The sequence below is a fragment of the Streptomyces mutabilis genome (assembly GCF_046628145.1).
Lineage (GTDB): Bacteria > Actinomycetota > Actinomycetes > Streptomycetales > Streptomycetaceae > Streptomyces > Streptomyces mutabilis.
In genome coordinates this window covers 286826-402168 of the sequence record NZ_CP176874.1, presented here as the reverse complement: position 1 = coordinate 402168, position 115343 = coordinate 286826, and the positions used below count along the sequence as shown (strand labels likewise).

8 protein-coding genes and 3 pseudogenes (2 of these 11 running past the window's edge) are annotated in these 115343 nt (G+C 74.3%); all 11 read left to right on the top strand.

All coding sequences use genetic code 11. The features are described from left to right. A protein-coding gene (locus ACLIN4_RS01360; protein ID WP_411575403.1) for an SDR family oxidoreductase crosses the window boundary here: on the top strand, positions 1 to 2436 show its end. 3558 nt of this gene lie to the left of the window's left edge; the window shows 2436 of its 5994 coding nt (coding positions 3559-5994); its start codon lies off the left edge, out of view; the stop codon is at positions 2434 to 2436. 59 nt (positions 2437 to 2495) lie between these two features. Then, positions 2496 to 9173, top strand: coding sequence for a beta-ketoacyl synthase N-terminal-like domain-containing protein (locus ACLIN4_RS01355; RefSeq protein WP_411575402.1), 6678 nt, complete (start codon positions 2496 to 2498; stop codon positions 9171 to 9173). A 232-nt stretch (positions 9174 to 9405) separates the two neighbouring features. Beyond that, positions 9406 to 10467: a GDP-mannose 4,6-dehydratase gene (locus ACLIN4_RS01350; protein ID WP_107479932.1), complete on the top strand. Its 1062-nt coding sequence runs from the start codon at positions 9406 to 9408 to the stop codon at positions 10465 to 10467. Between the two features lie 431 nt (positions 10468 to 10898). Next, positions 10899 to 39755: a type I polyketide synthase gene (locus ACLIN4_RS01345; protein WP_411575401.1), complete on the top strand. Its 28857-nt coding sequence runs from the start codon at positions 10899 to 10901 to the stop codon at positions 39753 to 39755. A gap of 10 nt (positions 39756 to 39765) precedes the next feature. Further along, the gene (locus ACLIN4_RS01340) at positions 39766 to 63243 is read left to right on the top strand and encodes a type I polyketide synthase (protein ID WP_411575400.1); all 23478 of its coding nucleotides are present in this window, start codon (positions 39766 to 39768) and stop codon (positions 63241 to 63243) included. A 38-nt stretch (positions 63244 to 63281) separates the two neighbouring features. Further along, positions 63282 to 68168 (top strand): beta-ketoacyl synthase N-terminal-like domain-containing protein, encoded by a 4887-nt coding sequence (locus tag ACLIN4_RS01335; protein WP_411575399.1) that lies wholly within the window; start codon positions 63282 to 63284, stop codon positions 68166 to 68168. A gap of 269 nt (positions 68169 to 68437) precedes the next feature. Continuing rightward, positions 68438 to 73126 (top strand): annotated as a pseudogene (locus ACLIN4_RS01330) (type I polyketide synthase); the annotation flags it as partial. A gap of 120 nt (positions 73127 to 73246) precedes the next feature. Beyond that, positions 73247 to 75046, top strand: a pseudogene (locus ACLIN4_RS01325) (type I polyketide synthase); the annotation flags it as partial. 79 nt (positions 75047 to 75125) lie between these two features. After that, a pseudogene (locus ACLIN4_RS01320) lies at positions 75126 to 75809 on the top strand (acyltransferase domain-containing protein); the annotation flags it as partial. Beyond that, positions 75789 to 85337, top strand: a complete 9549-nt coding sequence (locus ACLIN4_RS01315) for an SDR family NAD(P)-dependent oxidoreductase (protein WP_411576720.1) — start codon at positions 75789 to 75791, stop codon at positions 85335 to 85337. The pseudogene ACLIN4_RS01320 and the gene ACLIN4_RS01315, both read left to right, overlap by 21 nt. 98 nt (positions 85338 to 85435) lie before the next feature. Beyond that, positions 85436 to 115343 carry the 5' portion of an SDR family NAD(P)-dependent oxidoreductase gene (locus ACLIN4_RS01310; protein WP_411575398.1) on the top strand. 839 nt of this gene lie beyond the right edge of the window, so only the first 29908 of its 30747 coding nucleotides appear in the window; it begins with the start codon at positions 85436 to 85438; its stop codon lies beyond the right edge, outside the window.

Here is a 115343-nt window from a genome sequence, read left to right as displayed (position 1 = left end):
GTGGAGATCCTCTCCGTCGTCCGGCAACGGGTGGGTGGTGACCTGCCGACCGGGGGTGCCGCCGCGCTCGGCAGACTCAGCACCCTGCGCGAGATCGTGGACGCCCTGAGGGAGGCGGCCGCTTGCACCACCGCGCCATCCGCCGACCCGCCCGAAATCCCCGTCGTGAGCCGGGAACCGGAACCGGTGGAACTGAGGCGCCTGGCCCTGCGAACGGTGAACGCGCCCGCGCCGGGACTGGCGATGGCCGGTCTCGGCGACGGCCCGGTGTCCGTGGTCGGCGGTCCTTCCGAGACCGCCGCCCTGGTGGCCGGGAAACTCACCGACCGCGGAGTACGGGCCGAGGCCGCGACACGTGTGCCCGACGGAGCGGGCGCCGTCGTGTACCTCGGCGGGCTGGCCGACATCGGATCGCCGGAGGAGGCCGGAGAGATCCTGCGCGAGGCATTCCGCACGGCACGCACGGTCGCGTCGCGCATGGAGACCGCCGGTGGGGCGTTCGTCACCGTCCAGGACACGGGGGGCGACTTCGGGCTGGACGGCAGGGAACCCGCCCGCGCGTGGCTCGGCGGCCTCGCCGCCCTGACCAGGACCGCGGCACAGGAGTGGCCGGACGCCTCCGTCAAGGCGATCGACTGCGAGCGCGGCGGCCGGGACGCCGAGGCCGTCGCCGAGGCGGTCGTGGCGGAACTGCTCGCGGGCGGACCGGCACCGGAGGCCGGCCTGCGCGCGGACGGCACCCGCCTCGTGCCGTGCGCCGTCGAGGCACCGTCGGAACCGAGCCCGGCCGTGACGGGGATCGGCCCGCAGTCGGTGATCGTGGCCACCGGGGGAGCGCGCGGGGTCACCGCGGCAGCCCTGACCGACCTGGCCCGCACCCACCGGCCGCGCATCGCTCTGCTGGGCCGCACGGAACTGGTGGCGGAGCCCGCGGGGGCGTCCGCGGCCACCGACGAAGCCGCGCTCGTGCGGCTGCTCGGCGAGCAGCGAGCCGAAGGCACCGCCCCCGCCGAGATCAGCGCGCGGGCGAGGGCGATCCTGGCCGCGCGCGAGGTACGGGCGACACTCACCGCACTGGAGGAGGCCGGCTCCCCGGTCCGCTACCTGCCGGTGGACGTCAGGGACGGCGAGGCGCTCGCGGCCGCGCTGCGCGAGGTGCGCGAGACATGGGGCCCCGTCACCGGGATCGTGCACGGCGCCGGCGTACTGGCCGACAAGCGGATTCTGGACAAGACGGACGAGCAGTTCGACCGGGTGATGTCCACCAAGACCGACGGCCTGCGGGCACTCCTCGCGGCGACAGCCGACGACCCGGTCGAGACGATCTGCCTGTTCTCCTCGGTGGCCGGTGTCTTCGGCAACGCGGGACAGTGCGACTACGCCATGGCCAACGCCGTGCTCGACCACGTGGCGTCGGCCGAGCGGGCCCGCCGGCCGGACTGCCGGGTGCGCTCGATCGCCTGGGGGCCCTGGCGCGGCGGAATGGTGACCCCGGCACTGGCCGAGCGCTTCGGCCGGTCGGGCGTCGAGCTGATCCCCCTGGAGCGGGGTGCCGCCGCCTTCACCGCCGAACTCGGCGCTCCGGCCCCTGACGGCCGGATCATCCTGGTGGCCGGCGACGGGGACGCGCCGCCGGACGGAGCCGGCGACCCGCCCACGGCTCACACCCGCGTCACCTCCGCCACGCACCCCTACCTGGCCGACCACCGCATCGCCGAGGACCCGGTACTGCCCCTGGCCATGGTCCTGGACTGGTTCACGGGCGCCGCCCGAGCGTGGCGCCCTGCGTCCGGAGGGCCGGTCCTGCGTGACGTACGGGTGCTCGACAAGGTCACCCTGCCGAGGCTGGCGCACGAGGGGCACCGGTTCACCGTGCACGGACACCGCCACCTCATCGGCCCCCCGTCGGGCCTGGAGGCGGAACTGCGGGACGCGAACGGGGCGCCGCACTTCCGCGCCGTACTCGACTTCGAGGCGGCATCCTCGGAACTGGAGCCGTGGGCCGGTCCCGGGGAAGGCGGCGGCACGGAGCGCCCCGTCCCCTACGACGGACGGGTCCTCTTCCACGGACCGCGGTTCCGGGCACTGCGCACCCTGCGGGGTGTCGGCTCCGACGGGGCGGAAGCGACCGTCGTGGGCGTCGCCGGGCTGGGCTGGGGAGACGCCCACTGGCAGACCGATCCGGCCGCCGTGGACGGCGCGCTGCAACTGGCCCTGGTGTGGGCGGACCACGCCCTGGGGAGCGCGTGTCTGCCGATGGCCGTCGCCGAGTGCCGCGTCCACCGGCACGGCCCCGCCGCGGACGGCCTCAGGTGCGTGGTGCGGGCCCGGAAGGTGCACGACACCGGGGCACGGTGCGACGCGGCCCTCCTCGACCCGGACGGCCTCCCTCGCGTGGAACTGCTCGGGGTGGAGCTCGTACGCCGTCCCGACTGAACGACCGCGTCCCGCGCCCCCGTTCCTCCGTATGCGTGCGCCCCGTGGAGTGGAGCAGTATGGGTTTCGAACCGATCGCCGTCGTCGGACGCGGCTGTGTGCTGCCCGACGCGTTGGACCCGGACACCTTCTGGGACAACGTCGCGGCACGCCGCTGCAGTCTGTCGGCGGTCCCGGAGGGTCGGTGGCGGCTGCCCCACCGCTGGGCCATGGGCACGGCCGACGACCACCGCGACCGCACCTGGACCGACATCGGGGGCTACGTCCGGGGGTTCGAAGCGGTCTTCGACCCGAGCGGATTCCGCATCGATCCGGAACGGATCCTGGCTCTCGACCCGCTCTTCCACTGGGTGCTGTACGGCGCCCGGCAGGCACTGGGGGAGTCCGGCTACGAGGGACCCGGCGAGCGCGCCGGTCTCGTACTGGGCAACCTCTGCTACCCCACCAGCACCGGGTCGGCCTACGCCGAGCACGTCTGGCTGTCCGCCCAGGAGCCGCACGTCCGGGACGCCCTGCTGACCGGCGCGCGCCGCGCGCGCCCCGACGCGCGCAACCGCTTCTCCGCCGGGCTGCCCGCCCACTTCGCGGCCAGGGCCCTCGGGCTGGGAGCGGGCGCTTTCGCGCTCGACGCCGCCTGTGCCTCCTCGCTGTACGCGATCAAGCTCGCGTGCGACCGCCTGCACGACGGCACGGCCGACCTGATGCTCGCCGGCGCGGTGAACCGCGTCGACAACCTGTTCCTGCACGTGGGGTTCTGCGGCCTGTCGGCCGTGAGCAGGTCCGGTCGCAGCCGTCCCCTGCACCGGGACGCGGACGGTCTGCTGCACGGCGAGGGCGCCGGGTTCGTGGCCCTGATGCGACTGGCGGACGCGGTGGCGGGCGGGGCACCGGTCCTCGGGGTGATCCGGGGCGTCGGGCTGTCCAACGACGGACGTGGCCGCGGCCTGCTCAGCCCGGCTCAGGAGGGGCAGGAGCGGGCCATGGGACTGGCGTACTCCGCGGCGGGCGTCGCCCCGGAGACGGTCTCGCTCGTGGAGTGCCACGCCACGGGTACCCCGGTCGGGGACGCCGTGGAGGCCCGGAGCATGGCACGGACCTTCGCGGGGGCCCACGACGTCCCCATCGGCTCCGTGAAGTCCAACGTCGGTCACCTGCTGGCCTCGGCGGGAGTGAGCGGCCTGCTCAAGGTGCTCGGGGCGATGCGCGCGGGCATCCGTCCGGCGACCCTCGGGGCCGACCGGCCCCTCGGCGACCTCGAGGGCACACCGCTGCGTGTGCTGAGCGAGCCCGAGCCGTGGCAGGGCTTGCGCAGGGCCGCCGTCAGCGCCTTCGGTTTCGGCGGCACCAACGCCCACCTGATCGTCGACGCCTGGGACGGCGACCCGGGAGCGCGCGAGGGAGCAACATCCCGCTCGTTGCGGCCGGTTCGGGATGCCTCCGGGGAATCCGCCGCCCCGAGGACGAAGCCGGCGATCGCGATCGTGGCCGTCGGCGCGCGGGCCGGCGACGGGGCCGGGAGCGAGGACTTCCGTCGCGCGGTCCTCGACGGCGAGCGGTGCGGTCCCACCACGAAGATCGGCATGTCACTCCCGGACCTGTGCTTTCCTCCGTCGGCCCTGCGGAACACCTCGCCCCAGCAACTCCTGGTGCTGGAAGCCGCCCGTGAGGCCGTGCGAGGGGTCTCCCTGCCCCGCGAGCGGACCCTGGTGCTGATCGGGGCGGGAGTGGACGCCGAGGTGGCGCGCGGCGGCGCACGCTGGAGACTGCCGCACTGGGCGGAGCAGGCCGGGTGCGACGCCGGCCCCGGTCTCCTCGATCGTGCCCAGGACGCCTTCGTCACCTTCCTGGGGGCCGAGCGGGTGGTCGGCACCCTCCCCAACCTCGTGGCCAACCGGATCAACACCCAACTCGACCTGGCGGGCCCCGGCTTCGCGGTGTCGGCGGAGGAGGCGTCCGGCCTGGTGGCACTCGACCTCGCCGCCCGGGCCATCCGGGCGGGCGAAGCCGACGCCGCGCTGGTCGGAGCCACCGACGTGTCCAGCGGAGCGGTACACCGAGCCGCCCTGGACGAACTCGGCCGTGAGACCGGAACCGGGGACGCGGCCGTCGTCCTGGTGCTGAAACCCCTCACCGCCGCCCGCCGGGACGGCGACACGGTGCTCGCCCTCCTCGACGAGGAGGGCGAGGGCGAGGCCGACCTGCTGGTCGGGGACGACGCGGCGGCCACGATCGACCCGGCCTCGGTCTTCGGCCGGGTCCACGCCGCCCAGGGACTGCTGTCCGTCGCCGTCGCGGCGACCGCACTCCCGCACCGTGCGGTGCCCCGCCCGGGAGAGCCCGCCCAGCCGCGACCCGGCCTGCGTACCGCCGAGGCGGTCGTCGCCCCGCTGGAGGCACCCCCCGTCCGCGTCCGGCTGCGCGCCGGCGACGTACTGCCCCGGGTCGGGGGAGCCGTGCCGCGGCTGCACGTCTTCTCCGGTGGCGACCGGCAGGAGGTGCTGGCCGCGCTGGAGGCGGGAGCGGAGTCCACGGACGGTCCCGCCCGCCTGGCCCTCGTCGTGGACGACGACGCCGGTCTCCGAGCGGCCGTGGAGAGCGCGCGCCGCTGGCTCGTCGGCGGCGGGATCAAGCCCGGTGGTGTGCTCTACCGGGACGCACCGGTCGTCGGAGAGACCGGATTCGTGTACACCAACGGCTCGGCCGCGTACCCGGGCATGGGGCGCGATCTGATGCTCGCCCTGCCGTCACTCGGCGAGACCGTCGGGGCCAGGCACGGTACCGCCGCCGGACCCGTGGATCCTGGCCCCGAGCCGACGACGCTCGAACGGATCCGGGGCGCCGCCCGGCTCGCCACGGTCCACACCGAACTGTGCCGGGGGCTGCTCGGCCTGCGACCCGACGCCGCCATCGGATACTCCTCCGGCGAGACCGCCGCCCTGGTGGCCCTGGGAGCCTGGCCGGACGCCGAGGGCCTGTACACGGACGCCCGCGAGAGCGGCCTGTTCACCCGGGAGCTGACCGGCGAACTCCGTGCGGTGCGACGGGCATGGGAACGCGCCGGTGTGACCGGTACCCGGTGGTCCAGCTACCTGGTGACCGCGCCCCTGGAACGGGTGGCCGAGGAGATCGCGAAGGAGCCCGCCGTTCACCTGATGGCGGTCAACGCGCCCGGGGTGTGCGTCGTCGGGGGAGAGGCACGGGCCTGCGCGGCGGCCGTGGACCGGCTCGGGGCCGGCGACGCCATCGCGATCGACTACGACCTCGCCGCCCACGCACCGGAGTTGGCCGAGGTCCGTGACGAGTGGCGCCGCCTCCACCTGCGGCCCACCGCCGAGGTGCCGGGGGTGCGGTTCTACAGCGAGGCCGACCGGCGGGCGTTCCTCCCGACGGCCGAGCGGGCCGCCGAGGCGATCACGGCCCAGGGCCTCGGCACGATCGACTTCGCCGGCACGGTGGAGAGGGCCTGGGCCGACGGGGTCCGGATCTTCGTGGAACAAGGGCCGCGCGGACTGTGCACGGGGTGGATCAAACGGGTGCTCGGGGACCGGGAGCACGTGGCCGTGGCCATGGACGCGCCGGACGGCAGAGGCCTGCGGCAGTTGTACCTGGCCGTGGCCGAACTCGTGGTCGCCGGCGTGCCGGTCCGGGCCGACGCACTGCTCGCCGGACTGCGGAGGGCCCCGGAGTCCGCGACCGCGCGAACCGGTCCGGCGCTGGAGGTCCCGGTCCTGCCGGAACCCCGGCTGCCGTCGTCGCTCGTCCACCCCGCGGTGCCCCTGCCCGAAGCACCCCGGTTGGCTCCCGTGCCCGTGCCCGTGCCCGCTCCCGTGCCCGTGCCCGCTCCCGTGCCCGTGCCCGCTCCCGTGCCCGTGCCCGCTCCCGTGCCCGTGCCCGCTCCCGTGCCCGTGCCCGCTCCCGTGCCCTCGTCTGTCCCCGTGCCCGCACCTGTCCCCGTGCCCGTCACCGACCCCGAGCGGCCCGCCCCGCCGCCTGACACGCCGGCCGTCGTCGCATCCCGCGCGGGCGGCGGGCAGACCCCGGATCCCGCGGACCGGCGGGCCCTCGCCGCCCGGCACGCACTGCGGGTCACGGCGCTCCACCAGGAGGTGATGGCCGGACAGGCGCGGCTGCACGAGCGGTTCCTGCGCCTCACCGAGCAGGCCGTCGCCGCTCTGGGACAGGCCGCACCGCCTCCGGCCGCGGAACCCCGGCAGCGGACGGGCGTACCGCGTACCCGGCCCGTGACGCCGCAGGCCGCACCCCCCGCCGCCGCACCGAGCCGTTCTCTGCCCGTTCCCCGGCCCGGACCCAAGTTCGACAGGGCCCAGCTGGAACACCTCGCGTCCGGGCGCATCTCCGACCTCTTCGGACCGCGATTCACCCCCCAGGACGCCTACGCGGTGCAGACCCGGATGCCGGAACCGCCGATCCTGCTCGCCGACCGCGTCACCGGTATCGACGCCGAACCGGCCGCCCTCCTCGCACCCGGGCCGGAGAACCACCGGGGCACGATCTGGACGGAGACCGACGTCGCCCTCGACAGCTGGTACCTCGACGCCACCGGGCGGATGCCCTGCGGCCTGATGGTCGAGGCCGGCCAGGCGGACCTCCTGCTCATCAGCTGGCTCGGCATCGACCTGCTGAACCGGGGCGAGCGGGCCTACCGGCTGCTCGGCTGCGAACTGACGTACCACGGAAGCCCGCCCCGGGCGGGAGAGACACTGAGCTACGAGATCCACATCGACGGACACGCCGAGCACGACGGGGTCCGGCTCTTCTTCTTCCACTACGACTGCCACGTCGACGGCGAGCTCCGCCTCAGCGTCCGCAAGGCCCAGGCCGGGTTCTTCACCCGGGACGAACTCGCCCGGAGCGCCGGAGTGCAGGGCGACCCCGCCGCCGACCCACCCGGTCCCGACCTCCCCACCGACCCTCCCGCCGTCCGGTGCATGTACGGCTCCTTCGGCGCGGACCAGGTGCTGGCCTTCTCCGAGGGGCGGCCCGCGGACTGCTTCGGACCGGGCTGGGAGCGGGCCGCGACGCACGTACGGTCACCGCGCATCGACAGCGGCCGGCTGCGGCTGCTGCACGAGGTCACCGCGTTCGACCCGGAGGGCGGGCCCTGGGGACGCGGCTACCTCCGCGCCGAGACACCCGTCGCGCCCGACGACTGGTTCTTCGACGGGCACTTCAAGAACGACCCTTGCATGCCGGGGACCCTGATGCTCCAGGGCGGGATGCAGGCGATGGCCTTCTACCTGGCCGCCATGGGCTTCACCGTGGACAAGGACGGCTGGCGCTTCGAACCGGTCGACGGCGCCCCCAGCACGGCCGAGTGCCGGGGCCAGGCCACTCCGGACAGCCGACGGATCGTGTACGAGGTGTTCGTGCGCGGAGTGTCGGCCGGACCCGTGCCGACCCTGTACGCCGACGTGCTGGGCACCGTCGACGGGTGCAGGGCCTTCCACGGCCGGCACGTCGGACTCCGGCTCGTGCCGGACTGGCCGCTGACGCACTGGCGCCGGCTCGGCCCGGCCGCCCAGCAGACCAGCGGTGCCCCGTTTCCCGTCGCCTCGCTCGGGGGCCTGGTGGGACACCGGGAGCCCTCGGCGGTCGCGGTGGTGGACGGTTTCGCCTTCGACTACGCCTCGCTGCTCGCCTGCGCGTGGGGCAGGCCCAGTGAGGCGTTCGGCCCGGCCTACGCACGCTTCGACGGGACGCGCAGGTGCGCGCGCCTGCCCGGTCCTCCGTACCACTTCATGAGCCGCGTCGTCGAGGTGGAGGGGCCGCCGAACGGGATGGCGGAGGGCAGCCGCGTCGTCGCCGAGTACGACGTCCCCGACCGCGCCTGGTACTTCGAGCAGAACGACGGCGGGACGATGCCGTTCGCCGTCCTCATGGAGATCGCCCTCCAGCCGTGCGGCTGGCTCGCCACCTATGTGGGCAGCGCCCTGACCAGCGACGTCGACCTGCTGTTCCGCAACCTCGACGGCTCCGGGACCGTCACCGCCGCGGTCACCGACGCCACCTCGACCGTGCGTACCCATGCCGAGCTGACCCGGATCTCGCGCGACGGCGACATGATCATCGAGTCGTTCACGGTCCGTTGCCTCGCCGACTCCCGGCTGGTCTTCGAGCTGTCGACGGTGTTCGGGTTCTTCCCGCGCTCGGCCTTCGAGCAGCAGGCGGGACTCCCGGTCTCCACCGCCGACCGCGCCGCGCTCACCGCTCCGTGCGACCACACGGTCGATCTCACGACGCGTCCGGAAGCCTTCTTCGACGGCCCGGCGCGTCTGCCGGGCCCGATGCTGCTGATGCTCGACAGGGTCACCGGCTACTGGCCGGACGCGGGCCGCGCCGGTCTCGGCCGGCTGCGGTCGGAGAAGGACGTGGACGCCGGGGAGTGGTTCTTCAAGGCACACTTCTTCCAGGACCCGGTGCAGCCGGGGTCCCTCGGCATCGAGGCGATGTGCCAGCTCCTGCGGTACTACATGATCGAACGCGGGCTCACCGACGGCCTCCCGTCCCCCCGGTTCGAGCCGGTGATGCTCGGCCGGGAAGTGACCTGGAAGTACCGGGGACAGATCACCCCGGAAACCAGGTTGATCACAGTGGAGATGGAGATCCTGGAGGTCGGTGAGGACGCCACGGGCCGCTGGGCCGTCGCCGAGGCGACGCTGTGGGGCGACGACACCTGCGTGTACCGCGCTCACGGGATCGGGATGCGCGCCTTTTGAACGAGGTGTGCGGGACGGGGCCCCGAGCCCCGGGGGATATGCCGGTTGCCTCGGCGTTGCGACCCGTTTCGTCCGCACGGGACGGGCGGAAAGACTCGCAAATTCCTTAGCCTCGCCCGTGCTTGCATGGCTGCGACGAGGACGGCTCGTGCAGGGGGTGTCGACCGGTCCGCCCCACGGGCGCGGATTTCCGCCCGACCGCGTCCTCACCGTGGCGGTGGAAAGAGGGAACATGACCAAGCGCGCACTCATCACCGGAATCACCGGACAGGACGGGTCGTACCTGGCGGAGCACCTCCTCGGCCTGGGCTACCAGGTGTGGGGGCTCTGCCGGGGGCAGGCCAACCCCCGCAAGGACCGGATCGCCAAGCTGATCCCCGAGCTGTCCTTCGTGGACGGCGACCTCATGGACCAGGGCAGCCTGGTGTCGGCCGTGGACCTGGTCCAGCCCGACGAGGTCTACAACCTGGGAGCGATCTCGTTCGTCCCCATGTCCTGGCAGCAGCCCGAGCTGGTCACCGAGGTGAACGGCCTCGGTGTGCTGCGGATGCTGGAGGCCGTGCGGATGGTGTCGGGCCTGAGCAAGTCCTCCGGGGGTGCGAGCCGCGGCCAGATCCGCTTCTACCAGGCGTCGTCCTCCGAGATGTTCGGCAAGGTGGCGGAGAGCCCGCAGCGGGAGACCACCTTCCTGCACCCGCGCAGCCCGTACGGTGTCGCCAAGACGTTCGGCCACTACATCACGCGCAACTACCGGGAGTCGTACGGGATGTACGGCGTCTCGGGCATCCTGTTCAACCACGAGTCGCCGCGACGCGGGGCCGAGTTCGTGACCCGCAAGATCTCCCTGGCGGTCGCGCAGATCAAGTTGGGACTGCTGGACAAGCTCAGCCTCGGCAACCTCGACGCCGAGCGCGACTGGGGCTTCGCCGGCGACTACGTCCGCGCCATGCACCTGATGCTCCAGCAGGAGGAGCCCGGGGACTACGTGGTGGGCACCGGCACCATGCACAAGGTCAGCGACGCGGCACGCATCGCCTTCGAGCACGTCGGCCTCGACTGGCGGGATTACGTGGTCGTCGACCCCGGACTCGTCCGCCCCGCCGAGGTGGAGACTCTCTGCGCGGATTCCGGCAACGCCCGCCGGGAGCTGGGCTGGAAGCCCGAGGTCGACTTCGAGGAACTGATGCGCATGATGGTCGAGTCCGACCTGCGCCAGGCCTCCCGGGAGCGGGACTACAGCCGTCTGCTCGCCACCGGAGCCTCCGGTCCCTCCGGACTCCTGGGCAACTGGTAGACCCGGCGACGGGTCCCTGCCGTCCCGTCGGCGGTCCCTGCCGTCCCCGCGGCCGAGCATCGACGACCGCCCTCACACACTAGGGATTTCCAGAGCGGGCGCCGTCGCAGACTGTGCCCATGGTCAGCGGAACAGTGTGCTCTGCACGCGCACGGGGCGTGTGCCGCGGAGGAACGGTCCGGGCCCTGCCCGTCCCGCCGCGCGCCGGGGGACCGTCACCGGGGTGCCCCGCGCGACGTGACATCCGACCCGCCCCCGCGGGCGCGTGAGACACCGAGCCGGGCGGACCGCCGCCGCGGTCGTGTCCCCGGTCGCCCTCCCTCCCTCGGGCACGCCCGACCCCCCGGCGCCGTACGGCCGCCCGGGACGTCCGCCGTCCACGTCGGACCGCCAGCCGTCCGCCGGTCTTCTTCCAGATGGGTTGCGTTGAAATGGACAAGGAACAGAAGCTCCGGGACTACCTCCGCCGGGCCAGCGCCGACCTGAAGCGCTCGCGGGAGCGGGTGGGCGAGCTGGAGGCGGCGGCCACCGAGCCCATCGCGATCGTCGGGATGAGCTGTCGCTACCCGGGTGGCGTCAGCAGCCCCGAGGACCTGTGGCGGATGCTGGAGGCCGGTGAGGACGGCATCACCGGCATGCCCGCCGACCGCGGCTGGGAGACCGCCCTCGGCGACGGGCCGGCGGACTTCGCGGGCGGCTTCCTGCACGACGCGCCCGCCTTCGACCCGGACTTCTTCGGCATCTCGCCCCGCGAGGCGCTGTCCATGGACCCGCAGCAGCGGCTCCTGCTCGAAACCGGCTGGGAGGCGTTCGAACGGGCCGGCATCGACCCCGCAGGGGTGCGCGGCAGCCGTACCGGCATGTTCGTCGGCGCCATGCCGCAGGACTACCGCGTGGGCCCCGACGACGACGTGCAGGGCTTCCAGCTCACCGGAAACGCCACCAGCATCCTGTCCGGCCGCCTCTCCTACTTCTTCGGTGCCGTCGGTCCCGCCGTGACCGTCGACACCGCCTGCTCCTCCTCACTGGTGGCGGTGCACCTGGCGGCTCAGTCGCTGCGCGCGGGGGAGTGCACCCTCGCCCTGGCCGCAGGCGTCACCGTGATGGCGAGCCCCACCACCTTCGTCGAGTTCGCCCGGCAGGGCGGCCTGGCCGGCGACGGCCGCTGCAAGTCCTTCGCCGACGCCGCCGACGGCACCGGCTGGTCCGAGGGCGTCGGCGTGCTCGTCCTCGAACGGCTCTCCGAGGCCCGCCGCAACGGCCACCACGTCCTCGCCGTGGTCCGCGGCTCCGCCGTCAACCAGGACGGCGCCTCCAACGGCCTCACCGCCCCCAACGGCCCCTCCCAGCGGCGCGTCATCGAATCCGCCCTGGTCAACGCCCGGCTGACCGCCGCCGACGTCGACGTGGTCGAGGCCCATGGCACCGGCACCGTCCTCGGTGACCCCGTCGAGGCGCAGGCCCTCCTCGCCACCTACGGCCAGGGACGCGATCCCGAACGCCCGCTGCTGCTGGGGTCGGTGAAGTCCAACATCAGCCACACCCAGGCCGCCGCCGGCATCGCCGGCATCATCAAGACGGTCATGGCGATGCGCCACGAGCTGCTGCCCCGCACCCTGCACGTGGACCGGCCCTCCAGCCACGTCGACTGGACCGAGGGCGCCGTCCGGCTGCTCACCGAGCCGGTTCCCTGGCCGCGCCGGAACGGCGCACCCCGCCGGGCGGGCATCTCCTCCTTCGGCCTGTCCGGCACCAACGCGCACACCATCGTCGAGGAGGCCCCGGCCGAGCGGTCCGCCGACGCCGACGACGAGGGCGAGTCCGCTCCCGCCGTCGAGCCCGGCCCACTGCCCTGGCTGCTGTCCGGCCGCACCCCCGAGGCGCTGCGCGCCCAGGCCACCCGGCTCCTCGACCACCTGGCCGCCCGGCCGGGACCGCGCGCCCTGGACGTGTCCCACGCCCTGGCCACCACCCGCTCCGCCTTCGAGCACCGGGCCGCGTTCACCGCCACCGACCGGGACACCGCCGTCGCCGCTCTCACCGCGCTGGCCGCGGGGGAGGACGCCCCCGGCCTGCGCACCCACCAGCCGCGCGGCCGTACCAGACTCGCCGTGCTCTTCTCCGGCCAGGGATCCCAGCGACCGGGCATGGGACGTGAACTGTACGCCCGCTTCCCGGCCTTCGCCCGCGCCCTCGACGAGGTGCTGGGCCACCTCGACGCCGGCCTCGACCGCCCGCTGCGCCCCCTGATGTTCGCCGAGGAGGGCAGCGCCGAGGCGGCCCTGCTCGATCGCACCGCGTACGCGCAGCCCGCCCTGTTCGCCCTCGAAGTGGCCCTCTACCGGCTCGTCGAGTCCTTCGGCGTCACCCCGGACCACCTCGCCGGCCACTCCGTCGGGGAGATTACCGCCGCCCACGTGGCCGGGGTGTTCTCCCTGGAGGACGCCTGCACCCTGGTCCTCGCGCGCGGCCGGCTCATGCAGGCGCTGCCCGAGGGCGGCGCCATGGCCTCCCTGGAGGCCACCGAGGACGAGGTCGCGCCGCTCCTGGCCGCACACCCCGGGCAGGTCTCCGTCGCCGCCGTCAACGGCCCTCGGGCCGTGGTCGTCGCCGGTGAGCGCGGTGCGGTCGAGGACGTCAGCTCGCGCGTCGCCGCCCTGGGACGCCGCACCCGCCGGCTGCGGGTTTCGCACGCCTTCCACTCGCCGCTCATGGAGCCCATGCTGGAGGAGTTCCGGGCGGTCGTCGCCGGACTCTCCCCGCAGGCCCCCACCGTCCCGGTCGTCACCAACCTGACCGGCGCGCCCGCCACCCTGGAGCAGCTGACCTCCGCCGACCACTGGACCGACCACGTCCGGGAGGCGGTGCGCTTCGCCGACGGTGTCTCCTGGCTCGCCGGCCACGGCACCGGCCTGTTCCTCGAAATCGGCCCCGACGCCACGCTCGCCGCCCTCACCCGCACCGTCCTGGACGACCAGGGACACGACCGGGCCGCCGTGCTGCCGACGCTGCGCAAGGACCGCCCCGAGGCCGCCGCGCTCACCGAGGCCGCCACCGGTCTGTATCTGCGGGGCACCCCCGTGCGCTGGAAGGGCTGGTTCGAGGGGACCGGCGCCGCCCGCGCCGACCTGCCCACCTACGCCTTCCAGCACCGCCGCTTCTGGCCCAAGGGAGTCGCCGGACTCCCCGGCGACCTGCGGTCCGCGGGACTCGGCGCCGCCCACCACCCGCTGCTCGCCGCCGCCGTCACCCTCGCCAACTCCGACGGCCTGCTCCTCACCGGCCGTCTGTCGGCGCGCACCCACCCCTGGCTCGCCGACCACGCCGTGCGCGGCACCGTGCTGCTGGCCGGCACCGCGTTCCTGGAACTGGCCGTGCGCGCCGGCGACGAGGTCGGCTGCGAGCGGGTCGAGGACCTCACCCTGGCCGCGCCGCTCGCCCTGCCCGAGGACGGCGGGGTCCAGCTCCAGGTGTGGATCGGCAGCCCCGACGAGACCGGCCGCCGCCCCCTGAGCCTGTACTCCCGCCCCGACGGCGAGGAGGACCGGCCCTGGACACAGCACGCCGAGGGCACCCTCGCCCCCGGCGCCCACGCCGCGCCGGAGACGGAGGAGTTCGACGCCACCGTCTGGCCGCCCGCCGGTGCCGAGCCCGTCGCGCTCGACGGCTTCTACGACGGTCTGGCCGACGCCGGGTTCTCCTACGGCCCCGCGTTCCGCGGCCTGCGCGCCGTCTGGCGGCGCGGCGAGGAGACCTTCGCCGAGGTCGCCCTCGACGCCGGACCGGCCGGCGACGCCCCCTCCTTCGGCCTCCACCCCGCGCTGCTCGACGCCGCCCTGCACGCCACCGCGCTCGCTCCGCTGGGCGAGGACGCCCGCGGCGGGCTGCCCTTCGCCTGGCAGGACGTGACCCTGCACGCGAGCGGCGCCGCCGAGGCCCGGGTCCGCATCACTCCGGCCGGTGACGACGCCGTCGCCGTGGCCCTCGCCGACACCACCGGCGCGCCCGTCGCCTCGGTCGGCTCCCTGGTGCTGCGCTCCGCCCCCGACGCCCGGGGAGCCGCCGCCTCCGCCCTGGAACGCGACGCCCTGTTCGCCCTCGACTGGGTACGCCTGCCCGGCTCCGCGGGGGAACCCCTCACCGATACCGTCGGCCTGCTCGGCGCCGACCCGTACCACCTGGGCGACGCCCTGTCGGCCGCCGGAACACCGGTCGACGCCCTCACCGGGGACGCCCCCGCCCTCGGCGCCGGCACGCCCGAGCTGGTGCTCGCCTGCGTCACGGGCGCCGGCGACGACGTCCCGGCCGCGGTGCACACGCTCACCGCACGCGTCCTCGCCCGGCTCCAGGAATGGCTCGCCGCGGACACCCCGCGGGGCTCCCGCCTGGTGTTCGTCACCCGGGGCGCGGTCCCCGCGGGCGGCGACGGCGTCACCGACCCCGCCGCCGCGGCCGTCTGGGGCCTGGTGCGCGCCGCCCAGACCGAACACCCGGGCCGCTTCGGCCTGATCGACCTCGACCCCGCCGCCGCCGTGGGCGAGGCGCCCGCCGCCCTCGCCGCCGCCCTGTCCGCCGACGAACCGCAGACCGCCCTCCGCGACGGCACGGTGCTCGGCGCCCGCCTCACCCGTGTCCGCCCCGGCGACCGTGACACCGCCGTGCCCTGGGACCCCGAGGGCACCGTCGTCGTCACCGGCGGCACCGGCGGCCTGGGCGCCGTACTCGCCCGCCACCTGGTCGCCGAACACGGCGTACGGCACCTGCTGCTCGCCGGACGCCGCGGCCCCGACGCCCCCGGCGCCGCCGAACTCTCCGCCGAACTGAGGGAGTCCGGGGCCGAGGTGACCCTCGTGGCCTGCGACGTGAGCGACCCGGAAGCGGTGCGGCGGCTGTTCGCCTCCGTGCCCGCGGACCACCCCGTCACCGGCGTCGTGCACACCGCGGGCACCCTCGACGACGGCCTCGTCGAGTCCCTCACCGAGGAGCGCCTGACCGCCGTCCTGCGCCCCAAGGCGGACGCCGTCTGGCACCTGCACCAGGCCACCCGCGACCTGGACCTCGCCGCGTTCGTGGTGTTCTCCTCCCTCGCCGGCACCACCGGCGCCCCCGCCCAGGCCAACTACGCCGCGGGCAACGCCTTCCTGGACGCCGTGGCCCGCCTGCGCCGGGACGCGGGCCTGCCCGGACTCTCCCTGGCCTGGGGCCCCTGGGCGCCCACCGGCGGCATGACGGGAGAGCTGTCCGAGCAGGACCTGGAGCGCATGTCCCGCTCCGGCACGCCCCCGCTCACCACCGAGCAGGGCCTCGCCCTCTTCGACGCCGCCCTCACCGTGCCCCGCGCCGCCGTCGTCCCCGCCCGCCTCGACCTCGCCGTCCTGCGCGGTCACGGCGAGGTGCCGCCCCTGCTGCGCGGCCTGATCCGCACCCGGACCCGCCGCACCGTGCGCACCGGTTCCGAGGCGGCCCTCAACCTGGCCCAGCGCCTGTCCCGGCTCGACGAAGAGGCCCGCGCCGAGGCCGTCGTCGATCTGGTCCGCACCCAGACGGCCACCGTGCTCGGGCACGCCTCCGCACACGACATCGACCCCGAACGGCCCTTCCAGGACCTGGGCTTCGACTCGCTGACCGCCGTCGAACTGCGCAACCGGCTTGCCGCGGCCACCGGCCTGCGCACCTCGGCGACCGTCACCTTCGACTACCCGACCGTCGCCGCCCTCGCCGGCCACCTCCTGCGGGAACTCACCGACACCGCGCCCGAGACCGCCGCACCCGACGCCGGCCCGCCCGCCCGCGCCACCGCCGACGACCCGATCGTCGTCGTCGGCATGAGCTGCCGCTACCCCGGCGGCGTCACCTCCCCCGACGACCTGTGGCGCCTGGTCACCGAGGGCACCGACGCCATCGGCGGACTGCCCGTCAACCGCGGCTGGGACCTCGACCACCTCTACCACCCCGACCCGGACCACCCCGGCACCTCCTACGCCCGTCACGGCGGCTTCCTGCACGACGCGGGCGAGTTCGACGCCGGCTTCTTCGGCATGAGCCCGCGCGAGGCGCTCGCCACCGACTCCCAGCAGCGCCTCCTGCTGGAGGCCTCCTGGACGGCCGTCGAGCACGCCGGGATCGACCCGGTGTCCCTGCGCGGCAGCCGGACCGGCGTCTTCGCCGGCGTCATGTACAGCGACTACTCGGCGACACTCGCCGACGAGCGCTTCGAGGGCCACCAGGGCAGCGGCACCGCCCCGAGCATCGCCTCCGGCCGCGTCTCCTACGCCCTGGGCCTGGAGGGCCCGGCGGTCACCGTCGACACCGCCTGCTCCTCCTCCCTGGTCGCGATGCACTTCGCGATGCAGGCGCTGCGCGCGGGGGAGTGCTCGCTGGCCCTGGCCGGTGGTGTCACCGTGATGTCCACCCCGACCTCCCTGATCGAGTTCTCCCGCCAGCGCGGCCTGTCGCCCGACGGCCGCTGCAAGGCATTCTCCGACGAGGCCGACGGCGTGGGCTGGTCCGAGGGCGTCGGCGTGCTGGTCCTGGAGCGGCTGTCCGACGCCCGCCGCAACGGCCACCGCGTCCTCGCCGTCGTCCGGGGCTCCGCCGTCAACCAGGACGGCGCCTCCAACGGACTGACCGCCCCGAACGGGCCGTCCCAGCAGCGCGTCATCCGCCAGGCCCTGTCCGCCGCCGGCCTGACCACGGCCGACATCGACGCCGTCGAGGGCCACGGCACCGGCACCCCCCTCGGCGACCCCATCGAGGCGCAGGCCCTGCTCGCCACCTACGGCCAGGACCGCGACCCCGAGCGGCCCCTGCTGCTCGGCTCCATCAAGTCGAACATCGGCCACACCCAGGCCGCCGCCGGCGTCGCCGGCGTCATCAAGATGATCCAGGCGATGCGCCACGGCGAGCTGCCGCGCACCCTGCACGCCGGCGCACCCTCCCGGCACGTCGACTGGGAATCGGGCGCGGTCGCCCTGGTCCACGAGCACACCCCCTGGCCCGAGACCGGCCGCCCGCGCCGTGCCGCCGTCTCCTCCTTCGGCATCAGCGGCACCAACGCCCACGTCGTCCTCGAACAGGGCGAGCCCGCGAAGGCCCCGGAGACCCTCGATGCCGGCGGCACCGCCGCCGCGGCCGTCCTGCCCTGGACCCTGTCCGGCCGCACCCGCCCCGCGCTGCGCGCCCAGGCCGCCCGCCTCCTCGCCCACCTCGACGCCCGCCCCGACGACGCCCCCGCCGACGTCACCCTCTCGCTGGCCACCACCCGCCCGGCGTTCGAGCAGCGCGCCGTCGTCGTCGGCACCGCCGAGGACGCCCGCCGCGCCCTGGCCGCGCTGGCCGCCGACCGCACCGACCCGGCACTGGTCCTCGGCGAGACGGGCGGCGCCGGCCGCACCGCCCTGCTCTTCACCGGCCAGGGCAGCCAGCGCCCCGGCACCGGCCGTGAACTGTACGAGCGCCACCCGGTGTTCGCCGAGGCACTCGACGAGGTCGTCGCCCGCCTCGACCCGCTGCTCCTCGACGCCCCCGCCGGCACCCCGCACGGCTCCCTGAAGGACGTCCTGTTTGCCGAGGAGGGCACCCCCGGCGCCGCCGCCCTGTACGAGACCGGCTGGACCCAGCCCGCCCTGTTCGCGCTGGAGACCGCCCTCTACCGGCTCGTCCGCTCCTGGGGCGTGCGACCCGGCGTGCTGCTCGGTCACTCCATCGGCGGGATCAGCGCCGCCCACGCCGCGGGTGTCCTCTCCCTGGACGACGCCTGCGCCCTGGTCGCCGCCCGCGCCCGCCTCATGCAGGCCCTGCCCGAGGGGGGCGCCATGTGGTCCCTCCAGGCGTCCGAGGAGGAGGTGCTGCCGCTCCTGGCGGGCCTGGAGGACCGCGTCTCCCTGGCCGCCGTCAACGGGCCCTCGGCCGTCGTCGTCTCCGGTGACGAGGAGCCCGCCGGGCGCATCGCCGCCCACTTCGCCGAACGGGGCCGCACCACCCGCCGCCTGCGGGTCAGCCACGCCTTCCACTCGCCCCGCACGGACGCCGTCCTGGACGCCTTCCGCGAGGTCGCCGAGGGCCTCACCTATCACCGGCCCACCGTGCCCGTCGTCTGCGACCTCACCGGCCGCCCGGCGGAGGGCGACGACCTGCGCACCGCCGCGTACTGGGTGCGGCACGCGCGGTCCACCGTCCGGTTCGCCGACGCGGTGCGCGCCGCCCACGAGGCGGGGGCCGCCACCTTCCTCGAGATCGGCCCCGGCGGCTCCCTGTGCGCCGCCGCCCAGGACACCCTCGGCGACGACTCCGACGCCGACGCCGTCCCGCTGCTGCGCACCGGCCGCCCGGAGGACGAGTCCGCCCTCACCGCCCTCGCCCGCCTGCACGTGCGCGGCGTCCGCGTCGACTGGGCCGCCGTCCACCGGGGCACCGGCGCCACCACCGTCGACCTGCCCACGTACGCCTTCCAGCACGAGACGTACTGGCCGGACACCACCGCGCCCACCGCCCGCCGCGGCGCCGCCGGAGCCACCGACCCGGCCGACGCCGCACTGTGGACCGCCGTCGAGTCCGGCGACGCCGCCGGGCTGGCCGGGCTGCTCGGCCTGCGCGACGAGGAGCACGCCTCCCTCTACGCGCTGCTGCCGTCCCTGTCGTCCTGGCGGCGCGCCCGCCAGGAACGTGCCGTCCTCGACGCCGCCCGCTACCGGGTCGCCTGGCACCCCGCCGCCACCGGGGGCGCCCCCGTCCTCGACGGCACCTGGCTCGCCGTCACCACCGCCCCCTCCCGCCCCGACGGGGACCCCGCTCCCGGCTCACCCGCCGACGAGGCCGCGGAGGTCCTCGACGCCCTGCGCGGCCACGGAGCCGTCGTCCGACGCCTCGTCCTGGACGAGACCCACCTCGACCGCGATCGCCTCGCCGAGACCCTGCGCGCCGCCGTCGAGACCGCGGCCGCCGACGGCGGTACGGGCGTCAGCGGCGTCCTCTCCCTGCTGCCGCTCGGCGACCCGGCCCACCCCGAAGACGGGTTGCCCACCGGCTTCGCCCTCGGCGTCGTCCTCGCCCAGGCCCTGGGCGACACCGGCGTCACCGCCCCGCTGTGGACGGTGACCCGCGGCGCCGTCACCACCGGCCCCGGCGACCCCCTGACCCACCCCGCCCGGGCCGCCGCCTGGGGCCTGGGCCGGGCAGCCGCCCTGGAGCGGCCCGAGCAGTGGAGCGGCCTGGTCGACCTGCCGCAGGTCCTCGACGCCCCGGCCGTCCAGCGCCTGGTGAGCGTCCTCGCCACCCACGAGGGCGAGGACCAGCTCGCCGTGCGCGCCGACGGCACCCTCGCCCGCCGCGTCGTACGCTACCCGGGCGACGACCTGCCCCGCGAGGACGAGTTCACGGCCTTCGGCACCGTCCTGATCACCGGCGGCACCGGCGGCCTCGGCGCCGAGACCGCCCGCTGGCTGGCCCGTTCCGGCGCCACCCACCTGATCCTCACCGGCCGCCGCGGCGGTGAAGCCCCCGGCGCCGTCGAACTCCGCGCCGAACTGGAGGAACTCGGCGCCCGGGTCACCCTCGTCGCCTGCGACGCCGCCGACCGCGGCGCGCTGGCCGCGGTGCTCGACGGCGTACCCGACGACGCGCCCCTCACCGGTGTGGTGCACGCGGCCGGCGTCGGCCAGTCCGCGCCGCTGACCGCCACCCCGCTGGACGAGGTCGCCGCGACGATGGCCGCCAAGACCCTCGGCGCCGCCCACCTCGACGCCCTGCTCGGCGACCGCGACCTGGACTTCTTCGTCCTGGTCTCCTCCGTCGCCGGCGTGTGGGGCAGCGCGGGACAGAGCGCCTACGCCGCCGCCAACGCCTACCTCGACGCACTCGCCGAGAACCGCCGCTCCCGCGGCCTCACCGCCACCTCCGTCGCCTGGGGCCCCTGGGCCGAGGTCGGCATGGCCAGCGCCCACCGCTCGGTCTCCGAGGGCATCGAGCGCACCGGACTGCGGCTCCTGCGGCCGGACACCGCCATGACCGAGCTGCGCCGCGCCGTCGTACGCGGCGAGAGCGCCGTCACCGTCGCCGACGTCGACTGGGAGCAGTATCACCCCGTCTTCACCGCCGCCCGCGCCGGCCGCCTGTTCGACGCGATCGACACCGTCGCCGCCCTGCGCGCCCCCGCCGCCCCGGGCGCCTCCGGCACGGCCGCCGAGCTGGCCGGCCGGCTCGGCGGCCTCACCGCCGAGGAGCAGGAGCGGCTGCTGCTCGATCTGGTGCGCTCCGAGGCCGCCGTCGTCCTCGGCCACACCTCCGCCGAGGGCGTGCCCGCCAAACGTGCCTTCCGGGACGCCGGCTTCGACTCGCTGACCGCGGTGGAACTGCGCAAGCGACTCGCCGCGCTCACCGGGCTCACCCTGCCCACCACCCTGGTCTTCGACTACCCCAACCCCGTCGCCCTCGCCCGCCACCTGCGCGGCGAACTCCTGGGCGGCGCCGAGTCCGCCACCGCGCCCGCCACCGCCGGCGCCACCGACGAGCCCATCGCCATCATCGGCATGAGCTGCCGCTTCCCCGGCGGCGTCCGCTCCGCCGACGCCTTCTGGCGGCTGGTCGCCGACAGCACCGACGCCATCTCCGAGTTCCCCGGCAACCGCGGCTGGGACGCCGACGCCCTGTACGACCCCGACCCCGACCGGCCCGGCACCACGTACTCCACGCGGGGCGGCTTCCTGCACGACGCGGGCGAGTTCGACGCCGGCTTCTTCGGTATCTCGCCGCGCGAGGCCCTGGCGATGGACCCGCAGCAGCGCCTGCTCCTGGAGACCACCTGGGAGGCGTTCGAGCACGCCGGCATCGACCCCGCCTCGGTGCACTCCACTCCCACCGGCACCTTCATCGGCTCCACCTACCAGGACTACGGCGTCGGCATGGACGACGGCTCCGCGGGACACGTCGTCACCGGCTCCAGCCCCAGCGTCCTGTCCGGCCGCCTCGCCTACACCTTCGGCCTGGAAGGCCCGGCCGTCACCGTCGACACCGCCTGCTCCTCCTCCCTGGTCGCACTGCACCTGGCCTGCCAGTCGCTGCGCAACGGCGAGTCCACCCTCGCCCTGGCCGGCGGCGCCACCGTCATGACCAACCCGATGCCGTTCATCGCCTTCAGCCGGCAGCGGGCCCTCGCCCGGGACGGCCGCTGCAAGGCCTTCTCCGAGGGCGCCGACGGCATGACCCTCGCCGAGGGCATCGGCGTGCTCGTCCTGGAACGGCTCTCCGACGCCCGCCGCAACGGGCACGAGATCCTCGCCGTCGTCCGGGGCTCGGCCATCAACCAGGACGGCGCCTCCAACGGCCTGACCGCCCCCAACGGCCCCTCCCAGGTCCGCGTCATCCGCCAGGCCCTGCGCGCCGCCGGCCTGACCACGGCCGACATCGACGCCGTCGAGGCCCACGGCACCGGCACCGCCCTCGGCGACCCCATCGAGGCCCAGGCCCTGCTCGCCACTTACGGCCAGGACCGCGACCCCGAGCACCCGCTGCTGCTCGGCTCGGTGAAGTCCAACATCGGCCACACCCAGTCCGCCGCGGGCGTCGCCGGCGTCATCAAGATGGTCCAGGCCATGCGCCACGGCGAACTGCCGCGCACCCTGCACGCCGACGAACCCTCCAGCCACATCGACTGGTCCGGCGGCACCGTCCGCCTGATCACCGAGAACACCGGGTGGAGCCGGACCGACCGCCCCCTGCGCTGCGCCGTCTCCTCCTTCGGCATCAGCGGCACCAACGCGCACGCCGTCCTGGAACAGGCACCGCCGGCCCAGGAGCCCGCGACCGCCCCCGAACCCGCCCTGCCGGCGGGCGGCACCCTGCCCTGGATCCTGTCCGCCGCCGCCCCCGCCGCCCTGCGCGAACAGGCCGCCAACCTCGCCGCACACGTCACCATCGGCGCCGCGCCGCACCCCAGCGACGTCGGCCACACCCTGATCACCGCCCGCTCCGTCCTGGAGCACCGCGCCGTCGCCCTCGGCTCCGATCTCACCGAACTCGCCGACGCCCTCCACGCGTTCGGCGCCGGCGAACCCACCGCCCGGGTCGTCCAGGGCACCGCCGACACCGACGGGCGCACCGTGTTCGTCTTCCCCGGCCAGGGCTCCCAGTGGGCCGGCATGGGTGCCGAACTCCTCGACGCCTCACCCGTCTTCGCCGAACGCTTCCACGAGTGCGCCGCCGCCCTGGCCGCGTACACCGACTGGTCCCTCACCGACGTGATCCGCCAGGCGGACGGCGCCCCCTCCCTGGACCGGGTCGACGTCGTCCAGCCCGCCACCTGGGCCGTGATGGTCTCCCTCGCGCGGCTGTGGCAGGCCCACGGCGTCACCCCCGACGCCGTGATCGGCCACTCCCAGGGCGAGATAGCCGCCGCCGTCGTGTCCGGCGCCCTCTCCCTGGAGGACGGCGCCCGCGTCGTCGCCCTGCGCTCCCGGGCCATCGGCCGCGTCCTCGCCGGAGCGGGCGGAATGATGTCCGTCCAGGTGTCCGCCGCCGAGGCCGAGGAGTACCTGGCCCCGTACGACGGCGCTGTGTCCGTCGCCGCCGTCAACGGGCCGCGCTCGGTGGTCCTCGCCGGCACCCCAGAGGCCCTGGACGCCCTCCAGGCCGAGTTCACCGCCCGCGACCTGCGCGCCCGCCGGATCGCCGTGGACTACGCCTCCCACTCGCCGCAGGTCGAACGCATCGAGGCGGAACTCCTCGACGTGCTCGCCCCGGTGACCCCCCGCACCCCGCGCCTGCCCTTCCACTCCACCGTCACCGGCGAACTCCTCGACACCGCCCGCACGGACGCCGCCTACTGGTACCGCAACCTGCGCCGGACCGTCCGCTTCGAGGAGACCGTCCGCGCCCTGCTCGACACCGAGCACACCGTCTTCGTCGAGGTCAGCCCCCACCCGGTGCTGACCATGGCCGTCCAGGCCACCGCCGAGGACACCGGCCGGCCGGTCGCCGCCGTCGGCACCCTGCGCCGCGAACAGGGCGGCACCGACCGCTTCCTGACCTCCCTCGCCGAGCAGTGGGTCCGCGGCGGACGCGCCGACTGGAGCGCGGTGTACGCCGACACCGGCGCCCGCAGGACACCCCTGCCCACCTACGCCTTCCAGCGCGAGCACCTGTGGGCCCTCGCCGGCCGCCCGCACGGCGGCGAGGGGGACCCGGCGGACGCCGAGTTCTGGTCCGAGGTCGAGCAGGAGGACGTGGACTCCCTCGCCTCCCGGCTCCACCTGGACCGCGACGCGCTCGCCCCGCTGCTGCCCGCCCTGTCCACCTGGCGCAAGGAGCGCCGGGACCGCTCCACCGCCGGCTCCTGGCGCTACCGCGCCACCTGGAAGCCGCTCGGCACGCTGCCCGACGCCGGCCTGGACGGCACCTGGCTGCTCGTCACCGCCGACGGCACCGACCCGGCGTACGCGGACTTCGTCACGGACGCCCTGACGACGCACGGCGCCCAGGTGCTGCCCCTCGCCCTCACCGCCGCCGACACCGACCGGGACGCCCTCACGGACCGGCTGCGTGCCCTGTGCGCACCGTCCGCCCCCACCGGCGTGGTCTCGCTGCTCGCCGACGCCGAGGACACCGGCACCGCCCACCCGGTCCTGACCACCGGCCTCGCGCTCAGCGTGGTCCTGATCCAGGCGCTCGGCGACGCCGCGATCGACGCGCCCCTGTGGACCCTCACCCGGGGCGCCGTCACCACCGGCCGCGCCGACCGCCTCACCCGGCCCGCCCAGGCCATGGTCCAGGGCCTGTCCTGGACCGCCGCACTCGAACACCCGGAGCGCTGGGGCGGCACCGTCGACCTGCCCGACACGCCGGACCGGCGGGCCGGCGAACGGCTCGCCGCCCTGCTGGCCGGCGCCACCGGCGAGGACCAGCTCGCCGTACGCCCCACCGGCGTCCTCGCCCGACGCGTCGTCCCCGCCCCCGCCCCCACCGGGGCCGGCACCTGGACTCCGCGCGGCACCGTCCTGGTCACCGGTGGCACCGGCACCCTCGGCCCGCACCTGGCCCGCTGGCTCGCCGACCAGGGCGCCCGCGACCTGGTGCTGACCAGCCGCCGCGGCGCGGACGCCGCCGGCGCCGCCGAACTCGTCGCCGAACTCGCCGAGCGGGGCTGCGCCGTGACCGTCGCCGCCTGCGACGTCCGCGACCGCGACGCCGTCGCCGCCCTCCTGGACCGGCTCGCCGCCGAGGGCCGCACGGTGCGCAGCGTCTTCCACACCGCCGCCGTCATCGAACTGCAGACGATCGAGGAGACCAGCCTCGACGCGTTCGCCAAGGTCGTGCACGCCAAGACCGCCGGCGCCGCGCACCTGGACGAACTCCTCGACGACGACCAGCTCGACGCGTTCGTGCTGTACTCCTCCACCGCCGGCATGTGGGGCAGCGGCCGGCACGCCGCGTACGTCGCCGCCAACGCCCACCTCAACGCCCTCGCCGAGCACCGGCGCGCCCGCGGCGCCCACGGCACCGCGATCTCCTGGGGTATCTGGGCCGACGACATGAAGCTCGGCCGGGTCGACCCCGGCCAGATCCGGCGCAGCGGCCTGGAGTTCATGGACCCCCGGCTGGCCCTGACCGCCCTGCGGCAGGTCCTCGACGGCGACGAGGGCGCGCTGGCCGTCGCCGACGTCGACTGGGACCGCTACCACCCGGTCTTCACGTCCTCGCGCCCCACCGACCTCTTCGCGGAGGTGCCCGAGGTCCGCAGGATCACCGAGGAGAGCACGGCCCGCGCCGCGGAGGGCGGCGAGTTCACCGCCCGGCTGCGCGCCCTGCCCGCCGGGGAGCAGGACCGCCTCCTGCTCGACCTGGTGCGCTCCGAGGCCGCCACCGTCCTCGGCCACGCCTCCCCGGAGGTGCTGTCCGAACGGCGCGCCTTCCGCGACGTCGGCTTCGACTCGCTCACCGCCGTCGACCTGCGCAACCGGCTCGCCACCGTCACCGGCCTCACCCTGCCCAGCACCCTGGTGTTCGACTACCCGGACCCGCTCACCCTCGTCGGCCACCTGCGCGAGCTGATCGGCGGGCCCGCCACCGAGACCGACGCGCCCGTCCGCGCCGCGGGTGCCACCGACGAACCCATCGCCATCGTCGCCATGAGCTGCCGCTACCCGGGCGGCGTCACCTCCCCCGAGGCCCTGTGGGACCTCGTCGCGGCCGGTGCCGACGCCATCACCGGCTTCCCCGCCGACCGCGGCTGGGACGCGGACGCCCTGTACGACCCCGACCCCGACCGGCCGGGCACCACGTACTCCACGCAGGGCGGCTTCCTGCACGACGTGGCCGACTTCGACGCCGGCTTCTTCGGCATCTCCCCGCGCGAGGCCCTGGCCATGGACCCGCAGCAGCGGCTCCTCCTGGAGACCGGCTGGGAGGTCATGGAACGCGCCGGGATCGACCCCGCGACCCTGCGCTCCAGCCGCACCGGCACCTTCATCGGCGCCAGCTACCAGGACTACACGGCCGGCGGCGCCGGCTCCGAGGGCGCCGAGGGCCACCTGATCACCGGCACCATCTCCAGCGTGATGTCCGGCCGCCTCGCCTACACCTTCGGTCTGGAGGGCCCGGCGGTCACCCTGGACACCGCCTGCTCCTCCTCCCTGGTGGCACTGCACCTGGCCTGCCAGTCGCTGCGCAACGGCGAGTCCACCCTCGCCCTGGCCGGCGGCGTCAGCGTCATGGCCACCCCGCAGGCCTTCACCGGCTTCAGCCGCCAGCGCGCCATGGCCCCCGACGGCCGCTGCAAGGCCTACGCCGACGGCGCCGACGGCATGAGCCTGGCCGAGGGCGTCGGACTGGTCCTGGTCGAGCGCCTGTCCGACGCCCGCCGCAACGGGCACCCCGTCCTCGCCGTGATCCGCGGTTCCGCGGTCAACCAGGACGGCGCCTCCAACGGCCTGACCGCCCCCAACGGCCCCTCCCAGGCCCGCGTCATCCGCCAGGCACTCGCCGACGCCGGTCTCACCCCGGGCGAGGTGGACGTGGTCGAGGGCCACGGCACCGGCACCGCCCTCGGCGACCCCATCGAGGCCCAGGCCCTGCTCGCCACCTACGGCCAGGACCGGCCCGGCGACCGGCCGCTGCTGCTCGGCTCGGTGAAGTCCAACATCGGCCACACCCAGATGGCCTCCGGCATCGCCGGCGTCATGAAGACGGTCATGGCGATGCGCCACGGCACCGTCCCGCGCACCCTGCACGTGGACACCCCCTCCAGCCACGTCGACTGGACCTCCGGCGCCATCGAGCTGGCCACCGAGTCCCGGCCCTGGCCCGAGACCGGCCGCCCGTACCGGGCGGGAATCTCCTCCTTCGGTCTGTCCGGCACCAACGTCCACACCATCGTCGAGCAGGCCCCCGAACAGCCCGAGCCCGCCGCGGCGCCCGCGGCGGCCGACCCGGACACCCTGCCCGCGGGCGTCCCCGTGGTGCTGTCCGCCCGTACGGCCGACGCCCTGCGCGAGCAGGCCGCCCGTCTCCTCGACCACCTGACGGACCACCCGGAGCTGCCGCTGACGGACGTGGCCCACTCGCTGGCCACTTCCCGCGCCGCCCTGGAACACCGGGCCGCCGTCCTGACCGACGACCGCCGGGCACTGGAGCGCGCGCTGACCGCACTGCGCGACGGCACCCCCGACACCGCCCTGGTCACCGGTGCCCCGGCGCGAGGCCGCCTGGCCTTCCTCTTCACCGGGCAGGGCAGCCAGCGCGCCGCCACGGGACGCGGCCTGTACGAGCGCCATCCCGTCTTCGCCGACGCCCTGGACGCCGTACTCACCCGCTTCGACCAGGAGCTCGACCGTCCGCTGCGCGAGGTCCTCTTCGCGCCGGAGGGCACCGAAGAGGCCGCCCTCCTGCACGACACCGCGTACACCCAGCCCGCCCTGTTCGCCCTCGAAGTGGCCCTGTACCGGCTCGTGGAGTCCTGGGGCGTCACTCCCGACGGCGTGGCGGGCCACTCCGTCGGGGAGATCGCCGCCGCCCACGTCGCCGGAGTGTTCTCCCTGGAGGACGCCTGCACCCTCGTCGCCGCACGCGGTCGCCTCATGGCCGCGCTCCCGGCCGGCGGCGCCATGGTCGCCGTCGAGGCCGCCGAGGACGAGGTGCTGCCCCTCCTGGCCGGCCTGGAGGACCGGGTCTCCCTCGCCGCCGTCAACGGCCCCCGCTCCGTGGTGATCGCGGGCGACGAGGAAGAGGTCGCCGGCGTCGCCGCCCGCCTCGCCGCGGACGACCGTCGCACCCGCGCCCTGCGGGTCAGCCACGCCTTCCACTCGCCGCGCATGGAGCCCATGCTCGACGACTTCGCCCGCGTCGCCCGGGGCCTCACCTACCAGGCGCCGGTCCTGCCGGTGGTCTCCACCGTCACCGGCGACCTCGCCACCGCCGAGGAACTGCGCACGCCGGAGTACTGGGTGCGCCAGGTCCGCGCCACCGTCCGGTTCGCCGACGCGGTACGCGCCCTGGACCGCCAGGGCGCCACCTCCTACCTGGAGCTGGGCCCCGACGGCACCCTGTCCGCCGCGACCCGTGCGATTCTCGACGGCGACGGTGGCCGTGCGGACGGCTCCGCACCCGTCACCGTCGTCCCCGCGATCCGCCGCGACCGCGAAGAAGTGCCCGGCCTCACCGCGGCCCTCGCCGGACTGTACGTGCGGGGCACCGGCGTCGACTGGAGCGGCACCCTGCACGGCACCGGTGCCCGCCGCGTCGACCTGCCGACGTACGCCTTCCAGCGCAGCCGCTACTGGCCCGACACCACCTTCGCCCCGCACACGCCCGACGGAAGCACCGGCAGCGACGCGGACGCCGGCTTCTGGGCGGCCGTGGAGCGTGGCGACCTGCCCGCGCTCGGCGCCGACCTCGGGCTGGACGAGGAGACGCTGACCGCCCTGGTGCCCGCCCTGTCCTCATGGCGCCGCCGCCGCACAGAGCGGGCCGCCGCCGACAACCGCCGCCACCGGATCGTGTGGCGGCCGCTGGACGGCGCCCCCACCGGGCGGCCCGCCGGCACCTGGCTGGTCCTGCGCCCGGCCGGCACCCCCGCACCCGAGGCGAGCGCACTCCTGGAGGCACTCGGCCCGGACACCGCGGTCGTCACGGTCGACACCACGGCCACCGTCGACCGCACCGCGCTCACCGCCTCCCTGCGCCGACTGGCCCACCCCGACAGCGGGTTCACCGGCGTCCTCGCCCTGCTCGCCCCGACCCCCGCCGCCGACACGACCGAAGCGGGCGCCGCCGACGACCCGGCCGGCACCGCCGCGCTCGCGCCCGCCGCCACCGCCCTCACCGCCCTCGACGACGCCGGGATCACCGCCCCCGTATGGCTGTTCACCCGGCAGGCGGTCAGCACCGGCCGTGCCGACCGCCTCGCCCACCCCGGGCAGGCCGCCCTCTGGGGCCTCGGCCGCGTCGCCGTCCTGGAGCGCCCCGAGCGCCGGCTCACCCTGGTCGACCTGCCCGAGCACATCGACGAGCGGGTCGTACGACGCCTCGCGCACCTGCTCACCGCACCCGGTGCGGAGAACCAGCTCGCCGTCCGCGCCTCCGCCACCTACGCGCGGCGCCTCACCCGCCACCCCGCCCCCCAGGGACCGGCGCCCCGCGCGTTCGCCCCCGAGGGCACCGTCCTGATCACCGGCGGCACCGGCGCCCTCGGCGCCCACGTCGCCCGGCTGCTCGCCGGACGCGGCACCCCGCACCTGCTGCTCGCGGGCCGACGCGGCCCGGACGCCCCCGGCGCCGCCGAACTCGTCGCGGAGCTGCGCGAGAAGGGCGCCCGGGTGACGGTCGTCGCCTGCGACACGTCCGACCGCGCCGCGCTCGCCGCGACCCTGTCCGCCGTACCGGAGGAGCACCCGCTCACCGCCGTCGTGCACGCCGCGGGCGTCCTCGACGACGGCCTGCTCGACACCCTCACCCCCGAGCGGTTCGCCACCGTCCTCGACGCCAAGGCCCGCTCCGCCGCCCACCTGCACGAGCTGACCCGCGACCTCGGGCTCACCGACTTCGTGCTCTTCTCCTCGACCGCGGGCGTCCTCGGCTCCGCCGGCCAGGCCAACTACGCCGCGGCCAACGCCTACCTGGACGCCCTGGCCGAGCACCGGCGCGACCTGGGCCTGCCCGCCACCTCCGTGGCCTGGGGCCCCTGGTCCGGCACCGGCATGGCCGGCGACGGTACCGGCGTCGAGGACCGGGTCCGCCGCGGCGGCTTCACCCCGATGAGCCCCGAGGACGCCCTCGCCGCCCTCGACACCGCCGTCGGCCACGGCGACACCGCCCTCCTCGTCGCCGACATCGACTGGCAGCGGTACGCGGCCGTGTTCGCCCCGAACCGGGCCCTCGTCGGCGACCTGCCCGAACTCCGCGCCGGCGGCGGCGCGCACGGCGCCCCCGCGGACACGGAGCCCGTCCTGCGCCGCCAGGTCGCCGCCCTGTCCGGCGCGGCCCGCGAGCGGTACCTGCTCGACTTCCTGCGCGCCCAGGTCGCCGCCGTGCTCGGCCACCCCGACCCGGCCGCCGTCGAACCCGACCGGGCCTTCACCGACCTCGGCTTCGACTCGCTGACCACCGTCGAACTGCGCAACACCCTGACCGCCACCACCGGCCTGCGGCTGCCCGCCACCCTCGTCTACGACCACCCGACCACCCGCGACCTGGCCGCCCACCTCCTCGCCGAACTCCTGGGCGACCTGCCCGAACCGGCTTCCGGACACGACGCCGACGCGGGAGCGGGAGGGTCCACGGACGACGACCCGGTGGTCGTCGTCGGCATGGGCTGCCGGTTCCCCGGCGGCATCGAGTCCCCCGACGACCTGTGGCGCCTGCTGGCCGACGGCCGCGACGCCGTCGCCGGCTTCCCCACCGACCGCGGCTGGGACCTGGAGTCCCTCGCTCGGGGCGGCTCCGCCACCCTGGAGGGCGGCTTCCTCGACGGCGCCGGGCTCTTCGACGCCCCCTTCTTCGGCATCTCGCCGCGCGAGGCCCTGGCCATGGACCCGCAGCAGCGGCTGCTCCTCGAAACCGCCTGGGAGGCCCTGGAGCGGGCCGGCATCGACCCGCAGAGCCTGCGCTCCAGCGCCACCGGTGTCTTCGTGGGCACCAACGGCCAGGACTACGCCACCGTGCTCCGCCGCGGCACCACCGACGTGCGGGGCCACGCCGCCACCGGTACCACCGCCAGCGTGATGTCCGGCCGCCTGTCCTACACGCTGGGCCTGGAGGGCCCGGCGGTCACCGTCGACACCGCCTGCTCCTCCGCCCTGGTCGCCCTCCACATGGGCGCGGGGGCGCTGCGCTCCGGCGAATGCTCCCTGGTCCTCGCGGGCGGCGTCTCGGTGATGTCCAGCCCCGACGCCTTCGTCGAGTTCACCGCGCAGGGCGGCCTCGCCGCGGACGGCCGCTGCAAGGCGTTCGCCGACTCCGCCGACGGCACCGCCTGGTCCGAGGGCGCGGGCGTCCTGGTCCTGGAGCGGCTGTCCGACGCCCGCCGCAACGGCCACCCCGTCCTCGCCGTCCTGCGCGGGTCGGCCGTCAACCAGGACGGCGCGTCCAACGGCCTGACCGCCCCCAACGGCCGCGCCCAGCAGCGCGTCATCCGCCAGGCGCTGACCGACGCCCGCCTCACCCCGGCCGACGTGGACGCCGTCGAGGCGCACGGCACCGGCACCACCCTCGGCGACCCGATCGAGGCGCACGCCCTGATCGCCGCCTACGGCGAGGGACGCGACCCCGGGCGACCGCTGCTGCTCGGCACGGTCAAGTCCAACCTGGGCCACACCCAGGCCGCCGCCGGTGCCGCCGGCGTGATCAAGACGGTCCTGGCCCTGGGCCGCGGGGAACTCCCGCGCACCCTGCACGTGGACAGCCCGTCCTCGCACGTCGACTGGTCCGGCGGCACGGTCGAACTCCTGCGTGAACACCGGGCCTGGCCCGAGACGGGCCGCCCGCGCCGCGCCGGTGTCTCCGCCTTCGGCGTCAGCGGCACCAACGCCCACGTGATCCTGGAACAGCCCGCACCGGTTGCCGATCCGGACTCGTCGGTGGAGCCCGAGACCGCCCCGACCGTCGTACCGTGGCTGGTCTCCGCCCGCTCCGAGGCGGCCCTGACCGCCCAGCACACGCGGCTGACCTCCTTCACACAGGAGCGGCCGGAGGTCCCGGCGCTCGACACCGCCTACAGCCTGGCCGTCGGCCGCTCCGCCTTCGCGCACCGCGCGGTCCTGCTGGTGACGCCCGAGGGCGAGCCGGTGGAGACCGTCCGCGACCACGCCACCGAGCGCAGGCTCGCGGTCCTCTTCTCCGGCCAGGGTTCGCAGCGGGCGGGGTCGGGACGTGAGCTGTACGCGCGCTTCCCGGTCTTCGCCGAGGCCCTCGACGCGGTGGCGTCCCGGCTCGACGCCGACCTCGAACGACCTTTGCACGAGGTGCTGTTCGCGCCGGCGGGAACGCCCGACGCGGCTCTCCTCGACACCACCGGGTACACCCAGCCCGCGCTGTTCGCGCTCGAGGTGGCGCTGTTCCGCCTGTTCGAGTCGTGGGGCGTGGTTCCCGAGTTCGTCGGCGGTCACTCCGTCGGTGAGATCGCGGCCGCGCACGTGGCGGGGGTGTTCTCCCTGGAGGACGCGTGCACGCTGGTGGCGGCCCGGGCCCGGCTGATGCGCGAACTGCCCGCGGGCGGTGCGATGGTCGCCGTGCGGGCCACGGAGGAGGAGGCCGCCGCACGGCTCACCGGAGGTCTGTCGCTGGCCGCGGTCAACGGACCGGAGTCCGTCGTGCTGTCCGGTGAGGAGAGCGAAGTCCTGGCCGCGGCCGGCGCGTTCGCGGCCGAGGGCCGCAAGACGCAGCGGCTGTCGGTCAGTCACGCCTTCCACTCGGCGCTGATGGAGCCGATGCTCGCGGAGTTCCGCCGCGTCGCCGAGTCCCTGGAGTACGCCGAACCCCGCATCCCGGTCGTCTCCAACGTCACCGGTACGGTCGCCGAGCCGGGGCGGCTCACCACTCCCGAGTACTGGGTGCGGCACGTCCGCGCGACCGTCCGGTTCGCCGACGGCGTACGCGCCCTGGCCGAAGCGGGTGCCGACGCCTACCTGGAGATCGGCCCCGACGGTGTGCTGACCGGCATGGCCGCCCGGGTGCTCGACGACGCGACGGACGTCGACGGCGGCGACGCGGTCGGCAGCCCGCTCGTGCCCGCGCTGCGCAAGGACCGTGAGGAGGAGCGCGCGCTGCTCGCCGCGCTCGCCCGCCTGCACACGGCCGGCGTCGGCGTCGACTGGGCGGCGTGGTTCCACGGCACCGGTGCGCGCCGCACCGACCTGCCCACTTACGCCTGGCAGCACCAGCACTACTGGCCCGAACCCGCCTCGGCCACCGGCGCGGGTGCCGGGCAGGACCCGGTGGACGCCGCCTTCTGGGCGGCGGTGGAGCGGGAGGACACGGAGTCCCTGTCCGCCGCCCTCGGCCTCGACGACGCGGTCCTCTCCGGCGTGCTGCCCGCCCTGTCCGCCTGGCACCGCGGCCGGTCCGAGCGAGCCCTGGTGGACGGCTGGCGCTACCGCGTGACCTGGCAGCCCCTCACCGCCACCACCCCCGCCGGCGGCACCACCGGGCGGTGGCTGGTCCTGACCCCGGCCGGGCTCGACGGCGACCCGTGGGCCGAGGCCCTGGCCGGGGCGCTCGGCGAGGAGGCGGTACGCCTCGTCGTCCCGGCCGAGGACGAGGGTGCCGCCGCCCGCCTGGAGGCGGCGGCCGACGGCACCGCGTACGCCGGCGTCCTCGCCCTGCTCGGCGCCGCCTCCGCGCACTCCGCCGGTCCCCTCGACGGTCCCGCCCGGCCCGACGCCCTGCTGCGCCTCCTGGCGGCGACCGGGATCGACGCGCCGCTGTGGTGCGTCACCCGCGGCGCGGTCCGCGTGGGCCGCACCGACCGGGCGGCCGACCCCGGGCAGGCCGCGCTCTGGGGCCTCGGCCGGGTCCTGGCCCTGGAGGAGCCGGAGCGCTGGGGCGGGCTCGTGGACGTCGACCACGTCGCCGACGCCCGGTCAGCCGACCGCCTGCGGGCCGTGCTGGCCACCGGCACGGCCGACGGCACCGCCGAGGACCAGGTGGCGCTGCGCGCCTCCGGCGCCTTCGGACGGCGCCTGACGCGGGCCGCCGCCCAGCGCCCCGACGCTGTCTGGCGCCCCGCCGGAACCGTCCTGGTCACCGGCGGCCCGGAGGGCTTCGGCGGCCACGTCGCCCGCTGGCTCGCCGCCCACGGCGCCGCCGGGGTGCTGCTGGCCGGTCCCACCGACCCGGCCGACGACGCCTTCGCCGCGCTGCGCACCGAGGTCGAGGCGGCAGGCGCCGTCCTCACCGCGGTCCACCACACCGACCCGGCCGACGCGGGCCCGCTCGCCCGGGCCGTCGCCGCCCTGCCGGCCGACCGTGCGCTCACCGCGGTCGTCCACACCGGCGACACGGGCACCCTGCACGAGCCCTCGACGACCACCGTGCACGCCGCCCACGACGCGCTCACGGCCGCCGTGGGGGAGCGGACCCTGGACGCGTTCGTCGTCTTCAACTCCATCTCCGCCGTCTGGGGCGTCACCGGCCAGGGGCCGGGCGCCGCCGCCGGCGCCTACCTGGACGCCCTGGTCCAGCGGCACCGCGCGGGTGGCGTCAACGCGCTCTCCGTCGCCTGGGGCGCCTGGCAGGGCGCCGGGCCCGACGGGCTCGCCGCCCACCTGCGCGTCAACGGACTGCCCGCCATGGAGCCCGGGCGCGCCCTCGCTGCCCTCGCCGCACTGGTCGGCGAGGCCGTCGAGGAACCGGCGGCCCCCGCCTCCGTCACCATCGCGGACGTGGTGTGGGACCGGTTCGCCCCCGCGTTCACCCGGACCCGCCCGGGCCGGCTGTTCAGCGCGCTGCCCGAGGCCCGCGAGGCCCTGCGCGCCGCGGACGGCAATGGCGGTGACGCGAGTACCGCCACGGACCTGCGGAACCGGTTGCGCCCCCTGGACCGGGCCGACCGCGAACGCGGCCTGCTGGACCTGGTGCTCACCGAGGTCGCCCCGGTGCTCGGCCACGCCGACGCGGGAGCCGTCCCGGCCACCAGCTCCTTCAACGACCTGGGCTTCGACTCGCTGACCGCCGTCGACCTGCGCAACCGGCTCGCCACCGCCACCGGCCTCACCCTGCCCGCGACGCTCGTCTTCGACTATCCGACGCCCGCCGCCCTGGCCGCACACCTCCTCGACGAACTCCTCGGCGGGAACGGGGACGAGTCCACCACCGCCGACGCGTCCGCGACCCGCCCCGCCACCGACGACGGTGACGACCCGGTCGTCATCGTGGGCATGAGCTGCCGCTACCCCGGCGACATCCGCTCGCCCGAAGACCTGTGGGCACTGCTCGACGCCGGGACCGACGCCATCGGCGGCTTCCCCACCGACCGGGGCTGGGATCTGGAACGGCTCCTGCACGGCGACCGGGACGGCCGCGGCCGCAGCGTCAGCCGCGAGGGCGGATTCCTCTACGACGTCGCCGACTTCGACCCCGCCTTCTTCGGGATCTCCCCCCGCGAGGCCCTGGTCATCGACCCGCAGCAGCGGATCGTCCTCCAGGCCGCCTGGGAGGCCCTGGAACGGGCCGGCATCGACCCCGCCACCCTGCGCGGCGGCGACACCGGCGTCTTCGTCGGCGGCGGCAGCGGCGACTACCGTCCCGCGATCGGCCAGACCGGGCACGTGGAGACCGCCCAGTCGGCGAGCCTGCTCTCGGGCCGGCTCTCCTACACCCTGGGCCTCGAAGGGCCCTCCGTCAGCGTCGACACCGCCTGCTCGTCCTCCCTGACGGCCCTGCACCTCGCCGCCCAGGCGATCCGCGGCGGCGAGTGCACGCTCGCCCTGGCCGGCGGCGTCACCGTGATGTCGACACCGGTCGGCTTCGTCGAGTTCGGCGAGATGGGGGCGCTCTCCCCGGACGGCCGCTGCAAGCCCTTCTCCGACGCCGCCGACGGCACCGCCTGGGCCGAGGGCGTGGGCATGCTCGTCGTGGAGCGCATGTCCGAGGCGCGCCGCCGCGGCCACGAGATCCTCGCCGTCCTGCGCGGGTCGGCCGTCAACCAGGACGGCGCGTCCAACGGCCTGACCGCCCCCAACGGCCCCTCCCAGCAGCGCGTCATCCGCAAGGCGCTGGCCGCCGCGGGCCTCACCGCCCGCGAGGTCGACGCGGTGGAGGCGCACGGCACCGGCACCGCCCTGGGCGACCCCATCGAGGCCCAGGCGCTGCTCGCGACGTACGGCAGCGAGCGCGACCCGCAGCACCCGCTGCTGCTCGGTTCCGTCAAGTCGAACATCGGCCACGCCCAGGCCGCCGCCGGTGTCGCCGGCGTCATCAAGATGGTCCTGGCCATGAGGCACGGCACCCTGCCCCGCACCCTCCACGTCGACCGGCCCTCCAGCCACGTCGCCTGGGACCCGGACGCGGTACGGCTGCTGACCGAGGCCACCGCCTGGCCCGACACCGGACGCCCGCGCCGCGCGGCCGTGTCCGCCTTCGGCGCCAGCGGCACCAACGCCCACGTCGTCCTGGAACAGGCCCCCGCACCGGAGGGCACGGCCGGGACCACCGGGCCCGCCATCGAGACCACCGGGCCCGCCACCGAGACCGCCGGGCCCGCCATCGAACGGCCCCTGCCCGTGCCGCTGTCCGCGGCCACCGCGGACGCCCTGCCCGACCAGGCCGCACGGCTCCGCGACCGGCTGCTCGCCGCCGACCCCGCCGCCCTGCCCGGCCCCGCCGACCTGGCCCTCTCCCTGGGCACCACCCGCTCGGCGTTCGAACACCGCGCGGTGCTCGCCGTCGCCGGACGCGACGAACTCCTCGACGCGCTCACCGCCCTGGCCGAGGACCGCGACGACCGCGCGGTGCTGCGCGGCCGCGCGACGCCCGGCGGCCGGACCGCGTTCCTCTTCCCCGGCCAGGGTTCCCAGCGCGCCGGCGCGGGCCGTGCCCTGTACGCCCGTTTCCCGGCGTTCGCCGAGGCCCTCGACGAGGTCCTGGCCCACTTCGACCAGGAACTCGACCGTCCGCTGCGCGAGGTGATGTTCGCCGAGGAAGGCACCGTCGAGGCGGACCTCCTGGACAGCACCGGCTGGACCCAGCCCGCCCTGTTCGCCCTCGGGGTGGCCCTGTACCGGCTGTGCGAGTCCTGGGGCGTGCGTCCCGACCTGCTGGCCGGCCACTCGGTCGGGGAGATCGCCGCCGCGCACGTCGCCGGAGTCTTCTCCCTCGAGGACGCCTGCCGGGTCGTCGCCGCCCGCGCCCGCCTGATGCAGGCCCTCCCGGCCGGCGGCGCCATGCTGGCCGTCCGCGCCACCGAGGACGAGGTCGCCCCGCGGCTGACCGACCGGCTCTCCCTGGCCGCGGTCAACGGCCCGGAAGCCGTGGTGGTCTCCGGGGACGAGGACGCGGTGACCGCGCTCGCCGACGAGTTCGCCGCGCTCGGCCGGAAGACTAGGCGTTTGCGGGTCAGCCATGCATTTCACTCACTGCACATGGACGCCATGCTGCAGGACTTCGAACGGGTCACCCGTAGCGTGTCGTACACCCCGCCGAAGCTGCCCCTGGTGTCCAACCTCACGGGGGAACCGGCCACCGACGAGCAGGTGTGCGACCCCGGGTACTGGGTCCGGCACGTGCGCCGCGCGGTCCGCTTCGGCGACGGTGTCCGCACCCTCGCGGCCCGGGGCGCCACCCGCTACCTCGAACTCGGCCCCGACGGCGTCCTGTGCTCCCTCACCCAGGACACCCTCGACACCCTGGCCGACGAGAACCGTCCCGCCCCGGTGGTCGTTCCGGCGCTGCGCACCGGACGCGACGAGGAACGCTCCCTGATCACGGCGGTGGCCCGGCTGCACGCCGCCGGCCAGCCCGTCGACTGGGCGGCGCTCCTGGAGGGCACCGGTGCCCGCCGGGTGGACCTGCCGACCTACCCGTTCCGCCGGCAGCGGTTCTGGGCCGACGCGGCACCGGCCGCCGCCGGAGCGGGCCGGGACGCCGGGAGCGCCGGGGACGAGGCGTTCTGGGCCGCCGTCCAGGACCAGGAATTCGACTCCCTCGCCGGCGAGCTGGGCGTCGACGGCGACGCGCTCTCCCGCGTCCTGCCCGCGCTGCGCGACTGGCGCCGCAAGCACGGCGACCAGGCCACCGTGGACGGCTGGCGCCGGCGCATCGCCTGGCGCCCCCTGAACCGGAGCGCCGCCGGTACGCCCGTCGGCACCTGGCTCGCCGTGTTGCCCGAGGGACACGCCGACGACCCGTGGACCACGCAGGTCCTGCGGATCCTCGGCAGCGGGGCCGTGACGATCGAGGTGCCGGCCCACGACCACGACCGTGCCGCGCTCGCCGCCGCGATCCGCCACCACCTGGACGTCTCGGGCCCCTTCACGGGCGTGGTCTCCCTGCTCGCCCTCGCCGGCGACACCCCCGACGGCGACACCCCCGACGGCGACACCCCCACCAGCGTCGCCCCCGGCGGCGGCGCGGGCACGGGCCTCACCGCCGACGGCACCCCGCTCGGCGCCGCCCTGACGGCCACGCTCGTCCAGGCCCTCGGCGACGCCCGCACCGACGCCCCGCTGTGGTGCCTCACCCGCGGCGCCGCCGCCGTCTCGCCCGGCGAGACCGTGGCCGCGCCCCTCCAGGCCGCCGTCCACGGACTCGGCCGGGTCGCGGCCCTCGAACACCCGCAGCGCTGGGGCGGCACCGTCGACCTGCCCGTCACCCTCGACGGGCGCACCGCCGAACGGCTCGCCGCCGTCCTGGCCGACCCCGAGGGCGAGGACCAGCTCGCCATCCGCCCCGGCGCGGTCTTCGGCCGCCGCCTCGCCGCCGTACGCCCCGAGGCGCCCCGCGACTGGCAGCCCGACGGCACCGTCCTGATCACCGGTGGCACCGGCGCCCTCGGCGCCCGCACCGCCCGGCGGCTCGCCGGGGCCGGGGCCCGCCGCCTGCTCCTGCTCAGCCGCAGCGGACCCGACGCCCCCGGCGCCGCCGAACTCGCCGCGGACCTGCGCGCACTGGGCGCCGAACCCGTCATCACCGCCTGCGACACCGCGGACCGGGACGCCCTGGCCGCCGTCCTCGCGCAGCTGCCCGAGGACGCGCCGCTCACCGGTGTCATCCACGCCGCCGGCGTCCTCGACGACGGCGTGCTGGACGGCCTCACTCCCGAGCGGTTCGCCACCGTGTTCCGCGCCAAGGTCACCTCCGCCCTGCTCCTCGACGAGCTGACCCGCGCCCACGAACCGCAGGTGTTCGCCCTGTTCTCCTCCGCGTCCGCCGCGGTCGGCAACCCCGGCCAGGGCACGTACGCCGCCGCCAACGCGGTCCTCGACGCCCTCGCCGAACGCCGCCGGGCCGAAGGTCTCGCGGCCACCTCGGTGGCGTACGGGGCCTGGGACGGCGAGGGCATGGCCGGCGGCGAGCGCGCCGCCGCCCTCGCCCGCCGCACCGGCGTCCGGCCGCTCGACCCGGACCTCGCGGTCCTGGCCCTGCGGCAGGTCGTCACCGGCACCGACCCGGTCGCCGTCGTCGCCGACGTCGACCCGGACCGGTTCGCGCGCGCCTTCACCAGCGTCCGGCCCAGCCGCCTGCTCGCCGAGATGCCCTCCCACGCCGCCCTCGCCGCCCCGGACGGCGGACGCGACGCCCGGCAGTCCGGACCCGCCCTGCGCGAGCGCCTCACCCGGCTCCCGGAGGGTCGCCGCGCCACGACCGTGCTGACCCTGGTGCGCGAACGCGCGGCCGAAGTCCTCGGACACCCCGGCACCGACCAGGTCGGCCCCGACCGCGCCTTCCGCGACCTCGGATTCGACTCCCTCGGCGCCGTCGAGCTGCGCAACCAGCTCAACGCCGCCACCGGACTGACCCTGTCCGCCACCCTCGTGTTCGACCACCCCACCCCCGCCGCCCTCGCCGGGCACATCCTCCAGCAGCTCCTGCCGAGCGGCAGCGGCGGCACCTCGCCCGCCGCCACAACCGGCGACGAGGAACGCGCCGTGCGCGCCGCCCTCGCCGGCCTGCCCCTGGACCGGCTGCGCGCCGGCGGCCTCCTGGACCGGCTGCTGGAACTCGCCGGACAGACACCGGACGCACCCGGCGCCCACCAGGACACCACGGCCGTGGACGACGACGCCTACGGCGTGTCCATCGACGCCATGGAGATCGACGACCTGGTGCAGGCGGCACTCAACGCCCACCCTGACGAAGAGCGGGACTGACGGAGCCATCATGACCACGCCCAGCGAAAAAGTAGTCGAAGCTCTCCGGGCCTCGCTCAAGGAGACCGAGCGCCTCAGGCGGCAGAACCGCGAACTCGCCGCCGCGGCCTCGGAACCCATCGCGGTCGTCGCGATGAGCTGCCGCTACCCCGGGGGAGTCAACTCGCCCGAGGACCTGTGGGACCTCGTCTCCTCCGGCACCGACGCCGTCTCCGGCTTCCCCACCGATCGAGGCTGGGACCTGGACGCCCTGCGGGACGCGGGCGTCGACGCCCGCGGCCACTCCGTGAGCCAGCAGGGCGGCTTCCTCGACGGCGTCGCCGACTTCGACGCCGGCTTCTTCGGCGTCTCCCCGCGCGAGGCCGTCTCCATGGACCCGCAGCAGCGGCTCCTGCTGGAGACCACCTGGGAGACGATCGAACGGGCCGGCATCGACCCCCGGCGGCTGCGCTCCAGCCCCACCGGTGTCTTCGTCGGCACCAACGGCCAGGACTACGCCTACCTGCTGATCCGTTCCCTGAGCGACGCCACCGGCGACATCGGTACCGGCATCGCCGCCAGCGCCACCTCGGGACGGCTGTCGTACACGCTGGGCCTGGAAGGGCCGGCGGTCACCGTCGACACCGCCTGCTCCTCCTCGCTCGTCGCCCTGCACGCCGCCACCCACGCGCTGCGCGCGGGCGAGTGCACCCTCGCCCTGGCCGGCGGCGTCAACGTCATGTCCGCCCCCGGCTCGCTCATGGAGTTCAGCCGCCAGGGCGGACTGGCCGGCGACGGCCGCTGCAAGGCCTTCTCCGACGAGGCCGACGGCACCGGCTGGTCCGAGGGCGTCGGCATGCTCCTGCTGGAGAAGCTGTCCGACGCCCGCCGCAACGGCCACCCCGTCCTCGCCGTGATCCGCGGCTCCGCCGTCAACCAGGACGGCGCCTCCAACGGGTTCACCGCGCCCAACGGGCCCGCGCAGCAGCGCGTCATCCGCCAGGCCCTGGACAGCGCCGGCCTGACCCCCGCCGACGTGGACGCGGTCGAGGCGCACGGCACCGGCACCCCCCTCGGCGACCCCATCGAGGCACAGGCCCTGCTGGCCACCTACGGCCAGGACCGCGACCCGGAGCACCCGCTGCTGCTCGGCTCCGTCAAGTCGAACATCGGACACGCCCAGGCCGCCGCCGGTGTCGCCGGCGTCATCAAGATGGTCATGGCCATGCGCCACGGGGTCCTGCCGAAGACCCTGCACGCCGACCACCCGTCCCGGCACGTCGACTGGTCCTCCGGCTCCGTACGCCTGCTCACCGACCGCACCGACTGGCCCGAGACCGGCCGCCCGCGCCGCGCCGGCGTCTCCTCCTTCGGCATCAGCGGCACCAACGCCCACGTCGTCCTGGAACAGGCCGAACCGGCCGCCGAACCGGAACCGTCCGCCGCGCCCGAGCCCGATGCCGCGCTCGTCCCGGCCGTCGTGCCCTGGCCGGTCTCCGCCCGCACCGAGACCGCCCTCGACGACCAGATCACCCGCCTCACCGCCCTCACCGGCGCCACCCCCCTCGACATCGGACACTCCCTGGCCACCGGGCGCTCCACCTTCGAGCACCGTGCCGTCCTGCTCACCGGCGTCGACGGCACCACCACCGAAGCGGCCCGGGGCCACGCCACCGCACGCACCCTCGCCGTGCTGTTCTCCGGCCAGGGCTCCCAGCGCGCCGGCATGGGACGTGAACTGCACGCCCGCTTCCCGGTGTTCGCGGCCGCCCTCGACGAGACGTGCGGCCTTTTCGACCCGCACCTGGACCGGCCGCTGCGCGACGTCCTGTTCGCCGGGCGCCGCACCCCCGAGGCGGCCCTCCTCGACAGCACCGGCTACACCCAGCCCGCTCTGTTCGCCTTCGAGGTCGCCCTCTACCGCCTGGTGGAGTCGTGGGGTGTCACGCCGGAGTTCGTCGCGGGGCATTCCGTGGGTGAGATCGCTGCCGCGTATGTGGCGGGGGTGTTCTCGCTGGAGGACGCGTGTGCGCTGGTGGCGGCTCGGGCTCGGTTGATGCAGGAGTTGCCGGCGGGTGGGGCGATGGTGGCGGTGCAGGCGTCCGAGGCCGAGGTCGCGCCGCTGCTGACGCCGGGGGTCGCCCTGGGCGCGGTCAACGGCCCGGACTCCGTCGTGCTGTCCGGTGAGGAGGGCGAAGTCCTGGCCGTGGCCGCCGGGTTCGTCGCCCGGGGCCGCAAGACCCAGCGGTTGTCGGTCAGTCACGCCTTCCACTCGCCGCTGATGGAGCCGATGCTCGCGGAGTTCCGCCGCGTCGCCGAGAGCCTCACCTACCACGAGCCGCTCCTCCCGGTCGTCTCCAACGTCACCGGCACCCTCGACGACGAGCACCGGCTGAGCACCCCCGAGTACTGGGTGGACCACGTCCGCGCCACCGTCCGCTTCTCCGACGGAGTACGCGCCCTCGCCGACGCCGGAGCGGACGCCTTCGTCGAACTGGGACCCGACGGCGTCCTCACCGCCCTCGCCCAGCAGAGCCTCGACACCGGCACCGGCACCGGCGCGCTGGCCGTGGCGGCACTGCGCAAGGACCGCGCCGAAGAACGCTGTCTGCTCACCGCGCTGGCCCGGCTGCACACGGCCGGCGTCGACGTCGACTGGTCCGCCTGCTTCCACGGCACCGGGGCCCGCCGCACCGACCTGCCCACCTACGCCTGGCAGCACGAGCGCTACTGGCCGGTGCTCATGGCCGCCGCCGGTGACGTCAGCGCCGCGGGCCTGGTCTCCGCCGAACACCCGCTGCTCGGCGCCGCCGTCTCCCTGGCCGGAACGGACGGCGTCCTGTTCACCGGACGCCTCTCCGCCCAGACCCACCCCTGGCTGATGGACCACACCGTCGGCGGCATGGCGGCCTTCCCCGCCACCGGCTTCCTGGAACTCGCCGTCCGCGCCGGCGACCAGGTCGGCTGCGACCGCGTCGACGAACTCACCCTCGCCAAGCCCCTCGTCCTCACCGAGAACTCCGCCGCCGTCGTCCAGGTCTGGGTCGGCGCACCCGACGAGAACGGGTCGCGCCCGGTCACCGTCTACTCCCAGGCCGTCGACGACCCCGAACAGCGCTGGACCGAGCACGCCTCCGGCCTCCTCGCCGAGGGCGAGCGCACCGCGGGCTTCGACGCCACCGTGTGGCCGCCCCGCGGTGCCGTCGCCGCCGACCTGGAAGGCTTCTACGAGCGCACCGAGTACGGACCGGTGTTCCAGGGCCTGCGGGCCGTGTGGACCCGCGCCGACGAGGCGTTCGTCGAGGTCGCGCTCCCCGCGCAGGTCGACGACGCCGAGTACTACGGCATGCACCCCGCCCTGCTCGACGCCGCCGTCCAGTCCGTCGGCTTCGCCGGCCTCGGCGACGGCAAGAAGCTCGTACCGTTCTCCTGGTCCGGAGTCTGCCTGCACGCGGGCGGAGCCTCCGTCGTCCGGGTCCGCGTCGCCCGCACCGGCGAGGACACGGTGTCCATCGCCGCCGTCGACGTCGAGGGCGCCCCGGTGCTCTCCGCCGAGTCGCTGAGCCTGCGCGCCCCCTCGACGCCGCACGCCCCGGCCCTGCACCGCGGCGCACAGGACGGACTGCTCCGCCTGGAGTGGCTGCCCGTCCCCGACGACACCGCCACCACCGCCGTACACCCGGTCACGCTCGGCGCCGGCACCTCCTGGCCCACCCCGGTGACCACCCTCGCCGAGGCCGCCGCCCTCACCCCGGCCCCCGACCTGGTGCTCGTCCCGCTGGACACCCCCGACGGCGACACCCCCGCGGCGGCCCACACCCTCACCGCCCACGCCCTCGGACTGGTCCGGCAGTGGCTGGAGCTGGATGCCCCCGGCACCGCACGACTGGTGTTCGTCACCCGCGGAGCCGTCGCCGCCGGAAGCGACGGCACGGTACGGGACCTGGCGGCCGCCGCCGCGCACGGCCTGGTCCGCGGCGCCGAGGCGGAGAACCCCGGCCGCTTCGCCCTGCTCGACCTGGACGCCGGAACGGACGCCCCCGCCGACGGCGTCCTGGCACGGCTCCCCGCCCTGCTGGCGGACGGCGACACCCAGTTCGCCGTCCGGGACGACACCGTCCTGGTGCCCCGCCTCGCCCGGCTCACCACCGGCGCGGGCCTGCTGCCCGTCCCCGGACTGCCCTGGCGCCTCGACAACACCACGCCCGGCCGCATCGACGGCCTCGCCCTCGTTCCCTGCCCCGAGGTGCTGGAGGCGCCGGTGGGCCGGCAGGTCCGAGTGGAGGTGCGGGCCGCCGGTCTGAACTTCCGTGACGTGCTGAACGCGCTCGGCATGTACCCCGGTGAGGCCGGACTCCTCGGGTCGGAGGCGACCGGTGTCGTGACGGCCGTGGGTCCCGAGGTGACCGGTCTTTCGGTCGGCGACCGGGTGATGGGCATGGTGCCCGGCGGCCTCGCCGACACCGCCCTCGTCGACGAGCGCTATCTCTCCGTCGTCCCCGCCGACTGGGACGACGAGACCGCCGCCTCGGTGCCGTTGGTGTTCCTCACCGCGCTGTACGCCTTCCGTGATCTCGCCGGTCTGTCGGCGGGGGAGCGGGTGCTGATCCATGCGGGTGCCGGTGGTGTGGGGATGGCGGCGGTGCAGTTGGCGCGTCATCTGGGTGCCGAGGTGTTCGCGACGGCGAGTGAGGGCAAGTGGGACGTTCTGCGGGGGCTGGGTCTGGACGGGGATCACATCGCGTCCTCGCGTGATGTGGGTTTCGAGGAGAAGTTCCGTGCGGTCACGGGTGGCCGTGGGATGGATGTGGTGCTGAACGCACTGGCGGGTGAGTTCGTGGACGCCTCGTTGCGGATCACGGCGCCCGGTGGGCGGTTCCTCGAGATGGGCAAGACCGACATCCGCGACCCGGAGACGGTCGGCGGTGGCGTGCGCTACCGCGCCTTCGACCTCGGCGAAGCCGGACCCGAACGCATCCACGAGATGCTCCGCGACCTCGTCGGCCTCTTCATCGACGGTGTGTTGAGTCCGTTGCCGGTGCGGGTGTGGGATGTGCGGCGGGCGTGTGAGGCGTTCCGGTTCATGAGCCAGGCCAAGCATGTGGGCAAGATCGTGTTGCGGATGCCGTCGCGCTGGAACCCCGAGGGCACGGTTCTGGTGACGGGTGGTACGGGTGGTCTGGGCCGGGTGCTGGCCCGTCATCTGGTGGAGTCGCGGGGGGTGCGTCGTCTGCTGCTGGTGTCGCGGCGTGGTCCGGCGGCCGTGGGGGTGGACGCGTTGTGTGCGGAGTTGGAGGGGCTGGGCGCGGTCGTCGAGGTGCGGGCGTGTGATGTGGCCGATCGTGCGCAGGTGGAGGGGTTGCTGGCGTCGGTGCCGGCGGAGTATCCGCTGACGGCGGTGGTGCACACGGCGGGTGTTCTCGATGACGGTGTGGTGACGTCGTTGTCGGGGGAGCGGTTGTCGGGTGTGCTGCGTCCGAAGGTGGATGCGGCCTGGCATCTGCACGAGTTGACGCGTGGCGCGGGTCTGGCGGCGTTCGTGGTGTTCTCCTCGGTGTCGGGTGTGATGGGCAGTGCGGGGCAGGCCAATTACGCGGCGGCGAACGTGTTCCTGGACGCGCTGGCCCAGCGGCGTGCGGCCGAAGGGCTGCCGGGTCTGTCGCTGGCCTGGGGTGCCTGGGAACAGACCGTCGGCATGACCGGCACCCTCTCCGAGACCGACATGCAGCGCATCGCCGCCTCCGGCGCCGCGCCGCTCCCCGTCGAACGCGGACTCACCCTCTTCGACACGGCCACCGGCTCCGACGAACCCCTCGTCGTCGCGGTCGGAGCCACCTCCGGCGACAGGAGGATGCCCGGCGAGGTCCCGCCGCTGCTGCGCAATCTGGTACGCGGCACCCGCCGCACCGCCGCGACCGCCGGCGGGGGCGCGAGCACCGCTGCCGCCCTCGCCCGCCGCCTCCTGGACATGCCGGCGGACGAACGGGTCCGCCACACCGTCGAACTGGTGCGGGCCGAGGCCGCCGCCGTACTCGGCCACTCCTCCGCCAAGGCCGTCGAACCTGGACGGGAGTTCCGCGAGCTGGGCGTCGACTCGCTCACCGCGGTCGAACTGCGCAACCGCCTCACCACCGTCACCGGCCTGCGGCTCAGCGCCACCCTGGTCTTCGACTACCCCACCCCGCACGGCCTCGCCGAGCACTTGGTGGGTGAACTCCTCGACGAGCACGGCGAGACCGGCACGCCCGTCGTGGCGGCCGACGTCGCCGAGGACCCGGTCGTCATCGTCGGCATGGCCTGCCGGATGCCCGGCGGCATCGCCACACCGGACGACCTGTGGCGGATGCTCGCCGACGGTGAGGACCGCATCACCGACTTCCCCACCGACCGCGGCTGGGACCTGAACGCCCTGTTCGGCGGCGGTCACGACAGCCGCGGTGTCAGCGCCACCCGGCGCGGCGGCTTCCTGCAGGACGTCGGTGGCTTCGACGCCGGGTTCTTCGGGATCTCGCCGCGCGAGGCCCTGGCGATGGACCCGCAGCAGCGGCTCCTCCTGGAGACCTCCTGGGAGGCGTTCGAACGCGCCGGCATCGACCCGGCGGGCCTGCGGGGCAGCGCCACCGGCATCTTCGTGGGCACCACGGGCCAGGACTACGCCAACCTCGTCATGACCTCCCGTGAGGACGTCGAGGGGCACGCGAGCACCGGCCTCGCCACCAGCGTCATCTCCGGACGCGTCTCCTACGCCCTGGGCCTGGAGGGACCGGCACTCACCGTCGACACCGCCTGCTCCTCCTCGCTCGTTGCGCTCCACCTCGCCGCCCAGTCGCTGCGCAGCGGGGAAAGCTCCCTCGCCCTGGCCGGCGGCGTCACCATTCTCTCGACCCCGATGAACTTCTCCGGGTTCACCCGGCAGGGCGGCCTGGCCGGCGACGGTCTCTGCAAGGCCTTCGCGGACGCGGCCGACGGAACCGGCTGGTCCGAGGGCGTCGGCCTGCTCGTCCTGGAACGGCTCTCCGACGCCCGCCGCAACGGCCACGAGGTCCTGGCCGTCCTGCGCGGCTCGGCCATCAACCAGGACGGCGCCTCCAACGGTCTCACCGCGCCCAACGGGCCGTCCCAGCAGCGCGTCATCCGCCAGGCACTGGCCGGCGCAGGGCTCACCGCCGTCGACGTGGACGCGGTCGAGGCGCACGGCACGGGCACCACCCTGGGCGACCCCATCGAGGCACAGGCCCTGCTCGCCACCTACGGCAAGGACCGTGACCCCGAGCGCCCGCTGCTGCTGGGCTCCATCAAGTCGAACATCGGCCACACCCAGGCCGCCGCGGGCGTCGCGGGCGTCATCAAGATGGTGCTCGCCATGCGCCACGGCACCCTGCCCAAGTCCCTGCACATCGACCGGCCGTCCACGCACGTCGACTGGGAGGCCGGGGCGGTCCGGCTGCTCACCGAGGAGACCCCTTGGCCGGAAACCGGGCGCCCCTGGCGTGCGGGTGTCTCCTCCTTCGGCCTCAGCGGCACCAACGCCCATGTGATCCTCGAGCAGCCGGAGCCGGCCACCGCCGAGCCGGAGGCCCTTACGGACCCGGACGAGCCCGCGGTCGTCCCGGCCGTCGTGCCGTGGCCCGTCTCCGCCCGCACCGAAGAGGCCCTGCCCGGACAACTGGACCGGATCACCGCGCACGACGCCTCCCCGCTGGACCTGGGCTTCTCCCTGGCCACCGGGCGCTCCTCCTTCGAGCATCGCGCGGTTCTGCTGGCCTCCATCGACGGTGTGGGGGAGCCGGTGGAGGTGGCCCGGGGGCGGGCCGTGGAGCGTTCGCTCGCGGTGCTGTTCTCCGGTCAGGGGTCGCAGCGGGTGGGGATGGGGCGTGAGCTGTATGCCCGTTTCCCGGTGTTCGCGGGGGCGCTCGACGAGGTGCTGTCGTTGCTGGACCCGCAGTTGGAACGTCCTTTGGGTGAGGTTCTGTTCGCGGAGGAGGGCAGTGCGGAGGCGGCGCTTCTCGACACCACCGGGTACACGCAGCCTGCCCTGTTCGCCTTCGAGGTCGCCCTTTACCGCCTGGTCGAGTCGTGGGGCGTGGTCCCCGAGTTCGTCGCGGGGCACTCGGTCGGTGAGATCGCGGCCGCGTATGTGGCGGGGGTGTTCTCGCTGGAGGACGCGTGCACGCTGGTGGCGGCGCGGGCCCGGTTGATGCAGGAGCTGCCGGCGGGTGGCGCGATGGTGGCCGTCCAGGCGACCGAGACGGAGGTCGTCGACCGCCTTACCGGTGGTCTGTCCGTGGCGGCGGTCAACGGCCCGGAGTCCGTGGTCGTAGCGGGCGCCGAGGCCGAGGTGTCCGCGCTGGCGGACGAGTTCGCGTCCGAGGGGCGCAAGGTCCAGCGTCTGTCGGTCAGTCACGCCTTCCACTCGGCCCTTATGGAGCCGATGCTCGCGGAGTTCCGCCGCGTCGCCGAGACTCTGGCGTACGCCGAACCGCGCATCCCGGTCGTCTCCAACGTCACGGGTACGGTGGCCGAACCGGGCCAGCTGACCACTCCCGCCTATTGGGTGGACCACGTCCGCGCGACCGTCCGTTTCGCCGACGGAGTACGTGCCCTCGCCGATGCCGGTGCGGACGCCTTCCTGGAGATCGGACCCGGCGGCGTCCTGGCCGCCCTCGCCCAGCAGAGCATCGACGCCGCCGCCGGAGCGGTGGTCGTCCCCGCGTTGCGCAAGGACCGCGACGAGGAGTCCGCGCTGCTCACCGCGCTGGCCCGACTCCACGTGGTCGGCACGGACATCGACTGGGCCCGCTGCTTCGAGGGGACCGCTGCGCGCCGCGTCGCGCTGCCGACGTACGCCTTCCACCACGAGCGCTACTGGCCGCGCCCGGCCACGCACACCGGTGATGTCACCGGCGCCGGGCTCCGCCCCGCCGAGCACCCGCTGCTCGGTGCCGCCACCGCCCTCGCCGCTTCCGAGGGGGTCCTGTTCACCGGGCGCCTCTCCCTCTCCACCCACCCCTGGCTCGCCGACCACACCGTCGGCGGCGGCATGGTGCTGTTCCCCGCCACCGGCTTCCTGGAACTGGCCGTCCGCGCCGGGGACGAGGTCGGCTGCGACCGGGTCGAGGAGTTCACCCTCGCCACGCCGCTCCTGCTGCCCGACGACGACGCCGCCGTCGTCGTACAGGTGTGGGTCGGCGCCCCTGACGAGGGCGGCTCCCGGAGGGTCAGCCTGTACTCCCGGCCGGCCGACGCCCCCGAGGAGACCTGGACCGAGCACGCCTCCGGCGTCCTGACCACCGGCGCCGCCGTCCTGCCCCTGGACACCTCGGTCTGGCCGCCGGAGGGCGCCGTCGCCGTCGACCTGGAAGGCTTCTACGAGCGCACCGAGTACGGTCCCGTCTTCCGCACCATCCGCGCCGTCTGGACCCGTGACGAGGAGGCCTTCGTCGAGGCGACGCTGCCGTCCCAGGCAGACGACGCCGGCTACTACGGCATGCACCCGGCGCTGCTCGACGCCGCCGTCCAGTCCGTCGGCTTCGCCGGTCTGGACGACGAGCACAAGTTGCTGCCGTTCCTGTGGGCTGGGGTGTCGCTGCACGCGGGCGGCGCCTCCGTGGTCCGCTTCCGGGTCGCGCGTACCGCCGAGGAAACGGTGTCCATCGCCGCCGTCGACGTCGAGGGCGCGCCCGTCCTGTCGGCCGAGTCGCTGGTGCTCCGCGTGCCTGCGGGGACGCAGGCCCCCGCCACCCGCCGTCCGGAGCTTGACTCGCTGCTCCGTCTGGTGTGGTCGCCGTTGCCGGAAGCCCCGGGTGCCCCGGAGACCGCGGAGGCCCCGAGGTCCGGAGACGCCACCCCTTCCTTCCGGTACGCCACCGTCGCCGCACCGGGCGAGGACGGCGCCGCAGCCGCCCTGAGCGGGCTCACCGGCGACGAAGACCTCGTCTGCGTACCGTTCCTCGGTGACACCGGCGACGGGACCGAGGGCCGTGACGTGCCCCTCGCCACCCACACGCTCACCGCACGCGCCCTCGGTCTGGTGCAGGAGTGGCTCGCCCAGGAGCGCTTCGCCGACTGCCGGCTGGTGTTCGTCACCCGCCGTGCCGTCCAGGCCGGCCCCGGGGACCGGGTCGAGGACCTGCCCGCCGCCGCCGTCTGGGGTCTGGTCCGCGCCGCGCACTCCGAGAACCCGGGCCGATTCGCCCTGGTCGACCTGGACGAGGCCACTCCCGTCGAGGACGTCCTGGCGCAGCTGCCCGCGCCGCTCGCGGACGGCGACGCCCAGTTCGCGGTCCGGGACGGCGCGGTGCTGGTGGCGCGGCTGGACCGTGCGGTCGCGGGCCCCGGCCTGCTGCCGCCCGCCGAGGGCCCGTGGCGCCTGGACACCACCGCCCCGGGCAACCTGGACGCGCTGACGCTGCGCGCCTGCCCCGAGGTGCTGGAGGCACCGGAGGGCCGGCAGGTCCGAGTGGAGGTGCGGGCCGCCGGTCTGAACTTCCGTGACGTGCTGAACGCGCTCGGCATGTACCCCGGTGAGGCCGGACTGCTCGGCGCCGAGGCGACCGGTGTCGTGACCGCCGTGGGTCCCGAGGTGACCGGTCTTTCGGTCGGCGACCGGGTGATGGGCATGGTGCCCGGCGGCCTCGCCACCGACGCGCTGATCGACGAACGGTTCCTCGCCCGCGTCCCCGAGGGCTGGAGCGACGAGGAGGCGGCCTCGACGCCGCTCGTCTTCCTCACCGCCCTCTACGGACTCACCGAACTCGCCGGTCTGTCGGCGGGGGAGCGGGTGCTGATCCATGCGGGTGCCGGTGGTGTGGGGATGGCGGCGGTGCAGTTGGCGCGTCATCTGGGTGCCGAGGTGTTCACGACGGCCAGTGAGGGCAAGTGGGACGTTCTGCGGGGCATGGGTCTGGACGGGGATCACATCGCGTCCTCGCGTGATGTGGGCTTCGAGGAGAAGTTCCGTGCGGTCACGGGTGGCCGTGGGATGGATGTGGTGCTGAACGCGCTGGCGGGTGAGTTCGTGGACGCCTCGTTGCGGATCACGGCGCCCGGTGGGCGGTTCCTGGAGATGGGCAAAACAGACATCCGCGATGCGGAGTCGGTCGGCGGTGGCGTGCGCTACCGCGCCTTCGACCTCGGCGAAGCCGGACCGGACCGTACCGGTGAACTGCTGGCCGAGCTGCTGGCCTTGTTCGACTCGGGTGTGTTGAGTCCGTTGCCGGTGCGGGTGTGGGATGTGCGGCGGGCGCGTGAGGCGTTCCGGTTCATGAGCCAGGCCAAGCACGTGGGCAAGATCGTGTTGCGGATGCCGTCGCGCTGGAACCCCGAGGGCACGGTTCTGGTGACGGGTGGTACGGGTGGTCTGGGCCGGGTGCTGGCCCGTCATCTGGTGGAGTCGCGTGGGGTGCGTCGTCTGCTGCTGGTGTCGCGGCGTGGTCCGGCGGCCGTGGGTGTGGACGCGTTGTGTGCGGAGTTGGAGGGGCTGGGCGCGGTCGTCGAGGTGCGGGCGTGTGATGTGGCCGATCGTGCGCAGGTGGAGGGGTTGCTGGCGTCGGTGCCGGCGGAGTATCCGCTGACGGCGGTGGTGCATACGGCGGGTGTTCTCGATGACGGTGTGGTGACGTCGTTGTCGGGGGAGCGGTTGTCGGGTGTGCTGCGTCCGAAGGTGGATGCGGCCTGGCATCTGCACGAGTTGACGCGTGGGTCGGGTCTGGCGGCGTTCGTGGTGTTCTCCTCGGTGTCGGGTGTGATGGGCAGTGCGGGGCAGGCCAATTACGCGGCGGCCAACGTGTTCCTGGACGCGCTGGCCCAGCGGCGTGCGGCCGAGGGGCTGCCGGGTCTGTCGCTGGCCTGGGGTGCCTGGGAACAGACCGTCGGCATGACCGGCACCCTCTCCAACACGGACGCGCGCCGCATGACGGCGGCCGCCGCACCGCCCCTCACCGTCGACCAGGGCCTCGCCCTGTGGGACGCCGCGACCGTCTCCGACGAGCCGTACCTCGTGCCGATCGGCGCCTCCGGCAACAGCAGGATGCCCGGCGAGGTGCCCCCGCTGCTGCGCAATCTGGTACGCGGCACCCGCCGCACCGCCGCGACCGCCGTCGGCGGCGCGAGCACCGCCGCGGCCGTCACCCGCCAACTCCTCGACCTGCGGGAGGAGGAGCGCCTGCGCTTCGCGGTCGACCTGGTCCGCGCCGAGGCCGCCCCGGTCCTCGGGCACTCCTCGGTCAAGGCCATCGACGCCGAACGCGACTTCCACGACCTCGGCTTCGACTCGCTCACCGCGGTCGAACTGCGCAACCGGCTGACCACGGCCACCGGCCTGCGCCTCCCCGCGACCCTGGTCTTCGACTACCCCACGCCCACCGTTCTCGCCGAGCACCTGGTCTCCGCCCTGCTCGACGAGCAACGCGCCACCGGCACGGCCGCCCCGGTCCCCGTCTCCGCGGCCCTGGCCGAGGACCCGGTCGTCATCGTAGGCATGGCCTGCCGGATGCCCGGCGGCGTCAGTTCCCCCGAGGAGCTGTGGCAGCTGGTCCTCGAAGGCGGCGAAGGGATCTCCGCCTTCCCGACCGATCGAGGGTGGGACCTGGAGACCCTCCGGCGGGGCGGCGAGGGCGGCCACGGCCGCAGCGCCACCTCCGAGGGAGGCTTCCTGTACGACGTGGCCGACTTCGACGCCGGGTTCTTCGGCATCTCGCCGCGCGAGGCCCTGGCGATGGACCCGCAGCAGCGCCTGCTCCTGGAGACCACCTGGGAGGCGTTCGAACGCGCCGGCATCGACCCGGCCACCGTGCGCGGCAGCCGCACCGGCGTCTTCGTCGGCACCAGCGGCCAGGACTACACCACCCTCGTCATGAACTCCCGTCAGGACGCCGAGGGACACGCCCCCACCGGCCTCGCCACCAGCGTCATCTCCGGGCGCCTGTCCTACACGTTCGGACTGGAGGGCCCGGCGGTCACCATCGACACCGCCTGCTCGTCCTCCCTGGTCGCCCTCCACTGGGCGGCGCACGCGCTGCGTTCCGGCGAAGCCGACCTGGCCCTCGCCGGCGGCGTCACCGTCATGTCCACCGCCATGGGCTACGCGGGCTTCACCCGGCAGGGCGGCCTCGCCCCCGACGGTCGCTGCAAGGCCTTCGCGGACGCCGCCGACGGCACGGGCTGGTCCGAGGGCGTCGGCATGCTGGTCGTGGAGCGGCTGTCCGACGCCCGCCGCAACGGTCACCCGGTCCTCGCGGTCCTGCGCGGCTCGGCCGTCAACCAGGACGGTGCCTCCAACGGTCTGACGGCGCCCAACGGGCCGTCCCAGCAGCGCGTCATCCGCCAGGCCCTCGCCGGCGCCGGACTCGCCCCCGCCGACGTGGACGCGGTCGAGGCGCACGGCACGGGTACCACCCTGGGCGACCCCATCGAGGCGCAGGCCCTGCTCGCGACGTACGGTCAGGACCGGCCCGAGGACCGGCCGCTCTTGCTGGGCTCCATCAAGTCGAACATCGGCCACTCCCAGGCCGCCGCCGGTGTCGCCGGCGTCATCAAGACCGTCATGGCGCTCCGGCACGGCGTCCTGCCCAGGTCCCTGCACATCGACCGGCCGTCCACGCACGTCGACTGGACCGAGGGCGACGTACGCCTGCTGACCGAGACCACCCCCTGGCCGGAGACCGGACGTCCGCGCCGCGCGGCCGTGTCGTCCTTCGGTATCAGCGGGACCAACGCGCACACCATCATCGAGCAGGCCCCCGAGGCCGACGAGCCGGTGCCCGTCGCCGAACCGGAGGCGGCTCCCGCCGTCGTCCCGTGGCCGGTGTCCGCGAAGTCCCCGGAGGCGCTGGACGCACAGCTCGCCCGGATCACCTCCGTCACCGGTCCCACACCACTGGACGTGGGCCTGACGCTCGCCACCGAGCGCTCCACCTTCGAGCACCGCGCGGTCCTGCTGGCCTCCGTCGACGGCGCGGGGGAGCCGGTGGAGGTGGCCCGGGGGCGGGCCGTCGAGCGCAGGCTGTCCCTTCTCTTCTCCGGTCAGGGGTCGCAGCGGGTGGGGATGGGGCGTGACCTGTACGCCCGTTTCCCGGTGTTCGCGGGAGCGCTCGACGAGGTGCTGTCGTTGCTGGACCCGCACCTGGAACGTCCCTTGCGTGAGGTGCTGTTCGCGCAGGAGGGCAGTGCGGAGGCGGCGCTTCTCGACACCACCGGGTACACGCAACCCGCCCTGTTCGCCTTCGAGGTCGCCCTCTACCGCCTGGTCGAGTCGTGGGGCGTGGTCCCCGAGTTCGTCGCGGGTCATTCCGTCGGTGAGATCGCGGCCGCGTACGTCGCGGGGGTGTTCTCGCTGGAGGACGCGTGCACGCTGGTGGCGGCGCGGGCCCGGTTGATGCAGGAGCTGCCGGCGGGTGGCGCGATGGTGGCCGTCCAGGCGACCGAGGCCGAGGTCGTCGACCGCCTTACCGGTGGTCTGTCCGTGGCGGCGGTCAACGGCCCGGACTCCGTGGTCATCGCAGGTCCCGAAGCAGAGGCGTCCGCGCTGGCAGACGAGTTCACGGCCGAGGGGCGCAAGACGCAGCGGCTGTCGGTCAGTCACGCCTTCCACTCGGCCCTGATGGAGCCGATGCTGGATGCCTTCCGTCACGTGGCGGAGACCCTGGAGTACGCCGAACCGCGCATCCCGGTCGTCTCCAACGTCACGGGTACGGTGGCCGAGCCGGGCCGGCTGACCACTCCCGCCTATTGGGTGGACCACGTCCGCGCGACCGTCCGTTTCGCCGACGGAGTACGTGCCCTCGCCGATGCCGGTGCGGACGCCTTCCTGGAGATCGGCCCCGGCGGCGTCCTGGCCGCCCTCGCCCAGCAGAACATCGACGCCGCCGCCGGAGCGGTGGTCGTACCCGCGTTGCGCAAGGACCACGACGAGGAGTCCGCGCTGCTCACCGCGCTGGCCCGACTCCAGGTAGAGGGGTCCCGGGTCGACTGGGCCCGTGTCTTCGACGGCACCGGTGCCCGACGAGCCGACCTGCCCACCTACGCCTTCCAGCGCGCCCGCTACTGGCCCGACACCCGGCGCCCCAGCGAAGGTGCCGGGAGCGCCGATCCGCTGGACCACGCCTTCTGGACGGCCGTCGAGGGGGAGGACCTGACCGGTCTCGCCTCCGACCTGGACGTGGACACCGACGCGCTGGGCGCCGTGCTGCCCGCCCTGTCCACCTGGCGGCGCAGGCGGCGTGACCAGGCGAGGGTCGACTCCCACCGGCACCAGGAGGCGTGGAAGCCACTGTCGTTGCCGGCCAACGCGCCCGTGCCCTCCGGCACCTGGCTGGCCGTGGTGCCCTCCGCACTGGCCGAGGACCCGTGGACCTCCGCCGTGCTCGACGCCGTCGGCACCGATGTCGTACGCCTCACCCTCGGCCCCGAGGACACCGCCGGGCGGGAGACGCTCGCCGGACGGCTGCGCGGGCTCTCGGCCGACGGCTCCGTCCTGACGGGCGTGGTGTCCCTGCTGGCCCTCGCCGACTCGTCGGAGGCCGCCGCGCTGCAGGACGGGACCGATGCGCCCGCCGTCGCGACCGCGGTCCTGTTCCAGGCCCTCCTCGACGCCGGCGTCGCCGCACCCCTGTGGTGCGTGACCCGGGGAGCGGTCGCCGTGGCCGCCTCCGAGGCGCTCACCGCTCCCGTCCAGGCGGCCGTGTGGGGCATCGGGCGGGTCGCCGCGCTGGAACACCCCGCCGCCTGGGGCGGTCTCGTGGACCTGCCCGCCGAGCTGGACGAGCGGACCGCCCGCCGGTTCGCCGCCGTCCTCGCCGGCCACGACGGCGAGGACCAGGTCGCCGTCCGCGCCTCCGCGGTCTTCGGTCGCCGCCTGGTCCCGGCACCGGACACGGCTCCCGACACCGGCTGGGAACCGCGCGGCACGGTCCTCGTCACCGGCGGCACCGGCGGCCGGGGCGCCCACCTGGCCCGCCGGCTCGCGACCGCGGGCGCCGAGCACCTGGTGCTGCTGAGCCGGCGCGGCCCCGAGGCGCCCGGCGCCGACGACCTTCGCGCCGAGCTGGAGGGACTGGGTGCCCGTGCCACCCTGATCGCCTGTGACGCGGCCGACCGTGAGGCACTGGCCGGCGTCCTCGCGGACATCGCGGCCGACCTCCCGCTCACCGCGGTGGTGCACGCCGCCGGGGTCGTCGACGACGGCGTCCTCGACGAACTCACCCCCGAGCGGTACGCCGCCCCGCACCGTGCCAGGACCGTGCCCGCCCTCCACCTGCACGAACTGACGCGGGACCTGGACCTGGACGCGTTCGTCCTGTGCTCCTCCGTCGCCGGCGCCGTCGGCACGGCCGGCCGCGCCAACCTCGCCGCGGCCACCGCCGTCCTCGACGCGCTCGCCCGGCACCGACGCGACGCGGGCCTGCCCGCCACCTCGGTGGCCTGGGGCGCCTGGGTCGGCGACGAGCCCGACGCCCCCGCGGACGCGCAACGGTCCGAGGGCGAGGGGAGGCCCGCGCGGCGTGCCGTCGGCCACCCGGCCGTCCACCCCGACCTGGCGGTGGCCGCACTGCGGCAGGCCGTCACCCGGCCGGAGGCCGTGACCGTGCTCCTCGACCCGCGTCAGCCGCAGGTCCTGGACGGTCTCATCGGGATGCGCGGCAACGCGCTCCTGCGCGACCTGCCCGAGGCCCGGCAGGCACTGGCCGATGCCGAGGACACGCGGGACCGGACCAGGAGCACCGCGTCCGGGCTCGTGGGCCGGCTGCGCGACCTGCCCGCCGACGAGCGGACCGGGCTCATCACGGACCTGGTGCGCACTCACGCGGCCTTCGTCCTCGGTCACCCCGGCCCGGAGGCCGTCGCCCCCGACCGGAACTTCCGCGACCTGGGCTTCGACTCGCTCACCGCGATCGAGCTGCCGAACCGGCTCGCCCTCGCCACCGGGCTGCGGCTGCCCGCCACCACGGTGTACGACTACCCGACCGCGCAGGCGCTCGCCGAGCACCTCGTGGCCGAACTGCTGGGCGAGCAGGGCAGTCCCGCTCCCGACCCGGCCGCCGCGGCCGCCCTGGCCGAGGACCCCGTCGTCATCGTCGGCATGGCCTGCCGCCTGCCCGGCGGGGTGCGCTCCCCGCAGGACCTGTGGAAGATGCTCAGCGAGGGCCGCGACGGGATCGAGGCCTTCCCCGAGGACCGCGGCTGGGACCTCGCCACACTGACGACCGGGGGCGCCGACGGCCGAGGCCGCAGCGCCACCCTGCACGGCGGCTTCCTCGCCGGGGCCGCCGAGTTCGACGCCGCCTTCTTCGGCATCTCGCCGCGCGAGGCCCTGGCGATGGACCCGCAGCAGCGGCTCCTGCTGGAGACCACGTGGGAGGCGTTCGAACGCTCGGGCATCGACCCCGACGGGCTGCGCGGCAGCCGCACGGGCGTGTTCGTCGGCACCAACGGCCAGGACTACTCCACCCTCGTCATGAACAGCCGGGAAGACCTGGAGGGTCACGCCGGCACCGGCCTGGCCGCGAGCGTCGTCTCCGGCCGCCTCGCCTACACCTTCGGCCTGGAGGGCCCGGCGGTCACCGTCGACACCGCCTGCTCCTCCTCGCTGGTCGCCCTGCACTGGGCGATGCAGGCCCTGCGCGCCGGCGAGTGCGACCTGGCCGTGGCGGGCGGCATCACCATGATGAGCACGCCGTCCGCGTTCTCCGGGTTCACCCTCCAGAACGGCCTGGCCACCGACGGCCGCTGCAAGGCGTACGCGGACGCGGCCGACGGCACCGGCTGGTCCGAAGGCGTCGGTCTGCTCGTCGTGGAGCGTCTTTCGGACGCCCGCCGCAACGGGCACGAGGTCCTGGCCGTCGTCCGGGGCTCGGCCATCAACCAGGACGGCGCCTCCAACGGTCTCACCGCGCCCAACGGGCCGTCCCAGCAGCGCGTCATCCGCCAGGCCCTGGCCACCGCCGGCCTGACCCCCGCCGACGTGGACGCGGTCGAGGGTCACGGCACCGGCACCCCGCTCGGCGACCCCATCGAGGCGCAGGCTCTGCTCGCCACCTACGGCCAGGACCGCGACCCCGAACGGCCCCTGCTGCTGGGCTCCATCAAGTCGAACATCGGGCACACCCAGGCCGCCGCCGGTGTCGCCGGCATCATCAAGACGGTCATGGCGATGCGCCACGGCACCCTGCCCAGGTCCCTGCACATCGACCGGCCGTCCACGCACGTCGACTGGGAGGCCGGGGCGATCCGGCTGCTCACCGAGGAGACGGCCTGGCCCGAGACGGGGCGGCCCTGGCGGGCGGGCATCTCGTCCTTCGGCATCAGCGGGACCAACGCGCACACCATCATCGAGCAGGCCCCCGAGGCCGACGAGCCCGACGAGCCGGTGACCGCCGACGGTCCGCGGGCCACCCCGTCCGTCGTGCCGTGGCCGGTGTCGGCCAAGTCCGGCCAGGCCCTGGACTCCCAGGTCGCGCGTGTCACGGCGCTCACCGGCGCCGAACCGCTCGACGTGGGCTTCTCCCTCGCCACCGGCCGCACCCGGTTCGACCACCGTGCCGTGCTGCTCGCCGGGCCCGACGGCGCCCCGGCCGAGGTCGCCCGCGGCCGGGCCGCCCACCGTGGCCTCGCGATGCTGTTCTCCGGGCAGGGCTCGCAGCGGGCCGGGACGGGGCGTGCGCTGTACGCGCGCTTCCCGGTCTTCGCCGACGCGCTGGACGAGGTCATGGCACGCCTCGACACCGAACTGGCCCGTCCGCTGCGCGAGGTGCTGTTCGCGCCGGAGGGGACGCCCGAGGCCGCCCTCCTGGACACCACCGGGTACGCCCAGCCCGCGTTGTTCGCGGTCGAGGTGGCGTTGTTCCGGCTGGTGGAGTCGTGGGGCGTGGTCCCGGAGTTCGTCGCGGGTCATTCCGTGGGTGAGATCGCTGCCGCGCATGTGGCGGGGGTGTTCTCGCTGGAGGACGCGTGTGCTCTGGTGGCGGCGCGGGCCCGGTTGATGCAGGAGTTGCCGGCGGGTGGGGCGATGGTGGCGGTGCAGGCGACCGAGGCCGAGGTCGCGCCGCTGCTGACGCCGGGGGTCGCCCTGGGCGCGGTCAACGGACCGGACTCCGTCGTGCTGTCCGGTGAGGAGGGCGAAGTCCTGGCCGTGGCCGCCGGGTTCGTCGCCCGGGGCCGCAAGACCCAGCGGTTGTCGGTCAGTCACGCCTTCCACTCGCCGCTGATGGAGCCGATGCTCGCGGAGTTCCGCCGCGTCGCCGAGACCCTGGAGTACACCGAACCGCGCATCCCGGTCGTCTCCAACGTCACCGGTACGGTCGCGGAGCCGGAGCAGCTGACCACTCCCGCGTACTGGGTGGACCACGTCCGCGCCACCGTCCGTTTCGCCGACGGAGCACGCGCCCTGGCCGAAGCGGGTGCCGACGCCTACCTGGAGATCGGCCCCGGCGGCGTCCTCACCGCCCTCACCCAGCGCGTCCTGGACGCCGACGAGCGGGACGAGGCGGTCGCCGTCCCGGCCCTGCGCAAGGACCGCGACGAGGAGACCGCCCTGCTCACCGCCCTCGCCGCACTCCACGTCAGCGGCGTGCACGTCGACTGGGCCGCCTGGTTCCACGGCACCGGAGCCCGCCGCACCGAGCTGCCGACCTACGCCTTCCAGCGCGAACGCTACTGGCCGCGCCCGGCCGCCCTCACCGGCGACATCAGCACGGCGGGCCTCATCTCCGCCGACCACCCCCTCCTCGGCGCCGCCGTCCCGCTCGCCGACTCCGAGGGAGCCCTGTTCACCAGCCAGATCTCCTTGCAGGTCCACCCCTGGCTGCTCGACCACAAGGTGGGCGGAACGGTCATCATGCCCGGCACCGGCTACCTGGAGATGGCGATCCGCGCCGGCGACCAGGTCGGCTGCGCCCGCGTCGAGGAACTCGTCCTGGCCGCCCCGATGGTCCTCGACGAGAAGGTGCCCACCTCCGTCCAGGTCGTCATCGGCGCACCCGACGACGACGGCTCCCGCTCGCTCACCTTCTACTCCCGCCCCTCCGACGCCGTCGACGGTCCCTGGACCCGGCACGCCGACGGTGTCCTCGCCGTCGAGGAGCACAGCGACCCCTTCGAGGCTCCCGTCTGGCCGCCGGCCGACGCGGCGTCCGTGGGATTCGACGGCGACTACAGTCGCACCGAGTACGGGCCCTCCTTCCACGGGCTGCGCCAGGTGTGGGTCCGCGGGGACGAGGCGTTCGCGGAGGTCACGCTTCCCGAGGAGATCGCCGGGGACGCCCAGTACTTCGGGATGCACCCCGCCCTGCTGGACGCCGTCCAGCACGCGAACGGCTACCTCGGCGTCGGCAGCGCCGACCATCCGCTGCTGCCGTTCGCCTGGAACGGCGTCTCCCTGCACGCCGGCGGCGCGACCACCCTGCGGGTGCGGATCACCCGGCTCGGCGACGAGTCGGTCCGGCTGACCGCAGCCGACGCCGAGGGCGCCCCGGTGCTCTCCGCCCGGTCCCTGGTCCTGCGCGCCCCGAGCGTCCCCCGCGCCCCGGTGACCACCGGCGGTCAGGAGCCGGTGTTCCGGCTCGACTGGACCGCCGCCCCCGAGGTCAAGCCCACCGAGGGCCTGACCGCCACGGTCCTGGGCGAGGACGTGTTCGGCGCCGGCGGCAGCCTGACCTCCCTCGCCGACCTCACCGCCGCCGACGCGGACACCTCCGCCGCCCCGGACTTCGTCCTCGTACCCCTCGGCGGGACGTCCGACAGCCCTGCCGACGCCGGCGACCCGTACGCCACCGGGAACGACGTGCCCGGCGCCGTCCACGCGCTGACCACCCGCACCCTGAGCCTCGTCCAGGAGTGGCTGGACACCCGAGGACTCGACCACTCCCGTCTGGTGTTCGTCACCCGGGGCGCGGTCGCCGCGGACGACACGGAGACGGTCCACGACCTCGCGGCGGCAGCCGCCTGGGGCCTGGTGCGCTCCGCCCAGTCCGAGAACCCCGACCGGTTCGTCCTGCTGGACCTGGACCCGAACCCGGCCGTGGACCCGGACGCGACGACCGCCTCCGCACGGTCCGGCGCACCGGCCGCCCCCGACGCCCTGCGGGCCCTGCTGCCGGGCCTGCCGGGGCTGCTCGCCACCGGTGACGCCCAGTTCGCCGTACGCGGGGGCACCGCCCTCGTCGGCCGGCTCGACCGGCTCGCCACCGCGCCCGGCCTGCTCGCGCCGACCGGGGTGCCGTGGCGCCTCGACACCACCGGCAAGGGCAGCCTGGACAACCTCGTCCTGGCCCCCTGCCCGGAAGTCCTGGCACCGCTCGGCGCCCACGAGGTACGCATCGACGTGGACGCCACCGGCCTGAACTTCCGCGACGTGCTGAACGCGCTCGGCATGTACCCCGGAGAGTCCGGCCCGATGGGCACCGAAGCCACCGGCACGGTCACCGCCGTCGGCGAGGCCGTCACCGGCCTCGTGCCCGGCGACCGCGTCCTGGGCACCGTGCCCGGCGGCTTCGGCCCCGTCGTCGTCGCCGACGAGCACTACCTGGCCCGCGTCCCCGAAGGCTGGACCAAGGAGCAGGCCGCCTCGGTGCCGTTGGTGTTCCTCACCGCGCTGTACGCCTTCCGTGATCTCGCCGGTCTGTCGGCGGGGGAGCGGGTGCTGATCCATGCGGGTGCCGGTGGTGTGGGGATGGCGGCGGTGCAGTTGGCGCGTCATCTGGGTGCCGAGGTGTTCGCGACGGCCAGTGAGGGCAAGTGGGACGTTCTGCGGGGCATGGGTCTGGACGGGGATCACATCGCGTCCTCGCGTGATGTGGGCTTCGAGGAGAAGTTCCGTGCGGTCACGGGTGGCCGTGGGATGGATGTGGTGCTGAACGCGCTGGCGGGTGAGTTCGTGGACGCCTCGTTGCGGATCACGGCGCCCGGTGGGCGGTTCCTGGAGATGGGCAAGACGGACGTCCGTGACCCGGAGTCGGTCGGCGGTGGCGTGCGCTACCGCGCCTTCGACCTCGGCGAAGCCGGACCCGAACGCAACAAGGGCCTCCTCGGCGAACTGCTCGACCTGTTCGCCGAAGGCGCGCTCCGGCCGCTGCCGGTACGCACCTGGGACGTGCGCAGGGCCCGTGAGGCGTTCCGGTTCATGAGCCAGGCCAAGCACGTGGGCAAGATCGTGCTCACCATGCCGCCCCGCTGGAACCCCGAGGGCACCGTCCTCATCACCGGCGGCACCGGCGCCCTCGGCGGACACCTCGCCCGCCGCCTCGCCACCGCCGGCATGCGCCACCTGCTGCTCACCAGCCGCCGCGGCACGGACGCCCCGGGCGCCGCCGAACTCGCTGCGGAACTGCGCGAACTGGGCGCCGAGGTGACCGTCGCCGCCTGCGACACCACCGACCGCGACGCCACCGCCGCCCTCATCGGCTCCGTACCGGCACAGCACCCGCTCACCGCGGTCGTCCACACCGCGGGCGTCCTCGACGACGGCGTGATCGCCTCGCTCACCCCCGAACGCCTCGCGGCCGTCCTGCGGCCGAAGGTGGACGCGGCCTGGCACCTGCACGAACTGACCCGCGACCTCGACCTCGCCGCGTTCCTGCCCTTCTCGTCCATCGCGGGCGTCATGGGCAGCCCCGGCCAGGGCAACTACGCCGCGGCCAACTCGTTCCTGGACGCCCTCACCCGCCACCGCCGTGCACTCGGCCTGGCCGGCACCTCGCTCGCCTGGGGACCGTGGGCCCACGACGGCGGCATGACCAGCACCCTGTCCGACACCGACATGCGCCGCATGCAGTCCGGCGGGCTGCCGCCGCTCGCCGTCGAGCAGGGCCTCGACCTGTTCGACATCGCCCGTGGCTCGGACGAGACCTTCCTCGTCCTGGTCGGCCTCGCCCCCGGCGCCATGCGCGGTGCCGCTCCCGAGGACCTGCCGCCCCTCTTCCGCTCCATGGTCCGCAGCGGCCGCCGCACCGCTGCCGCCACCGACGCGGCCGGCGCCGCGGCGGCACTCGGCGCCGAACTCGCCGGACTCGACGCCGCCGACCGGGTCCGCCGCGTCACCGACCTGATCCGCGAACAGGCCGCCAGGGTCCTCGGCCACGCCTCCCCGAAGGCCGTCGACGTCACCCGGGAGTTCCGCGAACTGGGCCTGGACTCCCTGACCGCGCTGGAACTGCGCAACCACCTGTCCACCGCGACCGGACTGCGCCTCCCGGCCACCCTGGTCTTCGACTACCCGACCCCCACGGCCCTCGCCGAACACTTCGTCTCCGAACTGACCGGCGACGACACCCCGCAGGGGCCGTCCCTGCTCGCCGAACTCGACCGGCTCGACGCGCTCCTCGCGGCGGCGGCGGACGACCCGGACGAGATCACCCGCGCGGGCCTCGCCCTGCGCCTGGGCCGGATGCTCGACAAGGTGCGCGGCACCGCACCGGATCCCACCGGCCCGGACGTCGCCGACGACTTCGAGTCGGCCAGCGCCGACGAGGTCCTCGCGTTCATCGACAACGAGCTCGGCCGCCTGGGCGACCGCTGAGACGAGCTTGATCCACCACAGGAAGGTTCCCCAACGTCATGCCCGATGACAAGAAGCTCGTCGACTACCTCAAGTGGGTCACGGCCGATCTGCACAAGACCCGGCGCCGCCTGGAGGAGACCGAGGCGGAACGCCGCGAACCCATCGCCGTCGTCGGCATGGCCTGCCGCCTGCCCGGTGGCGTGAACTCCCCCGAGGACTACTGGCGGCTCCTCGACGAGGGCCGCGACGGCATCACGCCCTTCCCCGACGACCGCGGCTGGGACCTCGACGCCCTCAACGGCGAAGGCGCAGGCAGCAGCGCCGCCGCCGAGGGCGGATTCGTCGACGCCGCCGCCTTCGACGCCGGCTTCTTCGGGATCTCGCCCCGCGAGGCCGTCGCCATGGACCCCCAGCAGCGCATCCTCCTGGAGACCACCTGGGAGGCCGTCGAACGGGCCGGCATCGACCCCGTCTCGCTGCGCGGCAGCCGTACCGGCGTCTTCGTCGGCACCGCCGGCGTCGACTACGTCGGCGTCGTCATGAACTCCCGCGAGGACGCCGAGGGACACGCCACCACCGGCCTCACCGCCAGTGTCGTCTCCGGCCGCCTGTCCTACGCCTTCGACCTCGCCGGACCCGCCGTCACCGTCGACACCGCCTGCTCGGCCTCCCTGGTCGCCATCCACCTGGCCGCCCAGGCCCTGCGCAACGGCGAGTGCGGCCTCGCCCTCGCCGGCGGCGTCACCGTGATGTCCACCCCCATGGGCTTCTCCGGGTTCACCCGCCAGGGCGGCATCTCCACCAGCGGCCGGTGCAAGGCCTTCGCGGACGCCGCCGACGGCACCGGCTGGTCCGAGGGCGCCGGCGTGCTCGTCCTGGAGCGCCTGTCCGACGCCCGCCGCAACGGCCACCAGGTCCTCGCCGTGATCCGGGGCTCGGCCGTCAACCAGGACGGTGCCTCCAACGGTCTGACGGCGCCCAACGGCCCTTCGCAGCAGCGCGTCATCCGCCAGGCACTCGCCGGGGCCGGGCTCTCCGCCGCCGACGTGGACGCCGTCGAGGCACACGGCACCGGCACCCCGCTGGGCGACCCCATCGAGGCGCAGGCCCTGCTCGCCACCTACGGCCAGGACCGGCCCGCGGACCGCCCCCTGCTGCTGGGCTCCGTGAAGTCGAACATCGGCCACTCCCAGGCCGCCGCCGGTGTCGCCGGCGTCATCAAGACCGTCCTCGCCATCCGGCACGGCGTCCTGCCCAAGTCCCTGCACATCGACCGGCCGTCCACGCACGTCGACTGGGAGGCCGGCAACGTACGCCTGCTCACCGAGCCCACCCCGTGGCCGGAGACCGGGCGGCCACGCCGCGCCGGCGTCTCCTCCTTCGGCATCAGCGGCACCAACGCCCACCTCGTCATCGAGCAGGCCCCCGACGCCGAGGAGCCCACCGGCGACGGGACGGAGGAGCAGGGAGCCACGCCCGCCGCGGTTCCCACCGTCGTCCCCTGGACGGTGTCGGCCAAGACCCGGGGCTCCCTCGACGCCCAGATCGCCCGGCTCACCGACGTCACCGGCGCCACCGCCCTGGACCTGGGCTTCTCCCTGGCCACCGGCCGCTCCACCTTCGAGCAGCGCGCGGTTCTGCTGGCCTCCGTCGACGGTGCGGGGGAGCCGGTGGAGGTGGCCCGGGGGCGGGCCGTGGAGCGTTCGCTCGCGGTGCTGTTCTCCGGTCAGGGGTCGCAGCGGGTGGGGATGGGGCGTGAGCTGTATGCCCGTTTCCCGGTGTTCGCGGGAGCGCTCGACGAGGTGTCGTCGTTGTTGGATCCGCAGCTCGATCGGCCTTTGCGCGAGGTGTTGTTCGCGGAGGAGGGCAGCGAGGAGGCGGCCCTTCTCGACACCACCGGGTATACGCAGCCCGCGTTGTTCGCGGTCGAGGTGGCGTTGTTCCGGCTGGTGGAGTCGTGGGGTGTCACGCCGGAGTTCGTCGCGGGTCATTCCGTCGGTGAGATCGCGGCCGCGTACGTCGCGGGGGTGTTCTCGCTGGAGGACGCGTGTGCGCTGGTGGCGGCGCGGGCCCGGTTGATGCAGGAGCTGCCGGCGGGTGGCGCGATGGTGGCCGTCCAGGCGACCGAGGCCGAGGTCGTCGACCGCCTCACCGGCGGTCTGTCCGTGGCCGCGGTCAACGGCCCGGACTCCGTGGTCATCGCGGGTCCCGAGGCAGAGGTGTCCGCGCTGGCAGAAGAGTTCACGGCCGAGGGGCGTAAGACGCAGCGTCTGTCGGTCAGTCACGCCTTCCACTCGGCCCTGATGGAGCCGATGCTGGATGCCTTCCGTCAGGTGGCGGAGACCCTGGCGTACGCCGAACCGCGCATCCCGGTCGTCTCCAACGTCACGGGTACGGTGGCCGAGCCGGGCCGGCTGACCACTCCCGCGTACTGGGTGGACCACGTCCGCGCGACCGTTCGTTTCGCCGACGGCATATGCGCCCTCGCCGATGCCGGTGCGGACGCCTTCCTGGAGATCGGCCCCGGCGGCGTCCTCACCGCCCTCACCCGGCAGACCCTCGACAGCCGCGACGGTGCCACGGGCACCGTCGCGGTGCCCGCCCTGCGGTCCAAGCGCCCGGAACAGCACGCCCTGCTGACCGGCCTCGCCGAGCTGCACGTCGCCGGTGTACGCGTCGACTGGGCCGCCTGGTTCCACGGCACCGGAGCCCGCCGCGCCGACCTGCCCACCTACGCCTGGCAGCACCGCCGCTACTGGCCGCGTCCCCTCGCCCACGCCGCCGACATCCCCGGCGCCGGCCTCACCCCGGCCGGGCACCCCTTCCTCGGTGCCGCGGTCGCCCTCGCCGGCGCCGAGGACGTCCTCCTCACCGGACGCATCGGCCTGCGCACCCACCCCTGGCTCGCCGACCACACCATGGGCGGCGTGATCCTCTTCCCCGCGACCGGCTTCCTGGAACTGGCCGTCCGCGCGGGCGACCAGGTCGGCTGCGGACGCGTGCAGGAGCTCACCCTCACCACCCCCCTCGGCCTCGACCCCAAGGACGCCGTCGCCGTCCAGGTCCGCGTCGGTCCCCCCGACGCCTCCGGCGGGCGTCCGCTCGGCATCCACTGCCGGCCCGCCGACGCCGACGACGCACCCTGGACCCAGCACGCCACCGGCGTACTGACCCCAGGCGAACAGGTCATCCCCTTCGAAGCCCCTGCCTGGCCGCCCGCCGGTGCCGACCCCGTCGACCTGACCGGGTTCTACGAGCGCACCGAGTACGGCCCCCTCTTCCAGGGCCTGCGCGGCGTCTGGACGCGTGGCGACGAGGTCTTCGCCGAACTGGAACTGCCCGACCGCACCGACGACGCCGCCCTGTTCGGCCTCCACCCGGCGCTGCTCACCGCCGCCCTGCACGCGGTGGAGTACGTCGACCTGAAGGACGCCGACCAGGGGCTGCTGCCGTTCTCCTGGGCCGGTGCCACCCTGCACGCCTCCGGTGCCACCCGGCTGCGGGTCCGCATCGGCAAGGCCGGCGAGGACTCCGTGTCCATCGCCGCCGTCGACACCTCGGGACGGCCCGTCCTCTCCGTCGAGTCGCTGGCCCTGCGGCCGTCCTCCGCCGCCCGCCTCCTGGGACCCGGTGCCGCGGACCGTGCCTCCCTGCGCGGCCTGGTCCGAGCCCCCCGCAACACCGCCTCGGCCACCACCCCGCACCCGGCCCGTCCCACCGAACCGGCCTCCTTCCGGGAGCACTTCGCCTCCCTGAGCGCCGCCGAGCAGGACGCCGCCCTCCTCGACCTGGTCGTCGACTGCGCCGCGGAACTTCTCGGACACACCGACACCGCCGACGTCGACCCCGACCGCGACTTCCTCGAACTCGGCTTCGACTCCCTGATCGGCATCGAGCTGCGCCGCAGACTGAGCGAGGCCACCGGACTCCAGCTTCCCGCGAGCATCGTCTACGACAGCGGCTCCCCGAGCGGTCTCACCGCCTGGCTGCGCACCGAACTGGGCGCCCAGGGCGGTGCCGCCCCGCAGACCGGCGCCGCCGGCGGCCCCGCCGAGAACGACTCGATGGAGCGCCTCTTCCTCGACGGCCTCGCCCAGGGCAAGCTGCGCGAGGCCCAGCGGATGCTCGCCACCGTCGCCGCGCTCCGCCCCTCCTTCGAGGTCACCGCCGAACTCGAGGACCTGCCCTGGCCGGTGACGCTCGCCGAGGGACCCGCCCCGTCCCGGCTCGTCTGCGTCAGCGCCCCCACCGCCAACGGCGGCGTCCACCAGTACGCCACCCTGTCCGGCCACTTCCGCGGCAAGCGGGACGTCACCGCCCTGCCTCTCATCGGGTTCAACACCGGAGAGGCCCTGCCCGCCCACCCCGAGGCAGCCGCCCGGATCATCGCGGAGAGCGCCCTCCAGGCCGCCGACGGCAAGCCCTTCGTCCTCCTCGGCCACTCCTCCGGCGGATCCCTCGCCTACGCCGCGGCCGGCGTCCTGGAGAGCACCTGGGGCATCCGCCCCACCGCCGTCGTCCTCCTCGACACCCTCAGCATCCGGCACGACAGCGACGAGGGCGTCGACTACAACGGCATGATGAAGTTCAACTTCACCGCCGTGGACGACTCCCCGGTGCGCCTCACCAACTCCCGGCTGTCCGCCATGGGCCGCTGGATGGTGCTGCTCAACGCCCTCGACGTGCACCCCACCACCGCGCCCGTCCTGGAGATCAAGTGCACCCGGGCGCTCATCGAGGGCGTTCCCGCTCCCGACCCCGAGCGCCTGCACGAGCCGGTCGTCCCGGACGCCACCGTGCGCCCCCTGGACGCCGACCACCTCTCCCTCATCCGCGAGGACTCCGGCCCCGCGGCCGGCCTCGTGGAGGAGTGGCTCACCGCCCTGGAGACCACGGTCACCTCCGACGCCGCGTCCCGGCAGGACACCGCCGTCGTCGGCTGACCGCACTCCGTCCGGAAGGCCCCGGCCCCGTGTCCGACCACGGACCGGGGCCTTCCGGCTAGGTACGCCCCCCGGCGCACTTTAGGGAAACCCGCAGTCCGGGACGGCCAGACTGGCCCTCGGACCGGGTCGGCCTGTCGCCCCGGACCGGATCTGCCGGACGGGCGCCGCGCCCGCCGGAACATCCAGCAGTGTCGGGGCGTGGAATCCGGATTCGCCGCTCTCCGCTTTTCGCGAGTTCCGGATCCTCATGGAGAGGTGGGCACCTGATGTCGAACGAGGACAAGCTCCGCGCGTACCTCAAGCGGGCCGTGGCCGACCTTCAGGAGGCCCGTCAGCGACTCGACGAGGCCGAGAACCGGGACCGCGAGCCCATCGCCGTCGTCGCCATGGCCTGCCGCTACCCCGGCGGCGTGCGCTCCCCCGAAGACCTGTGGGAACTGGCCAGGGACGGCGTGGACGCCATCTCCGCCTTCCCCACCAACCGCGGCTGGGACCTCGACCGGCTGTTCCACCCCGACCCCGCCCACCACGGCACCACCTACGCCCGCGAAGGCGGCTTCCTGCACGACGCCGGTGAGTTCGACCCGGCGTTCTTCGGGATCTCCCCGCGTGAGGCCCTCGCCATGGACCCGCAGCAGCGGCTGCTCCTGGAGACCTCCTGGGAGACCCTGGAACGCGCCGGGATCGCGCCCGACGCACTGGCCGGCAGCCCCACCGGCGTCTTCGTCGGCACCGGGCACGGGGACTACGACGGTGCCGCACGAGGGCGCCAGGAGGAGGTCGCCGGCCACCTCCTCACCGGCAACACGGTCGCCGTCGCCTCCGGCCGCCTCTCCTACACGTACGGCTTCGAAGGCCCCGCCGTCACGGTCGACACCGCCTGCTCCTCCTCGCTGGTGGCGCTGCACCTGGCCGTGCGCTCCCTGCGCCAGGGGGAGTGCTCCCTCGCCCTGGCCGGCGGCGCCACGGTCATGTCGACGCCGAAGATGTTCACCGAGTTCGCCCGGCAGCGCGGCCTCGCCGCCGACGGCCGCTGCAAGGCCTTCGCCGCCGCCGCCGACGGAACCGCCTGGTCCGAGGGCGCCGGGCTGATCCTGCTGGAGCGCCTGTCCGACGCCCGCCGCAACGGCCACCCCGTCCTCGCCGTGATCCGCGGCTCCGCCATCAACCAGGACGGCGCCTCCAACGGCCTCACCGCCCCCAACGGCCCCTCCCAGCAGCGGCTGATCCGGCAGGCCCTCATCGACTCCGGCCTCACCTCCGCCGAGGTCGACGCCGTCGAGGCGCACGGCACCGGCACCACCCTCGGCGACCCCATCGAGGCGCAGGCACTCCTCGCCACCTACGGTCGGGACCGCGGCGACGGACGACCGCTGCTGCTCGGCTCGCTGAAGTCCAACACCGGGCACACCCAGGCCGCGTCCGGCGTCGCCGGCGTGATCAAGATGGTGCAGGCGATGCGCCACGGGATCCTGCCCAAGAGCCTCCACATCGACGCGCCCACCCCGAACGCGGACTGGGAGGACGGCGGAGTCGAACTGCTCACCGAGCACACCGCCTGGCCGGAGACCGGCCGTCCGCGCCGCGCCGCCGTGTCCTCCTTCGGTGTCAGCGGCACCAACGCCCACCTCGTGCTCGAACAGGCTCCGGCCGAAGAGGCACCCGAGATCGCGGAGCCCGGACAGGCCGAGGGCGCGTGGTGGCCGTGGGTGGTGTCGGGCAAGTCGCGTGCGGCGGTGGGGGAGCAGGCGGCGCGGCTGGCGGCGACGGTGCGCGCGACGGACGCCTCCGTGCTGGACGTGGCGCACGCGCTCGCGGTGACGCGGGTGGCGATGGACCAGCGGGCGGTGGTCGTCGGCCGCGACGTGGACGATCTCCTCGCCGGCCTCGACTCGCTGGCGGCGGGTGAGCCCTCCGCCCGGGTCGTGGAGGGCGCCGCGGGGGACGGCACGGGGGGCGTGGTGTTCGTCTTCCCGGGCCAGGGCTCGCAGTGGGCCGGGATGGCGGTGGAACTGCTGGAGACCTCGCCGGTGTTCGCGTCCCGTATCGCCGCGTGCGCACAGGCGTTGGCGCCGTTCGTGGACTGGTCGCTGCCGGATGTCCTGCGCGGCGTGGAGGGTGCGGCGTCGCTGGAGCGGGTGGACGTGGTGCAGCCCGCGTTGTGGGCGGTGATGGTGTCGCTCGCCGAAGTATGGCGTTCGCGAGGTGTGCGGCCGGCCGCGGTGGTGGGGCACTCGCAGGGAGAGATCGCGGCCGCCGTGGTGGCGGGCGGTCTGTCGCTGGAGGACGGCGCGCGGGTGGTGGCGTTGCGTTCGCGGGCGTTGCGGGCGCTGTCGGGTCTGGGCGGCATGGTCTCGGTGGCGCGTGGCGTGGACGAGGTGCGCGGGCTGCTGGCGGGCTGGGACGGCCGGATCGGTGTGGCGGCGGTGAACGGCCCGTCGTCCGTGGTGGTGTCCGGTGACGCGGACGCGCTGGACGCGTTCGTGGCCCAGTGCGAAGCGGCGGGAGTGCGGGCGCGTCGGGTGGCGGTGGACTACGCGTCGCACTCGGCGCATGTGGAGCGTATCGAGGAGGAGCTGGCGCGGCTGCTGGCTCCGGTTACGGCCCGGTCCTGCGAGGTGCCGTTCTACTCGACGGTGACCGGCGAGGCGATCGACACCGCCGTTCTGGACGGCTCGTACTGGTACCGCAATCTGCGGGGCACGGTGGAGTTCGAGGCGGCGACGCGTGCGCTGCTGGCGGACGGTTTCCGGGTGTTCGTGGAGGTGAGCGCGCATCCGGTGGTGGCGACCGGGGTGCGGGAGACCTTCGAGGACGCCGGTGTGCGGGCGGGTGTGGTGGGCACGCTGCGCCGTGACGAGGGCGGACTGGAGCGGTTCACCCTCTCCCTGGGGGAGGCGTGGGCGCTGGGCGCCGACGTCGACTGGGACGCGTACTACGAAGGCACCCGGCCCCAGCGCGTCGACCTCCCTACCTACCCCTTCCGTCGCGAGTGGTACTGGCTGACACCCGCCGAGTCGGCCGCCGCCGCGTCCGGTGGAGACACCGCGGACGGCGAGTTCTGGTCGGCCGTCGAGAGCGGCGACATCACCCGTCTCTCCTCCGTCCTGGAGGTCACCGGGGACGACGTCGAGGCCTTCGGTACCCTGCTGCCCGCGCTGGCGTCCTGGCGCCGCCGCCGTACCCTGCGCTCGACCCTGGACGGCTGGCGCTACCGCGTCACCTGGACCGCGCTGACTGGCGCCGGCGGCACCGTGCCCGGCGGCCGCTGGCCGGTGCTCGTCCCCTCCGGGCACGCCGACGACCCCTGGGTGGCGGACGTACTCGCGGCCCTCGCCGCCCGCGGCCTGCGCATCGAACGCCACGACCTCACCGGCGACGAGGACACCGCCGCCCTCACCGCCCTCCTCACCACGGGCACGGGCGACGGCCCGGACAGCGACGGCGACGCGCCCACCGGAGTACTCTCGCTGCTCGCCCTCGACGAACGCCCCCACCCCGACCACCCCGCCGTACCGCGCGGCCTCGCCGCCGCCAAGGACCTGGTGCACGCCCTGTCCGGGACCGGGGCCCGGGTGTGGGCCCTGACCCGCGGTGCCGTCTCGGTCGACGGCCGCGACCCGCTGACCTCGCCGGTCCAGGCCGAGACCTGGGGATTCGGGCGTGCCGTCGCCCTGGAACTGCCCGACGCCTGGGGCGGTCTCGCCGACGTTCCCGCGGAGCCCGACGCCCGGTGCCTCGTCCGGCTCGCCGCTCTCCTCGGTGGCGACGAGGACCAGATCGCCGTACGGACTTCCGGCGCGTACGCCCGCCGCCTGGCCCGCGTGCCGCTCCCCGAGCCGACCGCGGCCACCGAGGACGCGCCGAGCGTGACCGCGTTCACCGACGACGCGCCGACCGTGACCGCGGCCGGCGAGGACGACGGGATCGGCGGCTGGGGCGACCACGACACCGTCCTGATCACCGGCGGCACCGGCGCGCTCGGCGCCCATGTCGCCCGCTCGCTGGCCGCCCACGGCGCACGCCACCTCGTCCTCACCAGCCGCCGCGGTCCCGACGCGCCCGGCGTGTCCGAACTGGTGGCGGAACTGACCGGCCTCGGAGCCCGGGTCACCGTCGCCGACTGCGACGTGGCCGACCGCGACCAGCTCGCCCGCCTCCTGGCCGGCCTCCCCGCCGAGCTGCCCCTCACCGGTGTCGTGCACGCCGCCGGCGTCCTCGACGACGGCGTCCTCGACTCCCTCACCCTGGACCGCTTCGAGGCGGTCCTGCGCCCCAAGACGGCCGGCACCGCCCACCTGCACGAACTGACCCGCGACCACCCGGTCACCCTGTTCGTGCTGTTCTCGTCGATCGTCGGCGTCCTCGGCAACGCCGGACAGGCCAACTACGCCGCCGCCAACGCCTACCTGGACGCCGTCGCCGAACAGCGGCGCGCCGAGGGCCTGCCCGTCACCTCCGTGGCCTGGGGCCCGTGGGCGGACGCCGGCATGGCCACCGCGGACGTGCTCGCCGACCGGATGAGCCACGACGGCCTCACCCCCATGGCCCCCGAGACCGCCGTCGCCGCGCTGCGCGCCGCCGTCGCCGAGGGCGCCTCCCACACCACCGTCGTCGACGTGGACTGGCGCTCGTACGCCTCCGTGATGACGGCGGCCCGGCCCAGCCCGCTCGTCGGGGACCTGCCGGAGGTCCGCCGCGCCCTGGAGGCGGCCGCCGCCGCGGCGCCCGACACCCACGCCCTGCGCGACCGGCTGCGCACCCTCACACCCGCCGAGCAGGACCGTCTGCTCACCGACCTGGTCAGGGCCGAGGTCGCCACCGCCCTGCGGTACTCCTCACCGGAAGCGGTCGACGTCGACCGCGCCTTCAAGGACCTCGGCTTCGACTCCCTGACCGCCGTGGAGGTCCGCAACCGGATCACCACCGCCACCGACGTCAAGCTCCCCACCACCCTGCTCTTCGACTACCCGAACACCGTGGCGGTCGTCGCGCACCTGCGCACCCTGATCCTCGGCGAGGACCGCACCGCCGCCGCGCCCGTAGTGGTGTCCGCGGGCGTCACCGACGAGCCGATGGCCGTCGTCGCGATGGCCTGCCGCTTCCCCGGCGGCGTCACCACACCCGAGGAACTGTGGGAGCTGATGGCGGCCGAGCTGGACGTCGTGTCCACCCCGCCCGAGGACCGCGGCTGGGACCTGGACTCGATGTACGACCCGGATCCCGACCGGCAGGGCACCACGTACAGCCGCGAGGGCGGCTTCATCCGGGACGTCGCCGGATTCGACCCGGCGTTCTTCGGGATCTCCCCGCGCGAGGCGTTGGCGATGGACCCGCAGCAGCGGCTGCTCCTGGAGACCTCCTGGGAGACCTTCGAGCGCGCCGGCATCGACCCGCGGGCCCTGCGCAACAGCGCCACCGGCGTCTTCGTCGGCAGCATCACCACCGACTACCAGGTCCGGCTCGGCGGTGCCGCCGCCCAGGAGCAGCTCGCCGGACACCTGATGACCGGCAACGCCTCCAGCATCGCCTCGGGCCGACTCTCCTACACGTACGGCTTCGAGGGCCCCGCCGTCACCATGGACACCGGCTGCTCCTCCTCGATGGTGGCCCTGCACCTGGCGCTCCAGTCGCTGCGCACCGGCGAGTGCACCATGGCACTGGCCGGCGGCGTCACCGTCATGTCCACGCCCGAGCCGTACGTGGAGTTCTCCCGGCAGCGCGGCCTGGCCGCCGACGGCCGCTGCAAGGCCTTCGCGGAGGGCGCCGACGGCATGGGCTTCGCCGAGGGTGTCGGCCTCGTGCTCCTCGAACGGCTCTCCGACGCACGCCGCAACGGCCACCCCGTCCTCGCGGTGGTCCGAGGCTCGGCCCTCAACCAGGACGGCGCCTCCAACGGCCTGACCGCACCCAACGGCCCCTCCCAGCAGCGCGTCATCCGCCAGGCCCTGGCCAACGCGGGCCTGACACCCGCCGACGTGGACGCCGTCGAGGCGCACGGCACCGGCACCCCGCTCGGCGACCCGATCGAGGCGCAGGCCATCCTCGCCACCTACGGCCAGGACCGCGACCCCGAGCGGCCCCTGCTCCTCGGTTCGTTGAAGTCGAACATCGGTCACACCCAGGCCGCCGCCGGTGTCGCCGGCATGATGAAGATGATCCTGGCGATGCGGCACGGCACCCTGCCGAAGAGCCTGCACATCACCAATCCGACCCCCGTCGTCGACTGGTCGAGCGGCGCCGTCCGCCTGGTCACCGAGGCCACGCCCTGGCCGGAGACCGGCCGTCCGCGCCGGGCCGGCGTCTCCTCCTTCGGCATCAGCGGCACCAACGGTCACCTCATCCTGGAGGAGGCTCCGGCACCCGAGCCGACGCCGGCCGAGGAGGCGACGCCGGCCGTCGAGGACGGCTGGTGGCCGTGGACGCTGTCGGCCAAGTCCCGGGCGGCCGTGGGCGAGCAGGCCGCGCGACTGGCCGCCGCCGTGCGCTCGTCGGACGCTCGGGTGCTGGACGTGGCGCACTCGCTGGTGACCACCCGCGTGGCCATGGACCACCGTGCCGTGGTCGTCGGCCGGGACACGGAGACCCTGCTCGCGGGCCTCGACGCGCTGGCCGCGGGCGAGGCCGCCGCCGGCGTCGTGGAGGGCGTCGCGGGCGAGGGCTCGGGCGGTGTGGTGTTCGTCTTCCCGGGGCAGGGCTCGCAGTGGGCCGGCATGGCGACCGAACTCCTGGCGACCTCACCGGTGTTCGCGTCGCGCGTCGCGGAGTGCGCGGCGGCGCTGGAGCCGTTCGTGGACTGGTCGCTGCCGGATGTCCTGAAGGGCGCGGAGTGCGCGGCGTCGCTGGAGCGCGTGGACGTCGTCCAGCCCGCGCTGTGGGCGGTGATGGTGTCCCTCGCCGAGGTGTGGCGGTCCCGGGGCGTGGAGCCCGCCGCAGCCCGCGCTGTGGGCGGTGATGGTGTCCCTCGCCGAGGTGTGGCGGTCCCGGGGCGTGGAGCCCGCCGCGGTGCTGGGGCACTCGCAGGGCGAGATCGCCGCCGCGGTGGTGGCCGGTGGGCTGTCCTTGCGGGACGGCGCGCGGGTGGTGGCGCTGCGGTCGCGTGCGCTGCGCGCACTGTCCGGGCTGGGCGGCATGGTGTCGGTCGCTCGGGGCGTGCGGGAGGTGCGCGACCTGCTGACCGGCTTCGACGGGCGGATCGGCGTCGCCGCCGTCAACGGGCCGTCGTCGGTCATCGTCTCCGGTGACGCCGACGCTCTCGACGAGCTCTTGGACCGCTGCGAGCGGACCGGCGTCCGGGCGCGCAGGGTGGCCGTGGACTACGCCTCGCACTCGGCACACGTCGAGCGGATCGAGGAGGAGCTCGCGGAACTGCTGGCCCCGGTCGTCGCACGGTCCTGCGCAGTGCCGTTCTACTCCACCGTCTCCGGGTCGGTGATCGACACCGCCGAGCTGGACGGCGGCTACTGGTACCGCAATCTGCGCGGGACGGTGGAGTTCGAGGCGGCGACGCGTGCGCTGCTGGCCGACGGGTTCCAGGTCTTCGTCGAGGTGAGCGCGCACCCGGTCGTCGCGACCGGGGTGCAGGAGACCATCGAGGACGCGGGCGCGAGCGCCGGTGTGGTCGGCACGCTCCGCCGTGACGAGGGCGGACTGGAGCGGTTCGCCCTCTCCCTGGGCCAGGCGTGGGCGCTGGGCGCCGACGTCGACTGGGACACGTACTACGAAGGCACCCGGCCCCGCCGCGTCGACCTCCCCACCTACCCCTTCCAACGGCAGCACTACTGGCCGCGCTTCGCCGACCTCGGCGGCGACGTGACCTCCGCCGGCCTCGACTCGCCCGACCACCCGCTGCTCGGCGCCTCCGTCGAACTCGCGGGCGGGGACGGCCTCGTGGCCACCGCCCGCTGGTCGCTGCGCACCCACCCCTGGCTCGCCGACCACGCCGTGTCCGGCACCGTGATCGTGCCCGGCACCGCGCTCGTGGAGTCCGTGATCCGCGCCGGTGACGCACTGGGCTGCGGCCAGGTCGACGAACTCACCCTGCAGGCGCCCGTCGTCCTGCGGGAACGCGGAGAGGTCCAGGTGCAGATCGCGGTCGGTGATCCCGACGCGTCCGGGCGCCGCCCCGTCAGCGTCCACACCCGCACCACCGGACCCGACGGCGGCGAGGAGCTGTGGACGCTCCGTGCCCGGGGAAGCCTCACCGAGCCCGGCGTACCGGGCGTCGAACGGCCCGAGGACTTCACCGTGTGGCCGCCCCGGGGCGCCACCACCGTCGCCGCCGACGGCTTCTACGACTTCCTCGCGGGCCGCGGTTACGAGTTCGGCCCCGTCTTCCAGGGCGTACGCGCCGCCTGGAGCCGCGGCGACGACGTGTTCGCCGAGGTCGTCCTGCCCGAACAGGTCCGCGGCGACGCCGGACGCTTCGGCATCCACCCCGCCCTCCTCGACGCCGCCCTGCACGCGGCCAACCTCACGTCCGACGGCGACCGCACCGTCGTGCCGTTCGCCTGGTCCGGGGTGTCGCTGCACGCGACCGGCGCCACCGTGCTGCGCGTGCGGGTCTCCCCGGCGGGACCGGACACGATCACCGTCCACATGACTGACCCGACGGGCGCACCGGTCGCCGTCATCGAGTCGCTGGCCGTCCGCGAGGTCGCCGCCGAGACCCTCGACCCGTCCGCGCGCGCCGCCCGCGACTGGCTGTTCCGGCTCGACTGGACCCCCGTCACCCCGCCCGCCGCCGTACCCGCCGCACCCGGCCTCGCCGTCCTCGGTACCCCGGCCGACGCGCCCGACGGCAGCGGAACCCCGCTGCCCGCCTTCGGCACCCTCGCCGAGCTGACCGAACACCACGCCGCCACCGGGCGACCGCCCGGCGCCGTCCTGCTGTTCGCCCAGGAGCCGGCCGCAGCGGACGACCCGGACGTCCCCGACACCGTCCTCGACCACGTGCTCGCCACCGTCCAGGACTGGCTCGCCGACGACCGCACCGACGGCACCCCGCTGGTCGTCCTCACCCGCGGCGCCGTCGCCACCGGACCCGGCGACCCCGCCCACGACCTGCCCGGCGCCGCCGTGTGGGGCCTGGTGCGCTCCGCCCAGTCCCAGCACCCCGGCCGCCTCGTCCTCGTCGACCTCGACGTCCACGACGACTCCTGGCGGGCCCTGCCCGCCGCGCTCGCCACCGGCGAACCGCAGCTGGCCATCCGTCAGGGCGAGCTGTACGCCCCCCGCCTGGCCCGGCCCCGCACCGGCGACGCGCTCACCGTGCCGTCCGGTGCCGGCGCCTGGCGGCTGGACATTCCGCGGAAGGGCTCCGTCGACGAGCTGGAACTCGTCGCCTGCCCCGAGGTGACCGAGGCCCCCGCCGCCGGTCACCTGCTGATCGAGGTGCGCGCCGCCGGACTCAACTTCCGCGACGTGCTCAACACCCTGGACATGTACCCCGGCCCGGCCGTACTCCTGGGCGCCGAGGCCGCCGGTGTGGTCACCGCCGTCGGCGACGGCGTCACCGACTTCGCCCCCGGCGACCGCGTCATGGGCCTGGTCACGGGCGGCTTCGCCACCCACGCCGTGGCCGACGCCCGCATGGTCGCCCCCGTACCCGACGGCTGGACCTGGGCGCAGGCGGCCTCCGTGCCCGTCGCCTTCCTCACCGCCTACTACGGCCTGCGCGACCTCGCCCGCCTGGAGGCGGGGGAGTCCGTGCTCGTGCACGCCGCGGCCGGCGGCGTCGGCATGGCCGCCGTCCAGCTCGCCCGCCACTGGGGCGCCGAGGTGTACGGCACGGCCGGCGAGCACAAGCGCGCCCTGCTGCGCGCCGACGGCTGGGACGACACCCGCCTCGCCTCGTCGCGGGACCTCGGCTTCGAGGACCGGTTCCGGGCCGCGGGCGGCGGACGCGGCGTCGACGTCGTCCTCAACTCCCTGGCGGGCGAATTCGTCGACGCCTCGCTGCGGCTCCTCGCTCCCGGCGGGCGCCTGGTCGAGATGGGCAAGACCGATGTCCGCGACCCCGAGCAGGTCGTCCGCGACCACCCGGACGTCGCCCTCTACCGGGCGTACGAACTGCGCGAGGCGGGCGAGGACCGCATCCGGGAGATGTTCCGCGACCTGACCGGCCTGTTCGCCTCCGGCGCCCTGCGCCCGCTGCCCACCGTCACCTGGGACGTGCGCCACTCCCGCGAGGCATTCCGCCACATGGCGCAGGCCAAGCACTACGGCAAGATCGTCCTCACCCTGCCGCGCGCCTGGGACCCCGAGGGCACCGTACTGATCACCGGCGGCGCGGGCGTCCTCGGCGGCATCCTCGCCCGCCACCTCGTCACCCGGCACGGCATGCAGCACCTGCTCCTCACCGGGCGCCGCGGCCCCGACACCCCGGGCGCCGCCGAACTCCGGACCGAACTGGAGGCACTGGGCGCCCACGTCACCCTCGCCGCCTGCGACGCCGCCGACGCCGACGCGCTCGCCCGGGTCATCGCCGCCGTACCCGCCGCACACCCGCTCACCGCGGTCGTGCACGCGGCAGGCGTCCTCGACGACGGCGTCCTGGAACACCTCACCCCCGACCGGCTGCGTACCGTCCTGGCGCCGAAGGCCGACGCCGCGCGCCACCTGGACCGCCTCACCCGCGGCCTCGACCTCGCGGACCTCGTGCTGTTCTCCGCGGGCGCCGGCGTCTTCGGCAACGCCGGCCAGGCCAACTACGCCGCCGCCAACACCTACCTCGACGCCCTCGCCCACCGGCGCCGCGCCGAGGGCCTGCCCACCACCTCGCTGTCCTGGGGCCTGTGGGCCGACGCCAGCTCCCTGACCGGCCACCTCGACGACACCGACCTCGCCCGGGTCCGCCGCTCCGGCGTCCTGCCGCTGACCGCCGCCGACGGCATGGCGCTCTTCGACGCCGCCCTCGCCGAGCAGCGCCCCCACCTCGTGCCCGTACGCCTCGACACCGGACATCTGCGCGCCTGGGGCGGCGAGGTGCCGCACCTGCTGCGCTCCCTGTACCGGGGTCCCGCCCGGCGCACCGCCGAAGCGGGCGCGCCCACCGGCACCGACGGACTGCGGACACGTCTGGCGGGTCTGTCCGCCGACGACCGGCTCGCCGCCCTGCGCGACCTGGTCGGCACCTGTGCGGCGGCCGTCCTCGGCCACACCGACCCCGCCCACCTGCACGCGGGTCGCGCCTTCCGCGACCTCGGCTTCGACTCGCTGACCGCCGTCGAGCTCCGCAACCGGCTCAACGGCGCCACCGGACTGCGGCTGCCCGCCACCCTCGTCTTCGACCACCCGACCGTCACCGAACTCGCCGCCTTCCTGGACTGCGAACTCTCCGACACGCCCCCCGCCGCGCTGCCCGCCGCCCCCGCCCCGGCCACCGCCGCGCACGGCGACGACGACGTCTTCGCCATCGTCGGCATGGCCTGCCGGCTGCCCGGCGACGTCCGGTCGCCCGAGGACCTCTGGCGGCTGCTCACCGACGGCACCGACGCCATCGCGCCCTTCCCCGCAGACCGGGGCTGGGACCTCGACCGCCTCTACGACGCCGTACCCGAACACCAGGGCAGCTCCCGCACCCGCGAGGGCGGCTTCCTGCACGACGCCGCCGACTTCGACGCCGACTTCTTCGGCATCTCCCCGCGCGAGGCCCTCGCCATGGACCCGCAGCAGCGCCTCCTCCTGGAGACCTCCTGGGAAGTCTTCGAACGGGCCGGCATCGACCCCCGTTCCGTACGCGGCAGCCGCACCGGCGTCTTCGCCGGCCTGTCCTCCAGCGACTACCTCAAACGCGTCACCCACGTCCCCGACGAAATCGCCGGATACGTCAACAACGGCAACGCCAACAGCATCGTCTCCGGCCGGGTCGCCTACACCCTCGGCCTCGAAGGCCCCGCCGTCACCGTCGACACCGCCTGCTCGTCCTCCCTGGTCGCCCTGCACATGGCGCTCCAGGCGCTGCGCGGCGGCGAGTGCACCATGGCACTGGCCGGCGGCGTCACCGTGATGTGCTCGCCCGAGATCATCGTGGACTTCTCCCGCCAGCGCGGCCTGGCCGCCGACGGCCGCTGCAAGCCGTTCGCCGCCGCCGCCGACGGCACCGGCTTCTCCGAGGGCGTCGGCCTGGTCCTCGTCGAACGGCTCTCCGACGCCCGCCGCAACGGCCACCGGGTACTGGCCCTCGTCCGCGGCTCCGCGGTCAACCAGGACGGCGCGAGCAACGGCCTCAGCGCCCCCAACGGCCCCGCCCAGCAACGCGTCATCCGCCAGGCGCTCACCGACGCGGGCGTCCGCGCCGCCGACGTCGACGCCGTCGAGGCGCACGGCACCGGCACCCGGCTCGGCGACCCCATCGAGGCCCAGGCGCTGCTCGCCACCTACGGCCGCGACCGGGACGGCGCCCACCCCCTGCTGCTCGGCTCCGTCAAGTCCAACCTGGGCCACACCCAGGCCGCCGCCGGTGTGGCGGGCGTCATCAAGACGGTGCTGGCGCTGCGGCACGGCACGCTCCCCAAGAGCCTCCACATCGACGCTCCCACCGAGCACGTGGACTGGCAGGACGACGGCGTCCGGCTGCTGACCGAGGCCACCGAGTGGCCCGTGCCCGCCGTGCCCCGGCCGCGCCGTGCCGCCGTCTCCTCCTTCGGCATCAGCGGCACCAACGCCCACGTCATCCTGGAGGAGGCCCCGGCCGACGCGCCGTCCGACGCCCCGACCGCCGCTCCGGCCGCCTCCGACGCCCCCGGAACCGACGGCACGTCCGCCCCCGTGTGGGCCGCCCCGACGGCAGGACTCGCGCAGGCCGACGCCACCGCGGACGCCGGTACCGCCGGCGGGACACTGCCCCTGCCCTGGACGCTGTCCGCCCGCAGCGAGGCCGCCCTGCGCGGCCAGGCCAAGGCCCTCCTCGCCCACCTGGACGCACACCCCGGGACCGCCCCGGCCGACATCGCCCACTCCCTGGTGACCCGCCGGGCCCTCCTGGAGAAGCGGGCGGTCGTCATCGGCACCACCCCGGGCGACTTCCGCGCCGGACTCGCCTCCCTCGCCGAGGGCAGCCCCGCCGCCACCGTCGTCAGCGGCGGCCGGGGCGCCGGCCGCGACCGCAGAACCGTCCTGGTCTTCCCCGGCCAGGGCACCCAGTGGGAGGGCATGGGCACCGAACTCCTCGACGCCTCACCGGTCTTCGCCCGGTCGATAGCGGCCTGCGAGGCCGCCCTCGCCCCGCACGTCGGCTGGTCGCTCACCGAGGTGCTGCGCCAGGCCGACGGCGCCCCCACCCTCGACCGGGTCGACGTCGCCCAGCCCGCCCTGTGGGCCGTGATGGTCTCCCTCGCCGAGATGTGGCGCGCCCACGGCCTCGAACCCGCCGCCGTCCTCGGCCACTCCCAGGGCGAGATCGCCGCGGCCGCCGTCAGCGGCGCCCTCACCCTCGCCGACGCCGCCGCGGTCGTCGCCGTACGCAGCCTCGCCATCGCCCGCGAACTGTCCGGGCACGGCGGCATGGTGGCCGTCGCCGTCTCCCACGAGCAGGCCAACGCCCTCGTCGCCGACCTGCCCGGCGTCTCCGTCGCCGCCGTCAACGGCCCCGCCTCCGTGGTCGTGTCCGGAGACCCCGAAGGACTCGACACCCTCCTCGCCCGGTGCCGGGAGCAGCGCATGCGCGCCCGCCGCGTCCCCGTCGACTACGCCTCCCACTCCGCGCACGTCGACCGGCTCGCCGAGAGCCTGCCCGCCGCCCTCGCCGGCATCGAACCCCGCGACGGCGACATCCCGTTCTTCTCCACCGTCACCGCCGACTGGCACCCGGGGACCGGGCTCGACGCCGCGTACTGGCACCGCAACCTGCGCAGCACCGTGCGCCTGGAGGACTCGCTGCGGGCCCTCGTCGAGCAGGGTCACGACGTGTTCGTGGAGTGCAGCCCGCACCCCGTGCTCACCGTCGGCATCGAGGACACCGTGGCCTCCGCCGGGGCCGACGCCGTGGCCCTGGGCTCCCTGCGCCGCGACGACGGTGGCGCCGCCCGCTTCCTGACCGCCCTCGCCGCCGCCCACGTGGCGGGCGTGCCCGTCGACTGGCGGCCCGCCGTCGCCCACGGCCGCCCCACCGACCTGCCGACCTACGCCTTCCAGCGCGAGCGGTACTGGCTGGAGGCGGGCGGCGAACAGGCCGACCCGGCGGGCCTCGACACCGTTGTACGGCTCGCCGACGGCGGAGCGCTCCTCAGCGGCTGCCTCTCCCTCACCACTCAGCCCTGGCTCGACGCCCACCGCCCCCACGGCACCGCCGTCGTCCCCGCCACCGCCTTCCTCGACTGGGCGGTGCGCGCCGGTGACGAGACCGGCCTGCCTCACGTCGTGGAACTCGACGAGCACACCCCGGTCGCCGTCCCCGACGAGGGCCGCGTCGAGATCCAGCTCACCGTGTCCGCGCACGAAGGCACGGAGAGCGGCTCGGAAGGCACGGATACCGGACCCGGAGGCGCGCACACCGGCCGTGGAGGCACGGACCCCGGATCCGGAGGCGCCGGCGGCCGCACCTTCACCGTCCACTCGCGCCTCCTCGGACCGGACGACGGCGACACGGCCGGCCACATCCCCTGGACCCGCAACGCGACCGGCGTTCTCGCTCCCACCCCGCACACCGGCCCCGCCCCGACGAAACCCCGCCCCGGGCCGTCCGCCGACGCGGCCGTCACCGTCGACATCGACCAGGCCCACGACCTCGTCCACCGCAGCGGCCTCGACCTGCACGCCCCGTTCCGCACCGTACGATCCCTGCGGCGCTCCGGCGACACCTTCCTCGCCGACGTCGGACTGCCCGAGAGCGTCCACGCGGACGCCACCCGCTTCCGCCTCCACCCGGCGCTCCTGCAGACCGCCGTCGCCCTGGCGGCGACCCCCGACGCCGCCACCGCCCCGGTGCTCCCCGCCGCCTGGCGGAACGTCACCGTGCACGCCACCGGCGCCGCGCGGCTCCAGATCGCCCTGACGCCCGTCGGCGAGGACACCTGGACGGTCGACGCCCACGACACCACCGGCGCCCCCGTCCTGACCGGCACCGTCACCACCCGGCGGGCCGGCCCGGAGCGGCTCCCGGCGCCCCCCGGCCCCGACGCCCTGCACCGCGTCACCTGGATCCCGCTGACCGACGGCACCCGGAGCGCCACCCCGGACCACGACGGCCCCTGGGCGGTCCTCGGTACCCCGGGACGGCTGACCGCCGCCCTGGAGCGGTCCGGCGCCACCGTCCAGGTCCACGCCGACCTCGCCGCCCTCTCCGCGGCCCTCGACAGCGGCGCGGCCGAACCCCCCGCCGTGGTCGTGGCCGTACACGGCCCCACAGCGGGCGACGACCCCGCGGCCGGCGCGCACGACTCCGCGCGACAGGCCCTCACCCTGGCCACCGACTGGCTGCGCGACCCCCGCCACGCCGGCACCCGGCTGCTCGTGGTCACCGAAGGAGCCGTCGCCACCGGACCGGACGACACCGTCCCCGGCCTCGCCGACGCCACTGTCTGGGGCCTGCTGCGCTCCGCGCAGACCGAACACCCCGGCCGCTTCCTCCTCGCCGACCTCGACCCGGCGGCGCGCGACGAGTCCACCCCGGACGGACCCGACTCACCCACCGACACGGAATCCCAGGCCCCGGACGCCTCGGCCGACGCCCTGATCAGCGCCGTGACCACGGCGGCCGGCACCGGCGAGACCCAGTTCGCCGTCCGGGCGGGCACCGTCACCGTGCCCCGACTGGTGCGCGCCGACCACCCCGACGGCGCCCCCCGGCCCGCCACCACCAGCGCGTGGGAGGACGGCACCGGCGCCGGCACCGTCCTGATCACCGGCGGCACCGGCGTCCTGGGCGCCCACGTCGCCCGCCACCTGGTCACCCGCCACGGCGTGCGGCACCTGCTGCTCACCGGCCGGCGCGGACCCGACGCCCCCGGAGCGAACGCCCTGCGCGAGGAACTCACCGCCCTGGGCGCCGAGACCGAGATCGTCGCCTGCGACGCGGCCGACCGCGACGACCTGACCCGCGTCCTCGCCCGCATCCCCGCCGAACACCCCCTGACCGCTGTGGTCCACGCGGCCGGCGTCCTCGACGACGGCCTCTTGGACGACCTCACCCCCGACCGCGTCGACCGGGTCCTGCGACCCAAGGCCGACGCCGCCTGGCACCTGCACGAACTCACCCGCGACAGCAAACTCACCGCCTTCGTCATGTTCTCCTCCTACGCCGGAGTCGCCGGCGGCCCCGGCCAGGCCAACTACGCCGCCGCCAACGCCTTCCTGGACGCCCTCGCCCAGTACCGGCGCGCCCGCGGCCTCACGGCGCACTCCCTGGCCTGGGGCTTCTGGGCGGACCGCAGCGGACTCACCGGAGCCCTCGACGGCGCCGACCTGGCCCGCCTGGCCCGCTCCGGCATCCGGCCCCTGACCGCGGACCAGGGCCTCGGCCTCCTCTCCGCGGCCACCGGCCTCGACACCGCCCAACTCGTCCCCGTCAGCCTCGACACCCGCGCCCTGCGCGGCGACGAGGTGCCCCCACTGCTGCGTGCCCTCGCCCGCCAGGCCCCACGGCGCACCGCCACCACCGCCACCACACCCCCCACCGGCACCGGAACCCCCGACGGCGAAGGACCGGCGGACCTTCGCCGACGACTGGCCGGACTCCCCGGCCCCCAGCAGCAGGCACTGCTGCACCGCATCGTCATCGGCCACGTGGCCGCCGTCCTCGGCCACGCCTCCGCCGAGTCCCTCGACGCGGGCCGCGGCTTCCTCGACCTCGGCATGTCCTCACTGACCGCGGTCGAACTCCGCAACCGGCTCAACGCCGAGACGGGCCTCTCCCTGCCCACCACCCTGATCTTCGACCACCCGGACCCGGCAGCCCTCGTACGTCACCTGCGTACCGAACTGGGCACCGACACCGGCGAGACGCACCAACCCGTCTTCGCCGAACTGGCCGACCTCGAAGCCGCCGTCGGCGGCGCAGAACTCGACGACCAGGAACGCGCCCACCTGGCCAAGCGCCTGAAGGCCCTCCAGTGGAAGCTCGACTCCACCCCGGACGGCACCGAGCGCGACGACGACTCCGACCTCGACACCTCCACGGACGACGAGATGTTCGACCTGATCGACAACGAACTGGGGCTCGCCTAGCCGCCCCGTCCGCCGGCGCGCCACGAGCACGCCGCCGGACGCGCCCCCGCACCCCGATCCGGTCACCGCGTCCTTCTCGAACCCAGAGGATCCACCCCATGGCAAGCTCCGAAGACAAGCTCCGCGACTACCTCAAGAAGGTCACCGCAGACCTGCGCCGCACCCGGCAACGGCTGGAGTCTGTCGAGGCCCGGGACAACGAGCCCATCGCCGTCATCGGCATGGCCTGCCGCTTCCCCGGCGGCGTCCGTACCCCGGAGGACCTGTGGCGCCTGGTCGCCGACGGCACCGACGCCGTCGGCCCCCTGCCGGAAGACCGCGGCTGGGACCTGGACTCCCTCTACGACCCCGACCCGGGCACCCCCGGCAAGAGCTACGTCCGCGAGGGCGGCTTCCTGGAGGACGCCGCCGACTTCGACGCCGACCTGTTCGGGATCGCCCCCCGCGAGGCCCTCGCCATGGACCCCCAGCAGCGACTCCTGCTGGAGACCGCCTGGGAGGCCGTCGAGCGCGCCCGTATCAGCCCCACCGCCCTCCGCAACACCGACACCGGCGTCTTCGTCGGCGGCGCCGACACCAACTACGGCTCGCTCGCCCGCTCCGCCGAGGAGACCGAGGGCCACAACCTCACCGGCGGCGCCATGAGCGTCCTGTCCGGCCGCATCTCCTACACCCTCGGCCTGGAGGGCCCGGCCGTCACCGTCGACACGGCCTGCTCCTCCTCCCTCGTCGCCCTCCATCTGGCGGTCCGCGCCCTGCGCGCCGGTGAATGCTCCCTGGCCCTCACCGGCGGCGTCGCCATGATGCCGACCACCGAACTGTTCACCGAGTTCTCCCGCCAGCGCGGACTCGCCGCCGACGGCCGCTGCAAGCCCTTCGCCGAAGCCGCCGACGGCACCGCCTGGGGCGAGGGCGTCGGCGTCCTCCTCGTCGAACGCCTCTCCGACGCCCGCCGCAACGGCCACCCGGTGCTCGCCGTGGTCCGCGGCTCCGCCGTCAACCAGGACGGCGCCAGCAGCCGCCTCACGGCCCCCAACGGCCCCTCCCAACGACGCGTCATCGAAGCGGCCCTCGCCGACGCCCGCCTCACCGCCGACCAGGTCGACGCCGTCGAGGCCCACGGCACCGGCACCACCCTGGGCGACCCCATCGAGGCTCAGGCCCTCCTCGCCACGTACGGGCGCAGCCGCCCCGACGGACGCCCGCTGTGGCTGGGCGGCATCAAGTCCAACATCGGACACGCCCAGGCCGCCGCCGGTGTGGCCGGCGTCATCAAGATGGTCATGGCGATGCGGCACGGCCTGCTGCCCGCCACGCTCCACGTGGACACCCCCACCACGCACGTCGACTGGTCGCCCGGCACCGTCGAACTCCTCACCGAGGCCCTCGACTGGCCCGAGGCCGACCACCCCCGCCGGGCCGGCGTGTCCGCCTTCGGCATCAGCGGAACCAACGCCCACGTCGTTCTCGAACAGGCCGACCACGAGACCGTCGAGAGCGACGGTGCCGACGGGACAGAGAGCACGACCGCCGACACCGGCACCGCAGGAACACCGACCGGCACGGACCCCGCCCTCACTCCCTGGGTGCTCTCCGCCCGCTCGGAGACAGCGCTGCGCGCCCAGGCCGCCCGCCTCCTGGCGCACCTCCGGATCACCCCCGACGCGCGCCCCGCCGACATCGCCCTCTCGCTGGCCACCAGCCGCGCCGCCCTCCCGCACCGCGCGGTCGTCCTGGCCACCCCCGATCCCAAGGCCACCGAGGCGGCCCTCACCGCCCTCGCCTCCGCCAACCCCCACCCCGCCGTCCTGGAGGACACCGTCCGCGGCGGCCTCACCGCGTTCCTGTTCTCGGGGCAGGGTTCGCAGCGGCTGGGTATGGGGCGTGAGCTGTATGCGCGGTTCCCGGTGTTCGCGGAGGCGTTCGATGCCGTGTGCGCGGGACTCGATGAGCATGGGGAGCGTCCGCTGCGTGAGGTGATGTGGGGTGAGGACGGGTCCGTCCTCGACGGCACCGCGTATGCGCAGGCGGGTCTGTTCGCCGTCGAGGTGGCGTTGTTCCGGCTCCTGACGTCGTGGGGTGTGCGGCCGGAGTTCGTGGCCGGGCATTCGATCGGTGAGGTGGCTGCGGCGCATGTGGCGGGGGTGTTCTCGCTGGAGGATGCCTGTGCGTTGGTGGCGGCTCGTGGCCGGCTGATGCAGGCGCTTCCCGCGGGTGGCTCCATGGTGGCGGTGGAGGCCACCGAGGCGGAGGTGCTTGAGCACCTGGAGGCTTTCGCGGGTGCGTCGGTCGCGGCTGTCAACGGCCCGTCGTCGGTGGTCGTTTCGGGCGTCGAGGAGGCCGTCGCGGCGGTGGCCGAGGCGTTCCGGGAGCAGGGTCGGCGGGTGAGCCGTCTGCGGGTTTCGCATGCGTTCCACTCGCCGTTGATGGAGCCGATGCTTGATGAGTTCCGTGAGGTGGTTGCGGGGCTGTCGTTCGGTGAGCCGCGGGTGCCGGTGGTGTCGAATGTGACGGGCCGGGTGGCGGAGGCCGGTGAGCTGGCCGACCCGGAGTATTGGGTGCGTCATGTGCGTGAGGCGGTGCGCTTCGACGACGGTGTGCGGGCTCTGGTCGAGCAGGGTGTGTCGCGGTTCGTGGAGCTGGGGCCGGACGGGGTGCTCTGCGGTATGGCGCGGGAGCGTGCGGGTGAGGACGCGGTCCTGGTCCCGCTGCTGCGCAAGGACCGTGACGAGGAGGGCACCGCGCTGGCCGCACTCGGCCGGCTCCACGTCACCGGTGTGACCGTCGACTGGGCCGCCGTCCTCGACGGCACCGGCGCCCGTGCCGTCGACCTGCCTACCTACGCCTTCCAGCACCAGCGCTACTGGCCCATACCCACTCCTTCTGTCGCCGAGGACGTCGAGTCGGCGGGCCTGCGACCCGCCGGACACCCCCTGCTCAGCGCCGCCATCGAACTCTCCGACTCCGGCGGCCTGTTGCTCACCACTCGACTGTCTCTGCGCACCCACCCCTGGCTCGCGGAACACGTCGTCATGGGCAACGCACTGCTGCCCGGCACGGCCTTCGTCGAACTGGCGGTCAGGGCCGGCGACGAGGTCGGCTGCGACCGCGTCGAAGAACTCACCCTCGCCACCCCCCTCGTCGTGCCCCCACAGGGCGGAGTGCAGCTCCACCTTCACGTCGGCCCGGCCGACACCGCGGGCCGTCGTACGCTCACCGCCCGGTCCCGCCCCGAGGACGCCGAGGGCATGCCCTGGACCGAGCACGCCACCGGTGTTCTCGCCCCCGGCGAGCGCACCGCCGACTTCGACACGACGGTCTGGCCGCCGACCGACGCCGAACCCCTCGACCTCGCCGGGCTCTATGAGCGCATGGCCGAGGGCGGTTACCGCTACGGTCCGCTCTTCCAGGGCCTCCGCGCCGCCTGGCGACGCGGTGACGAAGTCTTCGCCGAGGTCGCGTTGCCCGAAGGAGCCGAGCGCGAGGCTGCCGGTTACGGACTGCACCCGGCGCTGCTCGACGCTTCCCTGCACATCTCCGCCCTGGGCGGCCTCGCCAGGGGCGTGGTTCCGTTCTCCTGGGAAGGAGTGTGCCTGCACGCCTCCGGTGCCCAGGCGGTCCGGGTCCGCATGACCCGCACCGGCGACGAATCCGCGGCTGTTGCCGTGGTCGATCCCGCCGGTGCCCCCGTCGCCAGCGTGGAGAATCTGGTGCTGCGCGCGGTGACCGGCGGGACGACCGCTGCCGACACCTCGAACCGGGACGCGCTCTTCCGCGTGGAGTGGGTCACCGCCCCGGCCATGGAGGACGGTTCCGCAGCGGGCCCGGTCGGCGTGCTGGGCGAGGTCGCCCATCTGCCCGGTGAGGGGTTCCGAGCCTTCGACAGCCTCGAGGAACTGGCCGCTCGCGGTGAGGTGCCGGAGACGGTACTGGTCAAGGCCGGCGCCCCTGCCGGTGACGGCGGTGTGGCCGATTCCGTCCATGCTGCCGCGGTGCGGGCGCTGGAGCTGGTGCGTGCCTGGCTGGCGGAAGAGCGGTTCGCCGCGTCGCGCCTGGTGTTCGTGACGTCGGGCGCCGTGGACGGCTCGGACCTGGCCGGGGCGTCGGTGTGGGGGTTGGTGCGGTCGGCGGTGTCCGAGCATCCTGGGCGTTTTGGTCTGCTCGATGTGGGGGGTGGCGCGGACGCTGAGTCGGTGGTGGCTGCGCTGGTGTCGGGGGAGCCGGAGGCGGTCGTCGTTGGTGGCGGTGTGCGGGTGCCGCGGTTGGCGCGCGTGGTCGTGGACGGGGACGGGGACGGGGACGGGGGTGCGGTTCTGGAGTGGGGCCGTGGTCCGGTTCTGGTGACTGGTGGTATGGGTGGTCTGGGTCGGGTGGTGGCTCGGCATCTCGTGGTGGAGCGCGGGGTTCGTGAGCTGTTGTTGGTGAGTCGTCGTGGTCCGGCGGCTGAGGGGGTTGAGGGGCTGGTCGCGGAGTTGTCGGAGGCCGGTGCGCGTGTGTCGGTCGAGGCTTGTGATGTGGCGGATGGGGCTGCGGTCGCTGACTTGGTCGTGCGGCACGGGGTGGGTGCGGTGGTGCACTCGGCCGGTGTGCTGGATGACGGGACTGTGGAGTCGTTGACGCCGGAGCGTCTGGCGGGTGTGCTGCGTCCGAAGGTGGACGCGGCGTGGAACCTGCACGAGGCGACCAAGGGCCTCGATCTTGACGCCTTCGTCCTCTTCTCCTCGATGTCCGGCATCCTCGGCGGTCCCGGCCAGGCCAACTACGCCGCGGGCAACACCTTCCTCGACGCCCTGGCCCGCCACCGTCGCGCCCTCGGACTGCCCGCCACCTCCCTGGCCTGGGGCCCGTGGACCCAGGACACCGGCATGATCGGCACCCTCTCCGACACGGACGTACGGCGCATAGCCCGGGCCGGAATGCCCGAGCTGACCCCCGAACAGGGCACTGCGTTGTTCGACGCCGCCCTGGCCTCCGGTGAGCCGAACGTCCTCCCTGTGCGCCTCGATCTGGCGGCACTGCGCGAGCAGGGCGACCCGCACCCGATGATGCGCGGTCTCGTCCGCGGGCGCAGGCGTCGGTCGGCGGCCGGTGGTTCGGCGGCGACGGCGGGGCTGGTGCAGCGCCTGGAGGCTCTGGGCGCCGAGGAGCGGCGTGAGGTGCTGCTGGACCTGGTGCGCGGCCAGATCGCGGTGGTACTCGGCCACGCCGGAGTGCAGACGGTCGACCCGGCGCGGGCCTTCCAGGATCTGGGCTTCGATTCGCTGACGGCGGTGGAGCTGCGCAACCGGCTGGGCAAGGCGACGGGCCTGCGGCTGCCGGCGACGGTGGTCTTCGACTACCCGACGGCCCATGCACTGGTGGGGTACCTGCTGGACGAGCTGTTCGGTTCGGCGGAGCCGGCGGCCGTGGCGCCCGTGACGGTCCTGCCGTCGGTCGCGGACGATCCGGTGGTGATCGTCGGGATGGCGTGCCGTTACCCGGGCGGGGTCGCTTCGCCCGAGGACCTGTGGCGTGTCGTGTCCGACGGAGTGGACGCCGTCACGGAATTCCCCGTGAACCGCGGCTGGGACATCGACACGCTCTACAACCCGGACCGTGAGGCGTCGGGTACCACGTACTCCAAGGCGGGTGGCTTCCTGCACGACGCCGGTGCCTTCGATGCCGAGTTCTTCGGGATGAGTCCGCGGGAGGCGGTGGCCACGGACGCGCAGCAGCGGTTGCTGCTGGAGACGACATGGGAGGCCATCGAGCGTGCCGGGATCGACCCGGTGTCGCTGCGTGGCAGCCAGACCGGCGTCTTCGCCGGCGTCATGTACAACGACTACGGCAACATGCTCGCCGACGAACAGTACGAAGGGTTCCGCAGCAACGGCAGTGCGCCCAGCATCGCTTCGGGTCGTGTGTCTTACACGTTCGGGTTCGAGGGTCCGGCGGTGACGGTGGACACGGCGTGCTCGTCGTCTCTGGTCGCGATGCACTGGGCGGCGCAGGCGTTGCGGTCGGGTGAGTGTTCGCTGGCGGTGGCCGGTGGTGTGACGGTGATGTCGACGCCGACGACGTTCGTGGAGTTTTCGCGTCAGGGTGGGTTGTCGGCGGACGGTCGGTGTCGTTCGTTCGCGGATGCGGCTGATGGGGTGGGCTGGTCCGAGGGTGTGGGGATGGTGGTGCTGGAGCGTCTGTCGGATGCGCGGCGTCGTGGTCATCAGGTGTTGGCGGTGGTGCGTGGTTCGGCGGTCAATCAGGATGGTGCGTCCAATGGTCTGACGGCGCCGAACGGTCCTTCGCAGCAGCGGGTGATCCGGCAGGCGTTGGCCAGTGGTGGTCTGTCGGTGGCGGACGTGGATGTGGTGGAGGCGCACGGTACGGGGACGACGCTGGGTGATCCGATCGAGGCGCAGGCGCTGCTGGCTACTTATGGTCAGGACCGTGCTCCGGACCGGCCGTTGTGGTTGGGGTCGGTGAAGTCGAATCTGGGGCATACGCAGGCTGCCGCTGGTGTGGCGGGTGTGATCAAGATGGTGATGGCGATGCGGCACGGGGTGCTGCCGCGTACGTTGCATGTGGATGTTCCGTCGTCGCATGTGGACTGGTCTGCGGGTGCGGTGGAGCTGCTGACCGAGGTGCGGGAGTGGCCGGGCGGGGAGCGTGTGCGCCGGGCGGGTGTCTCCTCGTTCGGGATCAGCGGCACGAATGCGCACCTCATCCTGGAACAGCCCGAACCGGTCGCAGAGCCGGAGACCGAGGGTGAGGGTGTCGCTTCCCTGGCCCCGGGTGTGGTGCCGTTGGTTCTGTCCGGACGGTCGGCGGAGGCCCTGCGGGCGCAGGCCGCACGGCTTCTTGCCCGTATCGAGGCCGACCCCGCCCTGCGTGCGGTGGACCTGGGACACTCCCTCGCCACGCAGCGCTCGCACTTCGATCACAGTGCCGTGGTCCTGGCGGACGACTGGGAGACCGCCGTACGCGGTCTGGCCGCTGTGTGCGTGGGCGAGTCCGACCCGGCCGCGGTCGTGGGTGAGAACGAGGCCGGCCGTACGGCCTTCCTGTTCTCGGGGCAGGGTTCGCAGCGGCTGGGTATGGGACGTGAGCTGTATGCGCGGTTCCCGGTGTTCGCGGAGGCGTTCGACGCTGTTTGCACGGCTTTGGACGGGCACTTGGGGCGTCCGTTGCGTGAGGTGGTGTGGGGCGAGGACGAGTCCGTCCTCGACGGCACCGCGTATGCGCAGGCGGGTCTGTTCGCCGTCGAGGTGGCTCTGTACCGGCTCTTGACGTCGTGGGGTGTGCGGCCGGAGTTCGTGGCCGGCCACTCCATCGGTGAAGTGGCGGCGGCGCACGTCGCCGGTGTGTTCTCCCTCGCGGACGCCTGTGCTCTGGTCGCCGCGCGCGGCCAGCTGATGCAGGCGCTTCCCGCGGGCGGATCCATGGTGGCGGTGGAGGCCACCGAGGCGGAGGTGCTCGAGCACCTGGAAGCCCTCGCGGGCGTGTCGGTCGCTGCGGTCAACGGCCCGTCGTCGGTCGTCATTTCTGGAGCCGAAGAGGCTGTCGGGGCGGTTGCCGAGGTGTTCCGGGAGCAGGGTCGCCGGGTCAGTCGGCTGCGGGTTTCGCATGCGTTCCACTCGCCGTTGATGGAGCCGATGCTCGATGAGTTCCGTGTGGTGGTGGCGGGGCTGTCGTTCGGTGAGCCGCGGGTGCCGGTGGTGTCGAATGTGACGGGCCGGGTGGCGGAGGCCGGTGAGCTGGCCGACCCGGAGTACTGGGTGCGTCATGTGCGTGAGGCGGTGCGCTTCGACGACGGCGTGCGGGCTCTGGTCGAGCAGGGTGTCTCACGGTTCGTGGAGCTGGGGCCGGACGGGGTGCTGAGCGGTATGGCGCGAGAGCGTGCGGGAGAGGACGCGGTCCTGTTCCCACTGCTGCGCAAGGACCGAGAGGAAGTCACCACCGCGCTGGCCGCTCTGGCCGAGCTGCACGTGTCCGGCGTCGCCGCCGACTGGGGAACCGTTCTCGACGGCACCGGCGGCCGTGCCGTCGACCTGCCGACCTACGCCTTCCAGCATGAGTACTTCTGGCCGACGGGTACCGTCGCCGGCACCGGGGACATCAGGCTGGCCGGCCTCGGCGCGGCCGGGCACCCTCTGCTGGGCGCGGCCGTGGAACTGGCGGCTGGAGACGGGGTGGTGTTCACCGGCCGGCTGTCGGCCCAGTCGCACCCCTGGCTGGCCGACCACGCCGTCCAGGGCGCGGTACTGGTGCCTGGTACGGCCCTGTTGGAGCTGGCCGTCCGCGCCGCCGACGAGGTCGGCTGCGACGCGGTCGAGGAACTGACCCTGCCGGCACCGCTCGTACTGCCCGAGCGCGGTGCCGTGCGCATCCAGGTGAGCGTCGGCGAGCCGGACGACTCCGGACGTCGCACGATCACGGTGCACTCCCGGGACGACGCCGGTGACGAGCGGCAGCCGTGGACACTCAACGCCGAAGGCGTTCTGGCCCCGGACACTGTGGCTCCGGAGTTCGACGCCTCGGTGTGGCCGCCGCGCGATGCCGAGCAGGTCGACGTGAGCGACTGCTACGAGCGGCTCGCTGACGCCGGTCTCCGTTACGGCCCCGTCTTCCAGGGGCTGCGCGCCGCATGGCGTCGCGGCGACGAGGTGTTCGCCGAGGTCGCCCTGAGCGAGGCGACGGACGGTACGGCCTACGGCCTGCACCCGGCGCTCTCCGACGCGGCCCTGCACGCCTCGTTCGCCTTCGGCGACGGCGACGCTCCGGGCGGAGTGCCGTTCGTCTGGGAGGGCGTGTCGCTGCACGCGTCCGGCGCGTCGGCGCTGCGGGTCCGGCTGACCCGGACCGGGGACGACACCCTGGCCGTGCACATGGCCGACCCCTCCGGAGCGCCGGTCGCCTCCGTCGAGTCCCTGACGCTGCGCGCGGCCACCGCGGGCGTACGCCCCGACGCCTCCCGTGCGTTGTACCGAGTGGAGTGGGTTCCGGCCCGCGGTGCCGACAGCGATGCCCTTCCGGGCCAGGTGGGCGTGCTGGGCACGATCGGGACGGCGGGGCTCGCGGGCCTGCCGGGTGACGGGGTCGTGGCGTTCGCGGATCTCGCGGATCTCGCGGATCTCGCAGGTGCGGGTGAGGTGCCGGGGACGGTGCTGGTCGGTGCCGGTGCCGGTGCCGGTGGTGCTGATGTGGTCGGTTCTGCGCACGGTGCTGCGGTCCGGGCGCTGGAGTTGATCCGTTCCTGGCTGGCGGAGGAGCGGTTCGCCGATTCGCGGCTGGTGTTCGTCACCCGCGATGCCGAGGGCGCCGTCGACCTGTCTACCGCCGCTGTGCGGGGCTTGGTGCGCTCCGCATCGCTGGAGCACCCGGGCCGCTTCGGTCTCCTGGACGTGGAGCACGGCACGGACGTCGGAGCGCTGACCGCGGCCCTCTCCGTTCAGGAGACGGAGACCGCCGTACGGGACGGCGAAGTACGGGTGCCGCGGCTGACGCGGGTGGTCTCCGCCGACGGCACCGGCAGCCCGGCGACCGACGTCCCGTTGTCGGACACGGACGGCGGCACGGTGCTGCTGACCGGCGGTACGGGCGGCCTGGGCCGGATCCTCGCGCGGCACCTGATCGTGCAGCACGGCGTACGGGATCTGCTCCTCGTTAGCAGGCGCGGGCCGGCCGTCGAGGGCATCGACGCCGTGACGGCCGAACTGACCGGTCTGGGTGCCCGCGTCTCGGTCGCGGCCTGCGACCTGGCCGACCGTACGGCCGTCGACGCCTTGCTCGCCGGGGTGCTGGCCGACCGCCCGGTGCGGGCGGTGGTGCACGCGGCTGGCGTGCTGGACGACGGGACTGTGGAGTCGCTGACGCCGGAGCGTCTGGCGGGTGTGCTGCGTCCGAAGGTGGACGCGGCGTGGAACCTGCACGAAGCGACCAAGGACTTCGATCTCGACGCCTTCGTCCTCTTCTCCTCGGTGGCGGGGACGTTCGGCAGCGCGGGCCAGGCCGCCTACGCGGCAGGCAACACCTTCCTCGACGCCCTGGCCCGCCACCGTCGCGCCCTCGGCCTGCCCGCCACCTCCCTGGTGTGGGGTCCGTGGTCGCAGGAAGCGGGGATGACGGAGGGGCTGTCGGAGACGGACCGGCGGCGTATCGCGCGCTCGGGTCTGCCGGCGGTCACGGCGGAGCAGGGCACCGCGTTGTTCGACGCGGCCCTGGTTTCGGGCGAGCCGGTCGTCCTCCCCGTACGCCTCGATCTGGCCGCACTGCGCGACCGGGAGGACGTTCCGGATCTGCTGCGCGGCCTCGTGCGTGCGCGCAGGCGTCGGTCGGCGGCCGGTGGTTCGGCGGCGACGGCGGGGCTGGTGCAGCGCCTGGAGGCTCTGGAAGAGGCCGAGCGCCGCGAGGTGATGCTGGATCTGGTGCGTGGTCAGGTCGCGATCGTTCTCGGTCATTCCGCGGTGCAGAGTGTCCATCCTGACCGGGCTTTCCAGGATCTGGGCTTCGATTCGCTGACGGCGGTGGAGCTGCGCAATCGGCTGGGCAAGGCGACGGGCCTGCGGCTGGCGGCGACGGTGGTGTTCGACTATCCGACGGCCACGCTTCTCGCCGGTCATCTGCTGGACGGTGTTCTCGGTACGGAGGCTGCGGCGGTGGTGCCGGTGGCGGCGTTGCCGTCGGTGGCGGACGATCCGGTGGTGATCGTCGGGATGGCGTGCCGTTATCCGGGCGGGGTTGCTTCGCCCGAGGACCTGTGGCGGGTCGTGTCGGAGGGTGTGGACGCGGTCTCGGAGTTCCCGTCGGACCGTGGCTGGGATGTGGAGTCGCTCTACAACCCGGATCGTGAGGCGTCGGGTACCACTTACACGAGGGCCGGTGGTTTCCTGCACGACGCCGGTGCTTTCGATGCCGAGTTCTTCGGGATGAGTCCGCGGGAGGCGGTGGCTACGGACGCGCAGCAGCGGTTGCTGCTGGAGACGACGTGGGAGGCCATCGAGCGTGCCGGGATCGACCCGGTGTCGCTGCGCGGCAGCCAGACCGGCGTCTTCGCCGGCGTCATGTATCACGACTATGCCAATCTGCTGGCCGGTCCCGAGTTCGAGGGCTACCAGGGCAGCGGGAGCGCCGGCAGCATCGCTTCGGGTCGTGTGTCGTACACGTTCGGGTTCGAGGGTCCAGCGGTGACGGTGGACACGGCGTGTTCGTCGTCTCTGGTCGCGATGCACTGGGCGGCGCAGGCGTTGCGGTCGGGTGAGTGTTCGCTGGCGGTGGCCGGTGGTGTGACGGTGATGTCGACGCCGACGACGTTCGTGGAGTTTTCGCGTCAGGGTGGGTTGTCGGCGGACGGTCGGTGTCGTTCGTTCGCGGATGCGGCTGATGGGGTGGGCTGGTCCGAGGGTGTGGGGATGGTGGTGCTGGAGCGTCTGTCGGATGCTCGGCGTCGTGGTCATCGGGTGTTGGCGGTGGTGCGTGGTTCGGCGGTCAATCAGGATGGTGCGTCCAATGGTCTGACGGCGCCGAACGGTCCTTCGCAGCAGCGGGTGATCCGGCAGGCGTTGGCCAGTGGTGGTCTGTCGGTGGCGGACGTGGATGTGGTGGAGGCGCACGGTACGGGGACGGCGCTGGGTGATCCGATCGAGGCGCAGGCGCTGTTGGCCACTTACGGTCAGGACCGTGAGGGGGACCGGCCGTTGTGGTTGGGGTCGGTGAAGTCGAATCTGGGTCATACGCAGGCTGCCGCTGGTGTGGCGGGTGTGATCAAGATGGTGATGGCGATGCGGCACGGGATGCTGCCGCGTACGTTGCATGTGGATGCCCCGTCGTCGCATGTGGACTGGTCTGCGGGTGCGGTGGAGCTGCTGACCGAGATGCGGGAGTGGCCGGACGGGGAGCGTGTGCGCCGGGCGGGTGTGTCCTCGTTCGGAATCAGCGGTACCAACGCGCACCTCATCCTGGAACAGCCCGAGGCGGAGACGGAGGGTGAGGGCGTCGTTTCCCTGAGCCCCGGTGTGGTGCCGCTGGTGTTGTCGGGGCGGTCGGCGGAGGCGTTGCGGGCGCAGGCGGGACGGCTGCGGGAGTTCCTGGCGGCCAGGTCGGCGGATGTGCTGGACGTGGCGTTCTCGCTGGCCACGCAGCGTTCTCGGTTCGATCACCGTGCGGTGGTGGTGGCCGAGGATCGTGACGCGGCGCTCGCGGCGCTGGAGGCGGGACTGCCGAACGCAGGGGTCGTCGAGGGCGTGGTCACCGGGACGGGACGTACCGCGTTCCTGTTCTCGGGGCAGGGTTCGCAGCGGCTGGGTATGGGGCGTGAGCTGTATGCGCGGTTCCCGGTGTTCGCGGAGGCGTTCGACGCCGTCTGCGCCGCATTGGACGAGCACCTGGGGCTTCCGCTGCGTGAGGTGGTGTGGGGCGAGGACGTCGAGTCGCTGAACGGGACGGAGTTCGCTCAGGCGGGGTTGTTCGCCGTTGAGGTGGCGTTGTTCCGTTTGGTGGAGTCGTGGGGTGTGCGGCCGGAGTTCGTGGCCGGCCACTCCATCGGTGAAGTGGCGGCGGCGCACGTCGCCGGGGTGTTCTCCCTCGCGGACGCCTGTGCTCTGGTCGCCGCGCGCGGCCGGCTGATGCAGGCGCTTCCGGCCGGGGGTGCGATGGTGGCGGTGGAGGCCACCGAGGCGGAGGTGCTCGAGCACCTGGAAGCTCTCGCGGGCGTGTCGGTCGCTGCGGTCAACGGCCCGTCGTCGGTCGTCATTTCTGGAGCCGAAGAGGTCGTCGGGGCGGTTGCCGAGGTGTTCCGGGGGCAGGGTCGCCGGGTCAGTCGGCTGCGGGTTTCGCATGCGTTCCACTCGCCCTTGATGGAGCCGATGCTCAACACCTTCCGCCAGGTCGTGGAGGCTCTGTCCTACGAGCGCCCACGGATCCCAGTCATTTCCAACGTGAGCGGTGCTCTGGCGGAACCGGGACAGGTGCAGGACCCCGAGTACTGGGTGCGTCATGTGCGTGAGGCGGTGCGCTTCGACAACGGTGTGCGGGCTCTGGTCGAGCAGGGTGTGTCGCGGTTCGTGGAGCTGGGGCCGGACGGGGTGCTCTGCGGTATGGCGCGGGAGCGCGCGGGCGAGGACGCGGTCCTGGTCCCGCTGCTGCGCAAGGACCGTGACGAGGAGAGCGCCGCACTGGTCGCACTCGGACAGCTGCACGCCACCGGTGTGACCGTCGACTGGGCCGCCGTCCTCGACGGCACCGGCGCCCGTGCCGTCGACCTGCCCACCTACGCCTTCCAGCACCAGCGCTACTGGCCGGCCGACGCGCCGACGCGAGCCGGGGACATGCGTTCCGCCGGCCTCGGCGTCGCTGGGCACCCGCTGCTGGGCGCCACTGTCGAACTCGCCGGAACCGAGGGTGGGGACGGCGTCGTCCTCACCGGTCGGCTGTCGACGCAGTCACATCCGTGGCTGGCCGACCACGTCGTTCAAGGTGCCGTACTGGTGCCGGGCACGGCCCTGTTGGAGCTGGCCGTCCGCGCCGCCGACGAGGTCGGCTGCGACGTGGTCGAAGAACTGACCCTGTCCACCCCGCTGGTGCTGCCCGACCGTGGCGGCATCCACATACAGGTCAGGGTGGGCGCGCCCGACGAGGACGGTCGGTGCTCCTTCGGCGTGCACGCGCGCGCCGAGGACGCCACCGGCGCCCCATGGACCGTCCATGCCACCGGACTCCTGGCGCCCGGAAGCACTACGCCCACCGGCTTCGACACCTCGGTCTGGCCCCCGCAGGACGCCGCGCCGGTCGACGTGAGTGACTGCTACGAGCGGCTCGCCGAGGCCGGATTCCACTACGGGCCGTCCTTCCAGGGGCTGCGTGCCGCCTGGCGGCGTGGCGACGAGCTGTTCGCCGAGGTCGCTCTGGCGGACGGGACCGACGGTGACGCCTTCGGCCTGCACCCGGCGCTCTTCGACGCCGCATTGCACGCCTTCGTCATCGGCGACGACGACCGCGGCGGGGTTCCGTTCTCCTGGGGAGGAGTGCGCCTGCATGCCTCTGGCGCTTCCGCCCTGCGCGTTCGGCTCAGCCGGGACGCCGACGGCACCATGGCCCTGGAACTGGCCGACACCGCCGGCGCCCCCGTCGCCTCGGTGGAGACCCTGACCGTACGCCCGCTGGCAGCCGGCCAGCTCGACGACACCGGCCGCGACTCCCTGTTCCAGGTGCAGTGGGTGTCGGCTCGGCCCGTGGGTAACACCGGGCTGGGTCCGGTGGGTCTGTTGGACGGTGACGCGGGGCTCGCGAACCTGCCGGGTGACGGGGTCGTGGCGTTCGCGGATCTGGCGGACCTTGCGGGCGCTGATGAGGTGCCGGGGACGGTACTGGTCGGTGCCGGTGCCGGTGCCGGTGCCGGTGCCGGTGGTGCTGATGTGGTCGGTTCTGCGCACGGTGCTGCGGTCCGGGCGCTGGAGTTGATCCGTTCCTGGCTGGCGGAGGAGCGGTTCGCCGATTCGCGGCTGGTGTTCGTCACCCGTGACGCCGAGGGCGCCGCCGACCTGTCCACCGCCACTGTGCGGGGCTTGGTGCGGTCGGCGGTGTCTGAGCATCCTGGGCGTTTTGGTCTGCTTGATGTGGGGGTTGGCGCGGACGCTGAGTCGGTGGTGGCTGCGCTGGTGTCGGGGGAGCCGGAGGCGGTCGTCGTTGGTGGCGGTGTGCGGGTGCCGCGGTTGGCGCGCGTGGTCGTGGACGGGGACGGGGACGGGGACGAGGGTGCGGTTCTGGAGTGGGGCCGTGGTCCGGTTCTGGTGACTGGTGGTACGGGTGGTCTGGGTCGGGTGGTGGCTCGGCATCTGGTGGTGGAGCGCGGGGTTCGTGAGCTGTTGTTGGTGAGTCGGCGTGGTCCGGCGGCTGAGGGGGTTGAGGGGCTGGTCGCGGAGTTGTCGGAGGCCGGTGCGCGTGTGTCGGTCGAGGCTTGTGATGTGGCGGATGGGGCTGCGGTCGCTGACTTGGTCGTGCGGCACGGGGTGGGTGCGGTGGTGCACTCGGCCGGTGTGCTGGATGACGGGACTGTGGAGTCGTTGACGCCGGAGCGTCTGGCGGGTGTGCTGCGTCCGAAGGTGGACGCGGCGTGGAACCTGCACGAAGCGACCAAGGACTTCGATCTCGACGCCTTCGTCCTCTTCTCCTCGGTGGCGGGGACGTTCGGCAGCGCGGGCCAGGCCGCCTACGCGGCGGGCAACACCTTCCTCGACGCCCTGGCCCGCCACCGTCGCGCCCTCGGCCTGCCCGCCACCTCCCTGGTGTGGGGTCCGTGGTCGCAGGAAGCGGGGATGACGGAGGGGCTGTCGGAGACGGACCGGCGGCGTATCGCGCGCTCGGGTCTGCCGGCGGTCACGGCGGAGCAGGGCACTGCGTTGTTCGACGCGGCCCTGGTCTCGGGCGAGCCGGTCGTCCTCCCCGTACGCCTCGACTTCCCGGCGCTCCGGGCCAGGGGCGAGGTTCCGCCGCTGCTGCGGGGCCTGATCAGGACCCCTGCTCGCCGTAGCGTCGCGGCGGCGGGTTCCGCCACGGCCTCGGATCTGGCAGCACGGCTCAACGCGCTGAGCGAGGCGGAGCGCCGCGAGGTGATGCTGGATCTGGTGCGTGGTCAGGTCGCGATCGTTCTCGGTCATTCCGGGGTGCAGAGTGTCCATCCTGACCGGGCTTTCCAGGATCTGGGCTTTGATTCGCTGACGGCGGTGGAGCTGCGCAATCGGCTGGGCAAGGCGACGGGGCTGCGGTTGGCGGCGACGGTGGTGTTCGACTATCCGACGGCCACGCTTCTCGCCGGTCATCTGCTGGACGGTGTTCTCGGTACGGAGGCTGCGGCGGTGGTGCCGGTGGCGGCGTTGCCGTCGGTGGCGGACGATCCGGTGGTGATCGTCGGGATGGCGTGCCGTTATCCGGGCGGGGTTGCTTCGCCCGAGGACCTGTGGCGGGTCGTGTCGGAGGGTGTGGACGCGGTCTCGGAGTTCCCGTCGGACCGTGGCTGGGATGTGGAGTCGCTCTACAACCCGGACCGTGAGGCGTCGGGTACGTCATACACGCGCTCGGGTGGTTTCCTGCATGACGCGGCCGAGTTCGATCCGGAGTTCTTCGGGATGAGTCCGCGTGAGGCGGTGGCTACGGACGCGCAGCAGCGGTTGCTGCTGGAGACGACGTGGGAGGCCATCGAGCGTGCCGGGATCGACCCGGTGTCGCTGCGCGGCAGCCAGACCGGCGTCTTCGCCGGCGTCATGTACAACGACTACGGCAGCATCCTGACCGGCGAGCAGTACGAGGGCTACCGGGGGAACGGCAGCGCCGGCAGCATCGCGTCGGGTCGTGTGTCTTACACGTTCGGGTTCGAGGGTCCGGCGGTGACGGTGGACACGGCGTGTTCGTCGTCTCTGGTCGCGATGCACTGGGCGGCGCAGGCACTGCGCTCGGGCGAGTGCTCGCTCGCCGTCGCCGGTGGCGTGACGGTGATGGCCACTCCCACAGCCTTCGTCGAGTTCTCCCGCCAGGGCGCCCTCTCACCCGACAGCCGCTGCAAGGCATTCTCCGACTCCGCGGACGGTGCCGGTTGGTCCGAGGGTGTGGGGATGGTGGTGCTGGAGCGTCTGTCGGATGCTCGGCGTCGTGGTCATCGGGTGTTGGCGGTGGTGCGTGGTTCGGCGGTGAACCAGGATGGTGCGTCCAATGGTCTGACGGCGCCGAACGGTCCTTCGCAGCAGCGGGTGATCCGGCAGGCGTTGGCCAGTGGTGGTCTGTCGGTGGCGGACGTGGATGTGGTGGAGGCGCACGGTACGGGGACGATGCTGGGTGACCCGATCGAGGCGCAGGCGCTGCTGGCCACCTATGGGCAGGACCGTGCTCCGGAGCAGCCGCTGTTTCTGGGGTCGGTGAAGTCGAATCTGGGTCATACGCAGGCTGCCGCTGGTGTGGCGGGTGTGATCAAGATGGTGATGGCGATGCGGCACGGGGTGCTGCCGCGTACGTTGCATGTGGATGCCCCGTCGTCGCATGTGGACTGGTCTGCGGGTGCGGTGGAGCTGCTGACCGAGGTGCGGGAGTGGCCGGGCGGGGAGCGTGTGCGCCGGGCGGGTGTGTCCTCGTTCGGGATCAGCGGTACCAACGCGCACCTCATCCTGGAACAGCCCGAGGTGGAGACGGAGGGTGAGGGGGTCGCTTCCCTGAGCCCGGGTGTGGTGCCGCTGGTGGTGTCCGGGCGGTCGCCGGAGGCGTTGCGGGCGCAGGCGGGACGGCTGCGGGAGTTCCTGGCGGCCGGGTCGGCGGATGCGCTGGACGTGGCGTTCTCGCTGGCCACGCAGCGTTCCCGGTTCGATCACCGTGCGGTGGTGGTGGCCGGTGACCGTGACGGGGCGCTCGCGGCGCTGGAAGCGGGCCTGCCGAACGCCGGGGTCCTTGAGGGCGTGGTCACCGGCACGGGGCGTACCGCGTTCCTGTTCTCGGGGCAGGGTTCGCAGCGGCTGGGTATGGGGCGTGAGCTGTATGCGCGGTTCCCGGTGTTCGCGGAGGCGTTCGATGCCGTGTGCGCGGTGTTGGACGGGCTGTTGGGGCTTCCGCTGCGTGAGGTGGTGTGGGGTGAGGACGGGTCCGTCCTCGACGGCACCGCGTATGCGCAGGCGGGTCTGTTCGCCGTCGAGGTGGCGTTGTTCCGGCTCCTGACGTCGTGGGGTGTGCGGCCGGAGTTCGTGGCCGGGCATTCGATCGGTGAGGTGGCTGCGGCGCATGTGGCGGGGGTGTTCTCCCTCGCGGACGCTTGTGCGTTGGTGGCGGCTCGTGGCCGGCTGATGCAGGCGCTTCCCGCGGGTGGCTCCATGGTGGCGGTGGAGGCCACCGAGGCGGAGGTGCTCGAGTACCTGGAAGCCGTCGCGGGTGCGTCGATCGCCGCGGTCAACGGCCCGTCGTCGGTGGTTGTATCCGGCGCCGAGGAGGCCGTCGGGGCGGTGGCCGAGGTGTTCCGGGAGCAGGGACGGCGTACGTCCCGGCTGCGGGTTTCGCATGCGTTCCATTCGCCGTTGATGGAGCCGATGCTTGATGAGTTCCGTGAGGTGGTTGCGGGGCTGTCGTTCGGTGAGCCGCGGGTGCCGGTGGTGTCGAATGTGACGGGCCGGGTGGCGGAGGCCGGTGAGCTGGCCGACCCGGAGTATTGGGTGCGTCATGTGCGTGAGGCGGTGCGCTTCGACGACGGTGTGCGGGCTCTGGTCGAGCAGGGTGTGTCGCGGTTCGTGGAGCTGGGGCCGGACGGGGTGCTCTGCGGTATGGCGCGGGAGCGTGCGGGTGAGGACGCGGTCCTGGTCCCGCTGCTGCGCAAGGACCGTGACGAGGAGGGCACCGCGCTGGCCGCACTCGGCCGGCTCCACGTCACCGGTGTGACCGTCGACTGGGCCGCCGTCCTCGACGGCACCGGCGCCCGCCCCGTCGACCTGCCGACCTACGCCTTCCAGCGCCGGCGCTACTGGCCCGAGACGACCGCCGTCACGGCGGCGGACCCGAGGTCGGCCGGTGTCGACGCCGCGGAGCACCCGTTGCTGGGTGCGGTGGTGGCTCTGCCGGACTCCGGTGGCGTGGTGCTGACGGGCAGGCTGTCGGTGGAGGCGCAGCCCTGGCTCGCCGACCACGTGGTTCTCGGCCGCATCCTGCTGCCCGGCACGGGCCTGGTGGAGATGGCCCTGGCGGCCGGCGAGGCGGCAGGCTGCGCCACCGTGGAGGAGCTGACCTTGGCGGCACCCCTGGTGCTGCCCGAGAGCGGCGGTCTCCAGGTGCGGGTCGTCGTCGGTCCGCACACGGACGCGCGTCGCACGGTCGCCGTCTACTCGCGCCCCGAGAACGCCGGTGATGCGCAGTGGACGGCTCATGCCGCCGGCTTCCTCACGGAGACGGCTGCGGCGGCTGCGGCCGAGTGGGGTGAGTGGCCGCCGGCGGGTGCCGAGGTGCTGTCGGTGGAGGCGGCGTACGAGGTGTTCCGGGAGCGTGGTTACGGGTACGGGCCGGTGTTCCGGGGGTTGCGTGCGGCGTGGCGTCGGGGTGAGGAGTTGTTCGCCGAGGTGGCGCTTCCGGAGGAGGCGTCGGGCGAAGCGGGCCGGTTCGGCCTGCACCCGGCCCTACTGGACGCCGCGATGCACGCGGGCATCCTCAACGACACCGACGACGAGACGGCCGTCCCGTTCGCCTGGAACGACGTCTCCCTGCACGCGGTCGGCGCCGCCGCCGTCCGCGTCCGGATCGGTCGGCTCGACGGCCGTGCCGTCTCCCTGTCAGTCGCCGACGTGACCGGCGCCCCGGTCCTGACGGTCGGCTCCATAGCCAGCCGCCCGCTCTCCGTCGATCAGTTCGTCTCCCCGTCCGCTGACGGGGGCGCATTGTACGGCACCGAATGGGTCCCGACCGCCGTGGACGCTTCCGCGGAGCCGGCCTGGGCTGCCTGGACCGAGGTCGGTGAGGGCGGCGAGGACGCCGACGTGCCGGGCGTGGTGCTGCTGGACTGTGGCGTGTCTGACGGTTCGGTGGGTGTGCCTGTGGGTGTGCGGTCGGTGTTGGACCGGGTGTTGGGTGTGGTGCAGGAGTGGCTTGCGGGTGAGCGGTTCGCGGGTTCGCGTCTGGTGGTGGTGACGCGGGGTGCGATGCCGGTGGGTGTGGGTGGTTCGGCTGCTGCGGGGGATGTGGTGCAGGCTCCGGTGTGGGGTCTGGTGCGTGCGGCGCTGGCGGAGAACCCGGGGCGGTTCGCCCTGGTTGACCTGGACCCGGACCTGGATCTGGACGCGGATCTGCGTGTGTCGGCTGATGTGGATGTCGCGGTGGCGGCGGTGGTCTCGGGTGAGTCCGAGGTTGCGGTGCGTGGTGGCGTGGTGCTGGTGCCCAGGCTGACGCGTCTGCCGGACGGCTCCGGTGCATCCGCCGACGTTGCACTCACCGTGCCTGCGTTGGATGGTGCGGGTGCGGTGTTGGTCACGGGTGGTACGGGTGGTCTGGGTGCTGTGGTGGCCCGGTATCTGGTGGCTGAGCGTGGGGTGCGGGATCTGGTTCTGGTGTCGCGGCGTGGTCTGGAGGCGCCGGGTGCGGTGGAGCTGGCGGGTGAGCTGCGGGGGTTGGGTGCTGCGGTGCGGGTGCTGGCTTGTGATGTGTCGGATCGTGGGGCTGTGCGGGGCCTGGTGGATTCGCTGGTGGCGGATGGTGGTCTGCTGGCGGTGGTGCATGCGGCCGGTGTGGGGGACAACGGGCTGGTGGGTGCGTTGTCGCCGGAGCGGCTTGACGGGGTGCTGGGTCCGAAGGCGGATGCGGCGTGGTGGCTGCATGAGGCGACGGCGGGTCTGGAGCTGGCGGCGTTCGTGTTGTTCTCCTCTGCTGGTGGTCTGGTGTTGACGGCCGGGCAGGGTAACTATGCGGCGGCGAATGTGTTCTTGGATGCGTTGGCGGCGTGGCGTCGGGCCGAGGGGCTGGTGGCGACGTCGATGGCGTTCGGGTTCTGGGATGTGGGTGCTGGTCTGGGTCAGTACTTGTCTCAGGTGGACCGGCGGCGGATGGCTGGGCAGGGTCTGCCGGTGCTTTCGGGTGATGCGGGTCTGTCGTTGTTCGCGCGGGGTCTGGATCGTGGTGAGGCGACGGTGGTGCCGTTGCGGGTGGACACTGCGGCGCTGGGTGTTCGTCGTGATGAGGTGCCGGCGCTGTTGCGGGGGTTGGTGCCGGTGAGGCGTGCGGCGGCCGCGGTGCTGTCGGCTGCTGGAGGGGGTGAGGAGGGTTCGCCGGCTGCTCGGCTGGCTGGGCTTGCCCGGGCGGAGCGGCATCGGACGGTTCTGCGTCTGGTGCGGGAGCAGGTGGCTTCGGTGCTGGGGCATGGTTCGGTGGAGGCGGTCGGCGCGGACCGGGCTTTCCAGGAGCTGGGTTTCGACTCGCTGGCCGCGACCGAGCTGCGTAATCAGCTGAACGCTCTGACCGGGCTCCGGCTCCCGGCGACCCTGGTCTTCGACCACCCCAACGCCCTCGCCGTCACCGAGCACATCGTGTCCCGACTCGACGGCGGCGAGACCGCACGGGCGGCCGACGCGAACCGTGCCGGCGCCGGACGGCCCGCCGACGACGAGCCCATCGCCATCATCGGCATGGCCTGCCGCTACCCGGGCGGGGTCACCACCCCCGAGGAACTGTGGCGCCTGGTCATGGACGGCACCGACACGGTCTCCGACCTCCCGGACGACCGGGGCTGGGACGTGGAGGACCTCTACGACCCGGAGCCGGGCAAGGAGGGCAAGAGCTACACGCGCCGCGGCAGCTTCCTGCACGACGCGGCCCAGTTCGACCCCGGCTTCTTCGGCATCTCACCCCGTGAGGCCCTGTACATGGACCCGCAGCAGCGCATGCTGCTCGAGACCTCGTGGGAGGCCCTGGAGCGGGCGGGCATCGACCCCACCTCGCTCAAGGGCAGCAGGACCGGTGTCTTCGCCGGTGTGATGTACCACGACTACGCGCTCAACGTCTCGCCCTCCGGTACCGCCGGTGGCAGCGTGGCGTCCGGTCGGCTCTCGTACACGTACGGCTGGGAAGGCCCGGCCGTCACCGTCGACACCGCCTGCTCCTCCTCGCTCGTCGCGCTGCACCTGGCGGTGCAGGCGCTGCGGTCGGGGGAGTGCTCGCTCGCCTTGGCCGGCGGCGCCACCGTGATGTCGACGCCCGGCATGTTCGTCGAGTTCAGCCGCCAGCGCGGGCTGTCCGTCGACGGCCGCTGCAAGGCGTTCGCGGGCGCGGCGGACGGCGTCGGCTGGTCCGAGGGCGTCGGCGTGCTCCTGGTGGAACGTCTCTCGGACGCGGTGCGCAACGGGCACCGGGTGCTCGCGGTCGTCAAGGGCACGGCCGTCAACCAGGACGGCGCGAGCAACGGACTGACCGCCCCCAACGGCCCCTCCCAGCAGCGCGTGATCCGCCAGGCGCTGCTGGGCGCCGGAGTCGCCCCGTCCGAAGTCGACGTGGTGGAGGCGCACGGCACGGGCACCACGCTCGGCGATCCGATCGAGGCGCAGGCGATCCTCGCCACGTACGGCCAGGACCGGCCCGAGGACCGGCCGCTGCTGCTCGGCTCGGTCAAGTCGAACATCGGCCACACGCAGGCCGCCGCCGGTGTCGCCGGTGTCATCAAGATGGTCATGGCGATGGAACACGGCACGGTGCCGCGCACCCTGCACGTCGACCGTCCTTCCCCGCACGTCGACTGGACCGAGGGCCACGCCGAACTGGTCACCGAGGAACGGCCCTGGCCGGCCACCGGTCGGCCGCGCCGGGCCGGCGTCTCCGCCTTCGGCCTCAGCGGCACCAACGCACACGTCGTACTGGAGCAGAGCCCCACCCTGACCGCGGACGAAGCGCGGCCCGCGGCCGGAACGGGTTCCGCCACCGGGCACCGCGCACCCTCCGTGCTGCCCTGGGCGCTGTCCGCGGCCACCCCCGAGGCGCTGCGCGCCCAGGCAGCCCGGCTGCTCGACCACGCGACGGCGCGCCCGGACGACCGTCCGTTGGACACCGCGTACGCGCTGGCCACCGCCCGCACCGCGTTGGAGTCCCGCGCGGTGGTGCTCGGCACCGGCCGAGACGAGATCCTGGCCGGACTGCGGGCCCTCGCGGAGGGCACGGACGCCCCCGGCGTGATCACCGGCGAGGCACGGTCCGTCGGCACCACCGCCTTCCTGTTCTCGGGTCAGGGCTCCCAGCGCCTCGGCATGGGGCGTGGGCTGTACGAGAACTTCCCGGTGTTCGCGGAGGCTTTCGACGCGGTGTGCGCGGGACTCGACGAGCACCTCGAGCGTCCGCTGCGCGAGGTGGTGTGGGGTGAGGACGCCGAGTCGCTGAACGGCACCGCGTACGCGCAGGCGGGTCTGTTCGCCGTCGAGGTGGCTCTGTTCCGGCTCCTGGCGTCCTGGGGCGTCACTCCCGACCTGGTGGCCGGCCACTCCATCGGTGAGGTGGCGGCGGCACATGTCGCCGGGGTGTTCTCCCTCGCGGACGCCTGTGCCCTGGTCGCCGCGCGCGGCCGGCTGATGCAGGCGCTTCCCGCCGGAGGAACCATGATGGCGGTGGAGGCCACCGAAGCGGAGGTCCGGGAACAGCTGGACTTCCACGAGGCCGACAGCGTGTCGATCGCCGCCGTCAACGGCCCGACCTCGGTGGTGGTCTCGGGCCTGGAGGAGGCCGTCGAGACGGTCGCCGAGGCGTTCCGGCAGCGCGGACGCAGGGTCAGCCGGCTCCGCGTCTCGCACGCGTTCCACTCGCCGCTGATGGAGCCGATGCTCCCGACGTTCCGTGAGGTCGTGGAGGGACTGTCGTTCGCGGAGCCCCTGTTGCCGGTGGTGTCCAACGTGACCGGCCGGATCGCCGAGGCCGGCGAACTGACCACCCCGGACTACTGGGTGACCCACGTCCGGCAGGCCGTCCGGTTCGCCGACGGTGTCCGCGCACTCCGCGCCGCCGGAGTGGACCGCTGCGTCGAGATCGGCGCCGAGGCCGTCCTGACCGGAATGGCCCGGACCTGCCTCGACCGCGCCGAGGACGCCACCGTCCTGCTCGTGCCGACGGCCCGCAAGGGCCGCGACGAGACGTTCGCTCTCCTCACCGCGCTCGCGCACCTGCACACCGCGGGCACCGCGGTCGAATGGTCCGGCTTCTACGCCGGGACGGGCGCCCGTGCCGTCGACCTGCCGACGTACGCCTTCCAGCGGCAGCGCTACTGGCTCGCCGCGACCGGCGCGGCACCCTCGGCGACGGAGGACGTCGGACTCGACGCCGCCGATCACCCGTTGCTGGGTGCGGTGGTGGCCCTGCCGGACTCCGGCGGCGTGGTGCTGACGGGCAGGCTGTCGGTGGAGGCGCAGCCCTGGCTCGCCGACCACGTGGTCCTGGGCCGGATCCTGCTGCCCGGTTCCGTCCTCGTCGAACTGGCCCTGGCGGCCGGCGAGGCCGTCGACTGCGCCACCCTGGAGGAACTGACCCTCGCGACGCCGCTGGTGCTGTCCGAGCGGGGCGGCGTCCAGGTCCGTGTGATCGTCGGGCCGCGCACCGCCGAACGCCGCACCATCACCGTCTACTCCCGCCCCGAGGGCACCCAGCAGGATTGGGCCACCCATGCCACGGGCTTCCTGACGGAGACGGTCGCCGAGACCGCACCGGCCGGGCTCGACGAGCAGTGGCCGCCCGTGGGTGCCGAGACGCTGTCGGTGGAGGCGGCGTACGAGGTGTTCCGTGAGCGTGGTTACGGGTACGGGCCGGTGTTCCGGGGGCTGCGGGCGGCGTGGCGCCGGGGGGAGGAGCTGTTCGCCGAGGTGGCGCTTCCGGAGGAGGCGTCGGACGAGGCGGGTCGGTTCGGCCTGCACCCGGCGCTTCTCGACGCCACCATGCACGCCGCGATCCTCAACGACAGCACCGACCCCGGCCACGAGGCCGACGGCGGCGGCACGGTGATCCCGTTCGCCTGGAACGACGTCTCCCTGCACGCGGTCGGCGCCGCCGCTGTCCGCGTCCGGATCGCCACCGCCGAGGACGGCGGCATGGACATCCGGGTCGCCGACGTGACCGGCGCGCCGGTCCTGACGGTCGGCTCGATGGTGGGCCGCCCGGTCTCCACCGAGCAGCTCGGCGCGGCCCCGGGCGAAACGGGTGCGCTGTACGGCATCACATGGGTGCCGGACACCGGGAAGGGTGGGGCAGACGCACGCTGGATCCCGTGGAGCGAGGTTGCCGACGCGGCCGGCGCGGTGCCGGACGTGGTGGTCCTGGACTGCGGTGCCGCCGACGCCCCTGGCGCGTCCGATGGTTCGGTGGGTGTGCCGGTGGGTGTGCGGTCGGTGTTGGACCGGGTGTTGGGTGTGGTGCAGGAGTGGCTTGCGGGTGAGCGGTTCGCGGATTCGCGTCTGGTGGTGGTGACGCGGGGTGCGATGCCGGTGGGTGTGGGTGGTTCGGCTGCTGCGGGGGATGTGGTGCAGGCTCCGGTGTGGGGTCTGGTGCGTGCGGCCCTCGCGGAGAATCCGGGACGCTTCGCCCTGGCGGACCTGGACCCCGACGCGCGTGTGCCGGCTGATGTGGATGCCGCGGTGTCGGCGGTGGTCTCGGGTGAGTCCGAGGTCGCGGTGCGTGGGGGCGCGGTGCTGGTGCCCAGGCTGAGGCGTCTGCCGGACGACCGGGCCGGTCAGGATGCCACACAGCCCGCTGGTCAGGCCGACAGCCTCGCGTCGCTGCCTGTGTTGGATGGTGCGGGTGCGGTGTTGGTCACGGGTGGTACGGGTGGTCTGGGTGCTGTGGTGGCCCGGTATCTGGTGGCTGAGCGTGGGGTGCGGGATCTGGTTCTGGTGTCGCGGCGTGGTCTGGAGGCGCCGGGTGCGGTGGAGCTGGCGGGTGAGCTGCGGGGGTTGGGTGCTGCGGTGCGGGTGCTGGCTTGTGATGTGTCGGATCGTGGGGCTGTGCGGTCGTTGGTGGATTCGCTGGTGGCGGATGGTGGTCTGCTGGCGGTGGTGCATGCGGCCGGTGTGGGGGACAACGGGCTGGTGGGTGCGTTGTCGCCGGAGCGGCTTGACGGGGTGCTGGGTCCGAAGGCGGATGCGGCGTGGTGGCTGCATGAGGCGACGGCGGGTCTGGAGCTGGCGGCGTTCGTGTTGTTCTCCTCTGCTGGTGGTCTGGTGTTGACGGCCGGGCAGGGTAACTATGCGGCGGCGAATGTGTTCTTGGACGCGTTGGCGGCGTGGCGTCGGGCCGAGGGGCTGGTGGCGACGTCGATGGCGTTCGGGTTCTGGGATGTGGGTGCTGGTCTGGGTCAGTACTTGTCTCAGGTGGACCGGCGGCGGATGGCTGGGCAGGGTTTGCCGGTGCTTTCGGGTGATGCGGGTCTGGCGTTGTTCGCGCGGGGTCTGGATCGTGGTGAGGCGACGGTGGTGCCGTTGCGGGTGGACACTGCGGCGCTGGGTGTTCGTCGTGATGAGGTGCCGGCTCTGTTGCGGGGGTTGGTGCCGGTGAGGCGTGCGGCGGCCGCGGTGCTGCCGGCTGCTGGAGGGGGTGAGGAGGGTTCGCCGGCTGCTCGGCTGGCTGGGCTTGCCCGGGCGGAGCGGCATCGGACGGTTCTGCGTCTGGTGCGGGAGCAGGTGGCTTCGGTGCTGGGTCATGGTTCGGTGGAGGCGGTCGGCGCGGACCGGGCTTTCCAGGAGCTGGGTTTCGACTCGCTGGCCGCGACCGAGCTGCGTAATCAGCTGAACGCTCTGACCGGGCTCCGGCTCCCGGCGACCCTGGTCTTCGACCACCCCAACGCCCTCGCCGTCACCGAGGTCATCGAGGAGGAACTGGCCGCCGCGTACCCCGAGACCGGCCCGGACAGCGGTGGGACGGACACGGAGGACGGCATTCGCCGCGCCCTGTCGTCGATCCCGACCAGGCGCCTGCGGGACGCGGGACTGGTCGAGACACTGCTCGAACTCGCCGACGAGACCGGTGCCCTGCCGGACACCGAGCGGGACGCCCTCCTGGCATCGCTGGACGGCGACGACGAAGACGACCCCGCCTCCGCCGCGCACTACGACGGAACCGTCGAGACCGACGGAACCGGCGAGCACGAGCGTGAGGCCGGCAGCGACGCCGACACCGCTGACGGCGACGCGTCCCGGTCCGACCTCGACGACACCGAAGACACCGGCTCGACCGATACCACCCTCACCGGCGACACCGGCGACACCGGCGACACCGGCGACACCGGCGACACCGGCGACACCGGCGACACCGGCGACACCGGCGACACCGGCGACACCGGCGCCCTGCGCGCCGCCCGGGCGGAGACCGCCCGGCTGCGCCGGGACAACCGCAGGCTGGCAGCGGCCCGGCACGAGCCCATCGCCATCGTCGGCATGGCCTGCCGCTACCCGGGCGGAGTCACCTCCCCCGAGGACCTGTGGCGCCTCGTCACCTCCGGCGAGGACGCGATCGTCCCCTTCCCGCAGGACCGCGGATGGGACCTGTCGATCCTGCGGGACCCCGAGGGCACGCACCCCGACGGCCTGTACGCCAGGGAGGGCGGCTTCCTCGAGGGAGCGGCCGACTTCGACCCCGGGTTCTTCGGCATCTCGCCCCGCGAGGCCCTCGGCATGGACCCGCAGCAGCGCCTGGCCCTGGAGATGTCGTGGGAGGCCCTGGAGCGGGCCGGGATCGACCCGTCCTCGCTCAAGGGGAGCAGCACCGGTGTCTTCGCCGGTGTGATGTACCACGACTATCCGGGCAGCGACGGCAACGGCAGCGTCGTCACCGGCCGGGTCGCCTACAAGCTCGGCCTTGAGGGCCCGGCGGTCTCCGTCGACACCGCCTGCTCCTCCTCGCTCGTCGCGCTGCACCTGGCGGTGCAGGCACTGCGGCAGGGCGAGTGCTCGCTCGCCGTCACCGGCGGTGTCACCGTACTGTCGACGCCCGCCGTGTTCGCCGAGTTCGGCCGCCAGGGCGGACTGGCACCCGACGGCCGTTGCAAGTCGTTCGCCGCCGCGGCCGACGGCACCGGCTTCTCCGAAGGCGCGGGCTTCCTCGTGGTGGAGCGCCTCTCCGACGCCGTCCGCAACGGTCACGAGGTGCTGGCCGTGGTCCGCGGTTCGGCCGTCAACCAGGACGGTGCGAGCAACGGGCTCACCGCCCCCAACGGCCCTTCCCAGCGCCGGGTCATCCGGCAGGCCCTCGCCAACGCCCGGCTCGCCGCCGACCAGGTGGACGCGGTCGAGGCACACGGCACCGGGACCACGCTCGGCGATCCGATCGAGGCGCAGGCGCTGCTCGCCACGTACGGCCAGGACCGGCCCGAGGACCGGCCGCTGCTGCTCGGCTCGGTCAAGTCGAACATCGGCCACACGCAGGCCGCCGCCGGTGTCGCCGGTGTCATCAAGATGGTGATGGCGCTGCGCAACGGACTGTTGCCCGCCACGCTCAACGTGGACGCGCCCAGCGACCAGGTCGACTGGACCGCAGGGTCGGTGGAACTGCTCACCGAGCCGCGGGAGTGGACGGGCGGCGACCGCACGCGCCGTGCCGGCATCTCCTCCTTCGGCATCAGCGGCACCAACGCGCACGTCATCATCGAGCAGGCGCCCGCCGTCCCGGCCGGAGCCGCACCCGGTGCCGCTCGCACCGAAGGCGCCGGTTCCGGCGTGCGCACCGCACCCGTCGTGCCGTGGCTGCTGTCCGCCCGCACCGGGGACGCCCTGCGCGCCCAGGCGGAGCGGCTGCTCCACCACCTCACGGCGCACGACCCGGCAGCCTCCGGCAGCGGGGCCGGGGTGCCGCGCCCGGTGGACGTCGCCTACTCCCTGGCGACCACCCGCACCGCCTTCGAACACCGCGTGGCCGTCACCGGCGCCGACCGGGAGGGCCTGCTCGCCGCGCTCGGCGCCGTCGCGCGGGGCGAGGAGCCCGCGACGACGGCGGGCGAAGGACTGCTCGCCCTGCTCTTCCCCGGGCAGGGTTCCCAGCGGCTCGGCATGGGCCGCGACCTGTACGAGCGGTTCCCCGCGTTCGCCGAGGCGTTCGACGCGGTCTGCGCCGCGCTGGACGAGCACCTGGAACGACCGCTGCGCGAAGTGATGTGGGGCGACGACGCCACCGCGCTCGACGCCACCGCGTACGCCCAGGCCGCGCTGTTCGCCCTCGGGGTGGCCCTGTACCGGCTGACCGCGTCGTGGGGCGTCACCCCCGACTTCGTGGCCGGCCACTCCATCGGTGAAGTGGCGGCGGCGCACGTGGCCGGGGTGTTCTCGCTCGCGGACGCCTGTGCCCTGGTCGCCGCGCGCGGCCGGCTGATGCAGGCCCTGCCGGAGGGCGGCGCCATGACCGCCGTACAGGCCACCGAGGAGGAGGTGCTGCCGCTCCTCACCGACGGCGTCTCCGTCGCGGCGGTCAACGGTCCGGCGTCCGTGGTGGTGTCCGGTACGGCGCAGGACGTGGAAAGCGTCGCCGCCGTCCTGCGGGAACGGGGACGGCGCACGACCGCACTGCGCGTGTCGCACGCCTTCCACTCCCCGCTGATGGAGCCGATGCTTGAGGAGTTCCGCGCGGTCGTCGCCGGCCTCTCCCCGCAACGGCCCACGATGCCGGTCGTCTCCAACCTGACCGGGGCCGTCGCCGACGCCGACGAGTTGTGCACCGCCGAGTACTGGACGCGGCACGTCCGCGAGGCCGTCCGCTTCTCGGACGGCGTCCGCGCCCTGCACGAGGCCGGCGCGACCCGCTTCCTGGAACTCGGCCCGGACGGCGTCGCGGCGGCCATGGCCCGCGAGTCCCTCCCCGAGAAGGCCGTCACGGTCGCCGCCCAGCGTCGCACCGTGCCCGGTGAGGACGCCCTGGTGGACGCGCTCGCCCGGCTCCACGGCCACGGTGTCCGCATCGACTGGGCGGCGTTCTTCGCCGGTCTCGGCGCCCGCCGTGCCGACCTGCCCACCTACGCGTTCCAGCGGCGCCGCTTCTGGCCCGCGGAGATGATGGCGAGGGGGGCCGGGGCGGAGGCCGCGGGGCTCGCGCCCGCCGATCACCCGCTGCTCGGCGGCGCGGTGGAACTCGCGGGCACCGACGGCCACCTGTTCACCGGGCGGCTCTCCCAGGGCACCCACGGCTGGCTCGCCGACCATCGCGTCATGGGCGCCGTGCTGGTGCCCGGTACCGCCCTCCTCGAACTCGCGGTCCACGCGGGGACCGTCCTCGGCTGCGACCGCGTGGAGGAACTGACGCTGGCCGCGCCGCTGGTCCTGCCCGAACGGGGCACGGTCCAGGTGCAGGTCGGCGTCGGCGCCCCCGACGAGTCGGGGCGGCGCACCGTCCGTATCCACTCGCGGCCCGCGGACGACCCCGGCGCGCCCTGGACCTCGCACGCCGACGGCACCCTGGCGTCCGGCCCCGCGGACGCCTCCGCCACCGACTTCGACGCCACGGTGTGGCCGCCGGAGAAGGCCCAGCCGCTCGACGTCACCGGACTCTACGAGCGCTTCGAGGACACCGGGTTCGTCTACGGGCCGGTGT

What these genes read in the sequence shown, in the direction of transcription:
- ACLIN4_RS01340 (WP_411575400.1), top strand. Translation starts at nt 39,766, where the DNA reads ATGACCACGCCCAGCGAAAAAGTAGTCGAAGCTCTCCGGGCCTCGCTC.
- ACLIN4_RS01335 (WP_411575399.1), top strand. Translation starts at nt 63,282, where the DNA reads ATGCCCGATGACAAGAAGCTCGTCGACTACCTCAAGTGGGTCACGGCC.
- ACLIN4_RS01350 (WP_107479932.1), top strand. Translation starts at nt 9,406, where the DNA reads ATGACCAAGCGCGCACTCATCACCGGAATCACCGGACAGGACGGGTCG.
- ACLIN4_RS01355 (WP_411575402.1), top strand. Translation starts at nt 2,496, where the DNA reads ATGGGTTTCGAACCGATCGCCGTCGTCGGACGCGGCTGTGTGCTGCCC.
- ACLIN4_RS01345 (WP_411575401.1), top strand. Translation starts at nt 10,899, where the DNA reads ATGGACAAGGAACAGAAGCTCCGGGACTACCTCCGCCGGGCCAGCGCC.